This window comes from Pseudomonas sp. SR18, assembly GCF_023701505.1.
In the GTDB taxonomy this organism is placed as follows: domain Bacteria; phylum Pseudomonadota; class Gammaproteobacteria; order Pseudomonadales; family Pseudomonadaceae; genus Aquipseudomonas; species Aquipseudomonas cyclaminis.
Genome location: NZ_JAMQAU010000006.1, coordinates 172,757 through 284,878, shown reverse-complemented (window position 1 = coordinate 284,878; position 112,122 = coordinate 172,757). Strand labels below are relative to the sequence as shown.

The 112,122-nt window shown below is 61.5% G+C and carries 81 protein-coding genes and 1 pseudogene (1 of these 82 running past the window's edge); 51 read left to right on the top strand and 31 right to left on the bottom strand.

Annotation, left to right across the window (positions count from 1 at the left end):
• The 17 genes and pseudogenes from NDJ82_RS12130 to NDJ82_RS12050 all read left to right on the top strand — a co-directional run.
• A pseudogene (locus tag NDJ82_RS12130) lies at positions 1-461 on the top strand (hypothetical protein); the annotation flags it as partial.
• Positions 462-472: 11 nt separating this feature from the next.
• Complete coding sequence (locus NDJ82_RS12125; protein ID WP_250925538.1) at positions 473-1,555, top strand: hypothetical protein; 1,083 nt, start codon at positions 473-475, stop codon at positions 1,553-1,555.
• Positions 1,556-1,566: 11 nt separating this feature from the next.
• Complete coding sequence (locus NDJ82_RS12120; RefSeq protein WP_250925537.1) at positions 1,567-2,649, top strand: hypothetical protein; 1,083 nt, start codon at positions 1,567-1,569, stop codon at positions 2,647-2,649.
• A gap of 11 nt (positions 2,650-2,660) precedes the next feature.
• Positions 2,661-3,743 (top strand): hypothetical protein, encoded by a 1,083-nt coding sequence (locus tag NDJ82_RS12115; protein ID WP_250925536.1) that lies wholly within the window; start codon positions 2,661-2,663, stop codon positions 3,741-3,743.
• 166 nt (positions 3,744-3,909) lie between these two features.
• Positions 3,910-4,182: a PAAR domain-containing protein gene (locus NDJ82_RS12110; RefSeq protein ID WP_352230439.1), complete on the top strand. Its 273-nt coding sequence runs from the start codon at positions 3,910-3,912 to the stop codon at positions 4,180-4,182.
• A gap of 2 nt (positions 4,183-4,184) precedes the next feature.
• Positions 4,185-5,345: a KPHS_23130 family T6SS system protein gene (locus tag NDJ82_RS12105; RefSeq protein ID WP_250925535.1), complete on the top strand. Its 1,161-nt coding sequence runs from the start codon at positions 4,185-4,187 to the stop codon at positions 5,343-5,345.
• Positions 5,346-5,608: 263 nt separating this feature from the next.
• Complete coding sequence (locus NDJ82_RS12100) at positions 5,609-8,674, top strand: ImcF-related family protein (protein ID WP_250925534.1); 3,066 nt, start codon at positions 5,609-5,611, stop codon at positions 8,672-8,674.
• Positions 8,671-10,257, top strand: a complete 1,587-nt coding sequence (gene tssA / locus NDJ82_RS12095; RefSeq protein WP_112194906.1) for a type VI secretion system protein TssA — start codon at positions 8,671-8,673, stop codon at positions 10,255-10,257. Before NDJ82_RS12100 ends, tssA begins: the two co-directional genes overlap by 4 nt.
• 24 nt (positions 10,258-10,281) lie before the next feature.
• The gene (tssF, locus tag NDJ82_RS12090; protein ID WP_250925533.1) at positions 10,282-12,051 is read left to right on the top strand and encodes a type VI secretion system baseplate subunit TssF; all 1,770 of its coding nucleotides are present in this window, start codon (positions 10,282-10,284) and stop codon (positions 12,049-12,051) included.
• Complete coding sequence (gene tssG / locus NDJ82_RS12085) at positions 12,015-13,112, top strand: type VI secretion system baseplate subunit TssG (protein ID WP_250925532.1); 1,098 nt, start codon at positions 12,015-12,017, stop codon at positions 13,110-13,112. The genes tssF and tssG overlap by 37 nt, the downstream gene beginning before the upstream one ends.
• Positions 13,093-13,629 (top strand): type VI secretion system lipoprotein TssJ, encoded by a 537-nt coding sequence (tssJ, locus tag NDJ82_RS12080; RefSeq protein ID WP_250925531.1) that lies wholly within the window; start codon positions 13,093-13,095, stop codon positions 13,627-13,629. Before tssG ends, tssJ begins: the two co-directional genes overlap by 20 nt.
• A gap of 3 nt (positions 13,630-13,632) precedes the next feature.
• Positions 13,633-14,073, top strand: coding sequence for a type VI secretion system baseplate subunit TssE (gene tssE, locus NDJ82_RS12075; protein ID WP_099585136.1), 441 nt, complete (start codon positions 13,633-13,635; stop codon positions 14,071-14,073).
• Positions 14,074-14,096: 23 nt separating this feature from the next.
• The gene (locus NDJ82_RS12070; protein WP_250925530.1) at positions 14,097-15,194 is read left to right on the top strand and encodes an OmpA family protein; all 1,098 of its coding nucleotides are present in this window, start codon (positions 14,097-14,099) and stop codon (positions 15,192-15,194) included.
• Between the two features lie 209 nt (positions 15,195-15,403).
• A complete protein-coding gene (locus tag NDJ82_RS12065) occupies positions 15,404-28,297 on the top strand; it encodes a non-ribosomal peptide synthetase (RefSeq protein WP_250925529.1) in 12,894 nt (4,297 codons plus the stop codon).
• On the top strand, positions 28,294-39,648 hold the full coding sequence (locus tag NDJ82_RS12060; RefSeq protein ID WP_250925528.1) for a non-ribosomal peptide synthetase: 11,355 nt from the start codon (positions 28,294-28,296) through the stop codon (positions 39,646-39,648). The genes NDJ82_RS12065 and NDJ82_RS12060 overlap by 4 nt, the downstream gene beginning before the upstream one ends.
• A gap of 333 nt (positions 39,649-39,981) precedes the next feature.
• Positions 39,982-41,133, top strand: coding sequence for a macrolide transporter subunit MacA (macA, locus tag NDJ82_RS12055; RefSeq protein ID WP_112194921.1), 1,152 nt, complete (start codon positions 39,982-39,984; stop codon positions 41,131-41,133).
• A gap of 3 nt (positions 41,134-41,136) precedes the next feature.
• Positions 41,137-43,095 (top strand): MacB family efflux pump subunit, encoded by a 1,959-nt coding sequence (locus NDJ82_RS12050; protein WP_250925527.1) that lies wholly within the window; start codon positions 41,137-41,139, stop codon positions 43,093-43,095.
• Positions 43,096-43,241: 146 nt separating this feature from the next.
• Here the strand turns inward: NDJ82_RS12050 and NDJ82_RS12045 are convergent, their stop codons facing one another.
• Both NDJ82_RS12045 and NDJ82_RS12040 read right to left on the bottom strand, forming a co-directional pair.
• The gene (locus NDJ82_RS12045) at positions 43,242-43,910 is read right to left on the bottom strand and encodes a helix-turn-helix transcriptional regulator (protein WP_250925526.1); all 669 of its coding nucleotides are present in this window, start codon (positions 43,908-43,910) and stop codon (positions 43,242-43,244) included.
• 142 nt (positions 43,911-44,052) lie between these two features.
• Entirely contained in the window at positions 44,053-45,297 is a 1,245-nt protein-coding gene (locus tag NDJ82_RS12040) for a methionine gamma-lyase (protein ID WP_250925525.1), read from the bottom strand.
• A gap of 123 nt (positions 45,298-45,420) precedes the next feature.
• On the opposite strand from NDJ82_RS12040, the gene NDJ82_RS12035 reads away from it, so the two are divergent.
• On the top strand, positions 45,421-45,891 hold the full coding sequence (locus NDJ82_RS12035; RefSeq protein WP_099585128.1) for an Lrp/AsnC family transcriptional regulator: 471 nt from the start codon (positions 45,421-45,423) through the stop codon (positions 45,889-45,891).
• Positions 45,892-45,987: 96 nt separating this feature from the next.
• On the top strand, positions 45,988-46,425 hold the full coding sequence (locus NDJ82_RS12030) for a carboxymuconolactone decarboxylase family protein (protein ID WP_099585127.1): 438 nt from the start codon (positions 45,988-45,990) through the stop codon (positions 46,423-46,425).
• A gap of 3 nt (positions 46,426-46,428) precedes the next feature.
• On the opposite strand, the gene NDJ82_RS12025 is transcribed toward NDJ82_RS12030, so the two are convergent.
• Together NDJ82_RS12025 and NDJ82_RS12020 are read right to left on the bottom strand one after the other, a co-directional pair.
• Positions 46,429-48,591: a TonB-dependent siderophore receptor gene (locus NDJ82_RS12025; RefSeq protein ID WP_250925524.1), complete on the bottom strand. Its 2,163-nt coding sequence runs from the start codon at positions 48,589-48,591 to the stop codon at positions 46,429-46,431.
• Positions 48,592-48,718: 127 nt separating this feature from the next.
• Positions 48,719-49,603 (bottom strand): helix-turn-helix domain-containing protein, encoded by an 885-nt coding sequence (locus NDJ82_RS12020; protein ID WP_250925523.1) that lies wholly within the window; start codon positions 49,601-49,603, stop codon positions 48,719-48,721.
• Positions 49,604-49,848: 245 nt separating this feature from the next.
• Here NDJ82_RS12020 and NDJ82_RS12015 point away from each other — a divergent pair, with 245 nt between their 5' ends.
• Positions 49,849-51,144, top strand: a complete 1,296-nt coding sequence (locus NDJ82_RS12015; RefSeq protein ID WP_191959486.1) for an NAD(P)/FAD-dependent oxidoreductase — start codon at positions 49,849-49,851, stop codon at positions 51,142-51,144.
• Positions 51,145-51,199: 55 nt separating this feature from the next.
• Positions 51,200-51,613, top strand: a complete 414-nt coding sequence (locus NDJ82_RS12010) for an SRPBCC family protein (protein ID WP_158878680.1) — start codon at positions 51,200-51,202, stop codon at positions 51,611-51,613.
• A gap of 138 nt (positions 51,614-51,751) precedes the next feature.
• Here NDJ82_RS12010 and NDJ82_RS12005 read toward each other — a convergent pair whose 3' ends face one another.
• Together NDJ82_RS12005 and NDJ82_RS12000 are read right to left on the bottom strand one after the other, a co-directional pair.
• Positions 51,752-53,146, bottom strand: a complete 1,395-nt coding sequence (locus NDJ82_RS12005) for a sensor histidine kinase (protein WP_099585122.1) — start codon at positions 53,144-53,146, stop codon at positions 51,752-51,754.
• Complete coding sequence (locus NDJ82_RS12000; RefSeq protein ID WP_010564812.1) at positions 53,124-53,807, bottom strand: response regulator transcription factor; 684 nt, start codon at positions 53,805-53,807, stop codon at positions 53,124-53,126. The genes NDJ82_RS12005 and NDJ82_RS12000 overlap by 23 nt, the downstream gene beginning before the upstream one ends.
• 288 nt (positions 53,808-54,095) lie before the next feature.
• On the opposite strand from NDJ82_RS12000, the gene NDJ82_RS11995 reads away from it, so the two are divergent.
• Positions 54,096-55,001 carry a hypothetical protein gene (locus NDJ82_RS11995; protein WP_250925522.1) on the top strand — a complete coding sequence of 302 codons (906 nt, stop codon included), beginning with the start codon at positions 54,096-54,098 and terminating at the stop codon, positions 54,999-55,001.
• Between the two features lie 213 nt (positions 55,002-55,214).
• Here the strand turns inward: NDJ82_RS11995 and NDJ82_RS11990 are convergent, their stop codons facing one another.
• Both NDJ82_RS11990 and NDJ82_RS11985 read right to left on the bottom strand, forming a co-directional pair.
• Entirely contained in the window at positions 55,215-56,123 is a 909-nt protein-coding gene (locus NDJ82_RS11990) for a MurR/RpiR family transcriptional regulator (RefSeq protein ID WP_112194935.1), read from the bottom strand.
• An 82-nt stretch (positions 56,124-56,205) separates the two neighbouring features.
• On the bottom strand, positions 56,206-56,409 hold the full coding sequence (locus NDJ82_RS11985) for a hypothetical protein (protein WP_250925521.1): 204 nt from the start codon (positions 56,407-56,409) through the stop codon (positions 56,206-56,208).
• Here NDJ82_RS11985 and NDJ82_RS11980 point away from each other — a divergent pair.
• From NDJ82_RS11980 to NDJ82_RS11920, 13 genes are all read left to right on the top strand, one after another.
• Positions 56,408-58,345 (top strand): bifunctional 5-dehydro-2-deoxygluconokinase/5-dehydro-2-deoxyphosphogluconate aldolase, encoded by a 1,938-nt coding sequence (locus NDJ82_RS11980; protein WP_099585119.1) that lies wholly within the window; start codon positions 56,408-56,410, stop codon positions 58,343-58,345. The two genes, NDJ82_RS11985 and NDJ82_RS11980, sit on opposite strands and share 2 nt — an antisense overlap.
• A 100-nt stretch (positions 58,346-58,445) precedes the next feature.
• Complete coding sequence (gene iolE / locus NDJ82_RS11975) at positions 58,446-59,336, top strand: myo-inosose-2 dehydratase (RefSeq protein ID WP_112194937.1); 891 nt, start codon at positions 58,446-58,448, stop codon at positions 59,334-59,336.
• Positions 59,336-60,124: a 5-deoxy-glucuronate isomerase gene (iolB, locus tag NDJ82_RS11970; protein ID WP_099585117.1), complete on the top strand. Its 789-nt coding sequence runs from the start codon at positions 59,336-59,338 to the stop codon at positions 60,122-60,124. The genes iolE and iolB overlap by 1 nt, the downstream gene beginning before the upstream one ends.
• Positions 60,125-60,147: 23 nt before the next feature.
• Positions 60,148-60,963, top strand: coding sequence for a TIM barrel protein (locus NDJ82_RS11965; RefSeq protein ID WP_099585116.1), 816 nt, complete (start codon positions 60,148-60,150; stop codon positions 60,961-60,963).
• A gap of 10 nt (positions 60,964-60,973) precedes the next feature.
• The gene (iolD, locus tag NDJ82_RS11960) at positions 60,974-62,905 is read left to right on the top strand and encodes a 3D-(3,5/4)-trihydroxycyclohexane-1,2-dione acylhydrolase (decyclizing) (RefSeq protein WP_250925520.1); all 1,932 of its coding nucleotides are present in this window, start codon (positions 60,974-60,976) and stop codon (positions 62,903-62,905) included.
• Between the two features lie 19 nt (positions 62,906-62,924).
• A complete protein-coding gene (iolG, locus tag NDJ82_RS11955) occupies positions 62,925-63,935 on the top strand; it encodes a bifunctional inositol 2-dehydrogenase/D-chiro-inositol 1-dehydrogenase (RefSeq protein WP_099585114.1) in 1,011 nt (336 codons plus the stop codon).
• A gap of 223 nt (positions 63,936-64,158) precedes the next feature.
• Positions 64,159-65,187 carry a Gfo/Idh/MocA family protein gene (locus tag NDJ82_RS11950; protein WP_250925519.1) on the top strand — a complete coding sequence of 343 codons (1,029 nt, stop codon included), beginning with the start codon at positions 64,159-64,161 and terminating at the stop codon, positions 65,185-65,187.
• A gap of 128 nt (positions 65,188-65,315) precedes the next feature.
• On the top strand, positions 65,316-65,492 hold the full coding sequence (locus NDJ82_RS11945; RefSeq protein ID WP_012723783.1) for a hypothetical protein: 177 nt from the start codon (positions 65,316-65,318) through the stop codon (positions 65,490-65,492).
• A gap of 48 nt (positions 65,493-65,540) precedes the next feature.
• Complete coding sequence (locus NDJ82_RS11940) at positions 65,541-66,470, top strand: sugar ABC transporter substrate-binding protein (RefSeq protein ID WP_099585112.1); 930 nt, start codon at positions 65,541-65,543, stop codon at positions 66,468-66,470.
• Positions 66,471-66,535: 65 nt separating this feature from the next.
• A complete protein-coding gene (locus tag NDJ82_RS11935; RefSeq protein WP_112194944.1) occupies positions 66,536-68,089 on the top strand; it encodes a sugar ABC transporter ATP-binding protein in 1,554 nt (517 codons plus the stop codon).
• A 31-nt stretch (positions 68,090-68,120) separates the two neighbouring features.
• The gene (locus tag NDJ82_RS11930) at positions 68,121-69,143 is read left to right on the top strand and encodes an ABC transporter permease (protein WP_024076018.1); all 1,023 of its coding nucleotides are present in this window, start codon (positions 68,121-68,123) and stop codon (positions 69,141-69,143) included.
• A 345-nt stretch (positions 69,144-69,488) separates the two neighbouring features.
• Entirely contained in the window at positions 69,489-69,893 is a 405-nt protein-coding gene (locus NDJ82_RS11925; RefSeq protein ID WP_010564800.1) for a TraR/DksA family transcriptional regulator, read from the top strand.
• Between the two features lie 95 nt (positions 69,894-69,988).
• A complete protein-coding gene (locus NDJ82_RS11920) occupies positions 69,989-71,671 on the top strand; it encodes a methyl-accepting chemotaxis protein (RefSeq protein WP_502941237.1) in 1,683 nt (560 codons plus the stop codon).
• A gap of 48 nt (positions 71,672-71,719) precedes the next feature.
• Here NDJ82_RS11920 and NDJ82_RS11915 read toward each other — a convergent pair whose 3' ends face one another.
• Positions 71,720-71,956, bottom strand: coding sequence for a DUF2789 domain-containing protein (locus tag NDJ82_RS11915; protein WP_191948423.1), 237 nt, complete (start codon positions 71,954-71,956; stop codon positions 71,720-71,722).
• Between the two features lie 71 nt (positions 71,957-72,027).
• The gene (locus NDJ82_RS11910) at positions 72,028-72,258 is read right to left on the bottom strand and encodes a hypothetical protein (protein ID WP_099585108.1); all 231 of its coding nucleotides are present in this window, start codon (positions 72,256-72,258) and stop codon (positions 72,028-72,030) included.
• 777 nt (positions 72,259-73,035) lie between these two features.
• On the opposite strand from NDJ82_RS11910, the gene NDJ82_RS11900 reads away from it, so the two are divergent.
• Positions 73,036-73,506 (top strand): hypothetical protein, encoded by a 471-nt coding sequence (locus NDJ82_RS11900; protein ID WP_099585106.1) that lies wholly within the window; start codon positions 73,036-73,038, stop codon positions 73,504-73,506.
• 133 nt (positions 73,507-73,639) lie between these two features.
• Complete coding sequence (locus NDJ82_RS11895) at positions 73,640-74,641, top strand: ABC transporter substrate-binding protein (RefSeq protein ID WP_158878672.1); 1,002 nt, start codon at positions 73,640-73,642, stop codon at positions 74,639-74,641.
• A gap of 72 nt (positions 74,642-74,713) precedes the next feature.
• On the opposite strand, the gene NDJ82_RS11890 is transcribed toward NDJ82_RS11895, so the two are convergent.
• Both NDJ82_RS11890 and NDJ82_RS11885 read right to left on the bottom strand, forming a co-directional pair.
• Positions 74,714-76,840: a TonB-dependent receptor gene (locus NDJ82_RS11890; protein WP_250925517.1), complete on the bottom strand. Its 2,127-nt coding sequence runs from the start codon at positions 76,838-76,840 to the stop codon at positions 74,714-74,716.
• Positions 76,841-76,935: 95 nt separating this feature from the next.
• Positions 76,936-77,325 (bottom strand): DUF2946 domain-containing protein, encoded by a 390-nt coding sequence (locus NDJ82_RS11885; protein ID WP_099585103.1) that lies wholly within the window; start codon positions 77,323-77,325, stop codon positions 76,936-76,938.
• 91 nt (positions 77,326-77,416) lie between these two features.
• On the opposite strand from NDJ82_RS11885, the gene NDJ82_RS11880 reads away from it, so the two are divergent.
• Positions 77,417-77,854 carry a DUF3995 domain-containing protein gene (locus NDJ82_RS11880; protein ID WP_112194952.1) on the top strand — a complete coding sequence of 146 codons (438 nt, stop codon included), beginning with the start codon at positions 77,417-77,419 and terminating at the stop codon, positions 77,852-77,854.
• Positions 77,855-77,882: 28 nt separating this feature from the next.
• Here NDJ82_RS11880 and NDJ82_RS11875 read toward each other — a convergent pair whose 3' ends face one another.
• From NDJ82_RS11875 to NDJ82_RS27510, 4 genes are all read right to left on the bottom strand, one after another.
• Entirely contained in the window at positions 77,883-78,293 is a 411-nt protein-coding gene (locus NDJ82_RS11875; RefSeq protein WP_250925516.1) for a DUF6896 domain-containing protein, read from the bottom strand.
• Positions 78,294-78,940: 647 nt separating this feature from the next.
• Positions 78,941-79,120 (bottom strand): UCP019853 family protein, encoded by a 180-nt coding sequence (locus tag NDJ82_RS27660; protein ID WP_502941236.1) that lies wholly within the window; start codon positions 79,118-79,120, stop codon positions 78,941-78,943.
• Between the two features lie 144 nt (positions 79,121-79,264).
• The gene (locus NDJ82_RS11870) at positions 79,265-79,936 is read right to left on the bottom strand and encodes a hypothetical protein (protein WP_250925515.1); all 672 of its coding nucleotides are present in this window, start codon (positions 79,934-79,936) and stop codon (positions 79,265-79,267) included.
• A complete protein-coding gene (locus NDJ82_RS27510) occupies positions 79,933-80,211 on the bottom strand; it encodes an HNH/endonuclease VII fold putative polymorphic toxin (RefSeq protein WP_352230438.1) in 279 nt (92 codons plus the stop codon). Before NDJ82_RS27510 ends, NDJ82_RS11870 begins: the two co-directional genes overlap by 4 nt.
• Before the next feature lie 264 nt (positions 80,212-80,475).
• Between NDJ82_RS27510 and NDJ82_RS11865 the strand changes: the two genes are divergently transcribed.
• Positions 80,476-82,977 carry a TonB-dependent siderophore receptor gene (locus NDJ82_RS11865; protein ID WP_250925514.1) on the top strand — a complete coding sequence of 834 codons (2,502 nt, stop codon included), beginning with the start codon at positions 80,476-80,478 and terminating at the stop codon, positions 82,975-82,977.
• 133 nt (positions 82,978-83,110) lie between these two features.
• Entirely contained in the window at positions 83,111-83,440 is a 330-nt protein-coding gene (locus tag NDJ82_RS11860; protein ID WP_026139966.1) for a hypothetical protein, read from the top strand.
• On the opposite strand, the gene NDJ82_RS11855 is transcribed toward NDJ82_RS11860, so the two are convergent.
• Positions 83,441-84,340: a LysR family transcriptional regulator gene (locus NDJ82_RS11855; RefSeq protein ID WP_250925513.1), complete on the bottom strand. Its 900-nt coding sequence runs from the start codon at positions 84,338-84,340 to the stop codon at positions 83,441-83,443.
• Positions 84,341-84,446: 106 nt separating this feature from the next.
• Here NDJ82_RS11855 and NDJ82_RS11850 point away from each other — a divergent pair, with 106 nt between their 5' ends.
• On the top strand, positions 84,447-85,502 hold the full coding sequence (locus NDJ82_RS11850) for an AbrB family transcriptional regulator (RefSeq protein ID WP_250925512.1): 1,056 nt from the start codon (positions 84,447-84,449) through the stop codon (positions 85,500-85,502).
• A gap of 266 nt (positions 85,503-85,768) precedes the next feature.
• Here NDJ82_RS11850 and NDJ82_RS11845 read toward each other — a convergent pair whose 3' ends face one another.
• Together NDJ82_RS11845 and NDJ82_RS11840 are read right to left on the bottom strand one after the other, a co-directional pair.
• Complete coding sequence (locus NDJ82_RS11845) at positions 85,769-86,713, bottom strand: sensor domain-containing diguanylate cyclase (protein WP_099582766.1); 945 nt, start codon at positions 86,711-86,713, stop codon at positions 85,769-85,771.
• A 137-nt stretch (positions 86,714-86,850) separates the two neighbouring features.
• Positions 86,851-87,213, bottom strand: a complete 363-nt coding sequence (locus NDJ82_RS11840; RefSeq protein WP_112194966.1) for an NUDIX hydrolase — start codon at positions 87,211-87,213, stop codon at positions 86,851-86,853.
• Positions 87,214-87,340: 127 nt separating this feature from the next.
• Between NDJ82_RS11840 and NDJ82_RS11835 the strand changes: the two genes are divergently transcribed.
• Positions 87,341-88,321: a Gfo/Idh/MocA family protein gene (locus NDJ82_RS11835; protein WP_250925511.1), complete on the top strand. Its 981-nt coding sequence runs from the start codon at positions 87,341-87,343 to the stop codon at positions 88,319-88,321.
• Positions 88,322-88,356: 35 nt separating this feature from the next.
• Positions 88,357-88,986: a ribonuclease T2 family protein gene (locus tag NDJ82_RS11830; RefSeq protein ID WP_250925510.1), complete on the top strand. Its 630-nt coding sequence runs from the start codon at positions 88,357-88,359 to the stop codon at positions 88,984-88,986.
• On the opposite strand, the gene NDJ82_RS11825 is transcribed toward NDJ82_RS11830, so the two are convergent.
• Positions 88,983-89,420, bottom strand: a complete 438-nt coding sequence (locus NDJ82_RS11825) for an Rrf2 family transcriptional regulator (protein ID WP_099582770.1) — start codon at positions 89,418-89,420, stop codon at positions 88,983-88,985. The genes NDJ82_RS11830 and NDJ82_RS11825 overlap by 4 nt on opposite strands.
• A gap of 145 nt (positions 89,421-89,565) precedes the next feature.
• On the opposite strand from NDJ82_RS11825, the gene NDJ82_RS11820 reads away from it, so the two are divergent.
• Positions 89,566-90,447, top strand: coding sequence for an NAD(P)/FAD-dependent oxidoreductase (locus tag NDJ82_RS11820; protein ID WP_250925509.1), 882 nt, complete (start codon positions 89,566-89,568; stop codon positions 90,445-90,447).
• A 129-nt stretch (positions 90,448-90,576) separates the two neighbouring features.
• A complete protein-coding gene (locus NDJ82_RS11815; protein ID WP_158876182.1) occupies positions 90,577-91,164 on the top strand; it encodes a LysE family translocator in 588 nt (195 codons plus the stop codon).
• Here NDJ82_RS11815 and NDJ82_RS11810 read toward each other — a convergent pair.
• The 9 genes from NDJ82_RS11810 to gloB form a co-directional block, all read right to left on the bottom strand.
• Positions 91,106-91,981 (bottom strand): helix-turn-helix transcriptional regulator, encoded by an 876-nt coding sequence (locus NDJ82_RS11810; RefSeq protein WP_250925508.1) that lies wholly within the window; start codon positions 91,979-91,981, stop codon positions 91,106-91,108. The two genes, NDJ82_RS11815 and NDJ82_RS11810, sit on opposite strands and share 59 nt — an antisense overlap.
• A 71-nt stretch (positions 91,982-92,052) precedes the next feature.
• A complete protein-coding gene (locus tag NDJ82_RS11805) occupies positions 92,053-95,538 on the bottom strand; it encodes a hypothetical protein (protein ID WP_250925507.1) in 3,486 nt (1,161 codons plus the stop codon).
• A 153-nt stretch (positions 95,539-95,691) separates the two neighbouring features.
• On the bottom strand, positions 95,692-97,293 hold the full coding sequence (locus tag NDJ82_RS11800) for an ABC transporter ATP-binding protein (protein ID WP_158876179.1): 1,602 nt from the start codon (positions 97,291-97,293) through the stop codon (positions 95,692-95,694).
• 1 nt (position 97,294) lies between these two features.
• On the bottom strand, positions 97,295-98,314 hold the full coding sequence (locus tag NDJ82_RS11795; RefSeq protein ID WP_032885814.1) for an ABC transporter permease: 1,020 nt from the start codon (positions 98,312-98,314) through the stop codon (positions 97,295-97,297).
• A gap of 1 nt (position 98,315) precedes the next feature.
• Entirely contained in the window at positions 98,316-99,392 is a 1,077-nt protein-coding gene (locus NDJ82_RS11790; protein ID WP_099582776.1) for a microcin C ABC transporter permease YejB, read from the bottom strand.
• Positions 99,393-101,231, bottom strand: coding sequence for an extracellular solute-binding protein (locus tag NDJ82_RS11785; RefSeq protein ID WP_250925506.1), 1,839 nt, complete (start codon positions 101,229-101,231; stop codon positions 99,393-99,395).
• A complete protein-coding gene (locus NDJ82_RS11780) occupies positions 101,228-103,057 on the bottom strand; it encodes an extracellular solute-binding protein (RefSeq protein ID WP_099582778.1) in 1,830 nt (609 codons plus the stop codon). Before NDJ82_RS11780 ends, NDJ82_RS11785 begins: the two co-directional genes overlap by 4 nt.
• Before the next feature lie 212 nt (positions 103,058-103,269).
• Entirely contained in the window at positions 103,270-104,676 is a 1,407-nt protein-coding gene (locus NDJ82_RS11775) for a lytic transglycosylase domain-containing protein (RefSeq protein WP_099582779.1), read from the bottom strand.
• Positions 104,677-104,774: 98 nt separating this feature from the next.
• A complete protein-coding gene (gene gloB, locus NDJ82_RS11770) occupies positions 104,775-105,542 on the bottom strand; it encodes a hydroxyacylglutathione hydrolase (protein WP_250925505.1) in 768 nt (255 codons plus the stop codon).
• Between the two features lie 65 nt (positions 105,543-105,607).
• Here gloB and NDJ82_RS11765 point away from each other — a divergent pair, with 65 nt between their 5' ends.
• The 5 genes from NDJ82_RS11765 to NDJ82_RS11745 all read left to right on the top strand — a co-directional run bounded on the left by NDJ82_RS11765 (position 105,608) and on the right by NDJ82_RS11745 (position 110,632).
• On the top strand, positions 105,608-106,366 hold the full coding sequence (locus tag NDJ82_RS11765; RefSeq protein WP_099582781.1) for a class I SAM-dependent methyltransferase: 759 nt from the start codon (positions 105,608-105,610) through the stop codon (positions 106,364-106,366).
• Positions 106,367-106,397: 31 nt separating this feature from the next.
• The gene (rnhA, locus tag NDJ82_RS11760; RefSeq protein ID WP_003173571.1) at positions 106,398-106,850 is read left to right on the top strand and encodes a ribonuclease HI; all 453 of its coding nucleotides are present in this window, start codon (positions 106,398-106,400) and stop codon (positions 106,848-106,850) included.
• A gap of 70 nt (positions 106,851-106,920) precedes the next feature.
• Entirely contained in the window at positions 106,921-107,661 is a 741-nt protein-coding gene (dnaQ, locus tag NDJ82_RS11755) for a DNA polymerase III subunit epsilon (RefSeq protein WP_177411613.1), read from the top strand.
• A gap of 125 nt (positions 107,662-107,786) precedes the next feature.
• Positions 107,787-110,042, top strand: coding sequence for an Orn/Lys/Arg family decarboxylase (locus NDJ82_RS11750; RefSeq protein WP_250925504.1), 2,256 nt, complete (start codon positions 107,787-107,789; stop codon positions 110,040-110,042).
• 8 nt (positions 110,043-110,050) lie between these two features.
• Positions 110,051-110,632, top strand: a complete 582-nt coding sequence (locus NDJ82_RS11745; RefSeq protein ID WP_099582784.1) for a GNAT family N-acetyltransferase — start codon at positions 110,051-110,053, stop codon at positions 110,630-110,632.
• On the opposite strand, the gene NDJ82_RS11740 is transcribed toward NDJ82_RS11745, so the two are convergent.
• Entirely contained in the window at positions 110,629-111,522 is an 894-nt protein-coding gene (locus NDJ82_RS11740) for a LysR substrate-binding domain-containing protein (RefSeq protein ID WP_112194975.1), read from the bottom strand. The genes NDJ82_RS11745 and NDJ82_RS11740 overlap by 4 nt on opposite strands.
• A gap of 181 nt (positions 111,523-111,703) precedes the next feature.
• On the opposite strand from NDJ82_RS11740, the gene NDJ82_RS11735 reads away from it, so the two are divergent.
• A complete protein-coding gene (locus NDJ82_RS11735; protein ID WP_099582786.1) occupies positions 111,704-112,039 on the top strand; it encodes a hypothetical protein in 336 nt (111 codons plus the stop codon).
• 61 nt (positions 112,040-112,100) lie between these two features.
• Here NDJ82_RS11735 and NDJ82_RS11730 read toward each other — a convergent pair whose 3' ends face one another.
• Positions 112,101-112,122 carry the 3' portion of a hypothetical protein gene (locus NDJ82_RS11730; RefSeq protein ID WP_099582787.1) on the bottom strand. The gene runs 215 nt beyond the window's last position, so 22 of the gene's 237 nt are visible here — the last part of the coding sequence; its start codon lies off the right edge, out of view; the stop codon is at positions 112,101-112,103.

Genomic DNA, 112,122 nt, shown 5'->3' with positions numbered 1-112,122 from the left:
CATTGCAGGCGCGAACAGTGTATTTCGAACCTGTTTTTCACTCTTCGGTACTGGTTCGTTCGGAAGGGTCAAAGGTACACAAAGTTGGCAATTTCATTAAATTCACCTACCCCGACGGCAGTGTCGTAGCCGACGGCCAATCGAAGCCAGACTTCTGGAAACTACAAAGCCTGCGCACAGGGCGCGCCCGTGAATGTTTATCGGTTTGGCAATACGAAAGATGTCCAGACCGTCGCCCACGGTTATTACCCGAGTGGATTCCGTCCCCTGAAAAGCCTGGTTTCGGGCAGTACCTCATTGTGGATGAGTGGGGTAATGCGCTGCCGATATATGAATATCGATTGGTCGGTGCTGATGGGCGAATTTCCCGCGAAAGAACAACGAATAAGGGGCTCACGCAACCCTTGCCGAGCAGCGTTCATCCCTTGCGCGAAGTTGTTTTCCCTGTTGTATGGAAGTGATGAGGTCGACCATGCCAAGTTCGATTGTCGAGTCCGTGGATGCCGCCAAGCGCAGGCCCATATTGCAGCGCCGGTTAATGGTTTTGTGCGTGATGTTTTTCAGCGTCAGCGGCTGCCGCCAGGACTATAGCCTGGCGCCGCCGGCCAACAGCGAAACAATAACCGTCACCGTGAAACTGCCCAAGGAACTGAAAACCGAAACCATGTGGGTGATGTATCGCTCGCCCATCTGTAAGAGCATCAGACGCGGCCCCAGCGGCCAACGCATGGAACGGGATGGGCATCAGTCGGTTTACAAGGAGCTGGAGCGTCAGGGAGAGAGCGATCTTTACCAGGTTGAGCTGCCAAAAGATGGTGGAGGGGCGTGTCGCTGGCATTTGGCGAATGTGACCTTTGGTGTGGAGTATGCCGATCCAACGCGTTTTGGCGAGAACGTGACCGCTGGAGGCGGCGGCGGTGTGGTCGTGATATTTGATTACAACGACTCACCACGGGGAGGAGCTGATTTCAAGGTTGATGGTGATCTGACGATCAAGAAAGAGTATTACCCTTGGATAAAAGAAGCCTTTTTGGGTGGATATAAGAAGCGAATTAGTCTTGTAGGTGAGGGCGATATCTATCTCACGTATCAAGCCTTACAAGCTCGGCGTGTCCATTTTGAACCCGTTCTGCATTCGGACTTTGCTGTTTACTCCACTGAACCAAAAGAGAAAAAAGAGGGTAACCACACCCAATTCACCTATCCCGACGGGAGCGTAGTGGAGGAACGTCAGTCGCAACCAGACTTCTGGAAACTACAAAGCCTGCGCACAGGACGCGCCCGTGAATGTTTATCGGTTTGGCAATACGAAAGATGTCCAGACCGTCGCCCACGGTTATTACCCGAGTGGATTCCGTCCCCTGAAAAGCCTGGTTTCGGGCAGTACCTCATTGTGAATGAGTGGGGTAATGCGCTGCCGATATATGACTATCGACTGGTCGGTGCTGACGGGCGGATTTCCCGTGAAAGGACAACGAATAAGGGGCTCACGCAACCCTTGCCGAGCAGCGTTCATCCCTTGCGCGAAGTTGTTTTCCCTGTTGTATGGAAGTGATGAGGTCGACCATGCCAAGTTCGATTGTCGAGTCCGTGGGTGCCGCCAAGCGCAGGCCCATATTGCAGCGCCGGTTAATGGTTTTGTGCGTGATGTTTTTCAGCCTCAGCGGCTGCCGCCAGGACTATAGCCTGGCGCCGCCGGCCAACAGCGAAACAATAACCGTCACCGTGAAACTGCCCAAGGAACTGAAAACCGAAACCATGTGGGTGATGTATCGCTCGCCCATCTGTAAGAGCATCAGACGCGGCCCCAGCGGCCAACGTATGGAACGGGATGGGCATCAGTCGGTTTACAAGGAACTGGAGCGTCAGGGAGAGAGCGATCTTTATCAGGTTGAGTTGCCAAAAGATGGTGGAGGGGCGTGTCGCTGGCATTTGGCGAATGTGACGTTTGGTGTGGAGTATGCCGATCCAACGCGTTTTGGCGAGAACGTGACCGCTGGAGGCGGCGGCGGTGTGGTCGTGATATTTGACTACAACGACTCGCCACGGGGAGGAGCTGATATCAAGGCCGATGGGGATTTGACAATCAAGAAGGAGTATTACCCTTGGTTACATGAGAATTTTTTAAGTGGCTACAGTAAACGTATTAGTTTGGCAGGTGAGGGCAGTACTTATCTCATGTATCAGGCGTTACAAGCTCGCTATGTGTATTTCGAACCCACACTGTATTCGAATTTTGTGGTGAGCTCAGAGGGGGCAAAGGTACATAAAGTTGGAAATTTCATTAAATTTACCTATCCCGACGGCAGCGTCGTAGCCGACGGCCAATCGAAGCCAGACTTCTGGAAACTACAAAGCCTGCGCACAGGACGCGCCCGTGAATGTTTATCGGTTTGGCAATACGAAAGATGTCCAGACCGTCGCCCACGGTTATTACCCGAGTGGATTCCGTCCCCTGAAAAGCCTGGTTTCGGGCAGTACCTCATTGTGGATGAGTGGGGTAATGCGCTGCCGATATATGACTATCGTCTGGTCGGCGCTGACGGGCGGATTTCCCGTGAAAGGACAACGAATAAGGGGCTCACGCAACCCTTGCCGAGCAGCGTTCATCCCTTGCGCGAAGTTGTTTTCCCTGTTGTATGGAAGTGATGAGGTCGACCATGCCAAGTTCGATTGTCGAGTCCGTGGATGCCGCCAAGCGCAGGCCCATATTGCAGCGCCGGTTAATGGTTCTGTGCGTGATGTTTTTCAGCGTCAGCGGCTGCCGCCAGGACTATAGCCTGGCGCCGCCGGCCAACAGCGAAACAATAACCGTCACGGTGAAACTGCCCAAGGAACTGAAAACCGAAACCATGTGGGTGATGTATCGCTCGCCCATCTGTAAGAGCATCAGACGCGGCCCCAGCGGCCAACGTATGGAGCGGGATGGGCATCAGTCGGTTTACAAGGAACTGGAGCGCCAAGGAGAGAGCGATCTTTACCAGGTGAAACTGCCAAAAGATGGCGGAGGAGCGTGCCGCTGGCATTTGGCGAATGTGACCTTCGGTGTGGAGTATGCCGATCCAACGCGTTTTGGCGAGAACGTGACCGCTGGAGGTGGCGGCGGTGTGGTCGTGATATTTGACTACAACGACTCGCCACGGGGAGGAGCTGATTTCAAAGTTGATGGTGATCTGACGATCAAGAAGGATTACTACCCGTGGATAAGTGAGTCTTTTCTTGGTGGCTATAAGAAATACATCAGCTTGGCTGGTGAGGGACATATATATATCAAGTATCAAGCGTTACAAGCTCGGCGTGTCCATTTTGAACCCATTCTGCATTCGGGCTTTGCTGTTTACTCCACTGAGCCAAAAGAGAAAAAAGAGGGTAACCACACCCAATTCACCTATCCCGACGGGAGCGTAGTGGAGGAACGTCAGTCGCAACCAGACTTCTGGAAACTACAAAGCCTGCGCACAGGACGCGCCCGTGAATGTTTATCGGTTTGGCAATACGAAAGATGTCCAGACCGTCGCCCACGGTTATTACCCGAGTGGATTCCGTCCCCTGAAAAGCCTGGTTTCGGGCAGTACCTTATTGTGGATGAGTGGGGTAATGCGCTGCCGATATATGACTATCGACTGGTCGGCGCTGACGGGCGGATTTCCCGTGAAAGGACAACGAATAAGGGGCTCACGCAACCCTTGCCGAGCAGCGTTCATCCCTTGCGCGAAGTTGAGTTCCCTGTATGGAAGCCGTGATCTTTTTCACGCGCTTTCGGTATCGACGATTACGCATTCAAGTTGTGTTTGCTTCGTTATAAGAAGTTGGCTCATTGCTTTTTAATTGGTGGCGACGTTCACCGAGTCAAGCGTTGAAGAAAGTTTGAGTGCATGGGGCACTTGAACACATGACCCATGGAGCGAAATGTTGATGTCCCAAGGCTTTGTTTTATTAGGTGATCAAACCACCCATGGTGGTGAGGTCATATCGGCCTCATCCACGACCATCGTTAATGGCAAACGGGTTGCATTGGTAGGCGATGAGGTGCGCTGCCCGCTGCCGGGGCATGGCGTCAACCGGATTGTTGACGGCAGCCGGGATTGGTCTGAGGGGGGGCGGGCGATGGTGGTCAATGGCTGTCGTTGTGAGTGCGGTTGCCAACTGATTTCCAGCGCTCCCGATTGCGGGGTGGGTTAGTCATGGGCTGGAATCGTCAGCCATCCGCGTTGGCGGATGTGCCGAAGCCACCCTTGTTGGGGCGTTGGTTATGGGCGGCCGTCGTTGCGTTGCTGGCGTGTGTGCTGTTGTTTTTTTTGCACTCCTCCGAACGTGTGTCGTTGCTGCATGCGCTCGATGTCCGGGTACTGTCCGGTATGCCGTTGTTGGTGTGGCTCTTGGCGTTCGGTGCCCGTGCCCATGTCTATGGCAGAGCGCTAAGCCATCACCAGCTTCTTGAGGAAAGCGCACACGAAGCGCAGCAATCCTGGCAAGGCTGGGCCCGGCGTCACATGGCGATTTGCGCCAGTTGTGTACTGCTGCCGGATCAGGTGTCTGCGCGTGTATTGACTCAAGCTCCTTCCGGCTTGCCTTCCCGTACCGGGCAAGCACGGCGTATTGCTGTCTTGCCTGTGGAAACGGAGCGAGCCCAGGCCGGGTTACAGATGCTGATCCACGCTGTGGCGTCGGCAATTAAAGCGCTGCCTTCAGGGCAGAAGTTGCGAGTGACACTGCTCAGCGATGTCGACCCCGGTCATTACGATGGCCTGAGCGATAGGTTACGGCGGGTCTGGAGTGACGCGATAAACCGAACGCCTCCCGCGATGATCTGCACGGCTGATGAATTGTCGTACAGCTGGATCGACGAAACCCTAAAGACCGGCAGCACGGTCATCGAGCTCATTCTGGTGCTACAGGTGCATGGCAAAGGTGCTTACTCCGACGGGCTCGCAGCCTTGCTCCTATGTCCGGACAGGCTGGCAATCGCTCTTAAACTTCCTATCACGGCGGGTCTGTCAAGGCCTATGCCATTGGATATCGGTGCGCTGGACAGCGAGCTACCGCTGTTGCTGCAAACCCAGGCAACTGCCTGCAAGGCAACCGGTCTGCTGGCCGACAGCGCGGCCTGGCAACCATTGACTGGTGAAATACTTGCTGTCGCTGGCGCCCATGGCGCTTCGCTGAGCGTCGAGCAGCAATGGATTCAGGAGGATTTAAGCGGGCTGCCGGGGCCGCTCGGTCACTGGCTGGTGAGCGCGCTTGCGGTGGAGGTGGCCCAGCATCAGCGCGCGCCTTTGTTGGTATTGGCCCGGGAACAATCAGGGCACTGGGTTAGTACCGTTACTACGGGAGAGTTGGCATGAACGCTTGGAGTCACTCGTGGCGATACGTGGGCGCAGCAATATGGGGCACCGCGTTTTTGCTACTGCTGGGCTGGCTGATCTGGACGTTCGGTGAGCGGGTCGGGTTGATTGAACATGCGCACAAGGTATTGGCTTTTTTATTGATCATCCTCCTCGCGCTGGCGGGTTATCACCTACCAAGGCTAGTGGCATTTTTAAAATGTCAGAATCGCCGGCGATATGGGCAAGCGAACAATGTCTATGCCCCGTCAGATGCACCGATGATGGCGCCTCGCCAAAAGAATCTTCATTTTTCAGAGTTGCGCGCCCGCCTGCGCACTCAATACGGCCTCTTCTGGCGCCAAAAAACCCGCCTGCTACTGGTCATCGGCGAGCCCACTGAAATCGAAGCCCTCGCCCCAACCCTGACCAAGCACTTCTGGCTGGAAGGCCAACGTACCGTTCTGCTCTGGGGCGGCAGCGCCCAGGCGGGGTTGGATCAATCATTCTCCGAGCGCTGGAAAGGCCTGAGCCGCGGGCGGGCGCTGGACGGGGTGGTCTGGGCGCTGGATAAAAACCAGGCCGCCGACGATGCGGCAATGGGCGCGGGTGTGCGGCAGTTGCAACGCCTGGCCAAACGCGTTGGCTGGCAGTTGCCGCTGTACTTGTGGCAGGTCTGCGACAGCCAATGGCGTCAGGCCGGGCGCATGGCGCAACCGGTCGGCTGTCATTTGCCTGCTCGCTTTACGCCGGCGGTGTTGGAAAATGCGTTGACACGTCTGGTGGAACCCTTGCGCCGCGAGGGCCTGGCGCAGATGAACGCGGTCATGAACCATGACTTCCTGCTGCGCCTGTCGCGGGATCTGCAAGACGAGGGCATTGCGCGTTGGTGTCACACCCTGGCGCCCCTGGCTGGCGAGTTGGCCGCCGGTGTGCCGTTGCGTGGGGTGTGGTTCAGTCTGCCGGTGTTGCCGATCAACAACATGCCCGAACATTTCTGGCCGGTGGATGGCGCCTGGCAGGGTGTGCTCGATGACAAGCCCCTCAATCATCGTCGATTCGGCTGGAGTGTGCCGCGAATCGGGTATGTGCTGGCCCTCGGCGTGGCCATGCTGTGGAGCGCAGGGCTGCTGTTGTCCTTTATCAGCAATCGCGCCCAGATCCAGCAGGTTCGAGCCTCGGTTGAGGCCTTGCAGCACGCTTCCCAGGCTGACGAACAGCTCCAGGCCCTCAACGAACTGGTCCGCGAATTGGCGCGCTTGGATGATCGCGTTCAACACGGTGCACCGTGGTACCAGCGCTTCGGCCTGAATCAAAACCCGGCGCTGCTGGAAACGGTGTGGCCGCGCTACGTCGAGGCCAACAACCGCCTGATCCGCGACCCGGCCGCCGCAAGCCTTCGTCAGCAACTCAGCGCGCTGGTCCGGCTGCAAGCGGATAACCCAGAGCGTGCCGAGCGCGCCCGCGAGGCCTATGACCCGCTCAAGGCCTACCTGATGATGGCGCGTCCGGACAAAGCTGATGCCGACTTGTTGGTCAAAACCCTGGGCAGCGTTGAGCCCTCCCGCCCAGGAGTTACGCCAGGTCTTTTGCAAACCTTGTCGCCCGCGCTTTGGCGATTCTATGCCGAGCACCTGGCCGCCAACCCGACCTGGCGCATCGAACCTGACGCGCGGCTGATCGCGCACGTACGACAGATCCTGCTGGGTCAACTGGGCCAGCGTAATGCCGAGGCCAACCTGTACCAGCAACTGCTCGATGACGCCGCCACTCACTATCCGGCCCTTGACCTGCACCAACTGGTCGGCGACACCGATGCCTTTGCGCTGTTTTCCAGCGACGCCAGCGTGCCCGGCGTCTTCACCCGGCAGGCGTGGGAGGGGCAGGTGCGCCAAGCCATCGATGACATCGCCGACGCCCGTCGTGAGGAAATCGACTGGGTACTCAGCGACAAACCCGCCGACGTCGACACCCGATTGCGCCCCGACCAATTACGCGAGCGCCTTGCCGAGCGCTACTTCCAGGACTATGCCAGCGCCTGGCTGGACCTGCTCAACAGCCTGCGCTGGCAACCGGCGGCGAGCCTTGACGAGTCCATCGACCAGTTGGCGCTGATGAGCGATGTGCGCCAGTCACCGCTGATTGCGCTGATGAATACCGTGGCCTATCACGCGCAGGCTGGCACTCGCACCGAGGCCTTGGTCGATTCGCTGGCGGCATCCGCACACAGGCTGATTGGCCAGGACAAGGTCCCTGTGCGCGAAATCAAGGACCCGCTGTCGGCGACCTTCGGCCCGTTGTTGGCGCTGCTGGACAAGAACAACACGGACGGCCAGAGCCTCCAGGCGTTCCTGACCCAGGTGACGCGGGTGCGCTTGAAACTCCAGCAAGTCAGCACCGCGCCCGACCCGTTGGAAATGACGCAGGCGCTGGCGCAAACCGTGTTTCAAGGCCGCCGTGTAGACCTGACCGACACCCAGGCCTACGGCAGCCTGCTCGCCGCCAGCCTGGGCGCGCAGTGGAGCGGGGCGGCGCAGACGCTGTTCGTGCAGCCGCTGGAGCAGGCCTGGCAGCGGGTCTTGCAACCGTCGGCCGCCGGCCTGAACAGCCAATGGCAGCGCTCCATTGTCAATCCGTGGAACGCGGCCTTCGCCAGTCGCTACCCGTTTGCGGCCACGGCCAGCGATGCCTCGTTGCCGATGCTGGGGCAGATGATCCGCGCGGATTCGGGGCGCATCGAGCAGTTTCTACAGCGGCAACTGAGCGGTGTATTGCGCAAGGAGGGCAGCCAGTGGGTCGCCGATCCACGCCACAGCCAGGGGCTGCGTTTCAATCCGCAGTTTCTCGGCGCCATCAACCACCTCAGCAACCTCGCCGATTTGCTCTACACCGACGGCGGCATGGGGCTGAGCTTCGAGCTGCAAGGCAAAGCCGTGCGCGATGTGGTGCAGACCACGTTCATCCTCAACGGCGACCGGCATCAGTACTTCAACCAGAAGGAAAGCTGGCAGCGTTTTCAATGGCCTGGCCACAGCGACTATCCCGGCGTAAGCCTGAGCTGGACCAGCGTGCATGCCGGCGAGCGCCTGTTCGGCGATTACCCCGGCACCTGGGGCCTGATCCGCTGGCTGGAAAACGCCCAGGTCACGCCGCTGGACGACGCTGACAGTCGTTATCGCCTGCTGCTCAAGGCGCCCGATGGCGTAAGCCTGACCTGGCACCTGCGCACCGAATTTGACGCAGGGCCGTTGGCGTTGCTCACGTTGAGAGGCTTCACGTTGCCCGCGCAGATATTTCTCAGCGAGCCCGACAGCCAGGCAGCCTACGCACAAAACGGGAGTTTCCCATGAGCCTTCGCACCTTGATCACCCGCTGCCTGGGCACCCGCGATGCCCTCTGCGTCGCCCACGAACAGGCCGACCACTGGCAACCCTGGCTGCAACCCATCAGCGCCGAGTTTCCCGTCGGCAAAGACCCTGGCTACGACGATGACTTCCAGCGCATGCGCGACGAAGTCAGCAAGCTCTCCGGTGCCGATGCCGGGCAGGTCGCCCAACTGGCGCAAAAGCTGCTGCACCAGAGCTGCAAAGATCTGCGTGTCGCCACTTACTACCTATGGGCGCGCTTGCACAAGGAGGGCGAAGTTGGGTTGGCCGACGGCCTCAGCCTGTTGGCCGCGTTGATTGAGCGCTTTGCCGAAACGGTGCTGCCTGCCCGGCCCCAAAGCCGCAGGATGGCCCTGGAATGGTTGGCCAGCAGCAAGGTGCTGGACACACTGCTGCTGTACCCGGAAGTGGTCAAGGCTGAAGCCGAGCGTACCGCGGCGGCGCTTGCCTGGCTTGAGCGTGGTTTGAGTACATGGCCGCAGGGGCAAAGGCCAAACCTGGAACCGCTGTATACCGCCTTGTCCGCGCGGTTGGCACAGTCCGGCGGGACGGAGGCGCTGGTGCCGCAGAACACCGCCAGCCACGAGTCCTCGGCGCAAGCCAATGCCTTGCCCGTCACGTCGATCAAATCCGGACGCGACCTGCTCGACAGCGGTCGGGCCCTGGCTGTTTACCTGCGCGAGCAACCCTTGGGATGGCTGGCCGCTCATCGCCTGATGAAGAGCCTGCGCTGGGACACGGTGCATCAGGCGCCGCCTCAAGAGGAGAACAACCACACGCGGCTGACACCGCCGAGAGGGGACTATCGGGCACAGCTCAAGCGCTTGTACCTGCAACAGAACTGGGCGGAGTTGATCGATCAGGTCGAGCGGATTTATGCCGAAGGTGTGAACCATTTCTGGCTCGATCTGCAGTGGTACCTGTACCAAGCCTTGAGCAAACAACCTGCGCCCGAGAACGGTTGGGGCGATATCACCAAGCGCGACCTGGGCATGTTTCTCGAACGCCTGCCGGGGTTGGAGGTGTTGTGCTGGAGCGACGGGAGTCCCTTCGCGGACGAAACCACCCGCGAATGGATCGTCCAGCATGTCAGCGGCAACCGACCCCAGCCGTGGCTGCCCGTTACCTCGGTGGCTGCGGCGGCAGACAACGGCGACGTCCTGTCGCTGGAAGGCGAGGCCATCGCCCAGGCTGACAGTGACGGCGTGGACCATGCGCTCGCCTGGCTGGCCGCGCGCCCTGGTATCCACACCGGTCGCCAGCGCTGGCTGCTGCGCCTGCTGATGGCGCGGGTGGCCGAACAGTATGGCAAGAGCGACTTGGCCGTCCACCTGCTCGGGGAGTTGGACGCCACCGCGCAACGCCAGGCGTTGGGCGAGTGGGAGCCCGAGCTGAATTTCGAGGTCAAGGCGCGCCTGCTCAAGCTCTTGCGCGTGAAAGCCCAGCGCAACGACGCCGACAAACCCACCCTGGCGCGGCGCATGGAAACATTGCTGGCGGCGCTCGTGGCCATCGACCCGGTACGCGCCGCAGTGCTCTGCGGCTGACCCTCATACACCAGGAGTTTTTCTGTGAGCATGGACAATCTGACGCTGCACTACTTCGACGCCGAAATGCGCTACCTGCGCGAGGCCGGTAAGGAGTTCGCAGAGGCGTTCCCGGATCGGGCCGCACAGCTCAACCTCGACAAACCAGGCGCGCAGGACCCTTATGTGGAGCGCCTGTTCGAAGGTTTTGCGTTCCTGATGGGCCGCCTGCGGGAGAAACTCGATGATGACCTGCCGGAGCTGACCGAAGGGTTGGTCAGCCTGCTGTGGCCGCATTACCTGCGCACCATTGCGTCGCTGTCGGTGGTCGAGCTGGTGCCGGAACTGGCGCAGATGAAAGGCAGCGAGTTGATCGCCCAGGGTTTCGAAGTGCTGTCACAACCCATCGGGCCACACCGTACACGCTGCCGCTACACCACCACCCAGGATCTGACCCTGCGGCCGCTGGCTTTGGTCGCGGTTGGGCGGGGCTTTGAGCCGGACGGCCGCTCAGTGTTGCGCCTGCGTTTTTCCTGCGGAGCGTTGACCGACTGGAGCCAGATCGACCTCAGCCGACTGCCTCTGTACCTCAACGCCGATGCGCCCCTGGCCAGTGCGTTGCATCAGGCGCTCACCCTCAACACCCAGGCGATGTATGTGCGCTGGGCCGGCCACACCGAACGCCAGCCCGTCACCGCGCATTTTGCGCCCAAGGGCTTTGCTGAAGAGGACCGGCTGTGGCCCAAGGGTGACAGCGCCTTCAGCGGCTATCAGCTATTGCTGGAGTATTTCAGCTTCCGCGAAAAGTTCATGTTCGTGACCCTGTGTGGTCTGGAGCACTTGCAGCTTGCCCCCGACACCGAGTGGTTCGAGCTTGAGGTGGTGCTGCGTGAACCCTGGCCCTCGACCTTCGAGCTGACCCGCGAGCACATCCGCCTGCACGCCGTGCCGGTGATCAACCTATTCCCGCTGGAGGCCGACCCGCTGACCCTGGCGCCGTTGCAAACCGACTACCTGCTGCGCCCCATGCGCTTGCAGGATGGCCATATGGAGATCTATTCAGTGGACCGCGTGACCGCGTCGAGAAACGGCGAGCGCCAGGACTATGTGCCGTTCACCAGTTTTCGGCACAAGGGCGGCATGCTGCGCGATGAAGCGCCGGAGCGCTACTTCCATACGCGTCTCAAGCGCGCGGCGAATGGCCTGCACGACACCTGGTTGGTCCTGGGTGGCGAAGGCTTCGACAAAGACCGCCTGCTTGAGCAGGAAAATCTCTCGTTGCGCCTGACCGGGACTCACGGTCAGTTACCGCGCAAGGCCCTGCAAAGCACGCTGCTCGATACCGCGGTGCAGTCCACTCAAACTGCTTTACGCGTGCGCAACCTGTGTGCGCCGACCTTGCCGTGCTATCCGCCGAATCGTGACCGCTTTCACTGGCGGGTGCTGAGCCACCTGGGGTCGAACTTCCTGCCGATGCTGGGCGATGCCGAGGTACTGAGGGGCACGCTCGCGCTCTATGACTGGACTGGCAGCGAGCTGAATCGGCGTCGCCTGGCCGCGATTGTCGAGGTCAGGCATCACCTGGTGCAGCGGTTCGAGAAAGGCTTTTTGCTGCGCGGGGTTGATATCGAAATCACCCTGGACGCCCATGGCTTTTCGGGGGAGGGCGACATCAGCCTGTTCGGCGAAACGCTTAACCGTTTCTTTGCTCTGTATGCCGATATTCATGTGTTCACCCAGCTCACGCTGATCCTGCAACCTACTGGAAAGTGCCTGCGATGGAACGAGAACCACAGTCAGCGTATTCCCGGCTGAAAGCCGTCGGTTTGCTGGACGCCCTGCAACCGCGAGTGGCTGAGGCCAATCTGTATCGGTTTTGCCAGTTGTTGGAGCAGGCGTTACCGGGGCAACCACCTTTGGGCAGCACCGCGCATCCCGCCGACGATGCTGTGCGCTTTCGGCCTGATCCGGGCATGGGATTTCCGGCCAGCGAGTTGAAGTCGATCGAAATCGATGACGTATGCCCTGAGCGGCCAGCGACGGTACGCACACGCTTGCTCGGTTTGTACGGGGTCGACTCGCCGATGCCGACGGCATTTCTGGATGACATCGCGCAACGCCGGGAAGGTCATGCTGCGCTTCAAGCGTTCCTGGACATGTTCAATCACCGGCTGTTCACCCAGCTCTACCGGATCTGGCGCAAGTATTCCTACCCGGCAACGTTCGAAGCCGGCGGCACCGATGCAACTTCGCAATGCCTGTTGGGCCTGATCGGCCTGGGCATTCCCGGCACTGCGCGACAGATCGCTACGCCGGTCTCGCGTTTCCTGGCATTGCTCAGTGTGATGCGCCTGCCCACGCGCAATGCCGAAGGCATCATGGCATTGGTCAAGTTGCTGGCCCCCGACACCCAGGCGCAGGTGACTGCGCACTGGGCGCAACGCATTACGTTGGCGCACCCGGCCAGCCTTTCCCGACAACGTCCGGTGAGCTTGTCCCAGGGTATGCCGCTGGGCAGCGTCGGCCAGGACGCCAACAGCCAGCTGCGCCTGGCGCTCTATACCGACGACCCCCTGCAAGCCCGTGGTTGGTTGCCGGATGGCGAGTTGTATCGCGATTTGCTGGTACTGCTACGTGTCTACCTGGGTTGGCGATGCACGGTGAAATTGCAGTTGTCACTGCCGGTGCGCAGCCTGCCTTTACCGGTGCTGGGGCACGCGCCGATCCGGCTAGGCATGACCGGTGTGCTCGGGTGGCGCGGCGATGCCTGGCAGGCGCCGGTTGATGACAGCCTTTCGATCAACCTTGGCCGCTACCAGGGCCTTTCGATTAACCCGTGCAATAGGGAGACGCAGCATGTCGCGTACCGTTTTTAAGTCATTGATGCTGGCGGCGACTGCGCTGGCGCTCGCGGGGTGTGGCCTGGCGCAGACGGTGTCGGACGGCACGGCGTCGACTGCCAGGGCGATCTTCTACAAGCAGGTCAAAACCCTGCACCTGGATTTCAGCGCGCGCACCGCGTTGAACACCCAGACCCGCGACATGAGTGGGTTGTCAGTGCCGACTCTGATACGGGTTTACCAACTGCGCGACAACAAGGCGGTGGAGCTGGCCACCTACGAGGGTTTGCTGGCCGATGATGATCAACTTCTGGCGAGCGCGTTGCTGGACAAACGCTCGGTAGTGCTGAGGCCGGAGGAGGGGACGCAACTGAATGTGCCTATGGATGCGGACACACGGTTCGTCACGGTGGTGGCCTTGTTCCGAGACCCCGATACCCGGCGCAACACGTGGCGCCTGACCTTGGCGCGCGACGACCTGGACCCGGATCGGGCGCGGGTGATCGAGCTGGGAGACAACCGCCTGACGCTGCGGCCCCTGGGGAAGGACTGAGCCATGACCGAGCCCAACCCTTCGCTTTACGAACTGCTGCTGCAAAATTTCGAGGGTGAACTTGAACTGCATCGCGTGAGCGAGCAGGACCAGCACACCCTGTCCGTACTGGATAACGTGCAACGCATCCTTAACAGCCGCGCGGGTGCGCTCAGCCATCTGCCGGATTACGGGTTGCCGGACATGGGCCTGATCCTGCAAGGGTTGCCCGCCACCGCCCATGGATTGATCAACACCATGACCGCCACTTTGCTGAAGTACGAACCGCGTCTGGCGGCGGTGGCGGTCGAACTGCTGCCCCAGACGTTGCCGGGGCATCTTGAATATGCCCTGGACCTGCAACTGAAAGACGGGCACCGCGTGAGCTTCGGCACCACCCTGGGCCCCGAGGGCAAAGTGCTGGTGCGTCACTTGAAGCGCGAGCAGTACCTGTCCAGGTCTTGAAGCGATAACGCAAGGGAAACTCGATGACGACAGTGTTTGGGATGGGTATTCAAGTGGGCGGTGATCCGCGCAGTTTCAGCGAATTCACGGACGTGCGCGATGAGCTGGCCAAGCTCGGCCATCCCGCCTGTCCGGATGTGGACTGGGTGAAGGTCGAGCGGTGGTGCATGAGGCTGTTCGAGCGCAACGGCGCAGACCTGCAAACCGCGTGCAACTACACCCTGGCGTGCGCCCAGCGCCAGGGTATGGAGGGGATGGCCCAGGGCATTGCAATTATCCAGGCGCTGGTCAGCGAGTGGCCACATGTATGGCCGCCAATGGAGTCCTCCCGGCTCGACCTGTTGGGGTGGCTGTTCGATCAACTGCACGTGCTGCTGCGCCGCGCGACAATTACGCCGTACAGCGTGCCTGTCCTGGCCCACCTGCACGCCGAGCTGGGCCGGTTGCAGCCACGCTTTTCGCCCTACGGCACGTTGCCGTCGCTCCAGGCGCTGCGTCAACAGGTCGGCCAGCGCTTGGAACAGCTCGGCTCATCCAGTGAAGCGCTACCGGTGCCATTGAGGGTGATAAGTCCGGCATTGATGACACCTGTCGTGATCCTGCCGCCTCCTGAAGCGCCGCTGCGGCGCCACCCACTACTGCCCTGGCTATTGGTATCGGGGCTTATCCTTGCCTTGTTTTCGATGTTCGCCTGGCGGACGTGGCTGGTGGTGCCTGAGCCTGAAACCCACCTGCCCGAACCGGTGCGACTGGACAGCCTGGCGCTGTTCGATGCCGGCAGTGCAACGCTGAAACCGGATTCCACCAACGTGTTGATCAACGCCTTGGTCGGCATCAAAGCCCGGCCGGGCTGGCTGATCGTAATTGCCGGGCACACCGATGCAACCGGTTCTGTCGAGCAGAACCAGGCCCTGTCCCAGGCGCGCGCATCCGCTGTGCGTGACTGGATGCAACGCATGGGGAGCATTGCCGACAGCTGCTTTGCCGTGCAGGGCGTTGGGGCCAGTCAGCCAATCGCCAGCAACGGCACCGAGGTCGGGCGTGCTGCCAACCGGCGTGTCGATATTCATCTGGTGCCGCAGAGGGGGCCCTGTGAAGATGTCACGTTGGCGCTGGAATAAACTGAACCCTCGTCGATTCCCCTTGTCCCCGCTTCCCATGTCACCCCCCACCCGCCAAATCCCTTAATTTCCCACCCCTACCGGAAGCCTCTCCAGGCCCCCGGCTGTGCCCGCTTTTTTCAAGGCGAGGCGCCCAGCGCATCCGATGCAAACGGCAGCTGAAAACGGACTTTTCTCCTTCACCGTGACTTACCAGGCAGGTTACCCCCATGCAGTTCAGCGAATTATTGGCAGCGATTTCCACCCATGCGATCCGTCTGCAACTGGAGGAGGGCGACCTGATCATCCTCGGTGACGACGAGGCATTGGATGATCGGCTGTGGGATCAGTTGATCGCCCACAAGCTCCGACTGCTGGCACTGGTGGCGGAGCATGGCGGTGACTGGCTCAGCCCGGCCTACCGCATCACGCCTGAGATGTTGCCGTTGGTGAGCCTCGACCAGGCGGCCATCGACCGCATTGTCGCGGCCATCCCCGGTGGTGTGGCGAATGTGCAGGACATTTACCCGTTGGCGCCGTTGCAGGAGGGCATGCTGTATCACCACCTCTCGGCCGGGCAGGGCGATCCCTACGTGCTGCATGCGCAGTTTGCGTTCGACAGCCGCGTGCGCCTGCATGCCTTTGCCGAGGCGCTGCAATGGGTGATCGACCGTCACGATATTCTGCGCACGTCCATGGTCTGGGAGCGCCTGGATGAGCCGCTGCAAGTGGTGTGGCGCAAGGCAAGCCTGGCCTGTGAGGAAGCGCACTTTGACGGTGGCGACGTACTTGCACAGTTGCAACAACGCTACGACGCCCGCACCTATCGCATGGACCTGGGCCAGGCGCCGCTGTTGCGCCTGGTGTTTGCCGACGATCGCGCCAACCAGCGTGTCGTCGCCATGCTGTTGTTCCACCACACCATCCTCGACCACACCGCCCTGGATGTGGTGCGTCATGAGATCCAGCTGTACCTGGCCGGCCAGCAAGCCCAGGCCGCTGAGCCGGTGGCGTTTCGCAGCTATATCGCCCAGGTGCGCCATGGCGTCAGCGAGCAGGTTCATGAAGGGTTTTTCCGCGAGATGCTCGCGGATATCGATGAGCCGACCCTGCCATTTGGCTTGCAGGACGTGCAGGGCGATGGCCAGGGGATCGACGAGGCGCGCCTGCCGGTCGACGCTGAGCTGAGCCGCCGCCTGCGCAGCCTGGCGCGGCCATTGGGGGTGAGCGTGGCAAGCATGATGCACCTGGCGCTGGCTCGGGTATTGGGCGTGGTCTCGGGCCGTGAGGCGGTGGTGTTCGGCACGGTGATGCTCGGCCGCATGGGCGCGGGCGAGGGCGGTGAGCGGGCGCTCGGGATGTTCATCAACACCTTGCCGTTGCGCGTGGACGTGGGCGAGCAGGGCGTGCGCGCCGGGGTCAAGGCCACCCACGCGTGGCTCACCACGTTGCTCAATCACGAGCATGCCTCCCTGGCGCTGGCCCAGCGGTGCAGCGGGGTTGCCGCGCCGACGCCACTGTTCAGCGCAATGCTCAACTATCGCCACAGTGCCGCCACGGATATGGCCGAGGTGATCGAGGTCGCCGAAGGCATCCAGGTGCTGGGCGCCGAGGAGCGCACCAACTACCCGCTGACGGTGAATGTGGATGACCTGGGCGAAGGCTTCGCGCTGACGGTGATGGTCGACGCCTCCATCGGCGCAGCGCGCGTGGCGAACTACCTGCACACGGCGCTCCACAGCCTGGCCGACGCCCTTGAGCAGCGACCGGACATGCCGCTGAGCGGCCTGAATATCCTGCCTGAGACCGAGCGTCATCACCTGCTGCACAGCCTCAACCACACCCCGCATGCCTACGCCGACACCGCGCTGATCCACCAGCAAGTCGAAGCCCACGCCGCCGCCCACCCCGAAGCCATCGCCCTGCGCTATGAGCAACAACGCCTCACCTATCGCCAACTCAACGAACGCGCCAACCAGGTCGCCCATCGCCTGCTGGCCCAGGGCGTGCGCCCCGATGACCGCGTGGCGATCTGCGTGGAGCGCGGCCCGGAGATGATCATTGGCCTGCTGGGCATTCTCAAGGCCGGCGCGGGGTATGTGCCGATCGACCCGGCGTATCCACTGGAGCGCATCGCCTACACCCTGCACGACAGCCAACCGCTGGCGGTGCTGGTGCAAGCCAACACCCGTCACTTGGTGGGCGAACGGGCGCAGGTCGACCTCAATGGCCTGCGCGGCGAGTCCCTGGTCAATCCGCGTGTTGTGGTCAGCCCGCAGCACCTGGCCTATGTGATCTACACCTCCGGCTCTACCGGCCAGCCCAAGGGTGTGATGATCGAGCATCGCCAGGTGGCGCGACTGTTCAGCGCCACCGAGCAGTGGTTCGGCTTCAATCACACGGATGTGTGGGCACTGTTTCATTCCTTTGCGTTCGACTTCTCGGTGTGGGAAATCTGGGGTGCGTTGATGCACGGCGGTCAGTTGCTGATCGTGCCGCAACTGGTCAGCCGCTCGCCGGACGAGTGCTATACGCTGCTGTGCGAAGCCGGTGTGAGCATCCTCAACCAGACGCCCAGCGCCTTCCGCCAGTTGATTGCGGCCCAGGGCAACAGCCCCCAGGCCCACTCGCTGCGCCAGGTGATTTTCGGCGGCGAAGCCCTGGAACCGGGGATGCTCAAGCCGTGGTACGCCCGTGCGATCAATGCCGGTACGCAACTGGTGAACATGTATGGCATCACCGAAACCACCGTGCACGTGACTTATCGCCCGTTGGAAGCGGCGGATGCGCAGTTGGTGGGCGTGAGCCCGATTGGCGTGCGCATTCCCGACCTGCAACTGTATGTGCTGGACGCGCACCGCGAGCCGCTGCCATTGGGTGTGGTCGGCGAGTTGTACGTCGGCGGCGCCGGGGTGGCGCGAGGGTATCTGAACCGCGCCGAACTGACGGCCGAGCGCTTCCTGACCGACCCAATCACCGGCCAGCGCCTGTACAAGACCGGCGACCTCGGCCGCCTGTTGGCCGATGGCAGCGTGGACTATCTGGGACGCAACGACGACCAGGTAAAAATCCGTGGGTTCCGTATCGAACTCGGCGAAATCCAGGCGCGCCTCGCCACCGCTCAAGGTGTGCGCGACGCGGTGGTCATCGCCCGTGAAGACGCGCCGGGTGATCAGCGCCTGGTGGCCTATGTGATCGCCGAGGGCGACGTCAGCGTCGCGGTGCTGCGCGATCACTTGCGCCTTAGCCTGGCCGACCACATGGTGCCCAGCGCCTTCGTAGTGCTGGACGCCTTCCCGCTGACCGCCAACGGCAAACTCGACCGCAAGGCCTTGCCCGCGCCGGATGCCGACGCGCTGGCCCGACGTGGCTACGAGGCGCCGCACGGCCCCGTCGAAACAACCATCGCGACGATCTGGCAAGACCTGCTCAAACTCGACCGCATTGGCCGCGACGACAACTTCTTCGAACTGGGCGGCCATTCGCTGTTGGCGGTCAAGCTGATCGAGCGCATGCGCCAGGCCGACCTCAGCGCCGATGTGCGCGTGTTGTTCGGCCAACCCACCCTGGCCGCGCTCGCCGCCGCAGTGGGCGGGCAGCGGGAAGTACAGGTGCCGGTCAACCGGATCCACCCGGACAGCACCGTCATCACGCCGGACATGCTGGCGCTGATTGAGCTCGATCAGGCCGCCATCGACCATATCCTGCAACAGGTGCCCGGCGGCATTGGCAATGTGCAGGACATCTACGGCCTCGCGCCGTTGCAGGCCGGCATCCTGTATCACCACCTGGCAACCGTCGAGGGCGATCCCTATGTGTTGCAAGTCCAGTTGGGCTTTGATGATCAAGCAGCGGTGGACGCCTTTATCCAGGCGCTGCACAGCGTGATCGAGCGCAATGACATCCTGCGCACCGCGATCCTCTGGGAAGGCCTGGACGAACCGGTGCAAGTCGTACTGCGCGAGGCGCCGCTGGTGGTCGAGCGCATCGACCTGCCCATGGCCGACCTGCAACACCGCTTCGACCCACGCCACTACCGCCTCGACTTGTCCCGTGCCTCGCTGATGCGCCTGGCTTACGCCGAAGCGCCGGGCGGCTTCGTCGGCATCCTGTTGCTGCACCATATCCTGCTCGACCACACCGCCCTGCACGTGCTGGTGCAGGAGATGAGCGCCAGCCTGTCCGGGCGCGGCGCGCAGTTGCCCGACGCGGTGCAGTACCGCAACTACGTGGCCCAGGCGCGCCTTGGCGTGAGCCAGGCGCAGCATGAAGCGTTCTTCAGCGAGATGCTGGGCGATATCGACGAGCCGACCCTGGCCTTCGGGTTGCAGGACGTGCATGGCGACGGCAGCGGCATTGTCGAGGCGCACCTGCCGCTGGAACCGGCCCTGAGCCAGGGCCTGCGCGAACAGGCGCGGCAGTTGGGCGTGAGCACCGCAAGCCTGGTGCACCTGGCCTGGGCCCAGGTGCTGGGGCAAGTCTCCGGTCAACAGGACGTGGTGTTTGGCACCGTGCTACTGGGCCGCATGCAGGGCGGCGAGGGCGCCGACCGCGCCCTCGGCATGTTCATCAACACCTTGCCGCTGCGGGTCAGCGTTGGCGCGGTCGGCGTACAGGCCGCCGTACGCGCCACCCATGCGCGCCTGGCGCAGTTGCTTGGGCATGAACACGCATCGCTGTCCCTGGCCCAGCGTTGCAGCGGGGTACCGGGTTCGTTGCCGTTGTTCAGCACGCTGCTCAACTATCGCCACAGCGCGCCGGATGAAGCGCCGGGCGACAGCCCGTTTGCCGCATCCGGCATCCGGATCCTGAGTTCCGAAGAGCGCAGCAATTACCCGCTGGTGCTCAATGTCGATGACCTGGGCTCAGGCTTCGCGCTGGCCGTGCAAGGCGTGGCGTCGCTGGACGTGCAGCGCGTCGGCGACTACATGCTCACCGCCTTGCGCCACCTCGTGACCGCGCTGCAACAGGCACCGACCACACCGGTGCACGGCGTGTCGATTGTGCCGCCTGCCGAGCGCAACCAATTGCTGGTGGATTTCAACGCCACTGCCCGCGATTACCCATCGCACCTGACCGTGCACCAGTTATTCGAGGCCCAGGCCCTGGCGCGTCCCGAAGCCGTGGCGGCCGTGCACGGCCAACTGTCCTTGAGCTACCGCGACCTCAACCGCCGCGCCAACCGCCTGGCCCATCACCTGATCAACCAGGGTGTGCAACCGGGGGAAAGCGTGGCGATTGCGCTGCCGCGCAGCCTCGATCTGCTGATCTGCCAACTGGCGATTCTCAAATGCGGCGCCGTGTATGTGCCGCTGGATGTCAACGCGCCAGTGGAGCGCCAGGCCTTTATTGTGCAGGACAGTGGCGCGCAGCGGGTGCTGAACACCCTGGCCGACCTGAACCTGGACGCGCTGTCCCCGCGCAACCCTGACGTGGCGCTTTCGTCGCAAAGCGTGGCGTACATCCTCTACACCTCCGGCTCCACGGGCGCGCCCAAGGGCGTGCAAGTGCCGCACCGTGCGATCTCGCGCCTGGTGCTCAACAACGGCTATGCCGAGTTCAACCCGCAGGACCGCGTGGCCTTCGCCTCCAACCCGGCGTTCGACGCCAGCACCCTCGACGTGTGGGCGCCGTTGCTCAATGGCGGCTGTGTGGTGGTGGTCGAGCATGCTGTGCTTTTGTCCCAGGCCGCGTTTGCCGCACTGTTGCAGGAGCAATCCGTCAGCGTGTTGTGGATGACCGCCGGGCTGTTCCACCAGTACGCCGATGCGCTGCTGCCGGTGTTCGCGCAGTTGCGTTACCTGATTGTCGGCGGCGATGTGCTCGACCCGCAGGTGATCGGCCGTGTGCTCAAGCATGGCAAGCCCCAGCACCTGCTCAATGGTTACGGACCAACCGAAGCCACGACCTTCTCCACCACCCATGAAATCACCCTGGTGGGCGAGGGCGGTATCCCGATTGGCCGGCCAATCGCGAACGCCCAGGTCTATGTGTTGGATGTGCGCCAGCAACTGTTGCCATTGGGCGCAGTCGGCGAGCTGTATATCGGTGGCGCGGGCGTGGCCACGGGGTATTTGAACCAGCCGCAACTGACCGCCGAAAAATTTATCCCGAACCCGTTTGGCGAAGGCGTGCTGTACCGCACGGGCGACCTGGCGTGCTGGCAGGCCGACGGCACTTTGCTCTACCAGGGGCGCAATGACCTGCAAGTGAAAATTCGCGGGTTCCGCATCGAACCGGGTGAAATCGAAGCCTGCCTGGGCGCCTTCGCCGGCGTGAACGACGCCGTGGTGCTGGTGCGCGAAGACGAACCCGGCGACAAGCGCCTGGTGGCGTACTACACCGCCGCTGCGCCGCTGCCGATCGACGCGCTGCGTGCCCATCTGCAAGGCCAGTTGCCCGATTACATGGTGCCGTCGGCCTATGTCTGGCTGGCGCTGCTGCCGCTCACCGCCAACGGCAAGCTGGACCGCAAAGGCCTGCCGGTGCCGGATGCAGGCGCGCTGCTCAGCCGCGGTTATGAAGCGCCGGAAGGTGAGGTGGAACGCCAGTTGGCGCAGATCTGGCAGGACCTGCTCAAGCTCGACCGCGTGGGCCGGCATGACCATTTCTTTGAGTTGGGCGGGCATTCGTTACTGGCGGTCAGTTTGATCGAACGCATGCGCCAGGCGGGCTTGAGCGCGGATGTGCGGGTGCTGTTCAACCAGCCAAGCCTGGCGGCGTTGGCGGCGGCGGTGGGTAGTGGCCGGGAGATTGTGGTGCCGGCCAATGGCATTCCATCGGGCTGCACAAGGATTGTGCCGTCAATGCTGACGCTGGTGGACCTTGACCAAGGCGCCATCGACCGCATCGTCGCCAACGTCCCCGGCGGCGCGGCGAATGTGCAGGACATCTACCCGCTGGCGCCGTTGCAGGAGGGCATTCTGTACCACCACATCAGTGCTGAGCAGGGTGACCCGTACCTGCTGCAATCGCGCATGGCCTTCGACAGCCTGGAGCGGTTGCACGGTTTTATGGGCGCGCTGCAACAGGTCGCCGCCCGTCATGACATCCTGCGCACCGGTGTGGTCTGGGAAGGCCTGGACAGCCCGATGCAGGTGGTCTGGCGCGAGGCGCAGCTGGTGGTGCAGGCGGTGAACCTTGATCCGGCCGACGGCGACCTCATCGGGCAACTGCACGCCCGGTTCGATGCGCGCCATTACCGCCTGGACATCACCCAGGCGCCGCTGCTGCGCATGGTCTACGTCCAGGACCCAGCGAATGGGCAGGTGGCGGCGATCCTGCTGTTCCACCATTTGGCACTGGACCACACCGCCATGGACGTGGTCGGCCAGGAGATGGGCGCATTTCTGTTCGGCCAGGCTCATGACTTGCCGGCGGCCGCGCCATTTCGCAACTACGTGGCCCAGGCCCGCCTGGGGGTGAGCGTCGACGAGCACGAGCGGTTCTTCCGCGGGATGCTGGCCGATATCGATGAGCCCACCTTGCCCTTCGGCGTACAGGACGTGCAGGGCGACGGCCGCGAGATCGAAGAGGCCGAGCAGGCCCTGGACACGCTGCTGGCCCAGCGCGTACGTGAACAGGCACGGCGCCTGGGCGTCAGCGCAGCGAGCCTGATGCACCTGGCCTGGGCCCAGGTGCTGGGGCTGGTCAGCGGGCGTGACGAGGTGGTGTTCGGCACCGTACTGATGGGCCGTATGCAGGCCGGTGACGGCGCGGACCGGGCCTTGGGCATGTTCATCAATACCTTGCCGCTGCGGGTGGATACCGCCGTCAGCGCGGTCGCCGCCGTCAAGGCCACCCATGCACGCTTGAGCGCCTTGCTCGGCCATGAACACGCGTCCCTGGCCCTGGCCCAGCGTTGCAGTGGCGTGGCGGCCTCGACGCCACTGTTCAGCGCGCTGCTCAACTATCGCCACAGCAGCCCCGAAACCCTGGCCCGCGACGGCCACGGCATTTGGGAAGGCGTGCAGCTGCTGGGCGGTGAAGAACGCAGCAACTACCCGCTGACCCTGAGCGTGGATGACCTGGGCGATGGCTTCGGCCTGACGGTGCTGGCCTTGCCTCGCATCGGCGCCCAGCGCCTGTGCGCGTACATGGCAAATGCCATCGAACGGTTGGTCGATAGCCTGGAACACAGCGTGCACACCGCACTCAATCAGCTCGACATTCTCCCGGCCGGCGAACGTGAAACCCTGCTGCGCGAGTTCAACGCCACCGTCGCGGATTTCCCCAGCGGTCACACGCTTCACGGCGCTTTCGAGATCCGCGCCGACCGCCAGCCCGACGCCATTGCGCTGGTGCAGGACGGCGAATCACTGACCTATCAGCAACTCAACCAACGCGCCAACCAGTTGGCCCATCAACTGATTGCACAGGGTGTGCAGCCAGACGACCGCGTCGCCCTGTGCTGCCGCCGTGGCCCGCAGATGGTGGTGGGGATGCTGGGGATTCTCAAGGCCGGCGCCGGCTACGTGCCGATTGACCCGGCGTATCCCGCCGAGCGCATTGCCTACTTGTTGCAAGACAGCGCGCCAGCGGCGGTGCTGGCCGAAGCGAGCACCCGCGACCTGCTGGGCGCCGTCACCAGCATCGATGTGCACGCCACCTGGCGCCACCCCGTCAGCAATCCACAACTCGCCGCCCTGACCCCGGCCCACCTGGCCTACGTGATCTACACCTCCGGCTCCACCGGCCAGCCCAAGGGCGTGATGGTGGAACACCGCAGCGTGGAAAACCTGGTGCATTGGCATTGCGAAGCCTTTGGCCTGAGCGCCGTCAGCCAAACCAGCAGCGTCGCCGGTTTCGGTTTTGATGCCATGGCCTGGGAGGTCTGGCCGGCGCTGTGCGTGGGCGCCACCCTGCACCTGCCGCCTGTCGATGTGGGCAACGACAACATTGACGCATTGCTCGCCTGGTGGCTGGCGCAGCCCCTGGACGTGAGCTTCCTGCCCACGCCGGTGGCCGAATACGCATTCAGCCAGGAGTTGCAGCACCCCACCTTGCGCATCCTGCTGATCGGCGGCGACCGCCTGCGCCAGTTCAACCAGGAGCGGCGCTTTGCGGTGATCAACAACTACGGTCCCACCGAAGCCACGGTGGTCGCCAGCTCGGGCCGCGTGCGTGTCGGGCAGGCGCTGCATATCGGCCGGCCTGTCGCCAATGCCAGTGTCTACGTGCTGGACGCGCAGTTGCGTCCAGTACCGGTGGGCGTGGCCGGTGAGCTGTATGTAGGCGGTAGTGGCGTGGCGCGGGGTTACCTCAAGCGCCCGGACTTGACTGCCGAACGCTTCCTGCAAGACCCGTTCAATGCAGGGCGCATGTACCGCACCGGCGACCGGGTGCGCTGGTTGCCCGAGGGCAATATCGAGTACCTGGGGCGTAACGATGACCAGGTGAAAATCCGTGGCGTGCGCGTCGAACTGGGCGAAATCGAAAGCCGGCTGGCGGCGCTGCACGGCGTCGGCGAAGCGGTGGTGTTGGTGCGCGAGGGCCGCCTGATCGCGTGGTTCACCGAACAACAGCCGCTGCTGATCGAAAGCCTGCGCGAGCAGTTGCAGGCGCACTTGCCGGATGCCTTGGTGCCGGTGGCCTACGTGAAGCTCGACGCATTGCCCCTGACCGCCAACGGCAAGCTCGACCGCCGGGCCTTGCCGGCACCGGATCAGGCCGCGCTGCTGACCCGTGACTACGAAGCGCCACAGGGTGAAGTGGAAACCACCCTGGCCGGCATCTGGGCCGAGGTGTTGCAGGTCGAGCAGGTGGGGCGTCACGACCATTTCTTCGAACTGGGCGGCCATTCGTTGCTGGCGGTCAGCCTGATCGAACGCATGCGTCAGGTCGGCCTCAGTGCCGATGTGCGCGTGCTGTTCAGCCAGCCGACCCTGGCCGCCCTGGCGGCAGCGGTGGGCAGCGGGCGTGAAGTGCAGGTGCCCGCCAACCGCATCCCGGTCGACTGCCAGCGCCTGACCCCGGACCTGTTGTCACTGGTGCAACTCGACCAATCCACCCTGGATCAAGTGGTTGCCCAAGTGCCCGGCGGTGCGGCCAATGTGCAGGACATCTACCCGCTGGCGCCGTTGCAGGAAGGCATTCTCTACCACTACCTCACCGCCGAGCAGGGCGACCCGTATTTGCTGCAATCGCACCTGGCGTTCGACAGCATCGAGCGCCTGCGCGCCTTTGCCCAGGCGCTGCAACAGGTGATCGACCGCCACGATATCCTGCGCACCGGCGTGGTGTGGCAAGGGCTGGTGCAACCACTGCAAGTGGTGTTGCGCAAGGCCCGGTTGCCCCTCGAACAGCTGCACCTTGAAGGCGATGTACTCGCCGGCCTGCATCAACGTTTTGATGCGCGGCGCTACCGCCTGGACATCAGTCAGGCGCCGCTGATTCGCCTGGCCTATGCCGAAGATCCGGCCAACCAGCGCGTGGTCGTGGTACTGCTCTATCACCATATCGCCCTCGACCACACCGCCTTCGACGTGGTGCTGCGGGAAATGCAGGGTTACCTGCTGGGTCATCCGGCGCCGACGGCTGCGCCGATGCCGTACCGCAACTACGTGGCCCAGGCGCGCTTGGGTATCAGCGAGCAGGAGCACGAGGTGTTCTTCCGCGAAATGCTCGGTGATGTCGACGAACCGACCCTGCCATTCGGCCTGCAAGACGTGCGCGGCGACGGCACCGCGATCCAGGAGCACCGCATGCATCTGGACAGTGACCTCAACCGCCGCCTGCGTGCCCAGGCCCGCTTGCTTGGCGTGAGCACCGCGAGCCTGTTCCATCTGGCCTGGGGCCAAGTGCTGGCGGCCACCTCCGGGCGCCACAGCGTGGTGTTCGGCACCGTGCTGGTGGGCCGTCTGCAAGGCGGCGAAGGTGCCGACCGGGCGCTGGGTGTATTCATCAATACCTTGCCGCTGCGCCTGGATATCGACGCTCAGGGCGCCCGCTCGGCGGTGCGCGCCACCCATGCCCGACTCACCGCGTTGCTCGGCCATGAACACGCCTCCCTGGCTCTGGCCCAGCGTTGCAGCGGTGTGGCCGCACCAGCGCCATTGTTCAGCGCGATGCTCAATTATCGCCATCGCGGCGCCGCCACCCGTTCCCAGGAGGCGCAACACGCCTGGGAAGGCATGCAGACCCTGGTCAACGACGGGCGCACCAACTACCCGCTGACCCTGAACGTGGACGACCTGGGCGATGGCTACGATGTGACCGCGTTGGCCCAGGTCGATGCGCAACGCGTCTGCGGGTACATGCATGTGGCCCTGGCCGGCTTGGTCGAGGCCCTGGAACAGGCACCGAACCAGGCGCTCAATCGCCTGCCCATCCTCAGCGCCGAGGAGCGCCAGCAATTGCTGGTAGCGTTCAACGCCACCGAGGTGAACTACAACCTCGACCAGACCCTGCACGGGATGTTCGAAGCCCAAGTCCAGCGCACGCCCCACGCCATCGCGGTGAAGGCGGGCGAGCAGCACCTTACCTACCAACACCTCAACGAGCGGGCCAACCGCCTGGCCCGTCATCTGCGCGGGCTGGGTGTGCAACCCGAGGCGCGGGTGGGGATTTGCCTGGAACGTGGACTGGACATGGTCATCGGCCTGTTCGCCATCCTCAAGGCCGGCGGCGGTTATGTGCCGCTGGACCCGGCGTACCCGCTGGAGCGGATCGCCTACATGCTGCAGGACAGCGCCCCCGTGGTGGTGTTGGCCCAGGACGCCACCGTGGCCTTGCTGGGCGACGTGCCGCTGCTCAATCTGGACCAGGTCACCTGGCAGCATCAGCCGCCGAGCAACCCCGAGGTCGCGGGCCTGACAGCCCGGCACCAGGCCTATGTGATCTACACCTCCGGCTCCACCGGCCAGCCCAAAGGCGTGATCAACGAGCACGCCGGGGTGGTCAACCGGCTGCTGTGGATGCAGGACGCCTATGGCCTCACGGCCGAGGATGCGGTGTTGCAGAAAACCCCGTTCAGCTTCGACGTGTCGGTGTGGGAATTCTTCTGGCCGCTGTTCACCGGCGCACGCCTGGTAATGGCGCGCCCCGGCGGGCATAAAGACCCGGCCTACCTGTGCGAGGTCATCGAAGCGGAACAGATCACCACGCTGCACTTTGTACCGTCGATGCTGGATGTGTTCCTGGCCCATGGCGACGTGAGCCAGGCGGCAGGACTGCTGCGGGTAATGTGCAGCGGCGAAGCACTGCCGGGCAGTCTGGTGCGCCGCTTCAAGACGCAGTTGCCGGGGATCGGCCTGTACAACCTGTACGGCCCCACCGAAGCGGCGGTGGACGTGACGGCCTGGAATTGCGCACGCCCCGATGTGCCGGACAACACGCCCATCGGCAAGCCCATCGCCAATACGCGCATGTACGTGCTGGACGCGCAGTTGCAGCCGGTGCCGCTGGGTGTGGTCGGCGAATTGTTTATCGGCGGCGTGCAAGTGGCGCGGGGTTACCTCAACCGTCCTGAGCTGACCGCCGAGCGTTTCCTTGAGGACCCGTTCCGCGCCGGGCGGATGTACCGCACCGGCGACCTTGGCCGCTACCTGCCCGACGGCAACATTGAATACCTGGGCCGCAATGACGACCAGGTCAAGATCCGTGGCCTGCGCATCGAACTGGGCGAGATTCAGGCGCGGCTGCTTGAGCATCCCCAGGTCAGCGAAGCGGCGGTGGTCGCCCGTGAAGATCGCCTTGTCGCCTACTACACCGGAACGCACACCGATATCGAGCACCTGCGCACCCATCTGCTGTGCCACCTGCCGGACTTCATGGTGCCCGCGCTGTTTGTGCACCTCGACGCGCTGCCCCTGAGCCCCAACGGCAAACTCGACCGCAAGGCCTTGCCGGCGCCCGGCCTGCAAGCCCTGAACCTGCGTGAATACGAGGCACCGCAAGGCGATACCGAAATCCTGCTGGCGCGCTTGTGGGCCGAGTTGCTCAACGTCGAGCGGGTCGGGCGCCAGGACAATTTCTTTGAACTGGGCGGGCACTCGCTGCTTGCCGTGAGCTTGATTGGGCGCTTGCGCCAGGAAGGCATGGAAGCCGACGTCCGGGGGCTGTTCGAACAGCCGACCCTGGCCGGCTACGCCGCAATGACCGAACGAATGGAGATCGTCCTGTGAGCCTCATTGAGCTGCTGGCAACCCTGAAAACCAAGGACATCCAACTGGCGCTCAAGGGCGAGCAGTTGTCGGTGCAAGGCAACAAGCAGGCCTTGAGCGACCCTGCAATCCTGGCCGCCTTGCGCGAGCACAAACCGGGGCTGATCGAGTTGATCAAGGCCGGCGAGTATTGCGCGACCAAGGCCGGTGAAGTCGACGTGCCGGCCAATGGCATCCCGCCCGGCGCCGAGCGCATCACACCGGCCATGCTGACCCTTTCAAGCCTGAGCCAGGACGAGATTGATCGTGTCGTCGCCACGGTCGACGGCGGCGTGGCGAATATCCAGGACATTTACCCGCTGGCGCCGTTGCAGGAAGGCATCCTGTTCCATCATGTCAGCGCCGAGCAGGGCGACCCGTACGTGATGCAGTCGCAGTTCGCGTTCGACAGCCTGGCGCGTTTCGACGCATTTGCCCAAGCACTGCAAACGGTGATGGACCGCCATGACATCCTGCGCACCGGCGTGGTCTGGGATGGCCTGCAGGAGCCGTCGCAAGTGGTGTGGCGCACTGCGCGCCTGCCGGTGCAGGCCCTGCAACTCGATCCGGCGGATGGCGAGATCGCCGCCCAACTGCACGCCCTGTTCGATGCCCGCCACTATCGCCTCGACGTGACCCAGGCGCCGCTGCTGCGCCTGGTGCGTGCCGACGACCCGGCCAATGGGCGCATCGTCGCCACGTTGTTGTTCCACCACATGGCCCTGGACCACAGCGCCCTGGAAGTGGTGTGCCATGAAATGCAGGCGTGCCTGCTGGGGCAGGGCGCGGCGTTGGGGCAGGCGGTGCCGTTTCGCAACTACGTGGCCCAGGCGCGGTTGGGCATCAGTGAACAGGAGCACGAAAGCTTCTTCCGCCAGATGCTCGGCGATATCAGCGAGCCGACCTTGCCGTTTGGCTTGCAGGATGTGCAGGGCGATGCGCGCGGCATCAGCGAACTCCACCTGCCGTTGGCGGCGCCGTTGAGTTTGCGCTTGCGCACCCAGGCGCGGCAGTTGGGGGTGAGCGCGGCGAGCCTGTTTCACCTGGGCTGGGCGCAGGTGCTGGGGGTCTTGGCGGGCAAGCAACAGGTGGTGTTCGGCACGGTGTTGATGGGCCGCATGCTAGGCAGCCATGCCACCGATCGCGCCTTGGGCATCTTCATCAACACCTTGCCGTTTCGCGTGGACGTCGATAGCCAGGACGTGCGCGCCGGGGTCAAGGCCACCCATGCCCGACTCACCACGTTGCTGCGCCACGAGCACGCGCCGTTGGCCCTGGCCCAGCGCTGCAGCGGCGTGATTGCGCCGACGCCGTTGTTCAGTGCGCTGCTCAACTATCGCCACAGCGCGCCTGCCGCCAGCGCCGAAGCCGTCTCGGCGTGGCAGGGCATCGCCGCCCTCAGTGCCGAAGAGCGCACCAACTACCCGCTGACCCTGAGCATCGATGACCTCGGCGACGGCTTTGGCCTGAGCCTGCTGGCCAGCACCCAGGTGGACCCGCAGCGGGTCTGCGCCTACCTGCACACCGCCCTGGAAAACCTGGTGACGGCCCTGGAGCAGGCGCCCGACACTGCGCTCAATCACGTGCCGGTGGTGCCCGCCGTCGAGCAGCGGTTGCTGCTGGAACAGTTCAACGCCACCCAGGCCGATTTCCCCCAGGGCAGCACCGTGCACGGGCGCATCGAAGCCCAGGCCGCGCTTACGCCGCATGCCATTGCGGCGGTGCAACTGGGGCACTCACTGACCTACGCCGAACTCAACGGGCAAGCCAACCTGCTGGCCCATCACCTGCTGGCGCTGGGCGTCAAACCTGACGACCGCGTGGCCATCGTCGCCCGTCGTGGCCTGGACACCCTGGCCGGGTTGCTGGCGATCCTTAAAGCCGGCGCCTGCTACGTGCCGGTAGACCCGTCCCACCCGGCCGAGCGCCTGGCCTACCTGCTCAGCGACAGCGCCCCGGTGGCGGTGCTGACCCAGCACGCCTTGCTCGAACGCCTGCCCGAGCTGGACGTGCCGGTGATCTACCTGGACCGCTACACCTGGCATCACCACGCGGCGAGCAATCCCAGCGTCGCCGTAACCCCGGCGAACCTCGCCTATGTGATCTACACCTCCGGCTCCACCGGCCTGCCCAAGGGCGTGATGGTGGAGCACCACACCGTGACCAACCTGGTGGACTGGCATTGCCGCGCCTTCGACCTGTGCGCCGGGCGCCACACCGCCAGCGTCGCCGGGTTCGGCTTTGATGCCATGGCCTGGGAAGTGTGGCCGGCGTTGTGTGTCGGCGCGACCCTGCACCTGCCACCGGCCCATGACGGCCCCGAAGACATCGACGCACTGCTGGCCTGGTGGTGCGCGCAGCCGCTGGATGTGTGTTTCCTGCCCACGCCCGTGGCCGAGTACGCCTTCAGCCAGCACATCGAGCACCCGACCCTGCGCACCTTGCTGATCGGCGGCGACCGCCTGCGGCAGTTCGGGCGGGCGCAGCGTTTTGAACTGATCAACAACTATGGCCCCACCGAGGCTACGGTGGTCGCCACCTCCGGCAAGGTCGAGGCCGGGCAGCCGTTGCATATCGGCAAGCCCATCGCCAATGCCACGGTGTACCTGCTGGACGAGCAACAACGCCCGGTGCCGCTGGGCGTTGCGGGTGAGGTGTATGTCGGCGGCAAGGGCGTGGCGCGGGGTTACCTGAACCGTGCGGAACTGACGGCCGAGCGTTTCCTGCAAGACCCGTTCAACGCCGGTCGCATGTACCGCACCGGCGATCTGGCGCGCTGGTTGCCCGATGGCAATCTCGACTACCTGGGCCGCAATGACGATCAGGTAAAAATCCGTGGCGTGCGCATCGAACTGGGGGAAATCGAAACCCAGCTCAACCACCTGCCAAGCGTTCAGGAGACTGTGGTGCTGGTGCGCGAAGAGCGCCTGGTGGCGTATTACACCGAAAATCCGCAACTCGACGCGCTGGCGGTGGGCGATATCCGCGCCCATTTGGTGGCACACCTGCCGGACTACATGGTGCCGGTCGCCTTCATGAAGCTCGACACGTTGCCCTTGACCGCCAACGGCAAACTCGACCGCAAGGCCTTGCCGGCGCCGGATATGGCCGCGCTGTTTACCCGCGAATACGCCGCGCCCGAGGGCGAGATCGAAAACAGCCTGGCGCAGATCTGGGCCGATGTGTTGCAGGTGGAGCGCGTCGGTCGTCACGATCACTTCTTTGAGTTGGGTGGGCACTCGCTGCTCGCCATGCGCATGGTGTCCCAGGTACGTCAGCGCCTGGGTGTGGAGCTGTTGCTCGGCGACCTGTTTGCCAACGCCGAACTGGCCGCCGTCGCCGAGGTGCTGGCCCAGGCCGGTCGCAGCACCTTGCCGGCGATCCTGCCGGCCAACCGCGATGAGCCGGTGCCGCTGTCGTTTGCCCAGCAGCGCCTGTGGTTTCTGGCATTGATGGAAGGCGCCAACACCGCCTACAACATCCCCATCGGCTTGCGCTTGCGTGGGCAGTTGCATGTGCAGGCCTTGCAACGGGCGCTGGCGCGGATCGTAGCGCGGCATGAAACCCTGCGCAGCCGCTTCGCCCAGCACGGCGACGACGCCCAGGTGCTGATCGTCGCGGCCGACGACGTGCTGCCGCTGCAGGTGCAGGACTTGCGCCGCCACCCGCAACCGCAACATGCGCTGGATGCGTTGATCCACGGCGAAGCCTCGGCGCCGTTCGACCTGGAGCGCGGCCCGCTGCTGCGCGGGCGCCTGGTGGTGATGGGGCACGAACACCATGTGCTGTTGCTGACCCTGCACCACATCGTCTCCGACGGCTGGTCCATGGGCGTGCTCACCCGCGAGCTGATGGCGCTGTACCAGGCCTTCAGCCAGGGCCAGCCCGACCCGTTGCCGCCATTGCCGATCCAGTACGGCGACTTCGCCGTGTGGCAACGCTTGTGGCTCAGCGGCGACGTCCTGCAGCGCCAGAGCAGCTATTGGCAACAGGCCCTGGCCGGGGCGCCGGCGTTGCTCAGCCTGCCCACCGACCGCCCGCGCCCGGCGCAGCAGGACTACGCCGGCAGCAGCGTGGACATCCGCCTCGACGAGCGCCTTACCGCCGGGCTCAAGGCCTTGAGCCAGCGCCATGGCAGCACGCTGTACATGACCGTGATGAGCGCCTGGGCCTCCTTGCTCGCACGGCTGTCGGGGCAGGCGGATGTGGTGATCGGCTCGCCGGTGGCCAACCGTACGCGCAGTGAAGTCGAAGGCCTGATCGGCCTGTTCGTCAACACCCTGGCAGTGCGCATCGACACCTCGGGTGGGCTGAGTACCGAAGCGCTGCTGGCGCGGGTCAAGGCGCTGACCCTGGCGGCCCAGGCCCATCAGGACCTGCCCTTCGAGCAAGTGGTGGAACTCACCCGACCGGTGCGCAGCCTGGCCCACAGCCCGTTGTTCCAGACGCTGCTGGCCTGGCAGGACAGCAGCGCGCCGACCCTGGCCCTGGGCGACCTGGCTCTGGAAGGCATTGTGGAGAACAGCCACTTTGCCAAGTTCGACCTGTCGCTGAACCTCGGCGAAGTGCAGGGCACGATTCTCGGCGCGCTGGAATACGCCGTGGCGCTGTTCGATGAAGCGACGGTGCAGCGTTACGTCGGCTACTTCACCCGCGTGTTGCAGGCCATGGTCGATAACGACCAGGCGGTGCTGGAGCACGCGCCGCTGCTGGACGAGCGCGAGCGCCAGCACCTGCTGTTCGACTTCAATGCGACGCAGGTGGATTACAACCTCGACCAGACCTTGCACGGGATGTTCGAGGCCCAGGTGGCACGCACGCCCGACGCGATTGCGCTTAAAGCCGGGGAACAGCAACTCACGTATGCCGAACTGAATACACGGGCCAACCAACTGGCCCATCACCTGCTGGAACGGGGCGTACAGCCCGATTCGCGGGTGGCGATCTGCGTGGAACGTGGCCTGGACATGGTCATCGGCCTGTACGCGATCCTCAAGGCCGGCGCCGCCTATGTGCCGCTGGACCCGGCATATCCGCTGGAACGCATCGCCTACATGCTGGAAGACAGCGCGCCCGCCGTCGTGCTGATCCAGGGCGCTACCTGTGCGCTGGTGGGCGCGGTGCCGGTGGTCGACCTGGACCAGCCGAGCTGGCACCGGCAATCCGTGGAGAACCCCGGTTTAGCCGGCGTGAGCGCCTATGTGATCTACACGTCCGGCTCCACCGGCCAGCCCAAGGGCGTGATCAATGACCACAACGGCGTGGTCAATCGCCTGCTGTGGATGCAGGACGAATATGGGCTCAAGGCCCAGGACCGGGTCTTGCAGAAAACCCCGTTCAGCTTCGATGTGTCGGTCTGGGAATTCTTCTGGCCGTTGTTCACCGGCGCTTGCCTGGTGATGGCGCGTCCCGGCGGGCATAAAGACCCGGCGTACCTGTGTGAGGTGATCGAGGCCGAACACATCACCACGTTGCACTTTGTGCCGTCGATGCTCGACGTGTTCCTGGCCCATGGCGATGTCAGCCAGGCCGCCGGGCTGGTGCGCGTAATGTGCAGCGGCGAAGCCTTGCCGGGCAGCCTGGTGCGGCGTTTCAAGCAGCAGTTGCCAGGCAGCGGGCTGCATAACCTGTATGGCCCGACCGAAGCCGCTGTCGACGTGACGGCGTGGAACTGCGCAGGCCCGGTGACGCCGGACAACACCCCCATCGGCAAGCCCATCGCCAACACCCGTATGTACCTGCTGGACGGGCAATTGCAGCCGGTGCCGCTGGGCGTGGTCGGCGAGCTGTTTATCGGCGGCGTGCAAGTGGCGCGGGGTTACCTGAACCGCCCGGAACTGACCGCCGAACGCTTTCTCCAGGATCCCTTTACCCATGGGCGGATGTACCGCACCGGCGACGTCGGACGCTACCTGCCCTATGGGAATATTGAGTACCTGGGCCGCAACGACGACCAAGTGAAAATCCGTGGCTTGCGCATCGAACTGGGCGAGATCCAGGCGCGCCTGACCGAGTGCTCGGCGGTCAACGAGGCCGCCGTGATCGCCCGTGAAGACCGCCTGGTGGCGTACTACACCGGCGCCTTTACCGACATCGATGTGCTGCGCAGTCAGCTGCTGCATCACCTGCCTGAGTTCATGGTGCCGGCGGTGTTCGTCCACCTCGGTGCGTTGCCCTTGAGCCCCAACGGCAAGCTCGACCGCAAGGCGCTGCCCGCGCCGGGCCTGGAGTCGATGGTGGTGCGCGAATACGAAGCGCCCGAGGGCGACACGGAAATCGCCCTGGCCAGCCTGTGGGCCGAGTTGCTCAAGGTGGAGCGTGTGGGGCGTCACGACAACTTCTTTGAACTGGGCGGGCATTCGTTGCTGGCGGTGAGCCTGATGGGGCGCATGCGCGGCCTGGGTTTGTCGGCGGACGTAAAAGTGCTGTTCGGTCAGCCCACCTTGTCGGCCTTGGCGGCGGCGTTGGGCAGTGGCCGCGAAGTGGTGGTGCCGGCCAATGGCATCGTCGACGGCTGCACCTCGATCACCCCAGCGATGTTGCCGCTGATCGCGCTGGAGCAGGCCGCCATCGACCGCCTCGTCGCGTGTATCCCCGGTGGCGCGGCGAATCTGCAGGACATCTACCCGCTGGCGCCGTTGCAGGCCGGCATGCTCTATCACCATCGCGCCGTGCAGGCCGGCGATGCCTATGTGCTGCAGGCGCAGTTTGCCTTTGACAGCCGCCAGCGCCTGGATGCGTTTGCCCTGGCGTTGCAGGCGGTGATCGAACGCCATGACATCCTGCGCTCGTCGTTCCACTGGGACGGCCTGGAAGAACCGGTGCAGGTGGTCTGGCGCAAGGCATCGCTGCGGGTTGAAAGCGGTCCGTTGCCCCCGCGCCTGGACCTGTCCGAGGCGCCATTGATGCGCCTGGTGTGCAGCGAAGAAACCCCGCGTGTGGTCGCCACCTTGCTGTTCCATCACCTGGTCATGGACCACATCGCCCTGGAGATCCTGCAACACGAGCTGCAGGCGTTCCTGCTGGGCACGCAACACACCTTGGGCACGCCTGTGCCGTATCGCAACTATGTGGCACAGACGGTGGCACAGACGCTGGCACAGACGGTGGCGCAGACGCGCGTGGACGATCACGAAGAGTTTTTCCGCGACATGCTTGGTCAGATCGACGAGCCCACGGAGGTGGCCAACCTGGGCATCGATGAACAGGTACGCCTGGCGATTGCTCCTCAATTAAGCCAGCGCCTGCGCACTCAGGCGCGCCAGTGCGGCGTCAGCGCCGCCAGCCTGATGCACCTGGGGTGGGCCCAGGTGCTGGGCAAGGTGTCGGGCCGTGAGCAGGTGGTGTTCGGCACCGTGATGCTCGGCCGCATGCAAGGCGGCGAAGGCGCCGAGCGGGCCATGGGCGTGTTCATCAACACATTGCCGTTGCGGGTCGACCTCGGCGAGCACTCGGTACGCAGCGCCGCTCGCGCCACCCATGCGCGGCTGAGCCAACTGCTCAGCCATGAACACGCACCGCTGACAGTGGCCCAGCGTTGCAGTGGGGTGCCGGTGACCACGCCGCTGTTCAGCGTGCTGTTCAACTATCGGCACAGCGCGCCGCAGGTCGGTGGAGTGGCTGAGGCGTGGCAGGGCATTGAGCTGCTCAAGGCCGAGGAACACAGCAACTACGGCCTGTCGATGAGCGTGGATGACCTGGGCGATGGCTTTACCTTCAAAGCCTCGGGGCAGGGCGCCCGGCGGCTGTGTGATTACCTGAGTGTGGCCCTGGAGCAGTTGGTGCAGGCGCTGGAACAGGGCAGCGATACCGCCATCAGCCGCTTGCCGATCCTGCCCGTCGCCGAACAGCACCAACTGCGGCTGGCGTTCAACGCCAGCACCCGCGACTTCCCCCGTGAGCACACGGTGCAGCGCCTGTTCCAAGCCCAGGCCCAGGCACGTCCCGACGCAGTGGCCGTGGTGCAGGGCGAGCAGCGCGTGAGCTACGGCGAGCTGAATGCCAGCGCCAACCGCCTGGCCCATCACCTGTCGGGCCTGGGCGTAAAACCGGGCGACAACGTGGCGATCCTGCTGCCGCGTTCTGTCGCGCTGCTGGTCGGTCAACTGGCCGTGTTGAAGTGCGCGGCCGCCTATGTGCCGCTGGACATCAACGCACCCGCCGAACGCCAGGCGTTCATGGTGCAGGACAGCGATGCGCGCTGGTTGTTGACCCGCAGTGATGCGCTGATCGACTACGCGGCGCAGCGCCTGGACCTGGACACCCTGGTCCTCGATCCACAGCCGAGCCATAACCCGGACCTGTCGCAAGCCTCGGACAGCGTGGCGTACATCATGTACACCTCCGGCTCCACCGGCATTCCCAAGGGCGTGCGGGTGCCCCATCGCGGCATCACGCGGTTGGTGCTCAACAACGGCTACGCGGACTTCAACTCCAGCGACCGCGTGGCCTTCGCCTCCAACCCGGCGTTCGACGCCAGCACCATGGATGTCTGGGGGCCGTTGCTCAACGGTGGGCAGGTGCAGGTCATCGATCACGCCACCTTGCTTGACCCTGCGGCATTCGGCGCGGCGCTGCGTGGCGCGACGGTGCTGTTTGTCACCACGGCGTTGTTCAACCAGTACGTGCAGCTGATTCCCGACGCATTGGCCGGTTTGCGCATCCTGCTGTGCGGCGGCGAGCGTGCCGATCCTGCGGCGTTTCGCAGCCTGTTGGCCCAGGCGCCGGCGTTGCGCCTGGTGCATTGCTACGGCCCGACGGAAACCACCACCTACGCCACCACCCATGAAGTGCGCGCGATTGCCGACGACGCCGACAGCGTGCCGGTGGGGCGACCGATCTCCAACACCCAGGTGCATGTGCTGGATGCGTACTTGCAGCCGGTGCCCCAGGGCGTGACCGGTGAAATCTGCATCGGAGGTGACGGCGTGGCCCTGGGTTATTTGAATCGACCGGAGCTCACCGCTGAAAAGTTTGTGCAGGATCCCTTCAATCCGCAGGCCTTGATGTACCGCACCGGCGACCTCGGCCGCTGGACCGTGGATGGCCTGCTCGAATGCATCGGACGCAATGACGATCAGGTGAAAATCCGGGGTTTCCGCATCGAGTTGGGCGAGATCGAGGCGCGCCTGATGACTTGCGTGGGCATTCAGGACGCGGTGGTGTTGGCCCGTGAAGACGCGCCGGGGGATAAGCGTCTGGTGGCGTATTTCACCTGGGCGGCGCAGCCCGTTGGTATCGACGGCATCCGCGGCCATCTGCAAGGGCAACTGCCGGACTACATGCTGCCTTCGGCCTATGTGCCGCTGGACCAGCTGCCGTTGACTGCCAATGGCAAGGTTGACCGCAAAGCCCTGCCGGTGCCGGCCCTGGACGCGCAGGTCAGTCGCGAGTTCGAAGCACCGATCGATGCTCTGGAACAGACCCTGGCGCAGTTATGGGCCGAGGTGCTGAAGCTGGAACAGGTTGGCCGGCATGACAGTTTCTTTGAGTTGGGCGGGCATTCGCTGTTGGCGATTCGCCTGGTCAACCTGATGGAAACCGCAGGGCTGGCGGTGAGCCTGGCCGAGTTGTTCCAACACGCCAGCGTCGCCTCGGTGGCCGTCATGCTGCGCCAGCGCACCGACGAGCCGGTACGCGACGCTTCGGTGATCACGGTGCGCAGCAGCGGCAAGCAAGCGCCGTTGTTCCTGGTGCATGAATTCAGCGGCATGGACGTGTACTTCCCGGCGCTGGGCCAGCATCTGCCGGGTGACTACCCGATCTATGGCCTGCCGGGACTGGCGCTCGGCGAGTCGCACCTCAACACCCTGGAAGGCCTGGCGGCACGCATGGTCGGCCTGATTCGCGGCCTTCAACCCCATGGGCCGTATCGCATCGCGGGGTGGTCATTTGGCGGGGTGCTGGCCTATGAAGTGGCGATGCAATTGCTGGGGCTGGATGAACCGGTGGCGTTCCTCGGCCTGATCGACAGCTACGTGCCGCGCCTGACCGACCAGGGCAAGGCGCGCTGGAGCGGGCCGGATGCGCTCAAGCGGCATTTGCTGTTGCAGTGCCGCGCCTATTGGAACGCACAGGGAGGTGTGGATGAGCTGGCGAGGATTGAACAGCTGGACGCGCAGATTGGACAGCTGGACTTTGCAGGTCTGCTGCAACGCTGTCGCGATCAAGGTTTGCTATACGCGCAAATGGCGGCGGCTGCGGATGCGGACCTCTTGAGCTTTATCGAGCGCGAAGTCGGCCACGGGCATGCGCTGGCGCATTACAGCCTGTTCCCGTTGCCGATACCGGTGCATCTGTTCAGTGCTGTGGAGCGGCCGACCGAGTTGTCGCGGCGCAGTGTATCGCTCGGTTGGGAGGACGCCCTGGCGCCTGGGCAATTGCGCCAAGTGGACGTGCCGGGTGATCACCAGAGCATGATGCAGGCGCCGCATATCCGTGCATTGGGCGCGGCGATGACAGAGGCCTTGGCGGGTTGTTCAGCGGTGCTGGAAACCGCGCATCAACCGTTGCTGCGAATCCAGGGCGGACGGGCCGGCTATGCGCCGGTGTTCTGCGTGCCGGGGGCAGGGGACAGCGTCACCGGGTTTGTCGGCCTTGGCGAAGCGCTTGGGCGAGACTGGCCGTTGTTCGGCTTGCAGCCGCGCGGGCTGGACGGCGAGGCGGTGCCCCACAGCCAGGTGGAAGCGGCGGCGCGTTGTAATCTGCTTGCGCTGGAGCATGAGTGTCCCCATGGGCCGGTGCATCTGGTGGGGCATTCGTTTGGCGGTTGGGTCGCCCTGGAGATGGCGCTGCGGTTGCAGGCGGCCGGGCGGGAAGTGGCGTCGTTGACGGTGATCGACAGCGAGGCGCCGGGGGGTGCGGGTCGGGCTTATACGACGACGGCGGCGTTGTTGCGGTTGATCGAAGCGATGCAGCTGGCGGCGGGTAAACCCCTCGGAATTGACCGTGAGGACTTCGCGGCTGGCGATGAAGTGGCGCAGCGCCAGAGCCTGCATGCCGGGATGGTGGGGGTGGGGTTGTTGCCGGCCCGTGCCAGTGTTGACGCGATGGCGGGGCCGGCGCGCACTTACGCGGTCGCATTGCGCACGGTGTATCGCCCGGCACAGCGCTATCGCGGGGTGGTGCGGTTGGTGTTGGCCGAGGATCCGGCGTTGGATGCGGCGGGCAATCAGCGCGAGCAAGGCGGGATGGTGGAGGGGTGGAAGCGCCAGGGCAGCGGGTTGGAGGTTTGGTATGGCGGGGGGAATCATTTCACTTTGCTCAAGGCGCCGAATGTTCAGGGGTTGGCTTTGTGGTGGTTGGAAGGCGTTGCGGCGGAGGTGGTGTCGTGACGGGAAGGCTTGTTGGGGCGAGGGAGCTTGCTCCCGATGAGGGGGTGTCAGTTGATGCAACTTTGGCTGAGCCACCGTTATCGGGGGCAAGCCCCCTCCCACATTTTGATCTCCATACATCAGGTGGGCCAAGGATGGCCCATCGCGGCGGCCCACGGATTCAAGCCGGAGTGAGGGCACACCGAGCCTAGGCGAGGTGCCGAGTGTTGGGGCAAGAGCACTTTGGTTACTTTGGGGCTTTTCCAAAGTGACCCGCCGTAAGGGCGGAACCAACAGCCGCCGTTACCCCAGAAACGGATATGTACCCGATCAAACCTCATCAAATGGTCACCTATGCAAAACTCTAAATTCCGCAAAATCGGCATATTCACCGTACTGGCCGTCGCCATCGGCCTGATCATCTACACCGTCCAGGCCCCAGCCGATGCACCGCTGTACCTCACCGCAACCGCCGAACGCGGCGATATCGAAAACGCCGTCCTGGCCACCGGCCTGCTCGAAGGCATCAAGCAGGTCGACGTCGGCGCCCAGGTCTCTGGGCAGTTGAAGTCGCTCAAGGTCAAGGTCGGCGACAAGGTCAAAAAGGGCCAGTGGCTGGCGGAAATCGACCCGCTGATCCTGCAGAACACCCTGCGCAAGGCCCAGGTGGATGAGGAAAACCTCCAGGCCCAGCGCCGGGCCACGGCGGCGCAGCTCAGGCAGGCCAAGTCGGTGTATGAGCGCTACAAAGGCTTGCAGAATGACGAGTCGGTCTCACGCCAGGATTTCGAAGACGCCGAATCGAGCTATCAGGTACAGCAGGCCAACCTGTTGGCCCTGGATGCGCAGATCAAAAGCGCGCATATCCAGATCGACACCGCCAAGATCAACCTGGACTACACCCGCATCAATGCGCCTATCGACGGCGATGTGGTGGGCATCGTCACCCAGGAAGGCCAGACGGTGATCGCCAGCCAGTTGGCACCGGTACTGCTCAAGTTGGCGGACCTCGACACAATGACGGTCAAGGCCCAGGTGTCGGAGGCGGATGTGATTCATATCAGCCCCGGCCAGCAGGTGTATTTCACCATCCTCGGTGAGGCCGACAAACGCTACTACGCCAAGCTGCGCGGTACCGAGCCGGCGCCGCAGAACTTCCTCGAAACCCAGACCGCCGGCACGCCCAAGCAGAACACGGCGGTGTTCTACAACGCGTTGTTCGATGTGCCCAACCCCGACCACCGCCTGCGCATCGCCATGACCGCCCAGGTGCGCATCGTGCTCGACACCGCCGAGGCCGCGTTGATGGTGCCGGTGGCCGCACTCGGGGCGCGCAACCAGGACGGCAGTTACGCGCTGCGGGTGCTGGACGCCAAGGGCAAGGCGGTGTCGCGGGATGTGAAGACCGGCATCAACAACAACGTCAAGGTGCAGATCCTGGACGGACTGGCCGAGGGCGATAAAGTGGTGATCGGCGATGCGTCGCCTGCCGTGGCGGGGAACTGACGGATGAGCCAGCCACTGTTGGAACTCAAGGGCATCACCCGCAGTTTCATGGCCGGCGAGCGCGAATTCATTGCGCTCAAGGGTATCGACCTGATGATTCAGGCCGGGGAAATGGTCGCGATTATCGGTGCGTCCGGGTCCGGAAAGTCCACCTTGATGAACATCCTCGGCGGCCTGGACTACGCCACCGCCGGCAGCTACAAAATCAATGGCATCGAAACCCGCTCGTTGGGCGATGAGCAACTGGCGGAGCTGCGTCGCGATTACTTCGGGTTCATCTTCCAGCGCTACCACTTGCTGGCGCACCTCAGCGCCTTGCACAACGTGGAAATGCCGGCGATCTATGCCGGCACTCCTGAGACCCAACGCCACAGTCGCGCACGGGAATTGCTCGAACGGCTGGGCCTGGCCAGCCACACCACGCACCGGCCCAGCCAGCTCTCCGGCGGCCAGCAGCAGCGGGTGAGTATCGCGCGGGCCTTGATGAACGGCGGTGAAGTGATCCTCGCCGACGAACCCACCGGCGCTCTCGACACCCACAGCGGCAAGGAGGTGATGCGCATCCTCGCTGAACTGCACGCGGCGGGGCACACGGTGATCATCGTCACCCACGACCCGAAAGTGGCGGCGAATGCCCAGCGCATTGTCGAGGTCTGCGACGGCGAGATCATCAGTGACAAGGCCAACGCCAGCAGTGGCCTGGACGTGCCGGCCGAGACGCCGATAGAGCCGCGGCGCAGCGGCGCACGGCGCCTGGTGGCGAGCCTGGGGCTGTTCAAGGAAGCGTTCAACATGGCCTGGGTCGCGCTAGTGTCCCATCGCATGCGCACCTTGCTGACCATGCTCGGCATCGTCATCGGCATCACCTCAGTGGTGTCGATCTCGGCGATTGGCGAAGGCGCCAAGCGCTATGTGCTCAAGGACATCCAGGCGATCGGCAGCAACACCATCGATATCTTTTCCGGCACCAGTTTCGGCGACAGCCGCGCCTCGGCCATCGAAACCCTGATGCCATCGGATGTGGACGCGCTGAACCAGCTGTACTACGTGGACAGCGCCACGCCGGTGGTGGGCCGCAGTCTGTTGCTGCGCTACGGCAATATCGACCTGGACGCCCAGGTCAACGGTGTCAGCGACCGCTATTTCAAGGTCAAGGGCCTGAAGCTCGAAGCCGGTATTGCCTTCAGCGAAAGCGATGCCCGGCGCCAGGCCCAGGTGGTGGTGATCGACCACAACACCCGCCACCGCCTGTTCGGCCCGAACGTGGACCCGCTGGGCCAGGTGATCCTGGTGGGCAACCTGCCGTGCACGGTGATCGGCGTGACGGCCGACAACAAAAACATGTTCGCCGCCAGTAAGGCGCTCAACGTGTGGGTGCCTTACGAAACAGCGGCGGGGCGCCTGTTGGGCCAGCGTCATCTGGACAGCATCACCGTGCGCATCAAGGACGGCCAGCCGAGCAAGGTGGTCGAAGACAACGTCAACAAACTCATGCTGCAACGCCACGGCACCAAGGATTTTTTCACCAACAACCTCGACAGCATCATGCAGACGGTGCAGAAAACCAGCCGCTCCCTGGCGCTGCTGTTGTCGTTGATTGCCGTGATTTCATTGCTGGTGGGGGGGATTGGGGTGATGAATATCATGCTGGTGTCGGTCACCGAGCGTACCCGCGAGATTGGCATCCGCATGGCGGTGGGCGCGCGGCAGTCGGACATTCGCCAGCAGTTTCTGGTGGAAGCGGTGATGGTGTGCCTGATCGGCGGTTTGATTGGTATCTCACTGTCCTACGCGCTGGGGTTTCTGTTTTCGCTGTTTGTGAAGGAATGGGAGATGGTGTTTTCGGTCGGCTCAATCGTCACTGCCTTTGCCTGTTCGACGCTGATCGGCATTGTGTTTGGCTTTGTGCCGGCGCGGAACGCCGCGCGGCTGGACCCGATCGAGGCACTGGCGAGGGATTGACCCTCACCGGCAAGTGCAAGCTTCGGGTCGTAGCAGCTGCCGAGCCTTGGCGAGGCTGCGTAGCGGACGTATTGACACTCCGCGATCTGCGGGGCGCCAACGCAGCCTCGCTTGCGCTCGACAGCTGCTACGGGGCGACGGGAGGCTTAACTGGTGATGTCGTCCGTGGCGTACATCCACCGCAACAGCGAATGCCGCCCGCTGATCCCCAACTTGATCGCCGCCCGCTTGAGGTAGCTTTCAATCGTGTTGACCTTCAACGCCAGTTGCTCCGCCAACTCTGGCGCGGTGCGCCCGGCCAGCAGGCCCACGCACACTTCCAGCTCGCGGTTGGACAGGGTCAGGCCCGATTGCACCAGGCGCTCTTCAATGCGCCGGCGCAGGGTGTCGATGCCCTGGTTTTGCGGCGCCTTCGGGTCGCTGTCCTGGCTGCAGGGTTGAATCGCGGTGATGTGTTTTTCCACCATGGGCAGCAGCAGGGTGGAGAAGTCCTGCAGCATGCTGCGTTCCTGGGGCGAAAAGCTTTCGGACTGGTGCGAGCGGTACACCGACAGCACATAGCGCACGTCGTCTTTGCGGCGCGTGAGGTGCAGTTGTGCGGCGGGCTGTGCTTCGCCCAGGGCCGCCACCGAGTCGGTGTAGACCGGGCTGATCTTGCGGCGGGTGTGCCCGTCGGGGCTCACGTGCAATTGGGTGATATGGGTGGCGTCCACTGCCAGTTGGGTGAGGATCAGGTCATGCAGCATGCGTGGGAAATGGCGACTGCCGGTGCTGGCGATGACCTTGCCTATATGTGGGAACAGGTGTGAGTTCATCAGTTCGTCCATGAATGTCGAGTGCAGGACGTATGCTAGTACAGCCTGGCGGCGGCATGGGGATCCAATTGCCAAAAAAACCAGATTAACCACGGCCAACGGCGGCCGGAACTGTCCGACCGCCGCGAGGGGAGCACGGCGCTTATCTCACGGCATGCGCCGCCATCAGCGTTTGGCGTGGCACGGCGCGAGCACATTTGGCCAGCGCTTGTTGCACATCCGCCAGCAGGTCGGCCACATCCTCCAGCCCGACCGATAAACGCACCAACCCCTCGCTGATGCCATGGTGCGCACGCTCTTCGGGGGTGTAGGTGGAGTGGGTCATGCTCGCCGGGTGCTGGGCCAGGGATTCGGCGTCCCCGAGGCTGACCGCACGGGTGAACAGCTTGAGGGCGTTCATAAAGCGCCGACCGCTGTCGATCCCCCCCTTGAGTTCGAACGCAATCATGCCGCCCGCCTGGCTCATTTGCCGCGCTGCCAGCTCGTACTGCGCGAAAGCGCGCAGCCCCGGATACGTGACCCACTCCACCGCCGGGTGCGCCTGCAAGGCTTCGGCCACCGCCTGGGCGTTGCTGCAATGGCGGTCCATGCGCAGGGCCAGGGTCTTGAGGCCGCGCATCAGCAGCGCGGCGTCCTGGGGCGACATCACCGCGCCGGTCAGATCCTTGAGGCCTTGCAAGCGAATGCGCTGGGCCGTGGCCAGGTTGCTCACGGCGATGCCGGCGGTGATATCGCCGTGGCCGCTGAGGTATTTGGTGGCCGAGTGCACCACCACATCCGCGCCCAGTTCCAGCGGGCGTTGCAGGTACGGCGTGCAGTAGGTGTTGTCGATCACGACCGTGACATTCGGCTGTTGATGGGCGAGGGCGGCCACGGCGGCGATGTCCACCAATTGCAGGGTGGGGTTGGCCGGGGTTTCACAGTAGATCATGCGGGTGGCGGGGCTGAGCGCCGCTTGCAGGGCGGCCAGGTTGGTGAGGTCCACATGGCGCACCTTGATGCCGAACTCACCAATGCCGTGGTGCAACAGGGCGAAGGTGCAGCCGTAGAGGGTCTGGCTGACGATCACTTCATCGCCTGGCCGCAGCAAGGTCCAGAATGTCGCGGCAATCGCGCCCATGCCGGAACTGAACGCTACCGCCGCCTCGCCGTTTTCCAGGGTGGCCATGCGCGACTCCAGCAGCGCCAGGGTCGGGTTGGAAATGCGTGTGTAGAAGTGGCCGCTGGCTTCGCCGGCAAAACACGCGGCGCCGTATTCGGCAGTCGGGAAGGCAAAGGTGGCCGAGAGGTAGACCGGTGGCACGAGCGCGCCATGGTGGTCCTTGGGGTCGTAGCCGTGGTGGATGGCGCGGGTGGAAAAGCCGAATGCAAGGTGTTTATTGTTCATGTCGGGCGCTCCTTATTTCCTACAATGCTATGCTCATAACCACAGATGGATTTTGCAAACTTTGCCGACAAATCCCGCGTTAAGGGATGAAAAACCCCTAAAAACAACAAACAGAGGCACATCATGCCCGTCACTCTGGACCGCACCGACAAGGCGTTGTTAAACGCCCTGCAAGGCAATGCCCGTCTCACCGTGGCCGAACTGGCCGACCGCGTGTCCCTGACCACCTCACCGTGCTGGCGTCGCGTACGTAACTTGGAAGAGAGCGGGGTGATCAGCGGTTACCAGGCGATTCTTTCGCCCAAGGCGCTGGGGTATGGGGTGACGGCGTTTGTCAGCATCATGATGGAGAGCCACACCCAGGACATCGCCCGGGCGTTCGAGCAGCGCTTGTTGGAGATTCCGGAAATCGTGGCGTGTCACAACGTGTCCGGGCGCTATGACTTTTTGCTCGAAGTAGTGGCCAAGGACCTGGAGTCGTTTGGCGAGTTTGCGCGGGAGGTGTTGCAGACGCTGCCGTGCGTCAAGGAGATCTATTCGAGTTTTTCCTATAAGTCGGTGCGGCCGTTGCGGGTGATTCCATTGCCGGGCTGACGCATTGGCTACCTGATCTTCTCCACAATTGGATATTTCTCGCGGCTGCGACGGTGACTAACCTAGCCACCAATCCCACCGTCCTGGAGTTCCACCATGCAAGCCCGTACCGATTTCTACACCGCATCCCCAGACGCCATGAAAGCCATGCTTGCCCTGGAAGCGGCGGTCGGCAAACTCTCTATCGAGTTGCCGTTGCTGGAGCTGATCCGCCTGCGCGTGTCGCAGATCAACGGCTGTGCCTTCTGCCTCGACATGCACACCGCCGATGCCCGCAAGGGCGGCGAGACCGAGCGGCGCCTTTACACCCTGTCGGCCTGGCGTGAAACGCCGTTCTTCACCCCACGCGAACGTGCGGCGCTGGCCTGGGCCGAAAGCCTGACGCTGATCAGCCAGACCCACGCCCCGGATGAAGATTTCAATGCACTGGCGGCCGAGTTCAGCGCCCAGGAACAGATCGACCTGAGCGTCGCGATTGCCACCATCAACAGCTGGAACCGGTTGGCAGTGGGTTTTCGCAAGATGCCCAAGTAAGCCTCAGAAGTTGACCGACGCACTCAGCCGCGCCGTCAGAGGCGCGCCCTGGAACAGATAGTCATCGCCCATGTACTCGCCCGCGTCGCGCCAGTAGCGCTTGTCGAACAGGTTGTCGACGCTCAGGCGAAACACCGTTTCATAGCCGTCCACCTTGGTGGTGTAGCGGCTGCCGAAGTTGACCACCGCGTAATCCCCCACCTCCACATTGCCGCTGCGGTTGGCGTACTTCTTGGCGCTGTATTGCACACCGCCCAGCACCGCCAACCCATTCACCCACGGCAACGCATAGTCCGCGTAGACACTGGCGCGCAGCTTCGGCACGTTGATCGCCTGGTGCGCTTCGTATTCCGGCGTGCCGCTGCCGGTCACCCGCGCGCGAATGGCTGCCACGCTGCTGGAGATTTGCAGGCGCTCAGTGGCCCAGCCGTTGGCCGAGAGTTCCACGCCGGTGTTTTTCTGCTCGCCCTGCTGCACATAGGTGAAGTCGCCGGCAGCGTCGGGCTTGGCGTACTGATAGGCCTGGCGGGTCTGGAACACGGCGGCGGCGAAGCTGATGCGGCGCCAGTCGTATTTCACGCCGGCTTCGATCTGGCGGGAGGTGGTGGGGGCGAGGGTTTCATCGGCGTTGGTGGCGAACCACGGCGCCGTGCCGCCCAGGGACAGGCCCTTGCTGTAGCTGGTGTAGAGCGAGACGTTTTCAATCGGTTTGTAGATCAGCGACGCCTGGGGCAGGAACACGTATTGCTGGGTATGGCGGGTCTGATTGCCAGTTTCGCCGTCGAAGGCCTTTTCATCCAGGCGCACCTCACGACCACCGAGGATGGTTTGCCATTGCTCGTTGAAGCGGATGCGGTCGGTGACGAACACGCCGTATTGGCGGCTGTCGAGGTTGCGGTGGCTGTCATTCAGCGGTTTGTCGGTGGGGGTGAATGTCGGCGTGTCTTCGTCGATGTTGCTGGTGCCGATGTACTCGTTGACCGGCTTGCGCTTGTCGACCACCCGGCGGAACGCACTGGTGCCGACGGTCAGCTCATGGCCGATACCTGCGGTGTCGAACAGCCCGGTCATGGCCGCCTGGACTTCATCGTCGCGGCGGGTGTCGTCGGGGCTGCGGTAGTCGTAGACGTCGTAGCTGCCCTCGGGGCTGAAGGTGTTTGGCACCTTGGCCGTGCAACTGGTCGAGCCGTAGCAGCCCCAGGCAAACGAACTGTAGTCGTCGATCACCACCTTGCTGCGCGCCGCGCTGACGCTGCCTTGCCACTGGTCGCTGAAGCGGTATTCAAACTTGCCGTTGAGGTTCAGCGAGTCGATGCCGACCTGCCTGGAACCGCTCTGATGGCCGAGCAGTTTTTTCGGCGAGGCGTCGTGGGGCAGTTCGGTGCCGCCGAGCAATTGATAACCCGGTACCGAACGTTGTTGCTTGTTCTGGTACTCGGCGTCGAGTTGCAGCACGGCGTCGGGGCTGATGTTCCAGTCGAAGGCCAGGGACACAAAGTCGCGCTGGCCATTGGCGTGCTCGACATAGGAGTTGAGGTCTTCGTGGGCCACGTTCGCGCGCAGGCCGAATTGCTGCTCAGTGCCAAACCAACCGCCGACATCGGTGGCGATGTAGCCGCTGCCACGATCATCGGTGGAGACCGTGACCGAACGTACATCCTCCGGGCGCTTGGTCACGTAGTTGATCACGCCGCTGGGTTCGGAAATCCCGCTTTGCAGGCCCGCCAGGCCCTTGAGCACTTCGACCTGCTGCTTGTTTTCCAGGGCGACGTTCTGCTCGCCGGTGATGGTGCGCCCGTTGATCTTGTAGCTGCTGGCCGCGTTCAGCGAAAAGCCGCGCACCACAAAGTTTTCGTAGTAGCCAATCGGCGCATAGCTGTCGCCCACCGAGGCGTCGTTGCGCAGCACTTCACTGAGCAGGCGCGCTTGCTGGTCCTTGATCAGGGCGGCGTTGAGCACGGTGATCGAGGCTGGGGTGTCCAGCAGCGGTGTTTCGCTGAAGCCACCGACCGAGGCGGTATCGGCGCGATAACCGGCCTCATCCTGGCCCTGGACCTTCACCGCCGGCAGTTCGATCTCTGCCGCGAGGCTGTTGCCGATACCGCCGCTGAGCAGCAGGCCGAGGGCGAAACGGGAAGTGACGACGGGACGAAAACGCAAAACCATGGGGGCAAGGCCTTAAAGCGCAGGGCGGGGGGCGCATAAGCTAGGCATAACGGCGCGGTTTTACAAGTTATTGAGAATGGCCGCACAGACATCACAGAAGTCCGCTCACCATAAAAACCTGATGTCCTCAGGAGCGCTTGAGGGTCTCGCTTGGCAGCTCGTTGAACAGCGCACGGTAGCTGTGCGAGAACCGCCCCAAATGCCAGAACGACCAGTTCATCGCCACTTCAGCCACGGTGCGGTCGACTGCGGTCAGCAAGTCCCGCCGTGCGCCATTCAAGCGGCGCAGCCTCATCCACTGCGCCGGGCTCATCCCGGTGTAGGTCTTGAAGCCTTGCTGCAGCTGGCGCAAGGACACGCCGGCGATCTGTGCCAGTTCCAGCAGGTTGACGGTTGCATCCGGCGCATCCGCCGCCCACTCACCGATGCGCGCCATCAACTGGCGTTCTTCACTGCGTCTTCGCAATGAGCTGCGATCCAGGCAGACACAGGCGTTGTCGAGGATGAACAGGCAGTCGTCAAGCAGTTGCCGGGTGAGGGAGACCGGGTCGACGACTGTGGACAAGCGCGTCAGCGTGCCACTGAGCCAGCGGCTGAACAGCGCGTTCTGCTGGGAGGTCAGCGGGGCCATGAACAGGCCTTCCAGCTTCGTCACATCCAAGCCATGGCGCTGCACGAATTGCGGGCCGAACACCACCGCCACTTCGCGGTAGTTTTCCGGGGTGATCCAGGTATTGCGGCTTTCGCCATTGAGCAGGTACAGCGCGTTGTCACTGCCATCGAAACAGAACGCCAGCGAGCCCGGGGGGGCATTGAAATGCTGCTCGACGCGCGTATTCATGCACTCTTCGTACACCTGCACGCCCTGCAGATCGAGGTAGCGGATGCGCCCGGCAAAGTGCCCGGGGGACATCTGCTGGTACTGCTGCACCCAGCCAGGTGTTGCATTGCATTGGGCGGCCACATCACCAGTGGCGAAGGCCTGTAAGCGCGAAGCGGTTGCCAGTGTCATGAAGAATCCGTGCGCACTCTATTGGTGCGTTGTGCTGCGTGCAAAGTGGATAGATGCCGTTCGAAGGCTGGCCCAAGATAGACCTCAATGCGTCTTGTGAACAAGCTTCTCCCGCTGGCCCTTGAATATCGCCTATTCGATTGCCAAGGAAGGCTCCACCCTGTGGTTCGAGCTGCTGGCGATTCCACCGACCCCGGCAACCATGCGCCTGATGACCGCGCCTGGAGCAAAGTGAAGGCCCATAAATGATCCAGTCCAACGACCACGCCCGCTCCTATTACCGGGCCACGGCCAATGCCATGCCTGAGCGGCCGAGCCTGGACGCCGACCTGAGTGCCGATGTGTGCGTAATCGGCGCCGGTTTTACTGGCATCAACACCGCCATCGAACTGGCTCAGCGCGGGCTCTCGGTGATTGTGCTGGAGGCCCGGCGCGTCGGTTGGGGCGCCAGCGGGCGCAATGGCGGGCAGTTGATCCGCGGGATCGGCCACGATGTGTCGGGGTTCGCCAAATACGTGGGGGAGGAGGGTGTGCATTACCTGCAGCGCGCCGGCATCGACTCGGTGGCGCTGGTGGGCGAGCGCATTCGTGAGCATGGCATCGACTGTGATCTGCGCTGGGGTTTCTGCGAGCTGGCCAACACCCCGGCGCAGTTCGCGGCGTTCAAGGCGGAGCAGGAGGGCCTTGGGCGATTGGGTTATACCCATGAAACCCGCCTGGTTGGGCCGCAGGATATGCCGCAGGTAGTGGGCTCGACCGTGTACGCCGGCGGCCTGGTGGACATGGGCTCCGGGCATTTGCACCCATTGAACCTGGTGCTGGGTGAAGCGCAGATGGCTGAGTCCCTCGGCGTGAAAATCTTCGAGCACACCGAAGTGCTGGAGCTGATCCACGGCGACACCGTGCACGTGCGCTGCGCCGCTGGCACGGTGCGCGCCGCCAGCCTGGTGCTGGCCTGCAATGCGCACCTCGAAGAACTGGAACCGCGCCTGAGCGGCAAGGTGTTGCCGGCGGGCAGCTACATCATCGCCACCGAGCCGCTGTCGCAGGCGCTGGCCAACCAACTCATCCCGCAGAACCTGGCGCTGTGCGACCAGAAAGTCGGCCTGGATTACTACCGGTTGTCGGCCGACCGTCGCCTGCTGTTCGGCGGTGCCTGCCATTATTCCGGGCGCGACCCGGCGGACATTGCCGCGTATATGCAGCCCAAGCTGCTCAAGGTGTTCCCGCAACTGGCTGACACCGCCATCGCGTTTCAGTGGGGCGGCAAGATCGGCATCACCGCCAACCGTTTCCCTCAGGTCGGGCGGTTGCAGCAGTACCCGAATGTGTTCTACGCCCAAGGCTATTCCGGCCACGGGCTGAATGTGACCCACTGGTGCGCGCGACTGCTGGCCGAGGCGATTCATGCAGGTCACAGTCAGGGTCTGGATGTTTTCAGCCAGGTGCCGCATATGACCTTTCCCGGCGGCAAGGCGCTGCGTTCGCCGCTGCTGGCGTTGGGGATGTTGTGGTATCGACTGCGGGAATTGATGCATTGACCGGCTTTGCGTGGCAGGCTGAACGACGTTTTCCTACGACTTTTGGAGATTTACCGTGCCAACAGCATCTGCAGTGATTGAAATCCCGGTATCGGCCGACACGGTCTGGCAATGGGTAGGCGGCTTCAACAGCCTGCCGGACTGGTTGCCGCTGATCGCCAAGAGCGAACCGGGCGAAGGCGGCCGCTTGCGCCACCTGACCACCGCCGACGGTGGTTCGATCGTCGAGCGTTTGCAGACCTTTGATAACGTGGCGCGCACCTACAGCTACACCATTGAGGGGGCATCGCCATTTCCGGTGACGGCCTACCTGGCGACGTTGCAGGTTGAGGCGTTGAGCGAATCATCGGCGAAGGTGACATGGTCCGGTGTGTTTACCCCGTCGGCCGGCACTACGGATGCAGCGGTGGAAGAGCTGTTCGCTGGGTTATACAAGGGAGGGGTTGAGGCGCTGCGGGCGAATTTCTGAGCTGATCAGATCTATTACGCACCGCAGGGCCAATGTGGGAGGGGGCTTGCCCCGATGGCAGTTTTTCAGTTATTGATCAGGTGACTGACACACTGCTATCGGGGGCAAGCCCCCTCCCACATTTGGAACCCAGTCGCCTTAGGCTTCGGGCATCAGTTGCTGGCGACATTCCAGCACTAGCCTCGCACCGCCTTGCTCGCTGGTGCCGACGTCCAACTTGAACCCGTGCAAATTGATAATCGCCGCCACAATCGACAAGCCCAAGCCGAACCCACCTTGCTGGTCGCTCTCATCCACGCGATAAAACCGCTGGAACACCGCTTTGCGTTCCGCCGCCGGTATGCCTGGCCCGGAGTCATGGACTTCGATGCGTGTGCTGCCGCCGTCGTTGACCCCGCGCAAAATCACTTCGCCGCCCGCCGGGGAGAACTTGATCGAGTTGCTCAGCAGGTTGGCCAGGGCTTCAAACAGCAACGCGCGGTCGCCGGTGATCCACGGCAGGGAGTCTGGTACTTGCAGTAAAAGCTGCAACTCGCCTTCTTCGGCCAGGGGCAGGTAGAAGTCGTGCAACTCGCGCAGCAATGGCAGCGGGTCCATCACCAGAAAGCCTGAGCGACGTTGGTGATCTTCCAGTTCCGAGATACGCAACAGCCCGCGAAAACGCGCCATCAGGGTGTCGGTTTCAGCAATGGCGTCGTCCAGTTGCAGCGCATGGGCCGACTCGGCTTCGGCCTGCTGCTTGATGCGGTACAACTGAGCCCGCAGACGGGTGAGCGGGGTGCGCAGGTCGTGGGCGATGTTGTCGCACACGCCCTTGACCTCGTTCATCAGCTTCTCGATGCGGTCGAGCATGGCGTTGACGATGGCCGCGAGCATGTCGAGCTCGTCACGCCGGTTGGACAGCGGCAAGCGATGGGTGAGGTCGCCGGCGACGATCGCTTCGGCACTGGCCTGGATCCCGCGAATCCGCCGCAGCGGACGTCGGCGCAGTAAATGCCAGCCTGCAGCGCCGGGGATGATCGTCAGTGACAGCGCCCACAGCAAGGCATGCCAGATGATCCGCGTCACACCAAACAACGAGCCATTGGCGCGCACCAGCACCAGCCAGCGGCCGTCGTCGGTGTGGGTGGCCACGGCGTCGCAGCTGTCCTTGGGCAGTTTGGGGTCGTCGGAGTCGACGCAGTTGGACAGGGCGTGGATCTTGCCGTCCAGCGGCAGGTCCGGCGGGATCGCACGGATCGGCCCGCTCAAAGGGCGAAATTGCTCGTCGAACAAGCCGTAGGCGTCCACGCCCTTCATGTCGAAGGTCATGCTGGTGGTCAACGCTTCCACCAGCTCTTCGCCGTCAAAGCGCTGGAACAGATGCTGGCGCTGCATCAGCGAATGGCGCGACAGGTCGCTCAGGTAACCGGACACTTCGTAATACAGCACCCCCATGAGGATGCAGCTCCAGGCTACGAACAGCGAGCTGTACAACGCCAGCAAACGGCTGCTGGAAGAACGCCAGCCTTTAGAGGGGTTCAGCAATGACATAACCCGAACCTCGTACCGTGCGGATCAACGGCGTGAGGCCCGGTGGATCGATTTTCTTGCGCAGGCGACCGATGTGCACGTCGATCAGGTTGGTGCCCGGGTCGAAGTGATAGCCCCAGACTTCCTCGAAGATCATCATCCGCGACAGGATCTGCCCGGTGTTGCGCATCAGGAACTCCAGCAGTTTGTACTCGGTGGGCAACAGGCTCAGAGGCTGATCGGCGCGGCTGGCTTCGCGGCTGATCAGGTTGAGTTCGAGGTCGGCCACGCGCAGGGCGGTTTCGAATTCCTTGACCGTGCTTTTGCGCCGCAGCAGCACTTCGACGCGGGCGGCCATTTCATCGGAGGCGAATGGCTTGGTCAGGTAGTCATCACCGCCGGCGCGCAGGCCGCGCACGCGCTCGTCCACGTCGGAGAGGGCGCTGATCATCAGGATCGGCGTCGACACCCCGATGGTGCGCAAGGTGGTGACGATGGCCAGCCCATCCAGTTCGGGCAGCATGCGGTCGAGGGTGATCAGATCGTAATCACCACTCACGGCGCGGACCAGGCCTTCGCGGCCGTTGTCCACCCAGTCTACGTCCAGTCCATGGCTACTCAGCTCGGCGACGATCTCGCGGGCCGTTACGGCGTCATCCTCGATGGTCAAAATGCGGGTCATAGGATTACCTGGTGAGCGATTCACACTAGAAGTGGGGGCATTTTGCCAAGAAATGGCTGAACGCTTCCTAAATAAAACTTCATGTTGGCAAAACCGATACTTTTCCAGGGGAATGCATAACGCACGCCTTCCTGCCGCCGCTCTTGCAACTTGCATGGAACGAGTAAGTTCAACTTATTTAAGTTTTTGAAATATATAGATATTTATTTTTATGCCGACTGGCATGGTGCCTGCACTGTCCCTTTTGAGACTTGTAACACTATTTTTCCTGCCGGGAGCACAACAACAATGATCACATCCTCATCCACGCTGCAAGCGTCGAGCACGCACTCCGGGGTTTCCTGGGGAGCGATCTTTGCCGGGGCCGCTGCGGCGGCTGCACTGTCGTTGATCCTGGTACTGCTGGGTTTCGGCCTGGGTTTTTCGGCGGTGTCGCCGTGGGCCGATAGCGGTATCAGTGCCAAGGGGCTTGGCATTTCCACTATTGTCTGGCTGGCGTTTACCCAGATCGTCGCATCCGGGTTGGGCGGTTATATCGCCGGACGCTTGCGAGTGAAGTGGTCCGGAATGCATGGCGACGAGGTGTACTTTCGTGACACGGCCCATGGCTTCCTGGCCTGGGCGGTCGCGACGTTGATTACCGCAGTGCTGGTGGTCGGCTCGGTCAGCAGTGTCGTGAGCGGTGGTGTGAAAGCCGGCGCCAGTGTCGCAGCGGGCGCCGCCAGCGGAATCACCCAAGCAGCGGGCAGTGCGGCCAAAGGCGTCAACGGCGGCGACTTCGACTATTACGTCGACAGCCTGTTCCGTGACGACCGCCCGGTTGCCGTCAGCGATGACGCGGCCCACGGCGTGGTAGCGCGCATCTTCACTCGCACCCTGAGCAACGATGGCCAACTGGCCGCTGAAGACCGTGCCTACCTGGCGCAGTTGATCAGCCAGCGCACCAACCTCAGCCAGGCCGAGGCCGAAGCGCGCATCGACAAGGTCTATGGCGATGCCCGTAAAGCTGTCGAAGACGCCAAGCTCAAAGCCAAGCAGGCCGCTGACACGGCCGCCAAAGTGGCTGCCTACACGTCGCTGTGGACGTTTGTTGCCCTGTTGATCGGTGCGTTCTTTGCCAGCTTCGCTGCGACCTTTGGTGGTCGTCGTCGCGATGCGGTGGTGTACGTCGAAACCGAAAACTACGTTCGTTAATTCAAGGAGAACACCATGCGCTCATTACTTCTGTGGTTCCTCGGCGTGCCAATTCCGGTGATCATCCTGATCGCAATTTTCATGCACTGATGCCGGTCCAGTGTGGGAGGGGGCTTGCCCCCGATAGCGGAATATCAGTCAGCTCAGCCGACGACTGATACATCGCCATCGGGGGCAAGCCCCCTCCCACATTTGGTCTGCAGTGTCAGGAAGTCAGTCGTCGAACCCGACCTGCTCGTGAATCTCATCCACCTTCAACTCCAACCGATACGCTACCGCGATAAACAGCGCCTGGCACAGGCACAAGGTGGCGCTCAGCGAGCGGAAAGCAAACGACGAACCTTCATTCACCAACAACACCGCGTTCGCCCGCTTGGCCAGGGGCGACAGGTTGCTGTCGGTGATGATCAGGGTCTTGGCCTGATGGTGCTGGGCGATGCGCAGGCAGTGTTGGGTCTCCTTGCCATACGGCGTGAAGCTGATGGCGATCACCAGGTCATTGGCGCGTACGCTGCGCATCTGCTCGCGGTAGCTGCCGCCCAGGCCGGAAATCAAATGGATGCGCTTGTTGGTGTGCTGCAGGTTGTAGACCAGGTAGTCGGCCACCGCGAACGAACGGCGCACACCCACCACGTAGATATTGTCGGCGTTGACCACCAGGTCCACGGCCTTGTCGAACGCAACGTCATCCAGTTCCAGCCCCAGACGCTCGATGCCCGATAGCGTGGCGTTCACGCATTCGCGCGCCAGGTCGCCGCCGCTGGCCTTCTGCGACTTGTTGGCAATCATGCTGCGAATGCGCTGCTGGTAGTTCTGTACCGGCGTGGTCTTGTGGGTGTAGGCCTCGCGAAACAGCGCCTGCATCTCACTGAAACCACTGAAGCCGAAACGCTGGGAGAACCGCACGATGGCCGACGGATGCACTTCGCATTCACGGGCAATGTCGCTGATGCGGTCGACCATGATCCGGTCGCTCTGCTGGCTCATGTAGCTGGCGATGCGCTTGAGCTGGCGCGGCAGGCTTTCGTATTCGTCGGTGATCAGCTGCAACAGGCGTTCGGCATTGACCGGAGTGCTGGCGAGTGGGGCTTCCAGGGTGGTCTCGGGATCGGTGCGGGACATGGGCAATCCTTCTGGCGTGTTCGTCTGATGCGCTGATGGGTGGCGCAAGTCTACAGGGTAGGCGCAAAAAAATACCCCGGCATCACGGCGCCCGTGGGCTGCTGAAACGATGCACGCGGGCTGGGGTGCCATTATGCCGGCTTATTGGAAAAAATATTCCACTAAAAATAATTATGGAATAAATATTGATTGCGGCCGCCGGACGTTCTAGTCTGCTCTCACCAAGAGCGTGTGCCGTCACCACGGCGGCACCACGCAGGCTGATAAAAATAACAGGAGCCAGCATGGGCCAGACTCGTTTTGCCAGTGGGCGTCAATTGGATCTGATTTGCCTCGGGCGCCTGGGCGTCGACCTCTACGCACAGCAAGTAGGTGCGCGGCTTGAGGACGTGTCCAGCTTCGCCAAGTACCTCGGCGGTTCCTCCGCCAACATCGCCTTCGGCACTGCCCGACTGGGCCTCAAGTCGGCGATGCTGAGCCGCGTGGGGGACGACCATATGGGTCGCTTCCTGGTGGAATCCCTGGCCCGCGAAGGCTGTGATGTCAGCGGCATCAAGGTCGACCCGGAACGGCTCACCGCCCTGGTGCTGCTGGGCCTCAAGGACCGCGAAACCTTCCCGTTGGTGTTCTACCGCGAAAACTGCGCCGACATGGCCCTGCGCGCCGAAGACATCAGCGAAGCCTTTATTGCCTCCAGCAAGGCGCTGCTGATCACCGGCACGCATTTCTCCACCGATGGCGTGTACAAGGCCAGCATCCAGGCGCTGGACTATGCGGCCAAGCACAACGTCAAGCGCGTGCTGGATATCGACTACCGCCCGGTGCTGTGGGGCCTGGCGGGCAAGGCGGATGGCGAGACGCGGTTTGTCGCCGACCAGAATGTCAGCCAGCATGTGCAGAAAATCCTGCCGCGTTTCGACCTGATCGTCGGCACCGAGGAAGAATTCCTGATCGCCGGTGGCAGTGAAGACCTGCTCACCGCACTGCGCACCGTGCGCGAACTCACGCCCGCCACCTTGGTAGTCAAGCTCGGCCCGCAGGGTTGCACGGTGATTCACGGTGCGATTCCTGCGCGCCTGGAAGACGGCGCGATCTACCCCGGCGTGCGCGTCGAAGTGCTCAATGTGCTGGGCGCCGGCGATGCGTTTATGTCGGGCTTTCTCAGCGGCTGGATCAACGACGCCAGCGATGAACGTTGCAGCCAACTGGCCAATGCCTGTGGCGGCCTGGTGGTCTCGCGCCACGCCTGCGCCCCGGCCATGCCGACGCCGGCCGAGCTGGATTACCTGTTCAACAGCCCGGTGCCGATCACCCGGCCGGACCAGGACGTGACCCTGCAACGCCTGCACCGCGTCAGCGTGCCGCGCAAGCAATGGAAGCAATTGTTCATCTTTGCCTTCGACCACCGCTGGCAATTGGTCGACCTGGCGCAGCGCGGCGGCCAGGATCCGGCGCGTATCAGCGACATCAAGCAACTGTTTATCCAGGCCATCGAACGGGTGGAAAAAAAGCTCGCCGAGCAGGGCGTTGCCGCCGATGTGGGCCTGTTGGCCGACCAGCGCTTCGGCCAGGACGCGCTCAACGCCGCCAGCGGTCGCGGCTGGTGGATCGCGCGCCCGGTGGAAGTGCAGAACTCGCGGCCCCTGGCCTTCGAACATGGGCGTTCGATTGGCAGCAACCTGATCGCCTGGCCCCAGGAACAGATCATCAAGTGCCTGGTGCAATTCCACCCGGATGACGAACCCTTGTTGCGCCTGGAACAGGAAGCCCAACTCAAGGCCGTGTATGACGCGTCCCTGGTCAGCGGCCATGAACTGCTGCTGGAAGTCATCCCGCCCAAGGATCACCCGTCCACCTACCCGGACGCGCTCTATCGCAGCCTCAAGCGCCTGTACAACCTGGGCATCTACCCGGCGTGGTGGAAGATCGAAGCGCAGTCGGCCGAGGACTGGAAAAAGCTCGATGCGCTGATCCAGGAGCGCGACCCGTACTGCCGTGGCGTGGTGTTGCTGGGCCTGAATGCCTCGGCACAGTTTCTCGCAGACGGCTTCCAGCAAGCACGCCTGAGCACCACCTGCCGTGGGTTTGCCGTGGGTCGCACGATTTTCCAGGAGCCGAGCAAGGCGTGGATGGCGGGGGAGATTGATGATGAAACCCTGATCCAGCAGGTACAGGCGACGTTCGAGCAACTGATCAATGCCTGGCGCAGTGCCCGAACCTGAACCCAGTTCTAATTTGAAAGGCAATCCAATGTGGGAGGGGCAAGCCCCTTCCCACATAAAGCAGATCTCAGTGATACCTGAAAATAATAAAGGTGCAGCCATGCCCGCAATCCGAATTGGCATCAACCCGATCTCCTGGAGCAACGACGACCTGCCAGCCCTGGGCGGTGAAACGCCGCTGAGCACCGCCTTGAGCGAGGGCAAGGAAATCGGCTACGAAGGTTTTGAACTCAACGGTAAATTCCCCAAGGACGCCAAGGGCGTCGGCGATGTACTGCGCCCTTATGACCTGGCGCTGGTCTCCGGCTGGTATTCCAGCCGCCTGGCCCGCCGCTCGGTGGCCGAAGAAATCGAAGCCATCACCGCTCACGTCGAATTACTGAAACAGAATGGCGCCAACGTGCTGGTTTACGGTGAGGTGGCCGATTCGATCCAGGGCTCGCGCATTCGCCTGATCGAACGCCCGCGTTTCCATAGCGAGCAGGCCTGGCAGGCGTACGCCGACAAGCTCACCGAGTTGGCGCGCTTCACCCTGTCCCAAGGCGTACGTCTTGCCTATCACCATCATATGGGCGCCTACGTCGAATCCCCGGAAGACATCGACCAGTTGATGAAAAGAACCGGCCCGGAAGTCGGCCTGCTGTTTGATTCGGGTCACTGCTATATGGGCGGCGGCGAACCGCTGGAGGTGCTGCGCAAGCACATCGACCGCGTCTGCCACGTGCATTTCAAGGACGTGCGCAAACCGGTGGTGCAACTGGCGCGCAACCAGATGTGGAGCTTCCCGGACTGCATCGTCAACGGCACGTTTACCGTGCCCGGCGATGGCGATATCGACTTTGCCGAGTTGCTCGATGTGCTGCTCGCGGCGAAATACGAGGGTTGGCTGGTGGTGGAAGCCGAGCAGGATCCGGCAGTGGCGCCCAGCTATATCTACGCGAAAAAGGGTTATGACACCCTGCGCGCTCTGCTCACAGAGAGGACCCAGTGATGAGCCTGTTGGTCAAAAGCAGCAAACGCGGGCAAACCATGGTTGCCCTGGAAGAGGGCCGGCTGGAATACGTCGGGTTCAAAGCCTACCGCCTGAGCCTGGGCGAAACCCTGCCGGTCAGCGCTGGCGATAAAGAGCTGTGCCTGGTGCTGCTCAGCGGTCGGGTGAACATCGAAGGCGAGGGCTTCAACTGGCAGAACCTCGGCGATCGCCAGTCGGTGTTCGAGGACAAGTCCCCGTTCGCCGCCTACCTGCCGCCGGGCGCCGACGCCCAGGTGACCGCCTTGAGCGACGTGCAGATTGCCGTCTGCGCCGCCCCCGGTGCCGGCGGTTACGAACCACGCCTGATCCGCCCCGAAGACTGCAAGCGCAGCGTGCGTGGCAAAGGTGCCAACACGCGCTATGTGTGCGACATCCTGCCCGACACTTCGCCGGCCCATTCGCTGCTGGTGGTGGAAGTGCGCACGCCGTCGGGGCATTCGTCGAGTTACCCGCCGCACAAGCACGACACCGACGACCTGCCGCACCAGAGCTTCCTGGAAGAAACCTACTACCACCAGATCAACCCGCCCCAGGGTTTTGTGTTCCAGCGGGTCTATACCGACGACCGCAGCATTGACCAGGCCATGGCCGTGGAAAACAGCGACCTGGTGGTGGTGCCCAAGGGCTATCACCCGGTCAGCGTGCCGTACGGCTACGAATCTTATTACCTGAACGTGATGGCGGGGCCCAAGCGCGCCTGGCATTTCCACAACGACCCGCAGCACAGTTGGCTGCTGGACCTTTAAGCGGTTTTGGACGGAGAACAACAATGAAGTCGCCTCTACGCTTTGCCCTGAACCGCATGGTCGCACCCAACCTGTCCCTGCCGGATTTCATCCAGTTGGCGGCCGCGCTCAAGTGCGATGCCATCGAAATTCGCAATGACCTGAAAAACCGTGAAATCGAGTACGGCACCCCGGCCAGCCGCGTGCGTGAGTTGTGCGCGGTGCAGGGCATTACCGTGCTGTCGATCAACGCGCTGTACCCCTTTGATGTGTGGAACGACGAGCGCCGCGCCCAGGCGATCAAACTCGCCACCTACGCCCGTGAATGCGGCGCCCAAGGGCTGGTGATGTGCCCGCTCAATGAGCCCGGCGACACGCGCAACGATGCCCAGCGCGCCGCCGGTTTGCGCACCGCGTTGAGCGAGTTGGCGCCGATCCTGCGCGAGTACGGGATTCTCGGTTTCGTCGAACCCCTGGGCTTCGAAGAATCCGCCCTGCGCCGCAAGCGTGTGGCGGTGGATGCGATCAAGTCCATCGGCGGCCTGGATGTGTTCCGTGTGGTGCATGACACCTTCCACCATCACCTGGCCAATGAGCACGAGTTCTTCCCGGAGCTGACCGGCCTGGTGCATATCTCCGGTGTGGAAGATGCCGACGCGCCGCTCAACTCGATTCGCGACGGCCACCGTGTGCTGGTGGGTGAGGGCGACATCCTCGGCAATGCCGCGCAGATCGACACCTTGCTCAGCACCGGTTACAGCGGCTACCTGTCGTTCGAGCCGTTTGCGACCAGCGTGCATGAGTTGGCGGATATCCAGCAGGCGTTGGGGGCAAGCATTGCCCACCTGCAAAATCGTTAAGGGGCGCGACATGACCACCACCCGACTGACCATGGCCCAGGCCTTGGTGAAGTTCCTGGATAACCAATACATCGAAGTCGATGGCGTGCAGAGCAAATTTGTCGCCGGCGTGTTCACCATTTTCGGTCACGGCAATGTGCTGGGCCTGGGCCAGGCGCTGGAGCAGGACAGCGGCGACCTGGTGGTGCATCAGGGCCGCAACGAGCAGGGCATGGCCCACGCCGCCATCGGGTTTGCCAAGCAGCATCTGCGCCGCAAGATCTATGCGTGCACCGCCTCCGTCGGGCCCGGCGCCGCCAATATGTTGACCGCTGCGGCGACCGCCACGGCCAACCGTATTCCGTTGCTGCTGCTGCCCGGCGACGTGTACGCCAGCCGTCAGCCGGACCCGGTGCTGCAACAGATCGAGCAGTTCCATGACCTGAGCATCAGCACCAACGATGCATTCCGTTCGGTGAGCAAATACTGGGACCGTATCAACCGTCCCGAGCAACTGATGACCGCTGCGATCCATGCGATGCGCGTGCTCACCGACCCTGCGGAAACCGGCGCCGTGACCCTGGCGCTGCCTCAGGACGTGCAGGCCGAAGCCTGGGACTACCCCGACTATTTCCTGCAAAAACGTGTGCACCGACTCGATCGTCGTCCGGCCACTGCCGCGATGATCGGCGATGCATTGGCCGCTTTCCGGGGCAAGCGCAAACCGTTGATCATCTGCGGCGGCGGCGTGAAGTACTCCGGCGCGAATGCGGCGTTGCAGGCGTTTGCCGAGCGTTTTGATATTCCGTTCGCGGAAACCCAGGCGGGCAAGAGCGCGGTGGTCTCCAGCCATCCGCTGAATGTCGGCGGCATCGGCGAAACCGGCTGCCTGGCGGCCAACCTGCTGGCGCCCGAGGCGGACCTGATCATTGGTATCGGCACCCGTTACACCGACTTCACCACCTCGTCGAAATCGCTGTTCAAGCATGGCGAGGTGAGGTTCCTCAACCTCAATATCAGCCTCGCCGACGCCTTGAAGCTGGACGGCGTGCAGGTGTTGGCCGATGCCAAGCTGGCCCTGGAAGCGCTGGCCGATGCCCTCGGCGATTACCGCTCTGGCTGGGGCGGGCAGGTTGCCGAGGCCAAGGCGCAGTTGGACGCCGAAGTGGACCGCGTGCACCAGGTGGAATACGAAGGTGACGGCTTCGTCCCCGAGGTCGACGACCACCTGGATCGCGCCGTACTGCGTGAATTTATCGAGTTGACCGGCTCCTGCCTGACCCAAAGCCGCGTGCTTGGCGTGCTCAACGAAACCCTGGCCGACGACGCGATCATCGTTGCCGCCGCCGGCAGCCTGCCGGGCGATTTGCAACGCGCCTGGCGCAGCAAGGGCGTGAATACCTACCACGTCGAATACGGCTACTCGTGCATGGGCTACGAGATCAACGCGGCCCTCGGCGTGAAGCTGGCCGAGCCGACCAAAGAGGTCTACGCGCTGGTCGGCGATGGCTCCTACATGATGCTGCATTCGGAGCTGGCCACCTCGATCCAGGAGCGGCGCAAGATCAACGTGGTGCTGCTGGACAACATGGCCTTCGGTTGCATCAACAACTTGCAGATCGGCAATGGCATGGACAGTTTCGGCACCGAGTTCCGCTACCGCAACCCCGAGAGCGGCAAGCTCGACGGCGGGTTGGTGCCGGTGGATTTCGCCATGAGTGCGGCGGCCTATGGCTGCAAGACCTACAAGGTCAGCACCGTGGAACAGCTTGAAGCGGCCCTGGCCGATGCGCGTACGCAAACCGTGTCGACCCTGATCGACATCAAAGTGCTGCCCAAGACCATGATCCACGGCTATCTGTCGTGGTGGCGGGTGGGGGTGGCGCAGGTGTCCACCAGCGAACGCACGAATGCCGCAGCGAAAAAACTCAATGAACACCTGGCGAAGGCCCGGCAGTACTAATAACAAGAGGAGTGTTTGTATGTCGTTGAAGCTTGGAGTGATCGGTACCGGTGCCATCGGCCGTGACCATATTCGTCGTTGCAGCCAGACCCTGCTTAACAGCCAGGTGGTGGCGGTCACCGATATCAACCTTGAGCAAGCCGCCAAGGTGGTTGCCGATTTGAAGCTGGACGCCGAGGTGTATCCGGACGGCCATGCGCTGATCAACTCGCCGCAGGTCGAGGCCGTTCTCGTGACTTCCTGGGGCCCGAGCCACGAAGAATTCGTGCTCGCCGCCATTGCCGCCGGCAAGCCGGTGTTCTGTGAAAAGCCCCTGGCGGTGACTGCCGAAGGCTGCCGCAAGATCGTCGAGGCCGAAGTGGCCCACGGCAAGCGCCTGGTGCAAGTGGGTTTCATGCGCCCTTACGACGAAGGCTATCGCGCCCTCAAGGCAGTGATCGACAGCGGCCAGATCGGCGAGCCGTTGATGCTGCACTGCGCGCACCGCAACCCGACGGTGGGCGAGAACTACAAGACCGACATGGCGATCACCGACACCCTGATCCACGAGCTGGACGTGCTGCGCTGGTTGCTCAATGACGACTACGTTTCCGTGCAAGTGGTGTTCCCGCGCAAAACCAGCAAGGCCCTGGCCCACCTGCGTGACCCGCAGATCGTTCTGCTGGAAACCGCCAAGGGCACGCGCATCGACGTGGAAGTGTTTGTGAACTGCCAGTACGGCTATGACATCCAATGCGAAGTGGTAGGGGAGACCGGCATCGCCAAACTGCCGGAGCCTTCACAAGTGCAGATGCGCAGCGGCGCCAAGCTGTCGAACGCGATTCTGATGGACTGGAAGGACCGGTTTATCGGCGCCTATGACGTTGAGTTGCAGGCCTTTATCGACAGCGTGCGCGCCGGGCAAGTCGGCGGGCCGTCGGCGTGGGATGGGTTTGCAGCGGCAGTGGCGGCAGATGCGTGCATCCAGGCGCAGAGCAGCGAGCAGATCGTCAAGGTGAGCTTGCCGGATCGTCCGCACTTCTACGGCTGACACTCGGTCGAGGTTGGAGGGGGCATGGGTATCTACGCAATTCTCAAAGGCTTACACATAACACTGTGGTGAGCGGGCTTGCCCCGGGGCAAGCCCGCTCACCACAACAGCCCATTGCCATAGATTCAACATCCACTCGAAGTTGTGTAGATACCTATGCTCATCGGGGGCTTGCCCCCCTCCCACATTTGATTGGGTTTGCACTTTAAAGAAGGAGTGAATCATGCGAATCGGACTAGTCGGCTACGGCCATGGAGGGCGCTTTTTTCATGCGCCGCTGATTGCCACATTGCCCGGCGCCACGTTCGTTGGCGTCGTCACCCGTTCTCCTGAGCGGCGCCTACAGTTGAATACCGACCACCCAGGCGTCCAGGCTTTCAACTCCATCGGCCAGATTGTCGAAGCCGGTGTCGACGCGCTGGTCATCTCCACCACCCTCAAAGGCCGCCCGGCCCTGGTGCTGGAGGCCATTGAACACGGCGTCGCGGTGGTCAGCGACAAACCCTTTGCCGCCAACGCCGAACAGGCCCAGGCGCTGATCACGGCCGCCGAGCGCCATGAGGTGCTGCTGAGCGTTTACCAGAACCGCCGCTGGGACTCGGACTACCTGACCTTGCGCAAACTGATCGACGCCGGCGCCCTGGGCACCATCACCCGTTTCGAATCCCGCGTGGAACGCTACAGCCCCCAAGCGGTGGGCAATGCCAGTGGCGGCGGTTGGCTGCGTGATTTGGGCAGCCATTTGGTGGACCAGGCACTGCAACTGTTCGGCCCGGTGGAGCGGGTGTTTGCGCAATTGCACTACACCGCCGAACACCCCAGTGTCGACCACGGTTTTTTTGTCTCCCTGACCCACGCCAACGGGGTGATTTCCCACCTGTGGGGCAACGCCCTGCAAAACAGCCAGGCCCCGCGTTTTCGCGTCAGTGGCAGTTTGGGTTGTTACACGGTGGACGGCCTCGATGGCCAGGAAGAAGCGCTGATGGCCGGCAAATCGCCGAAAACCGAAGGCGAGCACTGGGGCGCCGAGGAGCACCGACGCTGGGGTTGGTTCGAGCAAGGGGATGAGCGTGAACGGGTGCCATCGGAAAAGGGCTGCTGGACGCAGTTCTATCGTCAATTGCAAGCCGCCGTGCAAGGGCAGGGACCTTTACCGGTAAACGCCTATGAGGCGCTGGAAACCACCCGTATATTGGACGCCGCACGCCTGAGCGCCGAGCGCCAGCAGGTGGTTTCAACAAAAATAGAATAAAATTCTAAAACAGGTTGATATGGAAATTATTTTCCAATAAAGTCTTTTCCAGGTTGCATAAAGTACGTCTTGGGCTCGACCCCGGCGACTCAACAAAAACAAGATCAAAAACAACCAGGTACCGTCAGATGAAAATCTTCAACGCTGTACTGCGAGTTTTACGCCCTGCTCACACGCCACGCGGTCTGCCCCGCGCCCGGCCGTTCTACTTCTCCTTCCTTAATGTGCTGTGCGTCGAAAACAAAGGCGCGCTGGTCTGCTGCATTCCTGGCGCACCGGTCGTACGACTGCCCGCCGAGCTCTGATAAACGCAACGTCCAAAAAACCAACAAGAAAGTGGAGACAGACCGTTCATGAAGACCCCGATCCGTTTTACCGCGCTGGCCCTGTCCATGCTGCTCGCCAGCGGTGTTGCCTCGGCTGCTGATCTGAAGATAGGCGTGAGCATGTCCGCCTTCGATGACACCTTCCTCACCTACCTGCGCGAAGACATGGACAAGCAAGCCAAGTCCTACCCTAAAGGTGACGGCGTGCAGCTGCAGTTCGAAGACGCCCGCGCCGACGTGGTGAAGCAACTGAGCCAGGTCGAGAACTTTATCAGCCAGAAGGTCGACGCCATCATCGTCAACCCGGTGGACACTGCCTCTACGGCGAACATCATCAAGGCCGCTACCGCCGCAAAAATTCCGCTGGTGTTCGTCAACCGCCGCCCCGACAGCCCAACGTTGGCGCCAGGCGTCGCGGCAGTGGTGTCCGATGACGTCGAGGCCGGCAAACTGCAAATGCAATACATCGCCGAAAAACTCGGCGGCAAGGGCAACGTCGTGATCCTGTTGGGTGACCTGGCGAACAACTCCACCACCAACCGCACCAAGGGTGTGAAGGAAGTCCTGACCAAGTACCCAGGCATCAAGATCGAGCAGGAACAGACCGGCATCTGGTTGCGTGACAGGGGCATGACCCTGGTCAACGACTGGTTGACTCAAGGCCGCGATTTCGACGCGGTGCTGGCCAACAACGATGAAATGGCGATTGGCGCGTCCATGGCGCTGAAATCGGCAGGCAAGAAAGGCGTACTGATCGCGGGTGTCGACGGCACGCCGGACGGCCTCAACGCGATCACCAAGGGCGACATGACCGTGTCGGCCTTCCAGGATGCCAAGGGCCAGGCGGACAAATCGGTGGAGACGGCGCGCAAGATGGCCAAGAACGAACCCATCGAGCAGAACGTGGTGATCCCGTTCCAGTTGATCACCCCGGACAACGTCAAAGACTTCAAGTAGCCCTGACATAACAACAATAAGCCGGCAGGGCGGTCGTGCCCGCCCTGCTGATGGAGTACCTCCCTATGCTCGCTCAAGCCGCTGTCTCGCAGCCCCCCGGTCTCCAGCCGCTGGCGCTGGAAGAACCCTACCTGCTGGAAATCGTCAACATCAGCAAAGGCTTTCCCGGCGTCGTGGCCCTGGCCGACGTGCAACTGCGTGTACGCCCTGGCACCGTGCTGGCGCTGATGGGCGAGAACGGTGCAGGTAAGTCGACCTTGATGAAAATCATCGCCGGCATCTATCAGCCCGACGCCGGTGAAATCCGCCTGCGCGGCAAGCCCATCGTATTTGAAACGCCCCTGGCGGCCCAGAAGGCCGGGATCGCGATGATCCACCAGGAACTCAACCTGATGCCGCACATGAGCATCGCCGAAAACATCTGGATCGGCCGCGAGCAGCTCAACAGCCTGCACATGGTCAACCACCGCGAAATGCACCGCTGCACCGCCGAGTTGCTGGCGCGCCTGCGCATCAACCTCGATCCGGAAGAACACGTCGGCAACCTGAGCATCGCCGAGCGACAGATGGTCGAGATTGCCAAGGCGGTGTCCTACGACTCCGACATCCTGATCATGGACGAACCGACGTCGGCCATTACCGAGAAGGAAGTGGCCCACCTGTTTTCGATCATTGCCGACCTCAAGTCACAGGGCAAAGGCATCGTCTACATCACCCATAAAATGAACGAAGTGTTTGCGATCGCCGATGAAGTGGCGGTGTTCCGTGACGGCCATTACATCGGCCTGCAACGTGCCGACAGCATGAACAGCGACAGCCTGATCTCGATGATGGTCGGGCGTGAGCTGAGCCAGTTGTTCCCGGTGCGCGAAACGCCTATCGGCGAGCTGTTGATGTCGGTGCGCGACCTGACCCTGGACGGCGTGTTCAAGGACGTCTCCTTCGATCTGCATGCCGGCGAGATCCTCGGTATTGCCGGGCTGATGGGCTCTGGCCGCACCAACGTGGCGGAAACCATCTTTGGCATCACCCCCAGCAGCAGCGGCCAGATCACCCTGGATGGCGCACCGGTACGCATTACCGACCCGCACATGGCCATCGAGAAAGGCTTCGCGCTGCTGACCGAGGACCGCAAGCTCAGTGGGCTGTTCCCGTGCCTGTCGGTGCTGGAAAACATGGAGATGGCCGTGTTGCCGCATTATTCGGGCAACGGTTTTATCCAGCAGAAAGCCCTGCGCGCCTTGTGTGAGGAGATGTGCAAGAAGCTGCGGGTGAAGACTCCGTCGCTTGAGCAGTGCATCGACACCTTGTCCGGCGGCAACCAGCAGAAAGCCTTGCTCGCCCGTTGGCTGATGACCAATCCACGCTTGCTGATCCTGGATGAGCCGACTCGCGGTATCGACGTCGGCGCCAAGGCCGAGATCTATCGCTTGATCTCGTTCCTGGCCAGCGAAGGCATGGCGGTGATCATGATTTCCTCGGAGCTGCCTGAAGTGCTGGGCATGAGCGACCGGGTGATGGTGATGCACGAAGGTGAACTGATGGGCACCCTGGACCGTGCGGATGCGACCCAGGAAAAAGTCATGCAGTTGGCCTCCGGTATGTCCGTGGTCCACTGAAGAATTGCACAGAATAAGAAGGTGATTGGCTATGAACGCAATAACAGACAACAAGCCTGCCACGGCACCGGTCAAGCACCGGCGGCGACTGCCCACCGAGCTGAGCATCTTCCTGGTGCTGATCGGCATCGGCCTGGTGTTTGAGTTGTTCGGCTGGATCGTGCGGGACCAGAGCTTTTTGATGAACTCCCAGCGCCTGGTGCTGATGATCCTGCAGGTGTCGATCATCGGCCTGCTGGCCATCGGGGTGACCCAGGTAATCATTACCACGGGGATTGATTTGTCGTCCGGGTCGGTTTTGGCGCTGTCGGCGATGATCGCTGCCAGTTTGGCGCAGACCTCCGACTTTTCCCGAGCCGTGTTCCCAAGCCTGACCGATTTGCCGGTGTGGATCCCGGTAGCGATGGGGCTGGGTGTGGGACTGCTGGCGGGGGCGATCAACGGCAGCATCATTGCTGTCACCGGTATCCCGCCGTTTATCGCCACACTGGGCATGATGGTGTCGGCCCGTGGCCTGGCGCGTTACTACACTGAAGGCCAGCCGGTGAGCATGCTTTCGGACTCGTACACGGCCATCGGTCATGGCGCGATGCCGGTGATCATCTTCCTGGTGGTGGCGGTGATCTTCCATATCGCCCTGCGCTACACCAAGTACGGCAAGTACACCTATGCCATCGGCGGCAACATGCAGGCGGCGCGGACCTCGGGGATCAACGTCAAGCGCCACCTGATCATCGTCTACAGCATCGCGGGCCTACTGGCTGGCCTGGCCGGTGTGGTGGCCTCGGCACGCGCTGCCACCGGGCAGGCGGGCATGGGCATGTCCTATGAGCTGGACGCGATTGCTGCGGCGGTCATCGGCGGCACCAGCCTGGCGGGCGGGGTAGGGCGCATCACCGGCACGGTGATCGGCGCGCTGATCCTCGGGGTGATGGCCAGCGGGTTTACGTTTGTGGGTGTGGATGCGTATATCCAGGACATCATCAAGGGCTTGATCATTGTGGTGGCGGTGGTCATCGACCAATACCGCAACAAGCGCAAACTCAAGCGCTGACGCAGTACAAAATGTGGGAGGGGGCTTGCCCCCCTACCACATTTGAAAATCACCAGGCAGATCTAACCGTTTGTCTTCTATATAGCTCCACAAACTTGAATTTCTTGCTATAAACGCACTCCGATAACCGTTCGCCAAGCCCGTTCTGGTGCCTTTTGGGGTTGTATCGGTAAAAATGCCTGTCTTTTCAGTTGCTGCGCCCTCAAGTCGGCCTTAGACTGCCGCCCCTCGTAAATTGAGTGCCGGGTGGCGCTTGGAATGGATGGCGCCCTTCCGAGACCTGCAGAGGTCGGCCGGAACGCTCCCTTATTCGCCTTAATGCACGTATTTTTTATAGAGAAATCAATGACAAAGGAAAAGTTGCTGGCCATGCCGGCGGATGACTACATGAATGCCGAACAGCACGCTTTTTTTGAGCAGTTGCTGCAAGACATGAAAGTGGAGCACCACGAGCGCATTGAACAGAACCGTATCGCCATTGAAAGCCTGGACACCCCGGCTGACCCGGCCGACGCTGCTTCCGTGGAAGAAGAGCGCACCTGGTTGGTAAACGCCATCGACCGCGACCAGCGCATGCTGCCGCAACTTGAGCGTGCACTGGAACGCATCAAGGAAGATTCCTTTGGCTGGTGCGATGACAGCGGCGAGCCTATCGGCCTCAAGCGCCTGCTGATCAGCCCGACCACCAAGTACTGCATCGAAGCGCAAGAGCGCCACGAGCAGATCGACAAGCACCAGCGTCAAGCCTGATGCGGTGAAGCTGGGGGCCGTGTAGGCGGCTCCCCAGAGAAAAACCCGTTACACCCCGTCTATTGATCTGCTGCAAGCCACCCCACTAAAGGCCCATGGATAATGGCCCGATAGTGGCGTTTAATGCAGGCACAATAACGACAAGCAGCGGGGTAACGAAGATGGCTGGAGACGGAACTCTGATGGGCGCAGCAGTGCCACCCGATGCGGTGGTGCGCGGGTTGCCCGGCTGGTTGATGCCGCTCTTGCAGAGCACCGCCCTGGTGCTGGTCCTGCTGGGCCTTGCGTTGGCCAGCCTGCCGCTGTATCTCTGCCTGCCATTGACCTTGCTGGTCATCTGGTTGCCCCGCCTCAAAAGTCCCAAGCCTGTGATTGCGCAGTCTGATGCCGCCGATACGATGGGCGAGCTGACCCGCGATCTGTCCTATACCACCAGCCATAACGCACTGTCCGCCGCCGGCGTGGCCTATTCGGTCAAGCAACTGGCTGCGCGTGTGCAGTCGCAATTGAGCGCGGCCAAGCAGATTGTCAACAATGCCGAAGTGATGATCGGCACCGAGAAGATCACCTCCCAACTCAGCCGTGAGGCCTTGGCGGCCGCCAGCCAGGCCCATCAGCGCAGCACTGAAGGTCGTGAAGTGCTGGCCCAGTCGATCATCCGCATGCATCAGCTCAGCCAGCGCGCCAACGCCAGCCGCGAGCTGATCGAAGCCTTGAGTCAGCGCAGCGAAGAAATCCAGCGCGTCACCCTGGTGATTCAGTCCATCGCCAGCCAGACCAACTTGCTGGCGCTTAACGCCGCGATTGAAGCGGCGCGGGCCGGTGAGCATGGGCGCGGGTTTGCCGTGGTGGCGGACGAAGTGCGCGGGCTGGCCGGTCGTACCGCCACGGCCACCGATGAAGTCGGGGTGATGGTGGCGGACATCCAACAGCGCACGGCTCAGGTGGTGGAGCAGATTCGCCAGTTGTCGGCGGATCTGCACACCGGCGTCGAGCAAGTGGAGCAAGCCGGCGAGCAACTGCACAGCATCGCCAGCCTGGCGGCGGATGTGGAAGGGCAGGTCAGTGAGATCGCCCAGGGTACCGACACCAACCGCGCCCAACTCGATAGCTTGTTCCACGCCGTTGAGCAGATGCGCAGCGACCTGGACGTGAGCGACCAGCAAACCCGCCAACTGGCCGACGCCGCCGTGCAAATGGAGGGGCAGGCAGAAACCATCAGCGAACGCCTGGCGGAGGTCGGGCTGGATGACTATCACCAGCGTGTCTACGACCTGGCGCGCGAAGGGGCCAGCCGCATTGCCGCGCAGTTCGAGGCAGACGTGCAGCAAAGCCGCATCAGCCTGGACGACTTGTTCGACCGCAGCTACACGCCAATCCCCAAAACCAGCCCGAGCAAGTACCACACGCGCTTCGACGGTTACACCGACCAGGTGTTGCCGGCGATTCAGGAGGCGCTGCTGCCGCGTCACGAAGGGCTGGTGTTTGCGATTGCCTGCACGCCCCAAGGCTATGTGCCGACCCACAACAAGGCGTTTTCCCAGGCGCTGACCGGAGATGCCCAGGTGGATGCGGTGCAGAATCGCACCAAGCGCAAGTTCGAGGACCGCACAGGGATTCGTTGTGGCAGCCATCAGCAAGCGGTGCTGTTACAGACCTATACCCGTGATACCGGCGAGCTGATGCATGACCTGTCGGTGCCGATCATGGTTCTGGGGCGGCATTGGGGTGGCTTGCGTCTGGGGTATAAGCCTGAGGGCGCGAAGGCTCTGCGTTAGGCGCTTGTGCAAGCGCCTGCGAGCTGCAGGCGGTTTGCGGCGACGGGGTTACCGAGGTTGATGCAGGCGCTGGTTGAGCTCATCCACGCAGATGGCCCATTCGGCGTCTTCATGCAGTTCTTCCTTGAGAAACCGAGCCTGTTGCGGCGTCCAGAACGGGGCGTCGATCAATTTGACGTCGTCACGCAGCGGGTGCGCGACAATGAAAGCGTCGATGGCTTGCGGCGACGAGTCCAGGCCCAGTTGTTCAAATAACGTTTCGAGTGTAGGTAGTGGCGCGTCCATATCAGTCTCCCTGCGGTTTTAGGATCGTTACGCATGGGAGGCTTGTGGCGCGGTAGAGTTCGATCGGATTGTCAGGAGGTCAGCGCCCCTGAATCCACTGCGGTCTTGAGCGCCAGGGCGGACTCCTTGCCAGCGATGGCAGCGGTATCCAGTGTCTTGAACCAACGGTCCTTTTCCACCTGGTGCGTGGTGACGGTGGTCAACGGTGGCTTGGCGCGCATCACGATCACTGCTTGAAACTCACCGTCTACTTCCCTTGCGTCGCCGTGGATGAAAAATTCGCCAATATCAAATTCCGTCACGTATAGCCTTCCCTTCGAGGTAACTAACTGCACTGATGAAACCTGACCCAAGCGGGGCCAATTTCAATGGACGGGCCAGTATGGCAGTTGTTGAGGGGCGGCGGCGCAGTAAAGTCATCCGGGTGACGAAACGATCCCGTCGTGCAGGGAGGCCTCCAGCCGCTTGGCCAGTTCGCAGGCCTGGACATGGTCGCTGCGAAAGCCTTTGATCCTGCCGCTGGTGACTTCGCGGATATGAAAGAAGTTTCTTCCGGCCGGTACTACCTGGTAAAGAATAGAATTGGGGTACCCGTTGGGACTGTGCAAGCAGTAGTATTGGTGTTCGTCCTGAAACGATGAGCGAGTTCGGGAAGACGTAGCGTCGTTTGGGCGTCGGTGCATGGTCGGCTCCTGTCGATCGATCTTTGTTGACCCAGCAGCAGCGTTACAGGTGGTTTTAACCCGCGTTGCTGTTTTAGTATTGTCGTCGGCAGCCGGCCGTTGGTTCCATGCCAGGCTGTCCTGGCTTGTTTGAATTGTCGGAAACTACGTTTTTTAAGGGCGTTATTCTCTGAAGCGGGTCGACCGGTATTCTCTGGTTATTGAACCTGTGATCTCCTGTGATGGCTGATGACCTTGCACAAGGCTCATTGTGTACGTCGGTACTAGTCTTCGGATGCAGCCGCGAGATCTTCTTCAGTTTTTCTATGAATGTGTTGTGTGATCGTGCCGAGATGGCCGTTTTTTTGTGCTGCCCGCTCTGGCGGACAGCGCTCTTTTCGATGTGGGGGCGTTTCCTTGGCAGTCAGTAATCTGGATATGCACGCGTTGTTCGTGCTGGGTGATTTGCGCGCAAAGTTGGTCAAGCAGTTTCAATCCCGTTTCGTTTACATCACTGAGCAGACGCCAGAAGGCATCTACGTTGCCGAAATCGACACCGAGGCAGCGATGGTCGTGGATGACAAACCGCGCCTGGAGCTCAAGGTGGGTGACCATTTTCGTGCTGCGGTACTGCCCAGTCGCGAAGGTGGCAAGTTCGAACTCAAGTTCCGCGATATCAAGTTGACGGTGTATGGCCTGGGCGACTACGCCTTTGTGTCGACGGCCGATGGCTACGGCATCGTCTTCAAGGAAGGCCACAGCGTGATGCTGGTATTTGCGGCCAACGAACAACTGCAGGAAGGCCTGACCAAAACCCTCAAGGCCGTGACCGGCAAGGCCGCCAAATGGCGCAAGGGTGAGCTGGTGACATTCAAGGCCAGCGAATAACCAGCAAATACAGCGAACATCTCCTATCTCCCGGAACCTCTACTACAGTTGAGTTGACTTAACTATTCAGAGGCTTCGCGCTTAGTCAGCAAAGCCGTCCGCTGTTTGCTGTGATATCGCGAGGTGCAAGGGCATGAAAGGATTGAGAACGCTGTTGGCGGCGTCGTTGACGGCCATGAGCCTGTCAGTGTCGGCCGCACAGGCGCCGGTACACTTTGCCGACCTGAACTGGGAAAGCGGCAGCCTGATCACCGAAATACTGCGGGTGATTGTCGAGAAGGGTTATGACCTGCCCACCGACACCTTGCCCGGCACCACCATTACGCTGGAAACCGCCCTGGCCAAGGACGACATCCAGGTCATCGGTGAAGAGTGGGCGGGACGCAGCCCGGTGTGGGTCAAGGCCGAAGCCGAGGGTAAGGTTGCGGGCTTGGGCGATACGGTCAAAGGTGCCACCGAGGGTTGGTGGGTGCCGGAATACGTGGTCAAGGGCGATCCCGCCAAAGGTATCAAGCCCCTGGCGCCGGACCTCAAGAGCGTGAAGGACCTGGCCCGTTACAAGGATGTGTTCAAGGACCCGGAATCCCCAGGCAAGGGGCGCTTTCTCAACAGCCCCATCGGCTGGACCTCGGAAGTGGTCAACAAGCAGAAGCTTAAAGCTTATGGCCTTGACGACAGCTACGTGAACTTTCGCAGTGGTTCGGGGGCGGCGCTGGATGCCGAAATTGCCTCGTCGATCCGCCGGGGCAAGCCGGTGTTGTTTTACTACTGGTCGCCGACGCCCTTGATGGGCCGCTATAAGTTGATCCAGTTGGAAGAGCCGCCGTTCGATGCCGAAGCCTGGAAAACGCTGACGGATGCGGATAATCCCGATCCAAAGCCTACGCGGTCCCTGGCGTCCAAATTGAGCATTGGTGTGTCTACCCCGTTCCAGAAGGAACATCCGCAGATTGCGGCAGTTTTCGAGAAGGTCGAATTTCCGATAGAGCCGCTGAATAAAGCCTTGGCGAGCATGAGCGAGAAGCACACACCGCCACGGGAGGTGGCTCAGGTGTTCTTGAAAGAGCACCCTGAAGTGTGGAAGGCCTGGTTACCGGAGGATGTGGCGGGGAAGGTGGAGGCAAGCTTGAAGTGAGTCTTGCTAGCTGCTGAAGGTCAAACTGTGGGAGCGAGCAAGCCCGCTCCCACAGTTGATTGCATTCCAGGTTTAGAAACGGGTTTGCAGCGCGACCTCGAAGGTTCTCGGCGAGCCCAGGTAATAAGCCGGCGACACATGGGCAAACTCGGCATACACCTCATTGGTCAAGTTACGCACCCGGCCAGTGACCGAGGTGTGAGCATCCACCTTGTAGCGCAGGAACGTGCCAAACAGGGTGTAGGCGGGCACGGTCATCGTATTGGCGTTATCCGCATAAACCTCGGCGACATAACGTGCGTCCACGCCCCCTTGCCAGTCCTCGGCGAAATCATAAGTCAACCACAGGTTACCTACGCGCTTGGGCACGTTGGTCGGTGTATTGCCCTTGCGCGAAACCACCGCACCGCTGGCGATCTTCTCGTTGAACTCGTCGTACTCCGCATCCACCCAGGCGAAGTTGCCCTCTGCCAGTAACCTCGGTGTGAGGCGCAGCGAAGTGGCCAGCTCGATGCCCCTGGACGACTGCGCGCCGACCGGGATACTGCTGGTCGGGGCCTGCGGGTCGGTGACGGCAAAATCCTTGCGCTCGATCCTGTAGGCGGCCACGGTGGCTGAGCCACGCCCGTCCAGGTAGTCGAACTTGCTGCCCACTTCCCACTGCTTGCCAGTCGATACATCGAACACCTGCGTGGTGGTGTTCGGTTGCTCGGCGGCGGTGCTGTACTGCACGTAAACATTTGCTGATGGGACAAACTGATAGGTCAGGCCCACCCGGCCGGTCACCGGCTCCCAACGGCGCTTGAAGTGCCGCGGGTTGGTGGCCGTGACTGCGCGGTGGTTGGTCACATCCAGGTCGATGGCGTCATAACGCAGGCCGGTCAGCAACGAGAGCTTGTCGGTGAGGCCCAGTCGGTTCTCCACGAACAGCGCTTTGGTGGTGACTTCATTGGTCTTGTCCTCACCGAACTTCTCCTGGGTTCGCGGTAGGTCGTAGAAGTGGCCGGGGTTGAAGGCGTTCGGATCCACCGTGCTGTTGCCCGGCACATTCCAGGGCGTGTTAGTGGTGCTGTTGACCTTGTACTCAAAGCCGCCGGACCACGTGGTCGACAGGCCAAAGACACGGGCGTCATGGCGCAGCTCGAACTGGTTGCCGTTCTGTTCACCTTGATGGCGCACCTGGTAGGCGGTGGAGCGGTTCACCGCGCTGTTATTGGCGTTGTACTGGTAGGTCTCCAGGTTGCGGTAGTCGCGTTGGCTGTCGAGATGATAGAGGGTGTTTTTCAGAGTGGTGCTGTCGTTGATCCGGTAGTCGATGATCGAGCGTGCCCACAGCGTGCGCTGCTCATAACGACCGTCTGCGACGTTGTAGTTGTTGAAACGGTTATGTGTGTCGATTTTCAACTCGCCGGCCTTGGGGTTGAGCACGGGCGTGCCCCAATACGGGCTGTCTTCATGCTCATCCTGATATTCCAGGGCCAGGGTGTGGGACAGGTTGGGGGTGAGGTCGCTGAGCAGGGAAAACGCCAGGCTCCAGGCATCGCGTTGAGCGCGGTCGATGTAGCTGTGATGGGTGTTGCGGCTGACGTCCAGGCGCGCATAGTGCTGCACCTCGGCGCCCGGTTCGGTCAGGGCATGGTTCACGCCGAAGGCCATGCCGGCCGTGTCGTAGCTGCCATAGGTCAGTTGGCCTTCGGCAGCGTGTTCCTCACGGGTCGCCAACTTGGTCACGTAGTTCAGCGAGCCGCCCACAGAGCCGGCCCCGTTGATCAGGGAGGAAGGGCCGCCGACCAGTTCCACCCGGTCATAGATCCACGCATCCACCGGCCGCGCCAGGCCGGTGGCAACGTTGATCCCATTGAACATCTGGGTGATCTGGCTGCTGGTGAATCCACGATAAGACACAAAACCTCCAAATCCCGGCGGAGCGCTGGCATTGACGCCAGGCAGGGTGTTGGCGGCATCACGGAAGGTCTTGGCGCCGTGGCGTTCAATATCGTTGCGATTGGCAATGGCTACTGACGCCGGGGTGTCCCGCACGCTCAATCCCAAGCGCGAAGCCACGCCGCTGGATTGCTCCAGGCTCAGGCCGGGTTCGGTTGTTGACTCGCCATCAATGGTGGTCGGGGCCAGCTCGATGGCCCAGGTGCAGACAGGCAGGCAGCCGAACAGGCCCGCCAACAGGGGTAAATGTTTCATGGTTGAATCCTGAAAAACTTGGCTTGAAAGCAACGCACAGCCTTGCGTATTTCCTTGGGGAAACGGTGGCCGGTGCAGATCGGAAAGCGAAGAGATCAGGTGAAGGCAGGCGGGGCCCGCGGATTAGCCGTGGGCCAGGTGACGCGGGCGGGGGTGTCAGCGCGGGTGACGATTGCTGGCGGTGGTGCGTGAGGTTGTGGCAACACCGCCACATTCAGGCTGGAGCTGAGCGCCGGCCCCATACCCCCGGTGGAACACAGTGGGCAACCAAATGCCTTGGACAGCGTGGGCAGGTTTTCATCGGTGGAGTTGGACGGCTTGGGCGCCTGGGTACGCGGGTCCACGGTACAGAACTGACCGCCGATGCCATTGAGCTGCATCCCGACCATCTGCCCATGCCCAATACTGCAGACGAACACATTGAACAGGACGCAGCAATACAGCATCCAGGCAATGAGTGAGCGGTCGGCACGGGCAAGTTTCATGGGGCGGCACTTTACCATCAGCCGCCGACGAAATGCCTGCAAAAAATCCCTGGGCGACTATCCTGTTTCGCACCTTTGAGGAGAGCCAGCCATGAGCTTTGTCATCGCACGGTGGATCGTCGGCATTTTTACCTGCATCAGCATGGTCCACCTGTACTGGGCGGCGGGCGGCAAACTCGGCAGCCTGGCGGCCATCCCGCAGCTCCCGGGCGAATTCGCCAGCGGGCCTCGTCCTGCGTTCAAACCATCGGCTCTCGGCACTTTTCTGGTGGCAATGGGGCTGGTCGCGATTGCACTGCTCGTCTGCCTGCGAGCCGGGCTGTATTTCTCGCCGGTATCCCACGGAGCATTGCAGTGGGGGATCAGTGCGATAGCGTTGGTGATGTTTGCCAGGGCGATTGGGGACTCGGAGTTGGTGGGGTTTTTCAAAAAGGTCGGCGGGTCGCGGTTTGCGAGGATGGATACGTGGGTTTATTCGCCGTTGTGTTTGGGGTTGGGGGTGGGGTTGTTGGTGGTGGCGTGGGGGTGAGGCCCGATCGTTTTTTTAGGTTCCTGGGTCATGGTTGAATGAAGTACAAGTTCGATATGGAGCCGGAAATTCTCTTGGCTTTTCCCAACTTAAGATATTCGTTGAAGTCATTCTCCAAAGACGCTTTGTTTGTGTATTTCTTGTATTTGTTCGGCACCTCACATGCGTACATATACAGCCGCCAAGGGTCGAAGCCGTCGATCCTCTCATCAGGGCCATAATCGAAATCGACACAAATGTTAGATAGATAAACACTGCAACCAACACCATGCAGCTCGTAGGTAATGTCTTCGGTAAGGAGCCCGCATTGCGGAATCTTTTTGGCGCGCCATAGCCCCAGAATATTTTTGGTTCCGAACGTGCACTCAAGTAGGTCTGTTGCTTTTTTTACCTGTGATAAATATTCGGTTATCAAGTTTTCCAGGGTTTGAGTTTTCATCTTCTTGGCCTTTCCAATCTATCGAGCCCGACTGCGTTTGAAGCATCTACCACATCTTTGGTGCTGTTAAATGAGCTTCTGTGGCTATCTAAATCTTTGATCAATCTTATGGTGACTGGCGTGCGTGTGCGCCTTGCTGCCGAAGCTCTATGGTATCGCCATGGTTTAAATGTCACAATTTTTGTTTTTGCACCACTTGGATTGTTGAGGTTTATAGTTATGCGAGATGATCAAAATTTGTCTTCATTAGTTCCATGTGTTTTGATTTGGCGGTGCAGGTGTTTTAGGTTTGGCTTTTGTTGATGTCATCCAGCGATTATTGCTCTCGCTAATTCGGGTTATAAGCTTTGCAATAATATTGCTTTTCGCAAGCTTGGTGTTATTTGAATTAAGATTTTTCTCGTGACAACCTTAATGGATTGTGCTTGTGATCTTATTCGCTCCGGCATGTCAATCTCGATGTGATTTTCGAATTTTGCTTGGGTTGGTCTGCAGTGCGCAGTATTGTCGCATAGTTATATGTTAGTGAAAGCTTGCATCTATTCGTTCGACTTCTAACTTGATGAGGCCCTCATTGAGGTGGGGGTGGTCGTAATGCACGCCTTGGTCATTGAGCAGCGTGAAGGAAAAAAGTTTTCGTCTTGCAATTATCCGTAAAGGAAATAGGAGTAGCCCTTGCCTATTTCAATTTCATAAGGACAGTAGGTGATAAAGCAATTAATGAGTACTTCATCGATAAGTAGCATAACGTCTTCTTCTATGTCGGCATTGAGTGCTATAACCAAAGCTGTTTTGTAATGGGTTGTGTGATCTGTTGAATTATTCATTGGTTAAATATTTTGTGTTTTTTTTGGGTTGTTTTTATAACTTATCTGTGTTTTTGGTGTTTGAGTTTTAGGTTGGTTGCCTCATAAAAATAAATATCAGTAGGGTCTCCAATAAATATCAGAGCGCTGTTAGTTGCTTGGTTTTTATATTGCTTGCCAAGGTTGTATATTTATAGTTTGTGGTGAATAAAATTGTAGGTGTCTTGAATATTTATTTTCTGTATTTTGTTTTTTTTTGAGTGCTGAAGATATCTCGTCTTTGAATTTTGTTGGGTATATAAACTGCGTTGCTGCATGTGTTTCTTCTTCATAGAATCTACAGAGTAATAAGCTGTCATTCGAGTCTAAAAAATAACCAATGTTTTTTGCGGTAATATTTTTTTCAAAAATCAACATGTTTTTCCAGAGTGTCTCTATTTCGCTTTTTGTTTTTTCTATTATTAAAAAAACGCTACTTGACCCTTCTAGCGCTAAGCTGTTTATTTTTATTGGCGTGTTTGGCCTGTTTTTGATCATGGAGTATGTGTTGCTTTTTTCGTTTTTTTGCAAGAAATCTCCACTTTTGAGCTGGCTGGTTAAGTCTTTCCTTAATAAGTATTCCTCAGTTTTTGAGTTGGGCTTTTTCCCGCGAATTACTTTCCACTCTCTTTTAAAGCACCACGTCTCAGAAAGGTGCTCCACGACACTGCACCAACTTTTCCATAAATCAGGAAAGTTGTGGTCTACCAAGGTTGTGGTAGTAAATTTACTGTTGTTTATGCTGTCCGCATCTGTCCAAGGCCTGATGCCGAGTTCGTTTATATAAGCGGTTTTCATTTTGATCTCTTAAAATACGTGTGGGAGTCGTCACCAATTTTTAGTGGGGTCTTAATTTCGTTTATCGTATTTTTGGTATTGAAGTGTGGGCCATGATTTCCTTCTAAGTGTCCGAGAGAGTGTTCGTAAATCGTAGTAAGGTGGCCATCTTTTAAGCTAAAAACATATACCCGTCCCATTATGTGCTTATCCTGATCGCGAATTTTATCTCGGTAAATTGCTAATGGTTGAGTGTTTTCATGTTCGATAGCGGCAATGTGCGCAGCGTGGGTCATCCGTGACGTCTCGGCAGAGGGCAAGGCGTCGGAGTCTGCCGCAGGAAAAAGCGGCTGGATGAACGGTTTGGAAAATCAGAATGGGCTGACAAATGCTGGAGAAAAACCGCGTAAACCCACCTCAAAGGGCTACACAAAAAAGCGAGCCGACTGATTGCAGCAAGGCCTGGATAAACCATCTCAAATAAAAACTGCTCTCATCCTTGCCCGATTTGCGGACATGGCCGTCATGGTTAATAGAACCTCCATGACCCAGGATTTCCCATGTCGCGCCTCGCTCGTCCCTTGCATCCACTGGCCCTGTCAGCTGCGGTGGCTTTTGCCGCCGTGCCGTTGCTGAATGTCCAATCCGCCTATGCCCAAGCAAGCAGCAGCGCCGTGCGCAGCTTCCAGATCCGGGCCGGTGACTTGAGCCAGGCCCTCAATAGCCTGGCCGAGCAGGCGGGGTTGGTGCTGGCGTTTGATGCAAGCTTGACCCGAGGCAAGGTCAGCAATGGCTTGAGCGGGCAATACGACACCGATGTGGCACTGAGCCAGCTGCTGGCCGGCAGCGGCTTGCAAGCCCTGAAGATTTCCGCCGACCGTTACCGCTTGGAAGCCATCCCGGAAAACGGCGGCGCCATGGAGTTGCAGGCCACCACGATCAGCGGCGCCTACCAGGCCGAAAGTCCCACCGGGCCGGTGTCCGGTTATGTGGCCACGCGCAGCCTGTCCGGGACCAAGACCGACACCGCGCTGATCGAAACGCCGCAGTCGATCTCCATCGTCACCAAGGACCAGATGCGTGCGCAGAACGCCGAGAGCCTTAACCAGATCCTGCGCTACAGCGCCGCCGTGGTCCCGGAAACCCGTGGCGCTACCGCCTCGCGTCTGGACCAACTGACCATCCGCGGCTTCGCGCCGGCCACTTATCTTGATGGCCTGCGCATGCCGTCGAGCCGTGACGCCTTGCCGCAAAAAGACGCCTTCGACCTGGAGCGCGTTGAAGTGCTGCGCGGCCCGGCGTCGGTGCTGTACGGCCAGGGAACGCCGAGCGGGGTGATCAACATGGTCACCAAGCGCCCGCTGGACACGCCGTTTCATGAAGTGGGCGTGGAATACGGCACCTTCAACAAGAAGCGCACCACCTTCGATTTGAGCGGGCCGATTGACGATCAGGGCGTGTATTCCTACCGCGTCGCCGGACTGTTCGACGACGCCGACGGCCAGGTCGAACACACCGAGACCCGTCGCCAGTCGCTGTCCAGCGCGTTCACCTGGCGCCCGGACGACGCCACGTCGCTGACCCTGCTTGGGCATTTCCAAAAGGACCCTAAAGGCGCGTCCTACGGCTCGGTGCCGGCCTGGGGCTCGGTGTTGCACAGCCCGACCGGGCGCAGCATCGATGTGGATTTCTATGATGGGGAAAAGAGTTTCGAGAAGAGCGACCGCGAGTACTATTCCATCGGCTACGCCTTCGAACATCACTTCGATGATGTGTGGACCGTGCGCCAGAACGCGCGTTACCTGCGCAGCGAAGGCCAGTACCGCAGCCTCTACAGCAACTACCTGATGACGGATTACCGGACCATCCGCCGTTCGACCATCGCCACCGATGTGGACATGGATGCGTATACCCTCGACAACCAGGTACAAGCCAGATTCGACACCGGCCCGGTGCAGCACACCTTGCTGATGGGGCTCGACTATCAGAACACCAGCACCGATACCCTGTCCGGTTCAGGCACCTACACTGCCGGGCCGACCCTGGATATTTTCAACCCGGTCTACGGCGCCGCCGTTGCGGTACCGGCGTACACCACCGACGGCACGTCGCGCAGCGAACAGACCGGCGTCTACCTGCAAGAACAGATGAAGTGGGACAAGTGGGTGTTGCTGCTGGGCGGTCGCTATGACTGGGCCAGCACTGACAGCACCACGAAGACCCTGCGCACGGCGACCAAGAGCCAGTCCTCGCTGGACAGCAAAGCCTTCACCGGGCGCGTCGGTCTGGTTTATCTGTTCGATAATGGCCTGGCGCCGTATGCCAGTTACTCGGAGTCTTTCAACCCCCAATCAGGCACTGGGTATGGTGGCTCGGTGTTCAAGCCGACCGAAGGCAAGCAGTATGAAATCGGCATCAAGTACCAGCCGCCGGGCAGCAATAGCTTTATCACCGCGGCAATCTTTGACCTGCGCCAGAGCAACGTCCTGACGACCGATCCGGACCCTACGCACCTGTGCGGCACCGGACGCTGCCAGAGCCAGGATGGCGAAGTGCAATCCCGTGGGTTTGAACTGGAAGGCAAGGCCAGCCTCAATGACAACCTGGACATCACTGCGGCCTACGCGTACCTGGACAATCGCATCAGCAAGTCCAACAACACCGTGCGTTATGCGCCCATCAGCGACATCGGCGTAGGCCCGGCGATCAATGCCGAGGGCACCACCACCTACGCGGTTCCGCGCCACACGGCCTCGGCGTGGGCGGATTACACCTTCCATGACGGCAACCTCAAAGGGTTTGGGGCAGGGGCGGGGGCGCGTTATGTCGGTTCCTCGTGGGGCGATACGGCTAACACTCTGAAAGTACCGGGCTACACCTTGTTCGATGCGGCGGTGCACTACGACATCAAGAACATCGTCAACCTCAAGGACAACCTGCGCCTGGCGCTGAACGCCACTAACCTGGCGAATAAAGAGTATGTCGCGTCGTGCTATTCGTACTCGTGGTGCTGGTACGGCTCGCAGCGTACGGTGCAGGCGAGTGCGACTTATCAGTGGTAAACGCCTGAACTTCCTGGGTGAGGGGCTAAATTGTGGCCATAAAGTTTTGTCGATAAGGCAATTTAATGGCCCCTTTGTAACAAAATCCTCGCCAGAATCGCTTTTATTTTCAGGCGGTTAGGTGGGGATGCAAATGCGCAATGTTGGAATCATGCTGATCGCCTGCTCCCTGGCCGGCGGCGCGGCTGCCGTGCAGGCTCGGGAACTGCGCGAGGGTGACAAGTACATGTGCAGTTGGGGCGCCGGCACCGCCGCCAGGGCCCAGGAACTCAAGCTGTCAGGGGTATCGCTGTACGCTGCGCGGCAGAAGATCCAGACGATCAAGTTCAACAAGTCGTGGATGCGCATGATGGCCATGGGCATCACCGAGCAGACCTACGACAGCCGTTCACGCCTCAAGCCCGAGGCGATCCGCCAAAGCTTCTATCAGGACTGTGTTCGCTACAAAGTCGCACGCAAGTGATCATCGCGACAGCGGCGAGCCGGCATCTTCCTGAAAGAACAACTTGGCCGTTTCAATAAACCGTCGATTGGCCTGGGACAGGTACTCACTGGCGCGCCAGCACAGGTTGAAGTGCATGAACTGGGCGGGCTCGAAAGACACGCCGGCGATTCCCGGTTCTTGCTCCTGGACCGAGCGCAGCAGGGTGGAGACGCCCATTCCGCTGCGGGTAGCGGCAATCACCAGCGGCACGAAGTTACTCTCCAGGGCGATATTGAAACGCACGCGGGCATTGCTGCAAAAGGTGTCCAGCAGGTGGCGTTGCAGGAAGGTGTTGTCGAACACCAGCATTGCTTCGTCCTGCAACTGGGGCGCCGAAATCGACGCCGCTCGCGCCAGCCGGTGCTGCTCAGCCATGCACAACACCATTTCATCGCTGCCAAGCAACACCGACTCCCAGCCCGGATCGACGCGCCGCGACTCCAGCAGCGCGACATCAATGTCCCGTGTGGCCAGGCGCTCGCTGATGTCATCGGCGCTGCCTTCCACGACATGCATCGCGATGCCGGGGTAGCGGGCACGGAACTGCATCAGCAACTCGGGAATATGGCGGATGCCATACATGGGCGGCACGCCGACGCGGATCTCGCCGCTGTGCAATTGGGTCAAGTCTTGCAGTTCGCGCCGCGCGCCTTGCAACCCCTGCAGGCAGGCTTCAGCACGCGCCAGAAACAACTTTCCTTCTGCCGTGACACTGATCTGTCGCGTGGCCCGGTTGAACAGGGCCACCCCCAACTCATCCTCCAGCCGACCCACCGCCATGCTCAACGCCGGTTGCGCCACATGCAGGGCCTGAGCAGCTTTGGTGAAGCTGCCTTGACGGGCGATTTCGACGCAATATTCCAAGGCTTTCAAGTTCATACAAGCTCGCATAACAAAGAGTGATGAGTTGCTTAACAAATGGATATTTTCTGTGATGAGGTCGAGTCTATAACCTGTCGGCACTCTTCTCCATGCCGGATTTATCATGTTCCTCACTCTTCGCCCGTATTGGCTTATCACCCTGATCATTGGCGCCTTGGGCGCCAGCCTCGCCAGTTGGGCGGGATGGCCGTTGCCATGGGTCATTGGCTCGCTGCTTGCGGTGCTGATAACCCGTTGCACCGGCGGCCCGGTCCCTGAAATCCCCCACGGCCGCCAAGCCGGGCAATTGATCGTGGCGGTCGCCATCGGCTGCCATTTCACCTTGCCGGTGATGCAGCAAGTGGCGGCCCATCTTGGATTGATCGTCACGGCGGTGTTGCTGACCCTGGTGTTGGCACTGTGTTCGGTGTTGATCCTTAATCGCTGGGGTGTGCCGTTCGGCACGGCGTTCTTCGCACTGATGCCGGCCAATTCCAGCGAGATGGTCCACTTGGGCCGTCAACGCCAGGCGGACCCCGGTTTTATCGCGGCTGCCCACAGTGTCCGCTTGTTGCTGATCCTGCTGGCCGTGCAAGCTATCGCGACCTTTGGCCTATCGCCTGGGGTTGCACAGGCCCCTTTGCCGGTGATTTGGCCCTGGCTGGTTTTCATCCTGGCCATGGGCTGGTTGGCGGCGCTGGGTTTCAAACACTGCAACGTGCCTAACCCGTGGACATTCGGGCCGTTCGTGATCTGTGCGGTGGGGGTGGGCTGCAATAACTTGTCGATGAGCATGCCGGGATGGCTGAGCGGCGCGGGCCAGCTCTTGATTGGCTGCGCTCTGGGCGCTGCGTTTGACAGAGGTTTTTTCCGTCGTGCACCGGGCTTTCTACTGAAGGTAGTGGTGTTGATGGCAGGTTCGGTGATTGCCACCGGGTTGGCCGCTTGGGGGCTGGGGACGTGGCTGGGCCTGTCGTGGCTGTCGCTGGCCCTGGGCATGATGCCGGGCAGCGCCCCGGAAATGAGCCTGACTGCCGAGGCGCTGGGGCTGGCGGTCACGTTGGTGACGGCGATGCAAGTGATCCGCATGCTATTGATCCAGGCCGCGTGCCTGCCGTTGTATCGTCTATTGAACCAAGTGCCTGATGAACGAACTTCAAAGCGTGCAGCGTTGTGGTAGTCAATAACCCCTTTTTATAAGTGGAAATATGCCCGGTAGTTGCACCAAAAAGTGGCACTGGAATTTCTCACCACCTTAAAAAACATGTGGTTATTGAAGGACTTACGCAACTTTTAATCCGACGAATGGATTGAAATAGTCTTGTTACACGTTTTTACAATCGTTACTATAGCCGGGCGTTCACCTCCCACGGTTTATGCATTTTTAAATCCCAAGTTTCCATCAGCTACTTGGGATTTTTTTTGCCTGGAATTTGACCGCCAGCGTCAAACTTCACCCTCTGCAAACTCCGCGCGCATCCGTCCATTGCGTTTGGCTTGATAAAGCAATTTGTCGACATCCTCGACAAAACCCAGCATCGGGCTGTCGGGTGTGACGATACGTGTACCGACGCCCAGGCTCAGGGTCAGCAGGTTCGACACTGCCGAAAAGCCATGCTCGATCTGCTGCTGGCAGATCAGGTGCAGGCAACGCCGCGCCACCTGTTTGGCTGATGCCGCGTCGGTCTCCGGTAGCAGCCATACAAACTCTTCACCGCCTATACGCGCAATGAAATCCCTGGGTCGATTGGCCGCCTGGGACAGCGTGCGTGCGACCTGACGCAGGCATTCATCACCCTTGATATGGCCGTAGTGATCGTTGTACTGCTTGAAGAAATCGATATCCAGGATGAGCAACGATAGCGGCAACTGGCTGCGCAGGGCGCTGGCCCATTCGCGCTCAAGCACGGTGTCGAACATGCGCCGGTTGGCGATGCCGGTGAGACCGTCCTGATAGGAATATTCCTCAAGTTGTTTTTGCAGGCGTATCAAGTGCTCTTCGGTTTTCTTGCGTTCGCTGATATCGAACATAAAGCCGATCAGGGCTTCGACCTCGCCATCCTTGCGCACCACGTGCACCACATCACGAATCCACACATAGTCGCCGTTGACCGTGAGCGCTCGGTAATCCGCCTCGTGGTCCACGCCGGCGCGGGACTGCGACACACAGAAATTCACCACGTATTCCCGGTCATCCGGGTGCATGCGCTCGACCCAGTCGTCCACGCTGACCCAGCTTTGCGGGGTCCAGCCCAGCAATGTCTCTATCTGCGGGCCGATATAGCTGAAGGTCATGGTCTGCCAGTCGATGCGCCAGGGGATGGCTTTGGTCGACTCCAGCAGCGTTCGGTACACGTCACTGTCGGGCTGGCTCGGGGGATCGATGCTCATGGGCGTGCTCGGGGATGGTGGCGAATAGCCAAGAGCCTCTTTTGATTGACCCCTTGAGTCAAGCGTAAGCCGGGGCAGCAGACGAGAGGTCGTGACAGGCGCTTTTTGGCGCCAAGATGTCGGCCAACCACCGGGGGTTACAGGCGACGCAGAAAGGATTTGACGATGTGTCTGGTGGCATCGGTGGTGTCCAACTGGTCCAGTGCGCCATAGGCGTACCACTGGCAATCGGCGATCTCGTTGCACGGCCGCGCCTGCGCAATATTCACCACTGACGCTTCGAACACGTGATGCAGCGTGTCGCGGGCCTTCAGTTCCTGCAGGTACAGCAGGCCATCCACGTTCAACCCGGTTTCTTCTTCCAACTCGCGTTCGGCGGCGCCCACCGGGCGTTCGTCACGCTCGACCTTGCCGCCGGGCAAGGCCCATTTTGATCTGGCCTTGCGCACGAAGAGGATATGCCCCTCGTGTTCGCAAATAACCGTTGCCCTGATTTTCATCGTCTGTGCCCCCGCCCCGGGATGATTGTCACAAAAGTGTAATGCAATTGTCATGCTAACTGCGTATGGCGTGTCGGCGCAGCTATGTAGATACTGCCCGACTGAACAAAACGCACGAGGGAAAGAGATGAGCACCGTACGTTGGGGCATGATCGGTTGTGGCAGTGTCACTGAATTGAAGAGTGGACCCGCTTTCTACAAAGCGCCAGGTTCGGCCCTGGTGGCCGTGATGGGGCGCCGCGAAGCCGCCGTGCGCGATTATGCGACACGCCATGGGATTGCCCGTTTTTATACCGACGCCCAGGCGCTGATCAACGACCCCGAAGTGGACGCGGTGTACATCGCCACTCCGCCCGACAGCCACCTCGAATACAGCCTGATGGTGGCTGCGGCCGGCAAGCACTGTTGCGTCGAAAAACCTACGGCACTGAATGCCGAGCAAAGTGCGTTGATGCAACGCACCTTCGAGCGCGCCGGGCTGCATCTGTTTGTCTCCTACTACCGCCGTTCGCTGCCGCGCTTTGTGCAAGTACGCGACTGGTTGCGCGACGGTCGCATCGGCGAACTGCGCCAGCTCACCTGGACCCTGTGCAAACCACCGGCTGCCGAGGACGCCAGCGCCGCCAATTGGCGTACCGACCCGCTGGTCGCTGGTGGCGGTTACTTTGCCGACCTGGCCAGCCATGGGTTTGACCTGTTCCAGTACCTGGCCGGCGATATCGTCGAGGTGTCGGGCTTTAGCGCACGTCAGGCCGGGCGCTATGTGGCCGAGGACGCGGTTACCGCCTGCTGGACCTTCAGCTCAGGCGCATTGGGCATGGGGTGCTGGAACTTTGTTGCCGACCGCCGGGAAGACAAAGTCGAGCTGATCGGCAGCAGGGGCCGCATCACGTTTGCGGTCTTCGAAGACCAACCGCTGCATCTCGAAGGTGAGATCAACCAAGTGCTGGACGTGCCGTGCCACACGCATATCCAGTGGCACCACGTGTTGGCCATGAACGCGCATATACGTGGTGAAGCCGAGCATCCGTCGCTGGCCATCGAGGCGTTGAAGACCGACCGGATCCTGGACAAGGTGCTACAACGTAACCCCCATCATCCCGGCTAGGCGCGATATACCTGCTTTTTCAAGGAAATAGACGGATGAAATACTGGATAACGTTGTGCCTTGCGTTCGCTACAGGTGCTATGGCGGCCCCACGGAGTCAGGGGACGCCTGGAGAGTTTGATTTTTATGTGTTGTCGCTGTCATGGTCGCCGACGTTTTGCCTGACGCACCCGGACAATGAGCAGTGTTCGGGCAAAGGCTACGGATTTGTGCTGCACGGCCTGTGGCCGCAATACGCCAAGGGCGGGTGGCCGGCGTCCTGTAACCCGCATTCGTCCTTGTCCCGCGAAGAGCTGGACAAGGGCGCCGCATTGTTCCCCACCCGTTCGCTGCTCAAGCACGAGTGGGCCAAGCACGGCACTTGCAGCGGGCTTGAACCGCTTGCCTACCTGGAGAAAACCGACGCGGCACTGGGCGTTGTTGCCATCCCAACGCAGCTGCAGCCGTTCAATACACCGCCATCGTTGCCTGCCTCTGAGATCGAAGCTTTGTTTCGCGAGAGCAACCCGCGCATGGGCAATCATGGGGTGGCCGTGATTTGCAAAGGCAAGGTGCTGTCGGAAGTGCGCGTGTGCCTGACCAAGGACCTGGCGTTCGCCGGCTGCCCGCGCAGTGTGAAAACCCAATGCCGCGAGGGCGATATCCGCATTCCTGCGCAGCGCTAGGGCAGCATTGCCAGTCGATAACGCTCGTCAAAGTCTTCGGCCAATTGTGCCAGTGTCACCTTGCCCAGACGCTTCAAGAGCAGCGCCTGGGCCTGTTCGAAAGCGTCGGTAAGGGCAGCATTCACTGCTTGTTCCACCAGGCACTCCGGGTGATCGGTCGAGAGGCCGATCGCGAAGATCGATGGCGTGCCCAGCGCGCTGTGAATATCCAGCAGGGTAATCTCACTCAGGGGTTTACCCAAGCTCCAGCCGCCCTGGTGGCCCTTTTCCGAGCGCACATAGCCTTTCTCCTTGAGCCGGCCGAGGGTGCGCCGCACCACCACCGGGTTGGTGCCGAGCATTTGCGCAATTGTCTGCGACGTGGCGCGTTCCTCGTGGCGCCCCATGTGGATCAACACGTGCAGCATGCGCGAAAGCCGGGTGTCATTTCTCATCGATAAACCTCAGGTTGAGCCGGCGCAAAGTATGGTTCGTAACCCGATAAGTTGCGAGACACTTGACGGCGTATTTTTACGTAACTTATGGTGTGTCGTGAAAGCGCGCGGATAACCGCGTGCGTATCACATGAGGTCACCTTCCATGATGCATGACGTCATTATCATAGGCGGCAGCTATTCCGGCCTGTCTGCGGGCCTGCAACTGGCGCGGGCGCGGCGCAAGGTGCTGGTGATTGATGCGGGGCAACGGCGTAACCGGTTTGCAGCCACCTCCCATGGCTTTCTTGGCCAGGACGGCCAACCGCCGCAGGTCATCGCCGCCGAAGGGCGCAGCCAGTTGATGGAGTACCCGACGGTCACATGGGTGCAGGACAGTGTGGTTCAGGCCAGCGGGCACTTGGACGGATTCAGCGTGCGCACCCCATGCAACGGAGCGTTCAAGGCCAGGCGCCTGATCCTGGCTACCGGCGTGGTCGATGAGTTGCCAGCGATCCCGGGCTTGAAAGAACGCTGGGGCAAACGGGTGTTCCATTGCCCGTACTGCCATGGCTACGAGCTTGAGCAGGGCCGCATCGGCGTCCTGGCGACTTCGCCCTTGGCGATGCACCACGCGCTGATGTTGCCCGATTGGGGCGCCACCACCTTGTTCACCAATGGCGTATTCACGCCGGATGCCGAGCAAAAGCTCCAGCTGGATCGGCGCGCAGTCCGTGTGGAAAGCACCGCCGTCAGCGCTATCAGCGGTGAACATGCAGACCTGGAGTTGGTTGACGGTCGCGTCATTGCGTTGGATGGCGTGTTCACGATGTCTCGCACACAGATCAGTCCGCTGGTGGAACACCTGGGCTGTGAGTTGGCCGACGGCCCCACGGGCCCTTATGTGCACACCAACGAAACCCGCCAAACCTCGGTGCCCGGTGTGTTTGCCTGTGGTGATACGTCCCTTGCCGCCGGTTCGGTAGCGCTGGCGGTGGGCGAGGGCGTACGTGCTGGCGTGGGCGCGCATTTTTCCTTGATCATGTGAAGGCCAGGGAGCGTGAGCTGTTTGTGAAGCAGTCCCGTGCGTTGCCAGGGTGATTTTGTTCAATACCGTTTCGGCGCGGCCTTATACCGTGGAACCCTCTTTATGCATCACCATAAAAAGGGAACCGCAATGAGCTTGATTATTTCCATGGCTGCCTTCGCCCTGGCCACTTCCATCACACCGGGACCGGTCAATGTCGTGGCGCTGAGTTCTGGTGCGCGCTTCGGCTTCGTCGCCAGTCAGAAACACGTGTTTGGCGCTGCCGTCGGCTTCACTTTGCTGCTGGTGCTGATCGGTCTGGGCTTGCATGAAGTGCTGCTGCGCTGGCCGGTCCTGACCCAGTTGATCCAATGGGGCGGCGTGGCCTTTTTGCTGTACATGGCCTGGAAACTGGCCGTCGATGATGGTCGCCTGGACGCCGCTGGCACGGCCACTGCACCGTCGATGCTCTACGGCGCGATCATGCAATGGCTCAACCCCAAGGCCTGGTTGGCCTGCGTGGCGGGGATGGGGCTGTTTGTGGCCGATGGCGACGCCGGGCAAGTGTGGCTGTTTGCGAGCCTCTACCTGGTGATCTGCTATCTGTCGGTGGCGTGCTGGGCTTACGCGGGCACCTTTCTGCGCCGCTACCTGAGCAACCCTCAGGGCGTGCGTGTGTTCAACCGCTCAATGGCCGCGTTGCTGGTGGCCAGTGTGGGTTATTTGCTGATGGCTTGAGCCGGTCGCGGTACTGCCCCGGCGTGGCGGCAAAATGCAGTTTGAAGGCACGCTGAAAATGCGCCTGGTCGGCAAAGCCTGCGGCAAGCGCTACATCAGCGATCAGACCGCCCTCACGCAGTTGGCTGCGGGCAAACTGGATACGCTGGTTGACCAAAAACGCATGGGGCGTCAGCCCGTAATACTGCTTGAATGCTCGGATCAGGTACGACGGCGACAACTCGGCCGCCAGGCAGATGTCTTCCAGTTTCAATGCCAGCGTGCAGTGCGCTCGGATGTACTCGGCAGCGCGCTCCAGCTTGTAGTTGACCTCGCGCAAAGGCGTATCGGACGGGTTCAGGCGTTGCTGTACATCGCTGAAGTAACTGACCAGCGCGCTTTGCTTGTGCAGGTACTCGGCCTGTTCATCGACGACGATGCGGTACAGCTCCAGCAAACCCTCGTAGAGCACCGGATCACGGCTGTACGGCGTACTGAACGGGCGAAAACCCTGATCGGCGCTGAAGCCCAACTGGTGCTGCAGATCGGTCAGCCAAGGCGTGTCGATGTACAGCATCTGGTACGACCACGGCTCGTTTTCGATCGGATTGCAGGCGTGGACATCGCCGGGGTTCATCAGCACCAGCGTGCCGGCGCTGATTTCGAAAGTCTGCGCGCCGTAGTGGTAATAACTGCGGCCTGCCGTGACCGCACCGATGGAGAAATGTTCGTGGGCATGCCGCGTGTAAGTGACCTTGCGCCCGTCGGCGATGCTGCGCGCTTCGAGAAACGCGAGCGCCGGATCACGCCAGAACAGCGGAGCGGTAGAGGCGGGCATGGAGGCAACTCCCTGACGTGAACGAATGAGCAAGCCTGCAGCCTTATACAAACGCGGCGATTGTTCAAGCTTCAGCCGGACTTCAGCGCCATGCTGCGCAGGAAGTCAGCCCAGGGATCGTGCTCGCTCACGGCCGCTTCCAGCGTGATCGGCAGCCTGGCCTTTTCGCTCAAAGCCTGACTGTCTTCCAACTGATGGGCGAGGATCGCGTCTGCCACGGCGTGGGAGCGCGCTGAATCAAGGGTGCGCGGCACGCGGCGGCCCAGCATGTCCGGTGGCGCAATCTCATCCGGTTCGGGTAGCTCGTTACCCAGCGCCTGGATGACCACCTCGGTGTTCTCCGGCAGCAGGGCAGGTTCCACCGGCCAACTGCCCTTTGCATAGGCCGTCCAGTCAAAACGCATCCTCGGCTGCCGGGTGGCCGTATCGACGGCACGCCTGAGTTGCTCGTCGTCAATGTCGCGACGCGTCATTATCACTAGCTGACAGGGGAAGCACTCATAAAAATCCAGCTGGCTCAGATACGCGACACGCATTAGAACACCAAAGCGACCGACGCTGAGTGGCGTGCCTTGCGCGGTGGCTGGCCGAACCAGACGGAAGAACCGCACTCGGCCATTTTCCAGGGCCTCACGCTGAGGCAGCGTGAGTTGCGACAGCCAATAGCAAATGGACTCCCGGTAAGCGGCCTTGAGCTGCTGGAGTTTCTGGTCGAACGCCTGGGAAAATACGTTGAAAATGCGTCCCAGCAGATGAAAACGCCTGGTCATCTGCTGGTATTTGATCTCGGCTTGTGACGAGTGCCATTTGGTTTCGGTGACGTCGAGGCGGTCGGCCATGTGCAGGTCGATGAACGAGTATTTGGGGCCGTTATACACATTCTCGAAGCGACCGCTTTCGGAGAACGGGGAGTTTTCCGGCAGCCACATCAGAATCCGCGCGTCGAGCCAGGGATTGTCCGGGTAGACCCTGCGCAGATCATTGCGCGCAGTCTCGCGCAGGGTTACCACGGGTTCGGCGAATGCTTCGAGGGTGGAACGCAAGCGCGCGCATTGCGTGTTGAGGGCGTCTACTGCCGTATTCACCGCAAACGTGCCGTAGCGTGACTGGGGCTGCAGAATGCCATTGACCACTGCCCAGTCGATGATCGGCACGGCCGCGTGGGCGCTTGCGAGGAAAGTTTTCCAGGCACCCTCTGGTGGCAGATTGGCAAGAGACATGATCTGGGCGTAGGTCAGTTGGCGCGAGGCACCCGGCAGCAGCCGTTCGAGGTACATCACGTATTGGCGAAACAACACCCACGTATGGGAACTCAGGTGTGCGGCGGCGTCGTGAATCTCGCGCACCAGCAGATGTGGACCTTTCCCACTGAGAATCAAGTGCGCCGCCAGTGCTGCAACCGGCTTGTCCAAACTGGGCAGGACGCTTTCGAGGTAGTCCCGCACGAACGTGATGGGTTCCCCCCAAAAATAGTCATCCTGCCAGTCGAGGTAGACGAGGCGCGTGGGGTGCGCGTCGAAGTGTGGGTCGATGCTCAGGATCAAGGCTGCTGCTATCAGCGCTGTCCGGCTGCCACGCTCCGAGCTGTCGCGGGCATGGCTGTCGTGCCAGTGCAGGGTGTCCGACAATGTTTCGCCCAACGCCTGGGCCAGCGGCGAATCGAGCACGCGCACCAGCAGGTAATCGGCCTCTGCGCGCACCTCGGCCGTCGACTTGCCGGCCAGCCAGGGTTGGCACAGGCAGGTGAACAGTGCGTCGCTGCGGCCTGCGATGAAAGCGTTACTCAATTCCACAATCTGTTGGCGTTGCCGCGGCGTCAGGACCCCGGCCGATGGTTGCGTGCCGACGGGCGTCAGTGCGCGCCAGTAAGAGCCATGGCTGGCGGGCAAGGGCAGTGGAGTTTCCAGGCGCTGTACCAGCGTGCGTACCTGGGCCAGCGTTTCCGGCAAGCCAAACTGATAAAGCCGCAACCCTTGTGCAAGGCTCACCGCACCGTTGGTGCGCAACTGTCCACCGGTTTTGGCGGCCAGTTTCATCAACACCAGTTTCAGCGCAAACAGGTGGTCGTTGGCAGTGACGGCGCGCTCCAGGGATTTCCAGCTGCCATCCATGGCGTACGCACCGATCTCACCGGAAACCGACAGCAACACGTGGCTGGCCGGGTCAATCCCTTCGCGTGTGCGCAGGCTCACGAAGGCCGGGTCGTCGGTCAACTGGCGCAGGTGAACATAGGCCTTGTTGACGAACGGCTGCAGGCCGTCCGGGTCGACGGCGATGATACGGTCAAGGCCTTCAGGTCCATGCAGCTTGCCGTCGGCGACCACCTCTGAGAGCACGGTGCAAAGCGTGTAGCGATCATTCAACTGACCGACCAGGCGCCGATAGCGCAACAACTGCTTGTACGAGTGCTTCGTGTGCAGGATCGACTTTGCAGCGGGGACTTCCCAGTCGCGCAGGCGTTGAATCAGGGCACGGATCTCTGCCCGCCTCGATGGGCGCTCAAAGCCGTAAGCCTTCAACACGGCCGCGAGGCTCACGCTGTGGCCGGGATAAAGGTGTGTGCGCAGTTGCGTACCCAGCAAAGTCAGGCGCTCCCAGCGCGTATCAGGTGACTCGGGGGCCCAGGTGCTTTGCTCCTGCTCACTGCCGTGGGCCAGCACGCAGATGCGATTGCGCTGCGCGTCGAAATGCGCACGGGTTGGCGCATCGGTCGGACCGGCAAGATCGTTCTCGTTGATAACTGCCTGCAACAGCATGGCCGCTTCGCGCAGGCTTCTGGCCAATTTGGAGTCTGAGTTCAGTTGCAGGCTGGTGAGGTAGATGTCCCGTGTAAACAGCAACCTTCCACCGCTGATCAGCGATTCCAGGGCCTCGGCCAACTGTTGGAAGTCGCGCTGTTGGTGAGTCAGTTCCGCCTCGATGATAGACGTGCTGCGTCCGTTGTCGTCGAATACCGGGAACCCTCGCAGGGCTTGCAGCTCCTCGACCATGCTCCACGCGGTAAAGCGATTGGCTGGCAGCGGATAACCATGGAAGGCCAGAACCAGGTTCAGCGGCAACGTGAATGCATCGTCATCGGCGAGGGGGGCGAGGTAGTGAACGCCCAGGTCCGAGGGGTCGACCATATGGCTGATGGCAATAATGGGGTTGGCCACTGACCACCACGCTGACGTATCGCCCAGGGTGTAGACCTTGGGCTGTCCGTGAGCGCTGACGCGGAGTGTGCTGGTACACACGCTCAGGGTCTTGAGGTCAACGTTCCGATCGGCGGCCCAGGCCTTGAAGTGGCTGGCATGGATCGCCTTGCTGAACAGCCCGGTCCACTGTCCCAACAATGAAGATGCGGCAACCCGCACAGGTTGCGCGGGCGTCGGCAACGGCGCCTCTGCCCCGTCGGAGAACAGGCCGATCAATTGTCTGATCAAGGCGTTGTCGCCCACGACGTGCAACGCCTGGGGCTCACTCAAAGACGCGTGCATCGGGCCGGGGGTGATTGACTCTGCGGTATCGTGCGGCAACGTGTCCCACATCAGGCCGAAGCTAGTGGAGTCTTCCATGAACGTATGTCCGAGTTAAGGGGAACCCGGATCATCGACGCCCATGGCGCTGGCGCAGTAGCAGGCGCTTCCTGGAATGCCGTGGCGTGTGTCGATCACGGCGGCAGGCCATTGGCCTGCGGTCAGAAGTCCCAGCGGGTGGCCAGCATGCATTCAGGCCGGTACGAGGAACGCAGCCTCAAGCAACTGCCGGGTATACGCATGCTGCGGGTCGGCAAAAATCGCCTGTGCATCGCCCTGTTCCACTACCTGCCCATGCTTGACCACCATCAGTTGATGACTCAGTGCTTTCACCACCGCCAAGTCATGGCTGATAAACAGGTAAGTCAGGTTGTACTTGGCCTGCAGGCTGCGCAGCAGTTCGACCACCTGGCGTTGCACCGTGCGGTCCAGGGCCGAAGTGGGTTCGTCGAGTAAAATCAGGCGCGGTTTGAGCACCAGTGCACGGGCAATGGCGATGCGCTGACGTTGGCCGCCGGAGAACTCATGGGGGTAGCGATGCCGGGATTCCGGGTCCAGGCCCACTTCCTTGAGCGCGGCGATAATCGCTGCTTCCTGCTCGGCCGGCGTACCCATTTTGTGAATGCGCAAACCTTCGCCAACGATCTCACTGACGCACATGCGCGGGCTCAGGCTGCCGAACGGGTCCTGGAATACCACCTGCATTTCCCGGCGCAGCGGGCGTACCTGTTGCTGCGTCAGGCGGTCAAGCTGTTGGCCTTCGAAGCAGATGCCGCCCTTGCTGCCGATCAAGCGCAGGATCGCCAAACCGAGGGTGGATTTGCCCGAGCCGCTTTCGCCAACGATGCCCAGGGTTTGCCCTTGGGGCAGGCTGAAGTTGATGCCATCCACCGCTTTGACGTAATCGACGGTGTTGCGCAAAAAGCCTTTCTTGATCGGGAACCACACCTTGAGGTCATCGACCACCAGCAGCGGCGGCCCCACTACGTTATTGGCCGGACCTCCGCTGGGCTCGGCCGCCAGCAGTTCCTGGGTGTAGGGGTGTTGCGGCGACTGGAACAGCGTCTCGCACTCGGCCTGCTCGACGATGCAACCTTTCTGCATCACGCACACACGATGGGCAATGCGCCGCACCAGGTTCAGGTCGTGGCTGATCAGCAGCAAGGCCATGCCCAGGCGCGCCTGCAATTCCTTGAGCAGTTCGAGAATCTTCAACTGCACCGTCACGTCGAGCGCCGTGGTCGGCTCGTCGGCGATCAACAACTCCGGCTCGTTGGCCAATGCCATGGCAATCATCACCCGCTGGCGCTGGCCGCCGGACAATTCATGGGGCAGGGCCTTGAGGCGTTTGTGTGGTTCGGGAATGCCGACCAATTCCAGCAATTCCAGGGTGCGCTGGGTGGCAACCTTGCCGGTCAGCCCCTTATGCAGGCCGAGCACTTCGTTGATCTGTTTCTCGATATTGTGCAGCGGGTTCAACGAGGTCATCGGCTCCTGAAAGATCATCGCGATCCGGTTGCCGCGAATGTGCCGCAGGGTCTTTTCCTTGAGGGTCAGCAGGTCTTGCCCGGCGTACTCGATGGTGCCGCTCGGATGCCGCGCCAGCGGGTAGGGCAGCAGGCGCAGGATCGAATGGGCGGTCACCGATTTGCCGGAGCCGCTTTCGCCGACCAGTGCGATGGTTTCGCCACGCTTGATGTCGAAGCTGACGTTGTTGACCACGCGGTGGTGATGCTCGCCAGTGACGAACTCGACGCTGAGGTCGCGGATTTCGATCAGATTGTCCTGATTCATCTCATTTCCTCGGGTCGAAGGCATCGCGAGCGGACTCGCCGATAAACACCAGCAGGCTCAGCATGATCGCGAGCACGGCGAACGCACTCATGCCCAGCCACGGCGCTTGCAGGTTGGATTTGCCCTGGGCCACCAGTTCGCCCAGGGACGGCGAGCCGGCGGGTAAACCAAAGCCGAGGAAGTCCAGGGCGGTAAGGGTGCCGATGGCGCCGGTGAGGATGAACGGCATGAAGGTCATGGTCGAGACCATGGCGTTGGGCAGGATATGGCGGAACATGATCGCGCCGTTCTGCATGCCCAAGGCGCGGGCTGCACGCACGTATTCAAGGTTGCGCCCGCGCAGGAACTCGGCGCGCACCACGTCCACCAGGCTCATCCACGAAAACAGCAACATGATGCCCAGCAGCCACCAGAAGTTGGGCTGCACAAAACTCGCGAGGATGATCAACAGATACAACACCGGCAGCCCGGACCAGATTTCCAGGAAACGCTGCCCGGCCAGGTCGACCCAGCCGCCGTAGAATCCCTGCAAGGCCCCGGCGATCACGCCAATGATCGAGCTGAGGATGGTCAGGGTCAGGGCAAACAGCACCGACACCCGAAAACCGTAGATCACCCGCGCCAGTACATCGCGGCCCTGGTCATCGGTGCCCAGCAAGTTCACGGATGACGGCGGCGCCGGGGCTGGCACTTTGAGGTCGTAGTTGATGCTCTGGTAGCTGAACGGGATCGGCGCCCACAAGGTCCAGGCGTCCTTGGCCTTGAGCAGCTCCTGGATATACGGGCTCTTGTAGTTGGCTTCCAGCGGGAACTCGCCGCCGAAGGTGGTCTCCGGGTAGCGCTTGAGCGCCGGGAAATACCAGTCGCCGTCGTAGTGCACGGCCAGCGGTTTGTCGTTGGCGATCAGCTCCGCGCCCAGGCTCAGCCCGAACAGGATCAGGAACAGCCACAGCGACCACCAGCCACGTTTGTTGGCTTTGAAACGCTCGAACCGGCGACGATTGAGGGGGGACAGATTCATCTCAATGCTCCCGGCTGGCGAAGTCGATACGCGGATCGACCAGGGTGTAGGTGAGGTCACCGATCAGTTTCACGATCAGCCCCAGCAGGGTGAAGATAAACAGCGTGCCGAACACCACCGGGTAGTCACGGTTGATCGCCGCTTCAAAGCTCATCAGGCCCAGGCCGTCGAGGGAGAAGATCACTTCCACCAGCAATGAGCCAGTGAAGAAGATGCCGATAAACGCCGAGGGGAAACCGGCGATCACCAGTAGCATCGCGTTACGGAACACATGGCCGTAAAGCACGCGGTGGTTGGTCAGGCCCTTGGCCTTGGCGGTGACCACGTACTGCTTGTTGATCTCGTCGAGAAAGCTGTTTTTGGTGAGCAGCGTCATCGTCGCGAAGTTGCCGATGACCAGCGCGGTGATCGGCAACGCCAAGTGCCAGAAGTAGTCGAGGATCTTGCCGCCCCAGCTCAGCTCGTCAAAGTTGTTGGAGGTGAGCCCGCGCAACGGGAACCAGTCCAAGTAACTGCCGCCGGCGAATACCACGATTAACAGGATCGCGAACAGGAACGCCGGGATCGCATAGCCGACGATGATCGCCGAACTGGTCCACACGTCGAAATGGCTGCCATGGCGCGTAGCCTTGGCGATCCCCAGGGGGATCGACACCAGGTACATGATCAGCGTGCTCCATAACCCGAGGGAGATGGACACCGGCATCTTTTCCTTGATCAGGTCGATGACCTTGGCGTCACGGAAGAAGCTGTCGCCAAAATCCAGCTGGGCGTAGTTCTTGACCATGATCCACAAGCGTTCCGGCGCCGACTTGTCGAAGCCGTACATCTTTTCGATTTCCTTGATCAGCGCCGGGTCCAGGCCCTGGGCGCCGCGATAGCTGCTGGAGCCGGCCACCGAGACTTCGGCGCCGCCGCCGGCAATGCGGCTGGTGGCGCCTTCAAAGCCCTCAAGCTTGGCGATCATCTGTTCCACCGGGCCGCCGGGGGCGGCCTGGATGATGATGAAGTTGATCAGCAGGATCCCGAACAATGTGGGGATGATGAGTAACAGGCGGCGAACAATATAGGCCAGCATTCAATCGCCTCCGCTCGCCGGATCGGCGTTCGTGTCTGTGTTCAGGGGGACGGCAGGTTTGACATTGGGTTTGCTCCACCAGGTGGCGGTGCCCACGTCGTAGCGCGGCGGTACCTTGGGGTGGCCCAGGTGATCCCAATACGCCACGCGGAACGTCTTGATGTGCCAGTTGGGAATCACGTAGTAGCCAAACTGCAACACGCGATCCAGGGCTTTGGCATGGGCCACCAGGCTTTTGCGCGAATCGGAGTCGATCAGTTCCTCTACCAATTGGTCAACCGCCGGGTCCTTGAGGCCCATGTAGTTGCGGCTGCCGGGTTTATCGGCGCTGGAGGATTTCCAGAATTCGCGCTGTTCGTTACCGGGCGAGGTGGACTGCGGGAAGCTGCCCACCAGCATGTCGAAGTCCCGCGAGCGGATACGATTGACGAACTGCGAGACGTCGACGCGGCGGATCACCAGGTCGATGCCCAGGTCGGCCAGGTTACGCTTGAAGGGCAGCAGGATACGTTCGAATTCAGTCTGGGCCAGCAGGAATTCGATCTTCACCGGTTTGCCGGTGGGGTCGACCATCTTGTCATCGACGATACGCCAACCGGCTTCCTGCAGCAGTTGGTAGGCTTCGCGTTGCTGGGTGCGGATCATGCCGCTGCCGTCGGTCTTGGCCGGTTCGAAAGCCTGGGTGAAGACTTCGGGTGGGATCTTGCCGCGCAGCGGTTCGAGGATTTTCAGCTCATCAGGGCCGGGCAGGCCAGTGGCCGCCATCTCCGAGTTTTCGAAGTAGCTGCGGGTACGGGTGTAGGCGCCGTTGAACAGCTGCTTGTTGCTCCATTCGAAATCCAGCAACAGGCTGATGGCCTTGCGCACGCGCACGTCTTCGAACATGGGTTTGCGCATGTTGAACACAAAACCCTGCATCCCGGTGGGGTTGCCGTTGGGAATCTCTTCCTTGATCAAGCGGCCTTCGGTCACGGCCGGGATGTTGTAGGCGTTGGCCCAGTTCTTGGCGCTGAATTCCAGCCAATAGTCGAACTGCCCAGCCTTCAAGGCTTCCAGGGAGACGGTGCTGTCGCGATAGTAGTCGGTGATGCGGTTATCGAAATTGTAGAAACCCTTGGTGACCGGCAGGTCCTTGGCCCAGTAGTCCTTGACCCGCTCGTAGCGGATCATGCGCCCGGCCTTGACCTCGGCGACCTTGTACGGCCCGCTGCCCAACGGCACTTCAAGGTTGCCCTTGGCGAAGTCGCGGGTCGCCCACCAATGCTTGGGCAATACCGGCAGTTGCCCGAGGATCAGCGGTAATTCGCGGTTGTTGGTGCGCTTGAACTTGAACAGCACTTTCAGCGGATCTTCGGCAATGACTTCGTCGACGTCGGCGTAATAGGTGCGGTAGATCGGCGAGCCTTCCTTGATCAGTTCCTGGAAGGTAAACACCACGTCTTCGGCGCGGATCGGGTGGCCATCATGGAAGCGCGCTTCGGGGCGCAGGTAGAAACGCACCCAACTGTTGTCCGGGGCTTTTTCGATCTTGCCGGCGACCAGGCCGTATTCGGTGATGGGTTCATCCAGGCTTTGCATGGCCAGGGTGTCGTAGATCAGGCCGAGGTTGTCCGCCGGCACGCCTTTGGCAATGTAGGGGTTGAGGCTGTCGAAGCCGCCCATGGCCGACTCGCGGAACGTGCCGCCCTTGGGGGCATCCGGGTTCACATAGTCGAAGTGCTTGAAGTCGGCCGGGTATTTCGGCGGCTCGTTGTACAGCGTCAGCGCATGCTGCGGCGCCGCGTGGGCCGCGCAGCTCAGCAACAAGCCGGCAAACAGTGAAGAACGCAAAGACATCATTGGGCTTTCTCCGACGCTTTGAGCCACCACGCGCTCAGGCCCAGGCTGTAGGGCGGCGTGGCGACAAAGGCGAACCGGTTGCGGTACGCCAGGCGATGATAGTTGAGGTACCAGTTTGGAATGCTGTAGTGCTGCCACAGCAGCACCCGGTCGAGGGCGCGGCCGGCGGCCAGTTGTTCTTCGCGCGTCTGGGCGGCCAGCAGTTGTTCCAGCAGGTGATCGACGATCGGGTTGGCGATGCCTGCATAGTTCTTGCTGCCCTTGATCGCGGCCTGGCTGGAGTGGAAGTACTGCCACTGCTCAAGGCCGGGGCTCAGGGTCTGGTTGAGGGTGATCAGGATCATGTCGAAGTCGAATTGATCCAGGCGCTGCTTGTACTGCGCGCGGTCGACGGTGCGCAGGCGCGCGTCGATGCCAATGCTGATCAGGTTCTCCACATAGGGTTGCAGGATGCGCTCCAGGTTCGGGTTGACCAGCAGCATCTCAAAGCGCAGCGGCTGCCCATCTTTGTTGAGCAAGCGCTGGCCCGAGAGTTTCCAGCCAGCCTCGCCCAGCAGTGCCAGGGCGCGGCGCATGTTCTCGCGGGGGATGCCGCGCCCGTCGGTCTGCGGCAGGCTGAAGGCTTGGGTAAACAGGTTCGCCGGCAATTGCTCGCGGTACGGCGAGAGCATCAGCCATTCGTGGCCCACGGGTACGCCGCTGGCGGCGAACTCGCTGTTGGGGTAGTAGCTCAAGGTGCGTTTGTAGGCGTTGCTGAACAGGGTGCGGTTGGTCCACTCGAAGTCGAACATCAGCCCCAGGGCTTCACGCACCTTGGCCTGGCTGAAGGTCGGTCGGCGGGTGTTCATGAACAGGCCCTGGCTTTGGGTGGGGATCTGGTGGGCGATCTGCGCCTTGATCACCTCACCCCGGTTCACCGCAGGGAAGTTGTAGCCATTGGCCCAGTTCTTGGCCTGGTGCTCGATGTAGATGTCGAATTCGCCGGCCTTGAAGGCCTCGAAGGCCACGTCGCTGTCGCGGTAGAACTCCACTTCGACCTTGTCATAATTGTAGAAACCCCGGTTGACCGGCAGGTCCTTGCCCCAGTAATCCTTGACCCGCTCAAACACCAGCTGGCGTCCCGGGGTGACCTTGCTGATACGGTACGGTCCGCTGCCCAGCGGCGGTTCGAAGGTGGTGGCCTTGAAGTCGCGGTTTTTCCAATAGTGCTGGGGCAATACCGGCAGCTCGCCCAGGCGCAGAATCAGCAGCGGGTTGCCGGCGCGCTTGAACACAAACCGGATGCGGTGAGGATTGAGGATGTCCACCCGCGCCACTTCCTGCAGGTTGGTGCGGTATTGCGGATGGCCCTCGGTCAGCAGGGTGCGATAGGAAAAGGCCACGTCATCGGCGGTGATCGGCTTGCCATCATGAAAGCGCGCTTCCGGGCGCAAATTGAACACCACCCAGCTGCGGTCCTCGCTGTACTCGACCGATTGGGCAATCAATCCGTAGCTAGAGGTGGGCTCATCACCGGACGGCGCGTACTGGCCGGTGCCGACCATCAACGGCTCATTGAGCTCGTTGACGCCGTATTGCAGGAAATTGGGGGTGGAAACCGGGCTGGAGCCCTTGAAGGTATAGGGGTTGAGCGTATCGAAGGTGCCAAATGCCATGACCCGCAAAGTCCCGCCTTTCGGCGCTGCAGGGTTGACCCAGTCGAAGTGGGTGAATTTGGCCGGGTACTTGAGCCTGCCGAACTGCGTATAACCGTGGCTCTCGGTAATCGTCGCGTTCGCACCAAAGCTCAAGGCCAGACTTATTAGTAGAAGGAGGGGACGCTTCAAGTCAGAGATCCGATCCAGGCGGCTTGGGCTTTATGGTCGGTACAGTAACAGCTTGTTCCGGTTGGAAAAAGCCAGTCCCAGACACTGGAGAACCAATGTGGGAGGGGGCTTGCCCCCGATAGCAGGCTGTCAGCTACCAGATTCACTGGTTGACACACCGCAATCGGGGGCAAGCCCCCTCCCACAATTAGATCCGTAGTGTTCCCGAGTTATCAGCGCGGCCCGGAAACCACCAGCATCTGCCCAGGCTTCAATGCCTGGCCAGTACGCGGGTTCCAACGCTTGAGATGTTGCATCTCGACGTTGAATCGCTTGGCGACGATGTACAGCGAGTCGCCTTTCTTGACCTTGTACTGCACCGGCTTCTTGCTGCTGGCCACCGCGCGGCGGGTGTCCTGCATCACCAACGTCTGACCGACCTTCAGTGCCTGGCCATTAAGCTGGTTCCAGCGCTGCAGGTCATGCACATCGACCTTGTTGGCCTTGGCGATCAGCGTGAGGTTGTCGCCGCTGCGCACCTTGTAGCTGCGGCTGCGGCCGGCCACCCGTGCGGTCTCGACTTCGTCGAACACCTGTTTTTTCGGGCGCATCGCCAGCAATTCTTCCGGCTTCATCGTCGAAAGGGTGCTGGTCAGCAACTGCGCCTTGGAGCTCGGTACCAACAGATGTTGCGGGCCGTCCAGGGTGGTGCGTTGTTTCAGGGCCGGGTTGAGCTGGAACAGCTCGTCTTCGTCGATTTCAGCCAGCGCGGCGACCCGTGACAGGTCCATGCTTTGCTTGACTTCAACCACTTCGAAGTACGGCGTGTTGGCAATCGGGTTCAGGTTGACGCCGTAGGCCTCGGGGGCCAGCACCACTTGGGAGAGCGCCAGGAACTTGGGCACGTAGTCCTTGGTTTCCTGGGGCAGGGGCAGGTTCCAGTAGTCGGTCGGCAGGCCGAGCTTTTCGTTGCGCTCGATGGCGCGGCTCACGGTGCCTTCGCCGGCATTGTAGGCGGCCAGCGCCAACAGCCAGTCGCCGTTGAACATGTCATGCAGGCGTGTCAGGTAGTCGAGGGCGGCGGTGGTGGAGGCGGTGATGTCGCGTCGGCCGTCGTAGGCGCGGGTCTGGCGCAGGTTGAAGTAGCGCCCGGTGGAGGGGATGAACTGCCACAGGCCCACCGCATCGCTGCGTGAATAGGCCATCGGGTTGTAGGCACTTTCGATCACCGGCAGTAGCGCCAGCTCCAGGGGCATGTTGCGTTCTTCAAGGCGTTCGACGATGTAATGAATGTAGAGACTGCCGCGTTCGCCGGCGTTCTCCAGGAAGGACGGGTTGCTCGCGAACCACAGGCGCTGTTGCTCGATGCGCGGGTTGACGCCAACGTTGTCCTGCAATTGAAAGCCCCGGCGCATGCGTTCCCAGACGTCCTGGGGTACTTCGGGGCTGGGCTTCTCTGTGAGCCAGATAGGTTTTTGCTTGATCTTGGCAGCAAGATTGGGTTTGGGTTGCACGGTGGTTTGTGCAGCGTAATTTGTCGATTGGCAGCCCGCCAGAGTTGCGGAGACAGCCACCGCCACAGCTTGAGCCAGGCGGGTCAATGCGTCTGAATGGTTGGATTTACGAATAGATGACGACATTGGCTGGAAGTAAGTTCCGGGCAAAAATGTCGGGCGATTCTAGAAAGCGCTTTGGTTCCGGTCAACCATTCAGAAATTACGTATCAGATTGCATCGTCTTAGAACTTATCTTTCCACGCCCTCAAGCTAGCAAAAACCTCGGCCCCAGAGCGGTTGTCGCGGCCGTTCCGTTCGTCCGCTTTTTGTTTAACGGATGTTTCAGAGGTGCGCAGAAAAGGGTTGGTGCGTTTTTCCAGGGCCAGGTTGGAGGGCAGTGTTATCTCGCCACGGGCCCGCAGTTGGCGGACGCTTTCCACCCGTTCGGCGATATCGGCGTTGTCTGGTTCCACCGCTTGGGCAAACTTGAGGTTACTTTGTGTGTATTCGTGGGTGCAGTACACCAAGGTGTCGGCGGGCAGGGCAGCCAAACGCTCCAGCGAAGTGTGCATCTGTTCAGGCGTGCCCTCGAACAGGCGCCCGCAACCGGCGGCGAACAGGGTGTCGCCACAGAACAGCACGCCCGGGTGATAAAAAGCGATATGGCCTAGGGTGTGGCCGGGCACAGCATAAATGTCGAAGTCCCAGCCGAGCACCGTGATGCGGTCGTTATCATTTAACGCCACGTCCCGCGCCGGGATCTTCTCGTTGGCCGGGCCGTAGACCGTCGCGTCGGTGGCGCGCTTGAGTTGTTCGACGCCACCCACGTGGTCATGGTGATGGTGGGTGATCAGGATATCGCTCAAGGTCCACTCGGGATTTTGCGTGAGCCAGGCCAGTACCGGCGCGGCATCGCCGGGGTCGACCACCGCGCAGCGCTTTTTAGGCGAGTCCTGTAACAACCAGATGTAGTTATCGGTGAAGGCGGGCAGGGCACTGATCTGTATCATTCTTCGATTCGCCAAGCTGAACACATTGGTGCATCTTAGAACGTCTAGGCGAGTTGGAGAATGCAATGACTGATAAAGCGTTCGCCCAGGCCGATCCTGAGTGGCTGGCCCTGATCGGCGCGGCCCGTGAATGGCTGTCCGGGCCCATCGGGCAATTTCTGCTGGATGAAGAACGGCGCATGCTCGAAGACGAGCTGGGCCGCTTCTTTGGTGGCTATCTGGTGCATTACGGTCCCTCCGCACAGACGCCGCCGTCTGCGCCGCAGGTGCAACGCAATGTGCGCCTGGGCGCACCGTTGCCGGGCGTCGAGATCGTTTGCGAGGAACAGGCCTGGCCGTTGAGCGAGCACGCCGCCGATGTGGTGGTGTTGCAGCATGGCCTGGATTTCTGCCTGTCGCCCCACGGTTTGCTGCGCGAGGCGGCGAGCAGCGTGCGCCCTGGTGGCCATTTGCTGATTGTCGGCATCAACCCTTGGAGCAGTTGGGGGCTGCGCCATGTGTTCGCCCATGATGGCCTGCGCCAGGCGCGCTGCATCGCGCCGTCGCGGGTTGCGGACTGGCTGAACCTGCTGGGCTTCGCGCTGGAGAAACGCCGCTTCGGGTGCTATCGTCCGCCGCTTGCCTCGACCAAGTGGCAGGCGCGCCTCAGCGGCTGGGAACGCCGGGCGGGTATCTGGCAGCTCTCGGGCGGCGGCTTCTATCTATTAGTGGCGCGCAAGATTGTGGTCGGGCTACGGCCGGTGCGCCAGGTAGCGCGCCAGCCCATCGGCAAACTGGTGCCGATGCCGATGGCCAAGGTCAACCGCAAGCAAAGTGAAACGTAAAACCCCTTTTTGATTTAAGACCGAGTAACTGATGACTGACAGCGTAGAACTCTTCACCGATGGCGCCTGCAAGGGCAACCCAGGCCCTGGCGGCTGGGGCGCCTTGCTGGTGTGCAAGGGCGTCGAGAAGGAACTGTGGGGCGGCGAAGCCAACACCACCAACAACCGCATGGAACTGATGGGCGCGATTCGCGGCCTGGAAGAACTCAAGCGTCGCTGCAACGTGCTGCTGGTCACCGACTCGCAGTACGTGATGAAGGGCATCAACGAATGGATGGTCAATTGGAAGAAGCGCGGCTGGAAGACCGCCGCCAAGGAACCGGTAAAAAATGCCGACCTGTGGCAATTGCTCGACGAGCAATGCAATCGCCATGACATCACTTGGAAGTGGGTTCGCGGGCACATCGGCCACCCCGGCAACGAGCGGGCAGACCAGCTCGCCAACCGTGGTGTAGACGAGGTGCGAGGCTACAAGCAGAGCTGACGTGCTAACATCGCGCCCTTTGACGCACACCACAGTGCACACCACCGTTGAGAGCTGAACCCTGATGGCCATCCGATCTGTTGTACTCGATACCGAAACCACCGGCATGCCGGTGACTGACGGCCACCGGATCATTGAAATCGGCTGTGTCGAACTCATGGGTCGGCGTCTCACCGGGCGTCACTTCCACGTCTACCTGCAACCGGACCGCGACAGTGACGAAGGCGCCATCGGCGTCCACGGTATCACCGACGAGTTCCTCAAGGGCAAGCCACGCTTCGCTGAAGTGGCCGATGAGTTCTTCGAATTCATCAAGGGCGCCCAGCTGATCATCCATAACGCGGCGTTCGACGTCGGTTTCATCAATAACGAATTTGCCCTGATGGGGCAGACTGATCGTGCAGACATTTCCCAACACTGCTCGATCCTCGATACCTTGATGATGGCCCGTGAACGTCACCCCGGCCAGCGCAACAGCCTCGATGCGTTGTGCAAGCGGTATGGTGTCGACAACTCCGGCCGCGAACTCCACGGCGCTCTGCTCGACTCCGAGATTCTCGCCGACGTCTACCTGACCATGACCGGCGGGCAGACCAGCCTTTCGTTGGCGGGGAATGCGTCCGATGGCAGTGGCTCGGCAGAAGGCTCGGGCAACCGTCCTTCGGAAATCCGCCGCCTGCCGGCAGATCGCAAGCCGACCACGATTCTTCGCGCCAGCGAACAGGACATGGTCGAGCATGCACAACGCCTGGAAGCAATTGCCAAGTCGGCCGGTGCTCCTGCGTTGTGGACTCAGCTGACACAACAATAGCCATCAAAACGTCGGAGGGGGCTTGCCCCCCTACAGTTGATCTCCATAGCTCTCAAAATCTTCATTCGCGTCATCGCAGCCTAGCTTCTACCCTGAGTGCATAGCCCTCAGGACTCTACGCCCTCATGTACAAAGACCTGAAGTTCCCTGTTCTTATCGTGCACCGCGACATCAAGGCCGACACCGTTGCTGGCGACCGGGTCCGCGGCATTGCCCGGGAGCTGGAACAGGAGGGCTTCAGTGTTTTTTCCGCCGTGGACTACGCCGAAGGTCGGCTGGTGGCGTCTACCCATCACGGCCTGGCCTGCATGTTGATCGCCGCCGAGGGCGCTGGCGAAAATACCCACCTGCTGCAAAACATGGTCGAGCTGATTCGCCTGGCGCGGGTGCGGGCACCCAACCTGCCGATCTTTGCCCTGGGCGAGCAAGTCACCCTGGAAAACGCCCCGGCCGATGCCATGAGCGAACTCAACCAGCTGCGCGGTATCCTGTATCTGTTCGAAGACACCGTGCCATTCCTGGCCCGGCAAGTGGCCCGCGCCGCACGCACCTATCTAGATGGCCTGTTGCCGCCATTCTTCAAGGCCTTGGTACAACACACCGCCGACTCCAATTATTCCTGGCACACCCCCGGCCATGGTGGTGGCGTGGCGTATCGCAAAAGCCCGGTGGGGCAGGCGTTTCATCAGTTCTTCGGGGAAAACACCCTGCGTTCGGATTTGTCGGTTTCAGTGCCCGAACTGGGCTCGCTGCTGGACCACACCGGCCCGCTGGCCGAAGCCGAGGCTCGTGCTGCGCGCAACTTCGGCGCCGACCACACCTTCTTTGTGATCAATGGCACATCCACCGCCAACAAGATCGTTTGGCATTCCATGGTCGGCCGCGATGACCTGGTGCTGGTGGACCGCAACTGCCACAAATCCGTCCTTCACTCGATCATCATGACCGGCGCGATCCCGCTGTACCTGTGCCCGGAACGCAATGAACTGGGGATCATCGGCCCCATTCCCCTGAGCGAATTCAGCCCCGAGTCGATCCGCGCCAAGATCGACGCCAGCCCCCTGACCCGTGGGCGGCCCGCGAAAGTGAAGATGGCCGTGGTCACCAACTCCACCTATGACGGCCTGTGCTACAACGCCGAGCTGATCAAGCAGCAACTGGGCAACAGCGTCGAGGTGCTGCACTTTGACGAAGCCTGGTATGCCTACGCAGCGTTCCATGAGTTTTTCGCCGGGCGCTATGGCATGGGCACCTCGCGTACCCCGGACAGCCCGCTGGTGTTCACCACCCATTCCACCCACAAACTGCTGGCGGCCTTCAGCCAGGCCTCGATGATCCATGTCCAGGACGGCGGTGCGCGGCAGCTGGACCGCGACCGTTTCAACGAAGCGTTCATGATGCACATCTCCACATCGCCGCAATACAGCATCATCGCCTCGCTGGACGTAGCGTCGGCGATGATGGAAGGTCCGGCCGGGCGTTCGTTGCTCCAGGAAATGTTCGATGAGGCCCTGAGTTTTCGACGCGCCCTGGCTAATCTGCGCCAGCATATCGCCGCCGAGGACTGGTGGTTCTCCATCTGGCAACCGCCGTCGGTGGCCGGCATCGACCGCGTCGCCACGGCGGATTGGCTGTTGCAGCCGCAGGATGAGTGGCATGGCTTTGGTGATGTGGCCGAAGACTATGTGTTGCTGGACCCGATCAAAGTCACGCTGGTGATGCCCGGCCTCAATGCAGGCGGTGCCTTGAGCGATTGCGGGATTCCCGCGGCGGTGGTCAGCAAATTCCTCTGGGAGCGCGGGCTGGTGGTAGAAAAGACCGGGCTGTATTCCTTCCTGGTGCTGTTTTCCATGGGCATCACCAAAGGCAAATGGAGTACGTTGCTCACCGAGTTGCTGGAGTTCAAGCGCAGTTATGACGCGAATACCAGCCTGGTCAGTTGTTTGCCGTCAGTATTTGCCCAGGGCCCGGCGCGTTATCAGGGCCTGGGTTTGCGCGACCTGTGCGACCAACTGCACAGTTGCTACCGCAGCAACGCCACCGCCAAACACCTCAAGCGCATGTACACCGTATTACCGGACGTCGCGATGAAACCGGCGGACGCCTACGACCAATTGGTAAGAGGAGAAGTGGAGGCCGTGTCGATTGATGCCTTGCCAGGACGCGTCGCAGCCGTGATGCTGGTGCCGTATCCGCCGGGCATTCCGTTGATCATGCCCGGCGAGCGTTTTACCGAGTCAACCCGCTCGATCATCGACTACCTGGCATTTGCCCGGACGTTCGATAGCAGTTTCCCCGGTTTTGTTGCCGATGTTCACGGGTTACAACACGAAGATGACGGCAGTGGTCGTTGTTACACCGTAGATTGCATCAAGGGTTAAGGATGTTTATGCAAGCTGTAATGAACCCGAAGTATCCAGGGCTCAGTGTGCGAGTCGCCGACGAAGGCTTCGATGCCTACGTGTGGGGCAATGACTTCAGTTTCGAGGTCAGCGCCTATAGCGTGCCGGAGATGGGCAAGCGCGTCGATCAGTGGCCGCTGGAGCGCATCCTGCCGTACCGCAAATGTTATGGGATTGATCCTGAGGAGTTCGCCAGTTTCCGCGATGCGCCAGACAGCGCGATTTTCATGGCCTACCTGGACGATCGAGCGGTGGGGCATATCGTGGTCAGTACCAACTGGAATGGTTTTGCCCATGTGGATGAACTGGCGGTGGTCCTGCCGGCACGGCGGCACGGCGTGGCCAAGGCGTTGCTGGATGTGGCGCAGTTCTGGAGCCGCAAGAAAAACCTGCCGGGCATGATGCTCGAAACCCAAAACAACAACCTCGGCGCGTGCCGTCTTTATGAGCGCTGCGGTTATGTGATGGGGGGGATCGACCACCTGCGTTATCGCGGCATCGACCCGCAAACGCGCGAAGTGGCGATTTTCTGGTATCGGTTGTTCAAATCCGAAGTCGACAAGACTTAACCCAACAGCAGGCTTTCAGCCTTCTGCGTGACAATCTCCAGCAATGCATTCAAGGCTGCAGAAGCCATCCCATCCTTGAGGGTCAGCGCGTACAGATGGATCGTGATCGGCGGCGACACCGGGCATGCATCCAGCCCGGCCTCCCGTGCGCCGAACGCGGTGAACGGGTCGACAATCGCCAGGCCTTCTCCCGCCTCCACCATGCTGCGCATCATCTGGTAGGTCTGCACGCGGGTTTGCACCACCGGCAGTGGCCGAAGGGCTTGCAGCTTGGCGTCCAGCAGGCGGCTGAGTGGGTCTTGCCCCTCCAGCCCGATCATCGACTGCCCGGCCAGGTCCTGCAGCGCAATGTACTTTTGCTTGGGCTTGAGCCAACCGTGGGGTGCGAGTAGCTGCAGTTTGCCCTGGGCGAGCACGGTGCTGAGGATTTGCGGGTGTTCCGGGTCATGCAGGCTCAGGCCGACGTCGGCCTCGTGCAGCAACAGGCTCCTGACGATTTCTCGTGTGGGCTGGCTCGACAGGTTGCAGGGGGTGTCCTGGAAACGTCGGCGCAGCACCGCGATGCTGTGCGGCAACAGTTGATTGGCCAGGGGCGGGGTGCAGAGCGCTCGCAGGGGTGGGGCGTGATGGTGTTTCAGGCGGCTGGCCAGCCGTTGCACCGGCTCCAACGCTTCGTACACATGGGCGATTTCTGCCTGCAACGCCAGGGTTTCCCGCGTTGCCTGCAAGCGCCCGCGTACGCTGGCGAACAGCATAAAACCCAGTTGCTGCTCGGCTTCCTTGAGCGACGCCTCCACATCGCCCACGGGGAGCTGCAACCATTCGGCGGCCGTGCCGAGGTGTCCGGTCTGCAAGATGGCCTGAATCACTTCGAGATGACGTAAACGCATGGCCGGAGTCTATGTGCAGTGCAGTAGGGTTTCAATGGTACAAGTGGTCGTGCGTAAAAAAGACGGTGCAGGTCGCCTGTGCCACTGGCGTTCAATCACGACCTCACTAGAATGGCTTGTCTGATCATCAACGACCAAAGCCGGATACCGGCACTTACAACAAAAACAGGTCTGGTCTCAAATGCCTATTCCCTCGACGTTCTTCGGGGTAACGGCCAAGCAACTCCTGGTCCTGGTGACCGTAGGGTGCGCGGCGGCTTATCTCTTCAGCAATCACGACGACACACCGCAGAGCCTCGCGCTCGAAGCGTTTATCCGTGCCCAGGAACAGGTGGGCGAGCAGGTGGGGGCGGTGTTGGGGGTTACTCTGGTCAGGCAGGTGGAGGCATATCCCGCCTACAACACGTCAGGCTACACGCGCACGGTGTACGCCGTTGAAGGGGAGCGGGGGCACTTGCTGGTGACGCTCAAGCAGAGCGAGCAGGGTCTTGAGGTCACGGAAATCCGCAGCCCTTGATCACCCCGGCCCAGTCGATGCCATCAATGGCCAGGACTGAGCAGGTCATCAAGGCGAGATCTTATGACGCGAGGGTGGTTTGC

Coding starts and splice junctions, on each gene's coding strand:
- NDJ82_RS12105 (WP_250925535.1), top strand. CDS start 4,185: ATGGGCTGGAATCGTCAGCCATCCGCGTTGGCGGATGTGCCGAAGCCA.
- iolD (WP_250925520.1), top strand. CDS start 60,974: ATGACCACCACCCGACTGACCATGGCCCAGGCCTTGGTGAAGTTCCTG.
- NDJ82_RS11885 (WP_099585103.1), bottom strand. CDS start 77,325: ATGAAACTTGCCCGTGCCGACCGCTCACTCATTGCCTGGATGCTGTAT.
- NDJ82_RS11935 (WP_112194944.1), top strand. CDS start 66,536: ATGCTCGCTCAAGCCGCTGTCTCGCAGCCCCCCGGTCTCCAGCCGCTG.
- NDJ82_RS11930 (WP_024076018.1), top strand. CDS start 68,121: ATGAACGCAATAACAGACAACAAGCCTGCCACGGCACCGGTCAAGCAC.
- NDJ82_RS11830 (WP_250925510.1), top strand. CDS start 88,357: ATGAAATACTGGATAACGTTGTGCCTTGCGTTCGCTACAGGTGCTATG.
- NDJ82_RS11765 (WP_099582781.1), top strand. CDS start 105,608: ATGACTGATAAAGCGTTCGCCCAGGCCGATCCTGAGTGGCTGGCCCTG.
- tssG (WP_250925532.1), top strand. CDS start 12,015: ATGGAACGAGAACCACAGTCAGCGTATTCCCGGCTGAAAGCCGTCGGT.
- iolE (WP_112194937.1), top strand. CDS start 58,446: ATGCCCGCAATCCGAATTGGCATCAACCCGATCTCCTGGAGCAACGAC.
- iolB (WP_099585117.1), top strand. CDS start 59,336: ATGAGCCTGTTGGTCAAAAGCAGCAAACGCGGGCAAACCATGGTTGCC.
- NDJ82_RS11920 (WP_502941237.1), top strand. CDS start 69,989: ATGGATAATGGCCCGATAGTGGCGTTTAATGCAGGCACAATAACGACA.
- NDJ82_RS11985 (WP_250925521.1), bottom strand. CDS start 56,409: ATGCTGGCTCCTGTTATTTTTATCAGCCTGCGTGGTGCCGCCGTGGTG.
- tssA (WP_112194906.1), top strand. CDS start 8,671: ATGAGCCTTCGCACCTTGATCACCCGCTGCCTGGGCACCCGCGATGCC.
- tssE (WP_099585136.1), top strand. CDS start 13,633: ATGACCGAGCCCAACCCTTCGCTTTACGAACTGCTGCTGCAAAATTTC.
- NDJ82_RS11850 (WP_250925512.1), top strand. CDS start 84,447: ATGTTCCTCACTCTTCGCCCGTATTGGCTTATCACCCTGATCATTGGC.
- NDJ82_RS12065 (WP_250925529.1), top strand. CDS start 15,404: ATGCAGTTCAGCGAATTATTGGCAGCGATTTCCACCCATGCGATCCGT.
- NDJ82_RS11890 (WP_250925517.1), bottom strand. CDS start 76,840: ATGAAACATTTACCCCTGTTGGCGGGCCTGTTCGGCTGCCTGCCTGTC.
- NDJ82_RS12070 (WP_250925530.1), top strand. CDS start 14,097: ATGACGACAGTGTTTGGGATGGGTATTCAAGTGGGCGGTGATCCGCGC.
- NDJ82_RS12020 (WP_250925523.1), bottom strand. CDS start 49,603: ATGACACTGGCAACCGCTTCGCGCTTACAGGCCTTCGCCACTGGTGAT.
- NDJ82_RS12050 (WP_250925527.1), top strand. CDS start 41,137: ATGAGCCAGCCACTGTTGGAACTCAAGGGCATCACCCGCAGTTTCATG.
- NDJ82_RS11845 (WP_099582766.1), bottom strand. CDS start 86,713: ATGAGCATCGATCCCCCGAGCCAGCCCGACAGTGACGTGTACCGAACG.
- NDJ82_RS12025 (WP_250925524.1), bottom strand. CDS start 48,591: ATGGTTTTGCGTTTTCGTCCCGTCGTCACTTCCCGTTTCGCCCTCGGC.
- tssJ (WP_250925531.1), top strand. CDS start 13,093: ATGTCGCGTACCGTTTTTAAGTCATTGATGCTGGCGGCGACTGCGCTG.
- NDJ82_RS12005 (WP_099585122.1), bottom strand. CDS start 53,146: ATGTCATTGCTGAACCCCTCTAAAGGCTGGCGTTCTTCCAGCAGCCGT.
- NDJ82_RS11950 (WP_250925519.1), top strand. CDS start 64,159: ATGCGAATCGGACTAGTCGGCTACGGCCATGGAGGGCGCTTTTTTCAT.
- NDJ82_RS11980 (WP_099585119.1), top strand. CDS start 56,408: ATGGGCCAGACTCGTTTTGCCAGTGGGCGTCAATTGGATCTGATTTGC.
- NDJ82_RS12030 (WP_099585127.1), top strand. CDS start 45,988: ATGCAAGCCCGTACCGATTTCTACACCGCATCCCCAGACGCCATGAAA.
- NDJ82_RS12000 (WP_010564812.1), bottom strand. CDS start 53,807: ATGACCCGCATTTTGACCATCGAGGATGACGCCGTAACGGCCCGCGAG.
- NDJ82_RS11795 (WP_032885814.1), bottom strand. CDS start 98,314: ATGAATCTGTCCCCCCTCAATCGTCGCCGGTTCGAGCGTTTCAAAGCC.
- NDJ82_RS11840 (WP_112194966.1), bottom strand. CDS start 87,213: ATGAAAATCAGGGCAACGGTTATTTGCGAACACGAGGGGCATATCCTC.
- NDJ82_RS11870 (WP_250925515.1), bottom strand. CDS start 79,936: ATGAAAACCGCTTATATAAACGAACTCGGCATCAGGCCTTGGACAGAT.
- NDJ82_RS11825 (WP_099582770.1), bottom strand. CDS start 89,420: ATGAGAAATGACACCCGGCTTTCGCGCATGCTGCACGTGTTGATCCAC.
- NDJ82_RS11940 (WP_099585112.1), top strand. CDS start 65,541: ATGAAGACCCCGATCCGTTTTACCGCGCTGGCCCTGTCCATGCTGCTC.
- NDJ82_RS11815 (WP_158876182.1), top strand. CDS start 90,577: ATGAGCTTGATTATTTCCATGGCTGCCTTCGCCCTGGCCACTTCCATC.
- NDJ82_RS11750 (WP_250925504.1), top strand. CDS start 107,787: ATGTACAAAGACCTGAAGTTCCCTGTTCTTATCGTGCACCGCGACATC.
- NDJ82_RS11820 (WP_250925509.1), top strand. CDS start 89,566: ATGATGCATGACGTCATTATCATAGGCGGCAGCTATTCCGGCCTGTCT.
- NDJ82_RS11925 (WP_010564800.1), top strand. CDS start 69,489: ATGACAAAGGAAAAGTTGCTGGCCATGCCGGCGGATGACTACATGAAT.
- NDJ82_RS12110 (WP_352230439.1), top strand. CDS start 3,910: ATGTTGATGTCCCAAGGCTTTGTTTTATTAGGTGATCAAACCACCCAT.
- NDJ82_RS11735 (WP_099582786.1), top strand. CDS start 111,704: ATGCCTATTCCCTCGACGTTCTTCGGGGTAACGGCCAAGCAACTCCTG.
- NDJ82_RS12125 (WP_250925538.1), top strand. CDS start 473: ATGCCAAGTTCGATTGTCGAGTCCGTGGATGCCGCCAAGCGCAGGCCC.
- NDJ82_RS27660 (WP_502941236.1), bottom strand. CDS start 79,120: ATGAATAATTCAACAGATCACACAACCCATTACAAAACAGCTTTGGTT.
- iolG (WP_099585114.1), top strand. CDS start 62,925: ATGTCGTTGAAGCTTGGAGTGATCGGTACCGGTGCCATCGGCCGTGAC.
- NDJ82_RS12040 (WP_250925525.1), bottom strand. CDS start 45,297: ATGAACAATAAACACCTTGCATTCGGCTTTTCCACCCGCGCCATCCAC.
- rnhA (WP_003173571.1), top strand. CDS start 106,398: ATGACTGACAGCGTAGAACTCTTCACCGATGGCGCCTGCAAGGGCAAC.
- NDJ82_RS11745 (WP_099582784.1), top strand. CDS start 110,051: ATGCAAGCTGTAATGAACCCGAAGTATCCAGGGCTCAGTGTGCGAGTC.
- NDJ82_RS11895 (WP_158878672.1), top strand. CDS start 73,640: ATGAAAGGATTGAGAACGCTGTTGGCGGCGTCGTTGACGGCCATGAGC.
- NDJ82_RS11785 (WP_250925506.1), bottom strand. CDS start 101,231: ATGATGTCTTTGCGTTCTTCACTGTTTGCCGGCTTGTTGCTGAGCTGC.
- NDJ82_RS12120 (WP_250925537.1), top strand. CDS start 1,567: ATGCCAAGTTCGATTGTCGAGTCCGTGGGTGCCGCCAAGCGCAGGCCC.
- NDJ82_RS11995 (WP_250925522.1), top strand. CDS start 54,096: ATGATCACATCCTCATCCACGCTGCAAGCGTCGAGCACGCACTCCGGG.
- gloB (WP_250925505.1), bottom strand. CDS start 105,542: ATGATACAGATCAGTGCCCTGCCCGCCTTCACCGATAACTACATCTGG.
- NDJ82_RS12100 (WP_250925534.1), top strand. CDS start 5,609: ATGGCGCCTCGCCAAAAGAATCTTCATTTTTCAGAGTTGCGCGCCCGC.
- NDJ82_RS12045 (WP_250925526.1), bottom strand. CDS start 43,910: ATGAACTCACACCTGTTCCCACATATAGGCAAGGTCATCGCCAGCACC.
- NDJ82_RS11740 (WP_112194975.1), bottom strand. CDS start 111,522: ATGCGTTTACGTCATCTCGAAGTGATTCAGGCCATCTTGCAGACCGGA.
- NDJ82_RS11805 (WP_250925507.1), bottom strand. CDS start 95,538: ATGGAAGACTCCACTAGCTTCGGCCTGATGTGGGACACGTTGCCGCAC.
- NDJ82_RS11945 (WP_012723783.1), top strand. CDS start 65,316: ATGAAAATCTTCAACGCTGTACTGCGAGTTTTACGCCCTGCTCACACG.
- NDJ82_RS11835 (WP_250925511.1), top strand. CDS start 87,341: ATGAGCACCGTACGTTGGGGCATGATCGGTTGTGGCAGTGTCACTGAA.
- NDJ82_RS11775 (WP_099582779.1), bottom strand. CDS start 104,676: ATGTCGTCATCTATTCGTAAATCCAACCATTCAGACGCATTGACCCGC.
- NDJ82_RS12115 (WP_250925536.1), top strand. CDS start 2,661: ATGCCAAGTTCGATTGTCGAGTCCGTGGATGCCGCCAAGCGCAGGCCC.
- NDJ82_RS12035 (WP_099585128.1), top strand. CDS start 45,421: ATGCCCGTCACTCTGGACCGCACCGACAAGGCGTTGTTAAACGCCCTG.
- NDJ82_RS11990 (WP_112194935.1), bottom strand. CDS start 56,123: ATGTCCCGCACCGATCCCGAGACCACCCTGGAAGCCCCACTCGCCAGC.
- NDJ82_RS12015 (WP_191959486.1), top strand. CDS start 49,849: ATGATCCAGTCCAACGACCACGCCCGCTCCTATTACCGGGCCACGGCC.
- NDJ82_RS11800 (WP_158876179.1), bottom strand. CDS start 97,293: ATGAATCAGGACAATCTGATCGAAATCCGCGACCTCAGCGTCGAGTTC.
- NDJ82_RS11875 (WP_250925516.1), bottom strand. CDS start 78,293: ATGAAAACTCAAACCCTGGAAAACTTGATAACCGAATATTTATCACAG.
- NDJ82_RS11965 (WP_099585116.1), top strand. CDS start 60,148: ATGAAGTCGCCTCTACGCTTTGCCCTGAACCGCATGGTCGCACCCAAC.
- NDJ82_RS11880 (WP_112194952.1), top strand. CDS start 77,417: ATGAGCTTTGTCATCGCACGGTGGATCGTCGGCATTTTTACCTGCATC.
- NDJ82_RS11810 (WP_250925508.1), bottom strand. CDS start 91,981: ATGCCCGCCTCTACCGCTCCGCTGTTCTGGCGTGATCCGGCGCTCGCG.
- NDJ82_RS27510 (WP_352230438.1), bottom strand. CDS start 80,211: ATGACCCACGCTGCGCACATTGCCGCTATCGAACATGAAAACACTCAA.
- NDJ82_RS11865 (WP_250925514.1), top strand. CDS start 80,476: ATGTCGCGCCTCGCTCGTCCCTTGCATCCACTGGCCCTGTCAGCTGCG.
- NDJ82_RS11915 (WP_191948423.1), bottom strand. CDS start 71,956: ATGGACGCGCCACTACCTACACTCGAAACGTTATTTGAACAACTGGGC.
- NDJ82_RS11855 (WP_250925513.1), bottom strand. CDS start 84,340: ATGAACTTGAAAGCCTTGGAATATTGCGTCGAAATCGCCCGTCAAGGC.
- NDJ82_RS11860 (WP_026139966.1), top strand. CDS start 83,111: ATGCGCAATGTTGGAATCATGCTGATCGCCTGCTCCCTGGCCGGCGGC.
- NDJ82_RS11790 (WP_099582776.1), bottom strand. CDS start 99,392: ATGCTGGCCTATATTGTTCGCCGCCTGTTACTCATCATCCCCACATTG.
- macA (WP_112194921.1), top strand. CDS start 39,982: ATGCAAAACTCTAAATTCCGCAAAATCGGCATATTCACCGTACTGGCC.